This window comes from Pseudoalteromonas denitrificans DSM 6059, from assembly GCF_900112265.1.
In the GTDB taxonomy this organism is placed as follows: domain Bacteria; phylum Pseudomonadota; class Gammaproteobacteria; order Enterobacterales; family Alteromonadaceae; genus Pseudoalteromonas; species Pseudoalteromonas denitrificans.
On sequence record NZ_FOLO01000003.1, the window covers coordinates 1 to 115,343 of the forward strand.

Sequence of the window (115,343 nt, forward strand, 5' to 3'; positions counted from 1 at the left end):
ATACGACAGAAACACGCTGGTATATTAGTTCATTAGACCAAAATGCAGAGCAAGCACTCAATGCGGTACGTAGCCACTGGCAAGTTGAAAGTATGCATTGGATGCTAGATATGACCTTTAGAGAAGATGAATCGAGAATACGTAAAAAGCAAGGTCCGCTTGTATTTAATGTAATGCGAAAGATAGCTATGGCACTATTCAAACAAGATACAACCAAGTCAGCTAGTATGGCGAGGAAAAAGAAAATGGCAGGGCTAGACGATGATTATCGCTCAACCCTGCTAGAATCTGGGATTAAAATGCGCTAGCCGTGGCTGCAATAGCCCAATGTATAAATTTATTATTTAGCTTGTTATTTATCAATAAACTAGTACACACCTCAGGAGATGTATCGACTAAAATAGTTAGCTTATCTGATTCAGGAATAGCACCCGTTCTATGATGATCGCAGTAAAATACAGGGATATTATTACTAAGAATATCAGTGAGCGCTTCTGTATTTTTTCCATTGAAATATCAAGTGCATTTACTAATGATGCTTTAGCTACATCAACATGCTTTAATAAACTATTATCGCGCTTAACACCGAAGCCAATAACTTGTTAGTTGATAGTTATTTGAATACTTGTTTAGATGAACTAGCTAAAAACCCTAACAATGTTGAGCACCTGTTACCTTGGAATATTAAACTAGGCTAGTTGCATTTCCCCAGTCGCTTACCTCGAGAGTTAGCACTAGGTGCTTATAAAGTAGCCCAGTGGTCCACATGGAAATTTCACATCATTTGGTCACACCTTAATAATGGCCTCATCGAAGTATGGAAAGATAACAAGCAAGTGATTTCACATCAAGGGCCTAACTGCTTTAATGACAATCTAGGCCCTTACTTTAAGATAGGCTTATATAAAGGTTGGAAAAACAATTCAAATCAATCAAAAGTCAGCCAAAGAACATTATACTTTGACGATATAACTATCACTAAATAACGTTAGTTTTTACATAATCAATATTAGCGGCATAGATTCGATTGTGTGCTTACTCTAATACACTTTTAGATGGTGATTTGTATTTAATACTTCGTATTAGTACTAGTAATCTTTTTTCTATAACCACATGAATAATCATTGATATTACAACAACCACAATCGTAGCCACAACGAAAGCAGAAGTGATCCCGAAGTATGGTTTTAAATATGATGTTGATAATACTTTGTACACAACAGAGCCAATAGATAGGTGCATTAGATACATCACATAAGATGCGCCACCAAAGGTGGTTAAAATAGTAGGAATTTTTATACGTACGTGCTGTTCCAAATTAACTAACCCCAGAATAAGAAGAAATGGAGTGAGTAAATAACCAACTGTATAGATAGATGATATTCCCATTTCGTATTCATTAATATTCATAATAGAAAGATAACCGTCACTTGCAATTAAAACAAAAAAACCGGTAAACCCCAAGGCTGAAATAAATAGCGAATTCAACTTTTTAATTGGGTAGTTTAAAAGTATGAAAGCTGCAATCATTCCAAGGCCGAACCCAATATTTTGATCGCCAAATATAACATTTTGCCAGTTTCTATAATCACTTACAGTAAAGTTGAAAAGACCATTAGTTAAACATAATAGTTGCCATACAAAAATAAGCGGCCATCCAACTTTGGGCTTAAAGATAGTAAAGGCAAAAAGACCGTAAAATAATATTTCACGATGTAGAGTCCATGTTGGAGGAATGACAGACGTTCCTTCACTGGGCAGTAATAAAAAATCACAGATGACTTTCAACAAAGTTAAATTTTTATCGGCCCCTAAGCTAGGTACAAGAAACATCATTACTAAGATTGGTATAAGGATAAACCAATAAATAGGGTATAATCGCTCAAACCTTTTTCGTAAAAAAACCTTTAAACTACCAACACGACCGAAATCTGAGTTATGTATCCAGTATATGATGAAGCCACTTAATACAAAAAAGTATTGTACTCCGGCCCTTCCGCCACTAAATACGTTCCCAGACCATGATGCTTCAAAGTATTTATCTCCATACCCTGAACCAAAATGAAACATGCAGACCAGTAACGCAGCAACTCCCCTACCTATTTCTAACGTCACCAGACGCGATGGCTTCATTTTTTTATCAACTGTTAACATTAATTCTTACCTACTTTACAATATTCGAGTGTCGTTAATTTAATTTGTTACAAATAAGGCTTTACTTAATCCAGTCTTGCTTTCAAATTGGGCGGTATAAAGCGGAAAACACTCTAAAGCATCAAAGGTCAGCCAACGAGTGGTATGCTTTGACGATATAACTATCACTAAAGAAGATAATTCAAGTCATAAAAACCCAAAAAACTGGTTGATTATTAGCTTACTAGTATATTTTTCACATTGGAAAGTAGCATTTTATAATCATCAGAGTCTTTTAAAACACCACCACCTAACGTTGAACTTTTAGAAAGTAAGGCAAACAACTCTTCTTTATCATGAACCGCATAAACACCATCAACGTTTGCAAAAGAGCGTGCTGTTGCTAACTGATGATCATTTCTATGCTCGCCCAATGCGGCCTTACGAGGAAAAATAACAATCGGTTTTTTCACTCGTAACGCAGTTAAAATAGAGCCCATACCAGCATGTGAAATGATAAAGTCACAATCATTTATATAGGTTTCAAATTGCTCTGGCTCTACTGATTGAAAAATAGTTATGTTTTTAGAACTATAAACTGAACTGCCAACTTGAGCGATCACTTCTTGTTTAGTACCCGACTCACTTACCCATTCATCAACTAAAGTAATAAGTCGGTCAAAAGGAATTTGTGTACCTACTGTCACTAAAATCATATTACTCGTCCTACATACTTGATACGTTCACCCGCTAAATTTTCCCACTGAGTAAAACAATTATGTGCTAGATAGGAAGCAATCTTTCCCGACATAGATATTTTTTCGGAATTAGCAATACTGTCTAACCAAATGGTTTTAATACCGAACAGTCTACCTAACAAAATTGTAATTAAACCAGGCAGTGCACCCGTGGTAATAATAACCGTTGGTTTTTCTTTCTTTAAAATTTTAACTATTCCTGAAATAACCGAAAAAATTCGTTGTATTGAATCTCTACTGATATCACCAATAACATAGTAATTATCATCTTCAGATAATTCTGACGCTTTATTATAAGTACAGGCATAAACAACATCATTTGCTTTAAAAGCGGGAATTAACCGACACAACTGCACCCAATGACCACCGGGAGAAGATAACGCTAACACTTTACTTCTTTTCATACAGACTCCGTAACTTTTGGTACTAGCAAAAGTCGTTTAACAAACTAATTAATTGTTATTTAAAGCATCGTATATTGCTTGATTGGTCTCATTAATAAAAACCGTCTCAGAATATTGTTCTGAGTATTTTTTGAAACCTGAAAGGCCGTCTTTTATCGCAGACTCTTTATCTTCAGCATATATTTTAAGGAAGTGACTAAGTTGTTCAATATCACCGGGGGAATATAAATATCCATCAACCCCATGCTTAAGCATTTCTGGTATCGCACCAACCGTTGTTGCGACAACGGGTATTTTATTTGCAAAAGCTTCCAAGATGCACATTGGCATACCTTCAGCATAACTTGGTAGCACTAAACACCTTGCACTGCCCATCAGTATGTCTAATTCTTTCCGGTTAACCCATCCAGAAAATGTTACATTCGCTTCAATTCCCAATTTCACAGCTAAATGTTGGTATTCTGAGACATTACCATCACCTGCAACCACAAGGTGCAAATCGAAACCACCAGTTTTTAATTTTAACAGCGCTTGAAATAAGTCTTCCAGACCCTTCCCTCTAACGAGTCTCCCTGCAAATATAATTTTCTTATCATCTTTAGATATTGATAACTCTTGTGACTCTTTAACCCCATTGTTGATCACCCTAATATTGGTAAAATTGTCAACTTCGTTCAAAAACCAATCTTTCCAGCCTGCAGAAAGGACAACAAAAGAAGATGACGTTCGAATGATGAATCTAATATAGCGTTGAGTGAATGAAGAGAACCCATGATAAAACTCTTTAAAACCTCCACCATGGAGATGTAATATCACAGGTAAACGAAAAATTCGGCAACATAAAACAACTAATGACTTTCTAAAAAAACTTCCTCTTGAGGCTGTATGTATATAAACCAATTGTGGCCTTCTAAAGATTAACATTCCTACGAGCATGAATAATGATATAAAAAAAATGATTAAATTCTTTTTGCCCTGCCCTGTGGTATAGCTATTAATGGTGTTAAAATTAAATTCGGCATCAGCAGAGCTAATATAGGTTTGAATTACCGTCGCTATACCACCACGTCCTTTTATATCAGGTCCGTACACAATAACCTCATACATATTCAACTACCACAGGACTTAATTTCCCTGATTTATTTCTAGGAATTTTGCTCATATACTCAAAACTTATCTTAAACTCATTACCTAAGTTATGGATTACAGACAGATGGAATTTTTCTTCTAATTCACTTGATGCGCAGCCATCGAGTGTACTATATCTTATCAAGATTTCATCTGCAGACCTTTGTACATACTGTGCTTCTGATAAACCAATAACTTGCCAAACAATTTGACACAACCCGGCAAAAGGAAAAGTCCTGCCTGATGGAGACACAATAACCCCTGTCTCTCTACCTTCAATTGCTTTCACATAAGAGGAGTTTAATCCGCATTGGCATTGTTCATCACATGGCAATTCGTTGATATAATCACCTGTCCTATAATTCACTAATGGCATCGCTCTGTTATGATAAGCAGTACCGATAATTTCGAACTTCCCATCTACTTCTAAGAATTCTACTTTGGAATAACCATTCTTAATATGATAATTTCCATATTTACACTGTTGTAAACGAGCAACCCTTTCTGCTGCACCATAATGGTCGAAAACATTAGAGAAAACTCTTTCAGTAATTGCTCTATCTGCAGAGTTGGCATGTTCACCACTAGTAAATACACCGGTCATATGCCAATTCGGTTTCCAATTGAGTTGGGCTACTAACTTTGAAAATGCAGCAATGGAACTTGGGTAAGCTAAAATAATATCAGGTTTGAAATTTTCTAATTTTTCCAAATAACACTGGATAGTATTAGCAGATAAATGAAAAGAAGACATACTTAATCTTCTGGTCAATTTGGTCTCTTTCCAGTAAATCGAATTCTCTATGTCTTTTTGTTCAATGACATCTCCACGGAGTATTGCAATCCTAGGCATTAAAGGTGCCCCTTGCTCATACCAATGTTTTTTTAAACAAGCTTCATCATAGATTATTGACTTTAGACTACGTTTTAATTTTAACGGCGTATTAGTTGTTCCGCTCGTAAAACCGGTTGTGCAAGGGTATTTATAGCTTCCTGTCAAATCATCAAACCCAGCTCTTATATCTTCTTTACCAATAAACTCTGTTTTATGATTAGCATAAAATTTATTTTTTGAGGAAAACCTCATAAAAGAGTCAAGCTTTTTTGTCTCAAGCTTATCAAAACTTACGAAGTATTTAACCCATAAATTTATAATGGGGTTATCTTTTAGGATAAACCACCCCAAATCTTTAAGCATCATATCAACCCCTTAGGTTAAATTTATAAAAACGATAATTTATGAAATATTATTAAAATCAGTTGGTGAAAAAAGTTCACAACTTTCAATTTTTGAATAAGGACTTTTTACTTTTTTTCTGAAAGAGAAAATGGCTGCAACAAGAGCTGCATGCCATGTAATAATCGAAAAAGCTGCCACATTGAGATTCCCCCTCTTTATAGTTAGTAAAAAAAGAACTCCTAACCAAGAAGTTATAAAAAACACAATTGAATGGAGAACCGTAAAATCAACAAAAACAGACGAAATAACTAAGAATGAGATTATTAATAAGTTAATAAATAGTGGTGCAAAAACAAACCACATTTGTTTAAAGCATTGAAGCCACCATTTTTTCCTTAAAGCTCCTCTTATAAATGTACCATGTGCAGCTAATCTACCGTTTCTCCATTGCCGTTTTAATCGTTGTAGACCAGTTTCTGAATGCCCTGTATGCAAAACAGCATCTTTACTAATACGGGCTAATTTCAAGCCTTTACAACTAAGCCTTAAACCCAACTCAGCCTCTTCAAATGCTTTTAAACCTCTGTGGGAAAAATATCTTACACTTTCAATGGATGACTTACGATACACACCTCCACCACCTAGGTGAGAAACAAACTCCAACTCTTGTAACTTTTGATATGAATCTGCTCTTCTTTGATCTTCTGCACTAAAAATCTGAGTATCTAATAGCTTGCCACCAACGCCTGCAATTTCTAGGTTTTCATCTAAAAATTTTAGCGCATGATCTAAAAAACCGTCACAAACCTCCATATCTCCATCAATTAAAAAAATATATTTACCTGTCGCGTGTTGATATCCAAGTTGAGCAGTTGCTCCGCACCCAATATCATTTGCATCCAAAAACTGTACTATACGGATAGGGTATTGCTTTGCAATTCTAATAGTATTATCTGTTGATAATGCATCAACTAAAATGATTTCACTAAGATAGGGTTGAGCTTCTCGTATGCACGACTCAATACAGGCAGCAATATTGTTTTCTTCGTTTAATGCTTTAATAATAAAAGTTATTTGTATATCGTTCATTGGTGTAGGTGGCCCTTAGAAAAGTCGTAAATTACGCTAATGCGTCAGCCAAAAATTTAACTGACGAGCTTCTAAGTTCAACCAGTTTTTTATTTACCTGTACATAATCTATTTTCATTAGCTCTTTAGTTAACTCCACAGGGTTAACATCACCACGATAAATATGGTGTGTTAGGTCTAGTAACGAAAGTAAGCTTTCTAGTCGAGTTAGGCCTCTGTTGTCGTTAGGGTAATATACAAATGGCACTTCAAATAAAATAGCAAAACAAACACAGTGAAATGAATCTGTGATCACTAGTTTACTTTCTCTGATGTTGCGTAACCAACTATCAACTGATCTGTAGTAATTAGATCGGCCCTTTGAATAGTAATATATATTCTTCTCAGTAAAGTTTAAGCTTGCCGAAGCATTGTTAATAAAGGATTCAAAATCACTATTAATATCTAATTTGTAGTAAACAATATCGGCAGCATCATCTGAAGGTTTATCACCAATGATGTCATCAAATAAACCACGACCCACTAATAAGGTTGGGTCTAATACATGCTCGGCATTTACTGCAAAGGTATTGTTACAAATATCAACACCTGAGCTTTCACGCACTGAAATAGCATCAAAAGATTTAATTTCGGAGGCTATTTTAGCGGTATCTTCTGCACCGAGTTCCCAGTAGTCATTACCAAAACTGGCCGCATAAGAGATCTTTTTAACACCTGCATTTAAAAAGGCTAAAAAGTAAACTAAAGAAGAATTACCGGTATATGACGGACGCCATACTTGATCACTTCCAACAATGGCATGGCTATAAGGTAAATCAGCTTGGCTAAGTTCATCAAAAGTATGGAACGTTTTAGCACTTGTAGGCAGCCACTGATCTCTAAATTCTTGAAATATTTCTGGGTTAACAAAAGAGTTATGGGTTATTTTTTTTTCTTTTAAGCCTAAGTCCATCAAGGTAGCTTTAACTTGGCTTTTTAATTTTGCTTGCCACTTTACTTTAACGCCTTTAGGCATAAAGTTAATGTGCTCTGATTGATAACCTAGTTCTTTATTCACATAACAATGTAGAGCTGCCGCTTGTAATACAGCGCCATAGTTGTGATTTGAGTAATGGTAATTAACAATGCCAATATTTTTCATAGTAACCTCTAAAATAATTCCTTTATAAATAACCACTTGATGTTTTAGTTATATAATATTTAAAACATCGTCTAAATCACGGCGCGGTGATCTAGGTACTGGCGTTTTTTCTGGTGCATAACCTATAGCAATTAACATAATAATGCGTAACGATGGATCTAGCCCCAACAACTTATGAGCGGCTTTATCGGTTTTAGGTTTTACACACCAATTCAAGCAACAAGAGCTTATGTTGTGTGATTTTAAGGCTAAAATAAAACTCATTGAAAATAAGCCACCATCAACATAAGGTTCATGCCGTTCGGTTACGCCAAAAAAACAACTTGCATCAGTAGTTATAACTGCAATGTGTGGTGCCAAATGTCCAAAGCCCGTATTTCCATTTTGATGAGAAAGTAATTTTTTCTTCATTTCAGGATCGTTTACTATCGTTACTTTAACTGGTTGTCTATTACATGCTGATGGTGATAATTGGCTGATACGCACAACATTCTTAATTACGTCACTAGCAACTGGCTCATCTGAAAAAGTTCTCACACTGCGCCGTGCATTCATTAATAATGAAAACTGCTCACTATAATTCGCTTCTGTAGCATCAAGCTGCATTATTTGACAAGGCGTGTTGTATGCTGTTCTTTCACAGCTATGTGTTGCTAAAAAGTCACTTAATTCATCAGTTATAACGTTGTTTTCATCTAGCTTAAAATCAACAATTCGATCGTAATAACTTTGCAATGTTCCAACTGCACCGCGATAAATAGCGTCTTTTTCATCAACAATTTCGGTACGTTGCCACTTACTAATCAGTGCCATTGTTGCTCGAGCAGGTGCTAAGCCAAAAAGCCTCTTAGGACCAGGCATCACTAATCCTTTCTCTAATTTATGATATTGAAATAGCAGCTCAGCACTAATAATTGATCTTTTTGTTTTGGCTACACTCCAATGCATAGCTTTATAGTTTTGTGATATATCGTACAAATAGTAACGAAGCTTAACGACTCGTAATATTTCAGTCTTAGTACGGTAATATACGCCCCATATCAAAGGAGATTTCTGTAAAGCCAGCTTTAAATTACTTTTTAATGACAAAATTTAACACCCATAAATTTATAATTAAACGCATGTTCAGCAATTATTTCCTGAACTGTTTAAGTTTTCTCATACCACCAATCATAAAGAACCATAAAATTGCAAGTACGGTAATTAAAGAGTAAGTCACAAGAATACTCTCAAGATAACACATAACAATTGCAGCTAAACCGTGGAACAAAATAAATGGTATTATATTGCTAAAAAGTGAAAAGATAAGCGATTGCAATTGCTGTACACACCTTAATAATAGCCCCATAGCAACAACATTCATCAATGTGGCAGCAATGGCATATATAAGCACTGTTTTAGCTAACTCGTAATCTAAGTAGATACAAAGCAGTAACGTGCCAATGCGAACGATAAAATTAACAACATGAAAAATTAAGCGAATATATTGTTTATTCATCACGTCAAATAAACCACCAAACGCTTGTACCAGCAATGTGGTCATAGCAAAATATGATAAAAAACTGGCTAAAACACCTGCGTCGGCCCACTTTTCACCCAATGCAATAACAAAGAAAGAGTCACCTATTACTGCTAAAACCGAAAAAGGGATTAATAAAAAAGCAACTAATATGGTAAAAAAAACATCGGTGTTCTTCTTTATTTTGCCCATATCATCATTCGCTTTATCTTCAGCTATTTTTTGCATAAAGGTTTTAGATATTGCACTACCAAGCGCTGTAACCGGTATATTCACTAATCGATTAGCTATGGCAAACAACCCCGCTGCAACTGACGAAAAATAAGCGGCAATAATGATAACGGGTAACTGCAACATGCTATTAATTAACAGCATTGAGGGGGTATTGTATTGCAGGTAACGTTTATATTTAGTAACAATAAAGCCATTAGATATGGCTGTTTTTTTATAGCCTTGGAAGCGTTTTAGTGTTGGTAGTAAATACATGATAGCGAGCACACTTGAAGCTACTCTCGCTAAAATTAAATTACCAACAAAAACGAAACCACTAAAACCACTTAATATTGCAATACCTCGATCAGATATTCCTTCTATTACTTTTGATGTACTAACTTGACCAAAAACCTTAACGCGAACACCTAAGTAAGTAATGGTGACATAAAGACTTTGTAATAAAACTAACACAGGGATTGAATAGACAATGAGTGAGTTAGATTTAATGTTTAACAAAGAGACAACCTGTTCATTAAAAAAGTAAAGGACAATACTAATAAACAAACAAAAAATATAAGTAAGCGATAAGGAAAGTTTAAATATTTTAGAGGCTTCTGCTTCACTTTTTGGAATTAAAATGGCTAAGTGCAGACTTAGCGTAGAGAGCGTTGCCAGAATAAGGCTTATCGCAAGTAAAGATGAAAACTCACCGTAAACTTCAACACTATAAAGTCGAGTAATAATAGGTATTGCTATAATACCTATTAATTGACCTATAGCATTACCTGCAAGTAATTTACTTGTATTTTTAATGAAACTTGTAGACATCTATTTTATTCCGGATCTAACAATAAACATTTAGCTATTCATCATTTCAGTTCGAAATAACCACATAAAATATAACAATACACCACCAATTGCGATACACCAAGAAGCTGTAAAAAAACTAATAGGTAATAGTGATAGTGTAAAAGACATCAAAAAAGCAAATACTGAAGCAGAGTGAGGATCTGTCTTTTCATTTTTTTTAAAGTACATCAAATACGTTTTCAAGCATTGATATGTAAACAATATCCAGATTAATAAACCTAAAGGTCCAAACTGAAATAAAGAAGAATAAGCACCTGCATCAACAATATTATTATGTTCTTCTGAATTTAAAATGTTATTTATTTGACCATTTGAAGACATAGATCCAATACCAAACCCTTCACTTTCTATATATGTGTGGTAAAAATGCTCAACAGTTTCAAAACGTATGGAAATATTACTTTCCGAATCATGCATTGACATATTACCTAAACTTTCTATCTGCTTTGCAAATACAATCGGAAAAACAAATACAACAGCTATAAGACCTACAACATATAACCTAAAAACTTTTTTTGTTAAGCCTTTTATACACATTAAGGTAATAGTCGCTACACCCATTGCAAGGAACCCCATGCGGCTTTCCATTACAAATGCTTGCACTAAAAATAATAAGCCAGCAATAAGTAATAAAGCTTGGTTTTCTTTTTTACTACGATTTCCGATAATTAAAAGACTCATAACAGCTACAAAACCAAAAATAACTTCATTTTTAAGAAGTACAATTCTCCTAACGTCTAATGCAAAAAAAGCAGAGCGTCTCTGATATTCATCTAGAAATGATAAATTACTAATGCGATCCGTTATTAGTAGCAGTGATATTAATATTGCAACCCAAATAAATGACCAAATAACTTCTTTACTTGTATATTTAAAAAAATATAAAAAATAAAAAACGAAGATAGGGGCAAAAACATAAAGAGAGGGTAGCCAATCTTTCATTGGCTTAACAAATATAAAATTTCCCGATATAAAAGAAACAATAAAAAAAACGGTAAATGCAACTAAAGGATAATAAAAACTTTTGATTTCACAAAAATTTTTATCTTTAGCTAATCTTAGTAATGATAAAAATAAAAAACAAATCATTGAGAATGCAAATAACCAAGCCCCAATAACTGTATCAAACCCTACTAACTTGGTAATTAAACCGTCACTTTCAAAAATAACCAAACACATAAAAAAGACTTTCAAAAACGAAGTTTTCGTTTCTTTATGGTCAGTTATTAAATTTGTACCAGTATTCTTAAATCGCAACAGTTCAGAGGTCATTAGTCACTACCAAACAAGTCACGTGTATAAACTTTATCAAGCACATCTTCTAAAGCTTCTTCCATTCGGTTTGATACGATCACATCAGACATTTGTTTAAATTCTTCAAAATCTGTGATTACTTTAGAATTAAAGAAACTTTCTTCTTTTAATACTGGTTCATATATTACAACTTCAATGCCTTTGGCTTTTATGCGCTTCATAATGCCTTGAATTGATGACGCTCTAAAATTGTCTGATCCTGTTTTCATTATTAAACGGTATATACCAACCACTTTAGGTTGTTTGTTAATAATTGAAAATGCGATATGGTCTTTACGAACAGTGTTTGATTCAACAATTGAATTAACTAATGTATTTGGTACATCTTCAAAGTTTGCACGCAATTGTTTTGTATCTTTTGGTAAACAGTAACCACCATAGCCAAATGATGGGTTGTTGTAATGATTACCTATACGCGGGTCTAGTCCTACACCTTCGATGATCTGCTTTGTATCTAAACCATGTGATTCAGCGTATGTATCTAACTCATTAAAATATGAAACACGCATTGCCAAATATGTATTTGAAAATAATTTAACCGCCTCTGCTTCTGTTGAATCTGTTAGTAATATTTCTATGTCTTTTTTGATAGCACCTTGTGCTAATAAATTAGCAAATTGTTGTGCGCGCTCTGATTTTTCACCCACTATGATGCGTGATGGGTGAAGGTTATCGTAAAGCGCTTTGCCTTCACGTAAAAATTCTGGTGAAAATATAATATTACTACAGCATAATTTTTGTTTTATTTTTTTTGTAAAGCCAACTGGTACTGTTGATTTTATTATCATTACCGCTGTTGGGTTTATTTCATTTACGTCTTTTATTACAGCTTCAACAGATGAAGTATTAAATTTATTGTTTATCTCATCGTAATCCGTTGGTGTTGCTATGATCACATAATCAGCATTTTTAAATGCTTGTTGTTTATCTGTAGTAGCTGTTAAGTTTAATTGTTTAGTTTGTAAATAATCTTCTATTTCAACATCTGAAATTGGTGATATTTTATCGTTAATAAGGTTTACTTTGTCTTGCATTATATCAAAAGCTACAACTTCATTATGTTGCGCAAGCAATACTGCATTTGATAGGCCTACGTAGCCTGTTCCTGCGATTGTAACTTTCATTTTGTAAACCTTTATTAATTAATATTTATGGTGATTTAAAATTAATGAACCACCGAGAACGCCGAGACGTTTTATTCTACATAGAGAAACATGATTTTGATAAAAATAAATGACAATGCTTTTCTGTGCTAGTTATTAGGAGATAAACTTCTAACTATGTTATCACCTAGTTATTTGAACTATAGCGATTTATATCCTTTTTAACTTTCTACAGGTAGTTTGCTTTTTGATGCTTCCTTGGCGTTTTCAATCGCTAAAAAGCTTAGTAGGTTTGCTTTAAACTCTTCACCAAGGCGGCCACATTGCATACCGTATTCTACGTTTGCCATCATATAGCCCAATTTTGATCCACAATCGTGTGACTTACCTTTTATATGGTAAGCTTCTATTGTTTCAAGTAATCGTAATTGATGTAGTGTGTCGGTAAGTTGAATTTCGCCGCCAGCTCCTGGGGGTGTAAATTCTAATAAATCCCAAATGTTTTCAGATAATACGTAACGCCCAGTAATTGCTAAATTACTGGGCGCCTCATCTACAGCAGGCTTTTCAACCATATCTTTTACAACTAAGCTGTCACCGGGTTGCGTTGTTTGATTATTTAAATCTACTACACCATATTGATCTACTTTCTCGTGTGGTACAGGTTCTACCATAATTTGGTTAAAACTTGTTTCTTCAAAGCGGGTGATCATTTGTGCAAGGTTGTCAGTTTTTAGGTTAGAGTGGTACTGATCCACGATTACATCAGGTAATAAAATTGCAAATGCATTATCGCCTACAATTGGCCTTGCAGCTAATACCGCATGCCCTAACCCTAAAGGCGCTGATTGACGAACAGAGATAACAGTCACGTCTTTAGGTACTATCGCACGTATTTCATCAAGTAGGCTACGTTTAACACGGGCTTCTAATGTCGCTTCAAGCTCAAAACTAGTATCAAAGTGATTTTCAATCGAGTTTTTTGATGCATGTGTTACTAACACAATTTCTTTTATGCCTGCTGATATTGCTTCGTTGACCACATATTGGATCATAGGTTTATCAACAATGGGTAACATTTCTTTTGGAATGGCTTTTGTTGCGGGTAGCATGCGAGTGCCTAAACCTGCGACAGGAATTACAGCTTTTTTAATCTTCATTTTATCTTCCTAATTTCTACAATAGCACAACAAGAAAACACTAGTGTAGTAACTTCCTTATTCATAATTCGAGATTTGCATCAATGCGCGGCGGATTATATAGAGACTTGATATATATGGCAACTAAAATGTATAGTCATTTTTTATGAGGATGTTTTTTGTTTTGTTATGGGGGTTTTGGTGTGTTGAATGCCCTTTAAAGACAATTATTATTTTAGAGAAATAGTAAGACTGAAGTCTCACCTACAAATAAGGATTTATATTTTTGTTTTACAAGTTATCATTTTTTGAGGGGTAACTTCCTTTTATGAGTAAATAAGCTGCGCGTTTTTAAAATATAAATGTAAGACTGAAGTCTCACCTACAGATAAGGGTCTATATTTCTGTTTACAAGTTATCAATTTTTGAAGGTTAATTTCCTTTATGAGTAAATGGGCTGCACATTTTTAAAATATAAAAGTAAGACTGAAGTCTCACCTACAGGTAAGGGTCTATATTTCTGTTTACAAGTTATCAATTTTTGAAGGTTAATTTCTTTTATGAGTAAATAAGCTGCGCGTTTTTAAAATATAAATGTAAGACTGAAGTCTCACCTACAGATAAGGGTCTATATTTCTGTTTACAAGTTATCAATTTTTGAAGGTTAATTTCCTTTATGAGTAAATGGGCTGCGCATTTTTAAAATATAAAAGTAAGACTGAAGTCTCACCTACAAATATTTTTTACATGACCAAAGCTATTTTAGATATAAAATTAAGCATTTCTGAGTTTTATTCCTTATTAGAAATACAACTTGATTAATAAATAGTTTGTTTTGTACCAGTTTAATAATTTATATAGCTAAAAGGTTACAAAATATAGATAAAACGTATCAAACATCTTATGCTTACTCTTGTATGCTTTTATTTGTTCCTACTATATGAATCTACTAGGTATTACATTGCAAAAATTTTATATATTGATGTGCTTATTGTGTTCATTTTTTGTTATAGCAACAAAATTATTTGATTCGTTTGATGAACCTAAATTACTTAAACGTGTAAAAACGGTTTACGGTGATACTGGGTTTGCCAGAACTGAAAAGTGGCTAAAGTTATTAGAGTCGAGTAAAAATGACTCACAATGGAATCAATTAAATAAAGTAAATACCTTTATTAATAATCAAGTCTCATATTTAAATGATTTATCGCTTTGGGGTAAAAAAGATTATTGGGCAAGCCCTGTTGAAACTTTAGGCCGAGGTAAAGGTGACTGTGAAGACTTTGCAATTGCGAAGTTTTTTTCTTTAGTCGCTTTAGGAGTCCCCGAAAACAAGCTTAGGCTTATGTATGTGAGGCAATTAACTGTTAATGAACCTCACATGGTTTTAATTTATTTTGAAGCGCCTGGTAAAATTCCGCTTGTATTAGATAATTATGACCGTAAAATACAAGTTGCAAGTGCCCGCCGAGATTTACGGCCCATTTATAGTTTTAATGGTAATGGTTTATGGATGGCAAAAGCAAAAGGCATGGGTAAAAAAGTTAAGAATTCTCGTGGTATATCGGCTTGGACAAGCTTAGTACAACGCATAGAGGAAGGCGAGCTTAATAATTTTCATGGATTAGAAAATAAACAGGATTCATATGTACGAAACTAGTTCAACACACTCCTCAGGTATTAGCTTAAAAACACAACTTTACGGATTAGTCTTTTTTTTAGCATTAATGTCATTTTTTAGCAGTTTAATTATGAGTGTTGACCATACTCGTAATTATTTAAATGAACAAATGGGTATTCACGCGCAAGATGCGGCAACCAGTTTAGGTTTATCTATATCTCCTTATTTAGGTGAAGAAAATATCGTTATAGCCGAAACCATGATGGCGGCCATTTTTGACTCAGGTTATTATGCGTCTATGGTATTAGTATCGCCTGAAAATAAAAACTTATTGAGTATGAACCATCCTTCAACAATAGAAGGTGTACCTCAGTGGTTTATTGATTTATTTCCGCTTTCTCCTCCTACTAGAAATTCTGAAGTGAGTAGCGGCTGGACAATCGCTGGTACGCTTCATGTTACAAGCCACCCAGGAGTGAGCTACTTACAGCTTTGGAATTATAGTTTAAATGCCCTTTCTGGCTTATTGTTTACATTAGTTGCGAGCTTATTAGTTGCGTATATCATTATAAAAGCAGTGCTTAGGCCCCTCTACATAGTGACAGAGCAAGCAAATGCAATAACAAAAAAACAGTTTATTTATAATAAACGCACGCCTATTACAAAAGAGTTAAGACTTGTCACTTCTGCTATTAATAGCATGGTTAAAAATGTTCAAAAAACATTTATATCTATGACAGATCATACCGAAATTTTAACTAAAGAAGCCTATAAAGATAATTTAAGTCAAATGGGCAACCGTAGGGCTTTTGAAAACCAATTACACAGCCATTTTGACGAAAGAAGAATAACGCAAGCAAGCATAGTTTTAATTACTTTACCTTCACTGCAAAATATCAATTTAGAATTAGGGTATAAAGATGGTGACGAATATATTTTAAAAGCAGTGAAAATAATAAAATTATGGTTAAGTAATATCCAAGGTACACAATTTTACCGAATTGCCGGCGGTTGTTTTATTGTTACTTTCCCAGTATCTCTTGATTTATGTATTAAAAACATTGAAAACGCACAAAAGAAATTAAATGCATTTAATTCAAATAGATATAGTAATGGTTTTGCTAAACTTGTTATGTGTTCCTATAATAAAAAAGATAATACAGGCGATTTATTATCTCGCTTAGATACCTTGTCAACACAACACAAGGCGCTTGTCTCTTCTGCGGATGCTTTTAATGAATACAAAGCACCGGCTTTGGGTTTACAAGAATGGAAAATGTTAATTAATGATATTATAAGCAGCGGTGATATTGCTTTTTCATTTCAACCTGTAGTATTAAAAGATAAACCTTTACCATTATATTCCGAATTATTTACCCATTTTACCCATAATAATGAAAGCATTAATAATGGCCAATTTTTTGCTATGGCAGAACGCTTAGATTTAACCTCGGCGCTTGATAAAAAATTAATAATGGCTTTCACTAATCTTAAAAAACATTATCAAGACCAAAGGTTTGCCATTAATTTAAGTGATCAATCTCTTCATGATGAGGAGTTTTTAAGCTGGTTGGAAAATTACATTCCTCTTAATAAAGAAACATTTGAGAATATCGTGTTTGAAATTAATGAGTCAAGTTTACTCAATGACATTGATTCTGCAAAAGAAGTGATAGCACTATTAAAACAGCATGATATTAAGGTGTGTATTGAACGCTTTGGATCCAACTTATCTTCATTTAAATATCTAAGAGGTTTAAATGTTGATTATGTCAAATTGGATGGCAGTTATACCCGAGATTTAATTAGTAACCCAGATAACAATTATTTTATTCATGCCGTAAATCAAATATGCCAAGGGTTAGGCATTACTGTTATTGCGTGTCATATCGAAAATGAAGAAACGTTCGAAAAAATATTAGATTTATCAATTGGTGCTTATCAAGGTAAGTACTTGCAATCTCCGCATAAAATTACGATAAACCACAAAAAAAACAATAGCCAATCTCATACTTTTAATTTAGAATTGGCTTATGATCTAACTTAAACATGGTTAACAAGGAAAACCCATGAAAAAACTTACGATAGCTAGCATGCTACTTGCATCTGTTGGCGCAACTGTTATTGCAACTCCTGCTTTTGCTGCTGATACAACACCAGCTCAAACTGCTGTAGATAATGCTCTAGCACAAGGACTTACGCTTGAACAAGCTGTTGAAAAAGCAATTCAAGATAACCCTGAATTAGCACAAGGCATTGTTGCTGCAGCTATTTCAATTGCAGGTGCAGGTTCAGCAGCAGCTGAAAGTGTACTTGCAACTGCAATTTCTGCTGTTGGACCAGCCTCAGATGCGGTGCAAGGCGTATTGAACGCTGCTGCTAATGCAGGTATTGCTGCAGACACGGTAACGGCTGTTGCAGTTGCAAGCAATGTTGACCCTGTTATTGCTTCACAGCCAACTGCAGCTGGCAATAATAGCAACAATGCAAATAACAATAATGCAAATAACAACGCAAACGATAATGGCCAACAAGCCAATAACAATAATGCCAATAATAATGCTGGAGCAGGAAATAACAATTCTGGTGGCAATAGCAGCGGTTCTGGCGGCGGAGGCGGAGGTACTGGTATTTCTGAAGTTACGCCTTAATATTATTTAAATACTAAAGTAATATTTAAAAGTATTACTTTAAAATAAAAACCCCTACATGGGGTTTTTTTATATCTTAATTTTTTGTAAATGGAATAAAATTTGAAAGCATTTATTTTTGCTGCCTTGTGTTTTTTATTATTTTGGTTACCTATTCCTTTGGGTAGCTATAGACCTTGGGCAATATTTTTATTTAGTTTTGCCATTAGTACTCTCTTTTTATTTCACTTATTTTTAGTATTTAAAAATAAGAAACCTTTATTTCCCCCGAGCTATAGCACTTGGCTGTTAGTGCCATTAATAGCTGTAATTTCAATATTAATCGTTCAATTGATACCAAGTATAGGAAAGTTAAACGCTTTTGGTTTGATCTCAAGTATTTCTATCGATCCTATGCAAACGAAAATAACTTTAATGAAAACAATTACGATGTTTTTATTAAGCTGGCTTATTTTTAGTTACTGCAATAATTCAAAAAATTTAAAAATAATGTGTTATGCAATCGTAGCAGGAGGATTATTTCAAGCAATTTATGCAACCTATTTAAACTTGAATCCAGACACCATAAGCCCTATTTTTAACTACCGCTTTACACAACGTGCTATAGGCTCTTTTACTTATTCAAACTTTTTAGCAAATTATTTAGCAATGTGTTTATCTATTGGTATTGGGGTTTTAATCAGTCAACTCTCGTTAACAGGTTCAGGTAAAAATATAAGAGAGAAAACAAAAGGGTTATTGACCGTTATTTTAAGTTCTAAAATGTTATTACGAGCCTCACTAATTCTCATGATAATTGCGCTTATACTGACACGTTCACGTATGGGGAATTCAGCTTTTTTTATGTCTTTTGCTGCTGTAAGTATTTTTGCGTTCTTTTTTTATAATCGTAAACCTAAAAATTTACGATTATTAATAATCAGCTTTTTTATTATGGATTTAATAATTGTAGGTGCTTTATTTGGTGTTGATAAAGTAAGAGATAGACTCGTTGAAACAAGCTTAAAATCAGAGACTCGTGATGAAGTTGTTCGAGATTCCGTTCCTATTATTAAAGCGCATTTATTGCTTGGCACAGGAGGAGGCACTTTTTATTCTGCGTTTCCTCAATATCAACCAGAACCTTATTCCGGTTACTATGATAATGCTCATAACGATTATATACAGTTTGCTGTAGAGTTTGGTGTTCCCACTACATTGTTATTAGGGGCTCTAGTGTTAGGAGCATTGCTTACATCATTAAGAACTATGGTAAAACGTAAAACACCACTTTACCAAGGGGTCTCTTTTGGTGCTGCGGTTGCTATTTTACATATGTTATTACATTCAACAGTTGATTATTCTCTACAGGCTGGGGCAAATAGTTTTACTTTTATCGTCATCTTATGTTTTGTCTTTATAAGTGCCAAATTACCACGAGAGAAATCTTAGAGAACGTATCAGCTATGGTGACTCCTACAGCACTCATTATATTTAATTTGTGGGAGTCGATTTAACTGAGAATAATTATTTAAATAAATTATTCTGTCTTTCTCGGTTAAAACTTATGCTACAAACTATATTTAAATAGCCCTTTATTTTTTGAGTCAAATTTTGATTAGAAAGATTTTTTTTTACGGCTTTTTATTACATTCAACTTTTGCAGCTGCAAATGAAATCAATTGGATTGTTTATGACTTTCCTCCTTATTACATCATAAATGAATATGGTGAAGGTTTAGGGCGAGATGAGGGGATCATACATTTATTGCAAAAAAAGTTACCACATCATAAGTTTAATTACATAAACTTTCCCGGAAGTCGTGTTATTCATGAATTATCAGATCCAAAGCAAAACTACTGCACCTTGTCACTTTATAAAACACCACAACGAAGTAAAAATATGTTATTTACGACAACTTCATCAACCATAGGTTTACCTTTATCTATTGCTATGCGATTAACTGATATTAAAACACTCAATATCAAAATAGATAAACCAGTTTCTTTTTCTAAATTATTAAATAAATATAAATTGATAATCGGATTGGCTCCTAATCGTTCTTACGGCAATAAAATTGATAGCATCATTAAAAAAACGGATCCTCAACAAGTTATATATAGGCCTGGTATGAATGTATTAGCGGGATTAACACACATGTTAGTACGAAATAGAATTGATATTGTTTTAGGCTATCCTGATGAACATGAATATATTGCGAATAAATTAGGAATAAAGGGAAAAGTAATTTCACTACAGCTTGAAGAGTCTCCTAGCTATAGTGAGGGCTACATTGGATGCAGCTTAAATCAACAAGGGCAATTAAATATTAATTTGCTAGAGTTGGCATTACAAAAAATCCATAAACAAAATAATTATTACCAATTATTGATACGCTGGTTGCCTAAGCATTTTCACCAAAAATTAAAAAATATATTAGAGTCTGATACTTAAATTATTAAATAAACTATGCGCTAAATCATGCCTTTGTTTTTTGTTACTTTTAGAAACAAATAAGATGCATAATTTCATCTCTTTTTTTTGCACTTCTAAACATTTTCATGTTTTATATCTGTGATTAAATAATTGGAATACACAAATGAAAAAAATGCTAACACCAATCGCATTTGCGATTGCCCTGGCCGGATGCCAAACAACAACAGAAAATAATAATACAGATATAAGTGTAGCTGCTGAAAAAGCTATGCAAAACAACCCTTTTTTTCACGAATACGATACGCCATTTGGCATTGCTCCATTTGAAAAAATAAAAAATGCGCATTATCTTCCTGCTTTTGACAAAGGCATTAAAGAAAATAAAGCCGAAATATTAGCAATTGCCAATTCACCGATTAAACCGACTTTTGAAAATACCATAGAAGCGATGGAAAAAAGCGGTGTTTTATTAAATAAAGTAAGCAATGTTTTTTATGGCTTAACAGGCTCAATGTCGAGTGATGAAATTCGTGAAATTTCCAAAATACTTTCACCTAAACTATCAGCGTTAACGGATGATATTCTTTTAAATGAGAAATTATTTAAACGTGTAAAAGCGGTTTACGATCATAAAGAGGCTCTCACTTTAAGAGTTGATCAAAAAACATTATTAGAAATTACCTATAAAAACTTTGTACGTGGTGGTGCTAATTTAACTGAAAAAAGTAAAAATGAGTTAAGAGAACTAAACCAAAAAATTAGCAAACTGTCACTTAAATTTGGTGAAAACTTATTAGCTGAAACAAATAACTTTGAACTAGTGATAGATAAAAAATCTGACTTAGCGGGTTTACCTGATGATATTATTGCAGCCGCAGCACAAACAGCTAAAGAGCGAGGCCATGATGGGAAATGGGTATTCACTACACACCGCCCAAGTAAAAACCCATTTTTAACGTATGCTAAAAACCGTGATTTACGTAAAGCCGTTTATAATGGTTATACACATAGAGGTGATAATAATAATGAATTTGATAATAAGAAATTCGCCTCAGAAATCGCCTCTTTACGTTTTCAACGTGCACAAGTTTTAGGCTACAAAACCCATGCTGATTATGTATTAGAAAACGCTACAGCAAAAACACCACAAAATGTATTTAAACTATTAGATCAAGTTTGGCCTGCTGCACTTGCAAAAGCAAAAGTTGAAGCTGCTGATATGCAAAAAATGATTGATGCTGAAGGTGGTAATTTTAAATTAGCGGCTTGGGATTGGTGGTATTACGCTGAAAAAATCAGAAAAGATCGTTATGACTTAGATGCTGCTGAAGCTAAACCTTATTTTTCATTAGAAGGTACATTACAAGGTATTTTTTATACTGCTGAAAAACTTTGGGGCGTAACCTTTGTTGAACGTTTCGATATTCCTAAATATCATGAAGATGTACGTACTTTTGAAGTATTTGATAAAGATGGCTCTTCAGTAGGCTTATATTTAACAGATCACTACGTGCGTGAAAGTAAACGTGGTGGTGCCTGGATGAGTTCTTTCCGCAAGCAATATCGTATGTTTGGTGAAGATGTTCAACCTATTATTTATAACGTATTAAATTATCCTCGCCCAGTGGGAGATACACCTACTTTATTGACTTTTGATCAGGCATCTACTTTATTCCATGAGTTTGGACATGCTATTCAGGGGTTATTATCGGATGGTTACTACCGTTCACAAACTGGTACTGCATTACCGCGTGATTACGTAGAGTATCCATCTCAAGTTATGGAAAATTGGATGATGGAACCTGAAGTGTTAGCTAAATTCGCTAAACACTATAAAACAGGTGAAGTGATCCCTATGTCTCTGATCAATAAAATTCAGGCCGCAGGTCAATTTAACCAAGGTTTTGCTACAACTGAGTACTTAGCTGCTGCACTACTAGATATGAACTGGCATTCTCTTGAAACAGATAAACTTCAAGATGCTGATAAATTTGAAAAGTCATACCTTGATAAAATTGGTTTGATCAAAGAAATTGCCCCTAGATATCGTTCTACTTACTTCTCGCATATATTCTCAGGCGGTTACTCATCAGGTTATTATGGCTACATCTGGTCAAATATTTATGATGCAGATACTTGGGAAGTATTTAAAGAAAAAGGCATATTTGATCAAGCAACTGCACAAGGCTATCGTAAACATGTATTAGAACCAGGTGGTACAGAAGACCCTGCTCTCATGTATAAACGTTTTAGAGGACAAGACCCTAAAATTGAACCGCTTCTTAAGCGCCGTGGTTTATTAAATAAATAGCTATATTTAAAATATTTCTAAGCCCTCTAATTTATCTAGATTAGAGGGCTTTTTATTTTGAGTTATGGGATATAATATTGATATCAGTGTAATCCAACAGAATTTAATATGACCGAAGATCAATTTTGGACCTTAGTACAAGCACCCAACTTTCACGAAAGTTCTGATGAAATATCTGAACATTTGAAATTAAAGCTAAACGATTTGAACGATGACGAACTTGCCTGCTTTGACAAATATTTCAATCTGAAAATGCGTGAAACCTATACTTGGGATCTATGGGCTGCAGCTTTTATTATTAGTGGTTGTAACTCCGAATATGCTTTTTCAGAATTTCGTTCTTGGTTGATCTCTCGGGGTAAGGCCATTTTCAATAAAACAATAGAGAACCCTGATAACCTAGCAGGATACGACGTAATACCTTTTAAGGATGAACAACCCTACCCCTTTTTAGATGAATATGATTTGTTAGCTGGCCAAATTTATGAAGATAGAACCGAGGAAGAGCTACCATTTATACCATCTGGTATCGATGAACCTTCAGGTAAACGTTTTAAGAACAAGGCTAAAATGTTAAAAGAAAAATATCCTGCTTTATTCGAATTATTTTGGAAAAAATAACGTTTGAATTAATAGCGCTTGATTAAAATCATATTCTACTTTTATTTTTAGCGATAAAATTTCATTAACTTAATACCCCAGAAGGTCTAAAACATGTCGTGTGATTGTGATAGCCAACAAGGCTACATGCTACCCTTTGATGACGCATTAAAACGTTTATTATGTAGTGCAAAAAAAGTAAGTCACGAAACAATTTTAATTAACCAAGCTTTTGGTCGAGTTTTAGCGCAAGATATTACATCTCCAGTTAATGTACCTCCCCATAATAACTCTGCGATGGATGGTTATGCCCTTAAAAGTGAAGATCTTACAAATAGTGATACGTTAGAGCAAGTTGGTTATTCTTTTGCGGGCCAACCTTTTAATGGCGAATTAAGTTCAGGCCAATGTATCCGCATCATGACAGGAGCTGTGATCCCAAAAGGTGCAAATTGTGTGATTATGCAAGAAAATACACAAGCAACCGAAAAACAAATTACTTTTATTAAGCCTGCGGCCAGTGGTGCTAATATTAGAAATATTGGTGAAGATATAAAATGTGATGCTTTGGTATTGCAAACTGGCCATAAACTTGTTGCTGCTGATATTGGTTTATTAGCTTCTCTGGGTATAGATAAAATTTCAGTTTATAAAAAAGTGAAAGTCGCTGTGCTATCAACTGGAGATGAATTAGTAGAGCCTGGTGGTAGCTTAAAACCTGGACAGATATTTGAGTCTAATCGTCACACTGTAACTGCCATGTTACGACAATTACCTGTAGATATTATCGATTTAGGCATCGTTAGTGATGACCTACAAATTCTAAAAGATACATTCAAGCATGCGAATGAAATAGCGGACGTAGTTGTATCATCTGGCGGCGTGTCAGTTGGTGAGGCCGATTATGTAAAAGAAATTTTAACGCAGATGGGCGAAATTAACTTTTGGAAAATCGCCATTAAACCAGGTAAGCCTTTTGCCTGTGGTAAATTACCAAATAGCTATTTTATTGGTTTACCTGGTAACCCAGTTTCAGCAACCGTGACATTTGATCAACTCGCTATTCCATTTATTAAAACTTTGTCTGGTGAGCAAATTACACCTCGGATCCAACTTAATGCAGTCGCACTTGACGATTTTAAAAAGCGACCAGGCAGATTAGAATTTCAACGGGGCATTGCCAGCCAAAATAATAAAGGTGAATGGCAAGTAAATTCAACGGGTAAACAAGGTTCGGGTATTCTATCATCACTTAGCCGCGCAAACTGTTATGTTATTTTACCTCAAGCATCAACTGGCGTACTAGCAGACGAAAAAGTCATAATTGAACTTTTTAATCAAATAGCATAATTAGTATATTTAAATAGAGAAACACCTGTTTCTCTATTTTTATTATATATTTTGAAACTTATTACACAGTATGTAATATGCTAAAAGTTTAAAATTTGCTAACCCATCAATTCTAAAAACAGTTCAATAACTAAATGCAAATTTGCATCATCTCCTTTTCATCACAAAGCTGTAGCAGATAATTATTTTTAATACCGGCCCAAAATAAATTGCATACAATATAAGTTATTCGATCTAATCTAGGGACGGTTTCAAATTGTATATTGTTCATACATAAAAAACTAATAATTATAATATTAAACGGATACATTAAACGGGATTAAGATGAGAAGATTCAAAATAGCACCATTGACACTCGTTATGTCAGCAGTAATAACAACCCCTCAAATACAAGCAACTGAGGAAATTAAAAATGTAGAACGTATTATGGTAACTGGTTCTAGAATTGCCAGAACTGAACTTGCCTCTACATCACCCATTACGGTTGTAAATAAACAAGCTATGATCAACATGGGTATTACAGATATTAGTTCGGCATTACGCCGCTTACCTGCTCTAACTGGAAATACTACGAATAATCAAAGTAGTTCAGGCGCCAATTCAATTCAAACGGCCACATTACGTGGCATTGAAGCGACAAATACTTTGGTACTTGTAAACGGCCGACGTGTCGTGGGCTCAGACGCAGATGGTTTAGTTGATTTATCTAGTATCCCATTTGAAGCCGTGCAAGAAATGCAGGTATTAAAAGATGGTGCCTCAGCCATTTATGGTTCTGATGCAATAGCAGGTGTAATAAACATTATTACTAAAAAAAGATTTGACGGTTTTGATGTTAATACGCATTACGGTGTTTCTTCAGAAGGAGATGCTCAGGAACGTAAAATTGGTTTAGTCACGGGTGGTAGTACAGATAAAGCCAGCTTTATGCTTGCTGCATCAACAACAAATATATCAGGTTGGAAAGAAAGAGATCGCCATATGACACATGATGCCGATTTTGGCTTTTTAGGTGGTGATAACAAACGTTCAGGAACAGCGCCTAATGCACGATTAACTGGTTTTGGTTTACCTGAATATGCTGATGCGTTAGATGCCGATGGTAATAAAGTCCCTGTTACTTGGACCGTACTTGACGCAAATAACCCATCAAATGTGAGCTTGTTTGATTACGATACTATGGGGTATAACTATCGAGATGTACAATCAGGCGCTAATGATAGCAAAACAAATTCTATTTTTTTAACTGCTGATTATCAATTAAATGATGAAACGCGTTTTTTCACCGAGTTGTCATTTCATGATGGTTTTGTACAAGGTAACCAAGCACCACCAGGAACTGATACAGGTTGGTATGCAGGTAGTGTCGAAACACCCAATGCATTTTTACGTTACGATGATGCGGGTGGTAACCATTTTGGTGTAGGACCTAACCAAAAATATAACCCATTTGGTATTGCAGGTAATGTATCGCGCCGTTTCAGTGAATATGGTCCACGCATATATAAAACGAATAATAAAATTAACCGCTATACATTTGGCTTTCAAGGAGAAGTTGCACAGGAGTTTGACTGGGAAGTGGTATTTTCACAACAATCAGCAGAGCTTGTAACTTCAGGTGGCTCACAACCTTCAATCAATCGAATTGAACGTGCCTTATCTGATGAGTGTGAAACACAAGCAGATCCAACATGTGTGGCACTCAATGTATTTGGACCCGAAGGGTCTATTACACCAGATATGCTTGATTACATTAACATTACTGCACCAGTACAAACAAATAAAAATGATTTAATGTTTATTCAAGCAAGTATTGCTGGCCCACTATTAGAATTACCCGCAGGTGATTTAATGTTTGCTATGGGAACTGAATACCGTGAAGATCAATTAACACAAGAGGTTGATATTAGCCAAAGAACAGAAAGTTTTGATGTTTCCTGGGCTGAAGCCAGTACACCAGTGATATCCCCTGTTCGCGAAATAAAAGAATTTTACATTGAAACAAAAATTCCTTTGCTTGATAACTTAGAACTAGAAGCAGCTGTACGTTATAGTGAATATAGTGATATTGATGAAAATACGACTAATCCAAAGTTTGGTATTTTATATAAACCTATGGATGCATTAACGTTACGTGGTAGTTTCAGTACTGGCTTTAGAGCACCAACCATGGCACAAATGTATCAAGGCCAGACTGTGAGTTTAACGGAGGATTTACACGATCCGTGTAACCCTAAAAACGAAGCCAATTATTTTAATACGAGTATTTCTGGTTGCCAGGGATTAAATCCAGCATTTAGTAAAAACAGTGTTTTAAGCTCAAATGTTATTGGCGGTGGCAATCCAGATCTTAAGCCGGAAGAAGCAGACAACATGACTTTAGGTGTTGTATTTGAAGCATCAGACAACTTAGCTTTTACATTAGATTATTTTGAAATTGAACAAACTAATGTTGTATTCGCCAGTACTAATTATGTGATTGATCAATATGTTTCAGGTAATCCTGATTACGTAAATGATGTTGAGCGTTCTAACAATGGTACTGGGTATATTTCATCTACATATGCACCTGCCAATAATATTGCATCACGTAATATTTCAGGTATTGATTTAAATGCTAATTATTTAATAGAAACTTCAGTAGGTGAATTTAGGTTTAATCTGGATGTATCGCGAATGACAGCATTTGAAGTACAAGATACCAGTGATTCAGCATTTAGAGATATAGTGGGTGATTATGATAGTGCGTTTGGTAGTATTCCTGAGACTAAAGCATCGTTACAAGTTGACTGGAATATGGATAGCATAAGAGCAACTTACGATGCCTCTTATAATTCAGAGATTGAAGGTAATAACGTAATGGCATCTACAGTATTTCATAACGTTCAAGTTGGCTACTTTATAGAAGAGTATAAAATGGATGTTAAATTTGGCATTCAAAATTTATTTGATAAACCCCCCCCCTTATTTAAGCAATGGTGTTACGGGTACCGATGATAATTTATATTCATTTAGAGGTCGCTTTTTTTATGGTGATATTTCTATTTCATTTTAATTAATGTGTATCACAACTTCCCCAATCAAGGCCGCAATATTTGCGGCCTTTTTGACTAGCAAATTATTGTGTAATTTCCTGCCATTGCTCTATCGCTTCTTTATTACCATTTTTGGATTTAATGTACATATTGAGTAATCTAAGTTCGTTACATTGCCTTTGTTCTATGGGTTTTGCTAAGACTTCAATAAGGTTAACTCCTTTATTATGAGTGCATTCATTAAAGCTTGTTTTAAATTCAGCGACTGTTTTGCAAGTGGAAGATTGCCCTGCGTATCCTTTAATAATGCTGTGCACATCAAAATTATTATCATTACAAGAATAAATATTAGCATCACTGCTTTTTCCTAAATGATAAATATTATTGCGCATATAAATTATGGTTACTTGCGTATTGTCTTTTAAAAAGTGTATTAATTCATTAAGTTGGAAATGGAAACCACCATCGCCTATTATGACTACGGCTCTGTCTTTATTGCCTGTGTCTTGTATTTTTTGTGCTATAACTCGAGCGTAAGGCAGTGCTGTGCCCATTGCACCATACCAAGGATTTGTTAACCAGCCTCGCCCTATATTTGAACCTCTTACTTTTAGACCATAACTAGAAAAATACGAATTCCCCACCTCTGGTAAATAGACATAAGGGGTTTTATCTATTGCTTGTATTTCATTCAGTGCTTTTGCAAGATTATTAAAATCAATATCTTCATTTTGATCAATTAAATCATGCTGTTCATTAGGTATAATATAATCAAAAGTAGGGATATCACTTGTAAGTAACAATTCAAATACTTCAATTAAATCTTTTTCTAATAATGAGCCCCCTTTCAGTGTTGTTTTATTTTTGAAATTTTCTAATGCATGTGTACCTGTACCAAAGGCTGTATTTGAGTCTTGTGCTAAAATACTGGTGGCAACTTCTAATACATAATCTGTATTTTGTTCAATATAACTTTTACCTGATGTTTGTGTAAATACTCCGTTATAAGCGCCTAAGCAAAGAGGTGAAAACTCATCAAATAGTCCTTTTGCAAACCAGCTTGTGGCAAACGGAATATTATATTTTTTTGAAAACTCAATCACCAAATTTTTAAGTTTATTATTATGCTTTAATCTATCTCCTACATATAACAAAGGATATTGTGATTGATTAAGTTCGGTAATGATTTTGTTAGCTATTAGGTTACTGCCGCCTAAAACATTACTGCCACAGCAGATAGCATCTGGTGAAGGTGGGAATTTTAAAGGTTGTGTTTTAGCAAAAACCTGATCGCGTGGTACCTCAATAAACACAGGTTGTTTTGTTTGATATGCATGAGCCACAATTTGATAAAAATTTTCGCCTGCGGTATTAGGCTGACCTTGAGACCTTTGGCCTTGTAATCTTGTCACTTTCATTCCTAAAGCTGCAAATGATTCTAATGCATTATCATATTGTGCTTTCCAGGACGAATTTGGGTGAATCGTATGATGTATTGCGACATCATTTATTTCAGACTCCGCAGGCGCACCAGAAATAAATACAACAGGTAGGCCTTCTGTTACTGCAAGTGCAGCAGCTGATGTACAAGGCAAACTGCCAACCATATAAGTTGTTAAACAAAAACCCATGCCATCCACTTCAGCTTGAGCACATGCCGAAAACCCAGCATGCATTTCATTACTTGATGGGAATATCTGAATGTGATCTTCTAATGCTGTGATTAAATTTGCGGCAAAATCTCCGCCAACACCATACATTTTTTGATGTCCAAAAAATTGTATTACGTCACCCATGACTTTGCCAAGTGTTGGCAAACTTTCGTTATACGCTTGGCCAAAATTAGTATCAAATGAATCAGTCATAAAAGTGCCCTTCTTATATCAATTTAGGAGTTATAGTAAAGCCACAATATAGATATTTTTTTACTCAGGACTGATCAAGATCATATTTACAGTTGACCTGAAGTAGGTAAAATTAACCGCTTGTTTTATATTATTTACATACGTGTAAATAGGAATACAGTTAATGAATGACCCCTGTATTTTTTAATGTAGAAGTTTAGATGTATTAGTAGGCTGTATATTCAAAAGGGTCCGCATTAATTTTACTTAAAATTGCCCCTGATAAATATGCCATTTTTTGCATGTTTTTAACCATTTCAGGATGACCACATAAATAAAACCGTATATTTTTATAATCACCTTTTTGTTTATTCAATTGCATCATTGCGACTTTATTAACGCGTCCATTATTGATGTTTTCATCTGCTAATGTCTGTGGGATTTCCCCAGACAAACAAGGTTTATAGTAAAAATTTTCATGAGTATCAGCTAATTTTTTAAGCGTTTGATGTAAATAAAGCCCGTTAAAGTGCCGACTACCATGGAATAAAGTTATTTTACCTTTATGTTTATTTGATAAGGCTTGATTTATAATGCCTATTAAGGGGGCAAGACCTGTACCCGTACCAATTAGAACCAAATCGTCATTTTTAAAATCACTTAAATAGATGCATTTGCCAAAAGGTCCTATCATAGATAAAGCACTCCCAATGTTGGCATGCTCAAAGCACCAAGCACTCATTTTTCCATCGGGTACTTTTTGAATATGCAACTCGATATACCCATCTTTTTCAGGGGTATTTGCGACAGAATAACTACGTAGAATATCATTTTGTACTTTAAGATTTATAAATTGGCCTGCTCTAATGAAAACACGATTATCTGATGTAAATACTAGTTTTAATTGTACAATATCTTGAGTTAATAATTTTTTATCACTTACTTGCATGTCATATGTAATATCTTCTGAGCAAGGAGAAATAACGCTTATGTCAGAATCTGGATAACATTGACAAGGCAAAAAATACCCTTGTACTTTTAAAGTATCTTTTACTTCCATTTGTGATTGAGTGATTTGTGAACTGTCACTCTTTAGCATACAAGTTTGACAAACGCCTTTTTTACAGGAATATACTGGCTTGAAGTCAAATTCGATCAGAGCATCTAAAATAGATTGACCGACTTTGAATGGTATTTTTTGTGAGTTAAAGTAGATATTTGGCATTAACGATTTAAAACATCATTAATTGTGCCAGCTGCTATTCCCATGACTTGTGAACTTAAATCTTCAGGCACACCTAACTCATCTAATGTAGACTGCAAATGACCCGCTACAGCTGTGAAGTGGTTTTCGTTTAATCCTTTACTGACTAAAGGTGCGTGGGCTTCTCTGAGAGATTGTCCTGTATAGTTATTTGGCCCACCAAAAGCAAAAGTTAAAAAGCTTTTCTGCTTATCTCTTTGTGCTTCCATATCTACACTTTCAAAATAGTGACTTATACTCTCGTCCATAAGTACTTTTCTATAAAACAAATCTACCGCGGCATTTACCGCATCCTTACCACCTATACTATCAAATAACGAATTGCTCATACTTTGCTCCTTGATTTATATCTTTATAAATAACTGTAATAGATAGATTTAACTTAAAATTTTACAATTGATATTGAGTATAGACAGAATTTATTATTTCACACCTGAGTTTGTAATTTATATTTTTTAACGATTGGACTAAAGTCTAGAGAGTGGTTTATGAAATATTGTGGTGCATTCTCGGAGGGATAGATGAGTCGTGCTGATAAATTTCAAGCAACAAAATTAATCATTTCTATTATAAGTATTGTTTTGATATTTAATCTGATGTCGGCAGAATATACACACTGGCGTCAAAAGCTAACATGTCAAGATAGGTGTCTTACTCTGGGATTCAAAAACTGTACTTATACTCCTGAAAATATAAATATTGGACAATCTGAGCGCTGTGTATGTGGCGCTCAAAAAGACCAATATTTAGTTTTAAACTAACAGTTAAACTTGAAGCACTTTATTAACAGGCAAATCTCTAATTCGTATTTTACTTGCATGATATATTGCATTTGTAATACTCGGTGCCACAGGAGGAACACCCGGCTCACCTATCCCCCCTGGAGGGGCATCCGATTTTACTAGGTGTACAAATAACTTAGGTATTTGATTCATTCTTGCCACCGGGTAATCATGAAAATTTCCTTGTTCCACTTGCCCTTCTTTAACTGATATTTCGCCCATTAAGGCAATTGATAAGCCAAAAATCATAGCGCCTTCCATTTGTGCCTTAACACGATCTGGTGTTACCACTATGCCGCAATCTACCGCAGTATGCATTTCTAATACTTTGACTTTATTATTTTTTACTTCAACTTTAGATGCTGCTGCTACAAAAGTACCAAAACTACGTAAAAAACTAATACCCCATCCCTGATTGTTCGGCAACTCTTCCTCAACATTAGCCTTATCACTGATCAAGTTTATTAGGTGTTTAATGCGTTTCGTATCTAAAGGGTGTTCTTTTGGGTCTAAATTATAATTTGAATATTTAAATCCTTCTTTGGTAGGGTCTATCTGTCGGTCGTTGCCAATTAAATTTAGCCACATTTGACGAGGGGTTTTCTTTGCTTTTACAGCAAGTTCATCTACAAATGAGCCAAGAGCAAATCCGTTATTAATACAAGCAACTGAACGTACCCAACCCGGTCGTACATATGACTCCACCGAATGTTTTTCACAGCTTAAATTATTAAGTTCAAATGGAATGTCTGCAAAACCTAAAGATAATTGACTATCACTCGGCGTTTTCACATTTTGATCCCATAACCAACCAATAGGAGGATAGGCATTACGGGTTATTAAATTGTCAACTTTTCCATTATCATCTAACTGTGCTTTGAAATAGTTAGCAGAACTAGAATGATAAAACCCATGTTTTACATCATCTTCTCGAGACCAAATTACTTTTACTGGGCGCCCTGTTGCTTTTGCAAGCTCTACAGACTCAACGATAAAGTCTCCTTTTGATTTTCGACCAAAAGCCCCCCCCATTAAAGTAACGTTAAGCTCAACCTTATCCATTTCATCTTTAGCTAAACCAAGATCTCTGGCAACCATGCCCTGCGCCCATTGTGGGTTTTGTGTACCGGCCCAAATAATACATTTATCTTCCTTAAACATTGCTGTTGAAGCGGGGGTTTCCATAGGGGCATGATGTAAATAAGGAACAGTGTAAGTTGCCTCTACTGTATTGTCTGAATCGAATTTATGAGAATACACATCACCTATAGCACGTACCTTCTCACCAGGCGTATTCACTTTTTTAATTAACGCTTGTTTATATTCTTCACTATTATGTGATTTCTTATCGCCATGCTCCCATTTTATGCTCAGCTTTTTTCTACCTTCTATTGCAGCCCAAGTATTGGTAGCCAGAACAGCAATTCCTGATAGTGGTAATACATCTACTGGTATATTTCGGTCTTTTAGTTGAATGACATCAACGACACCTTTTACTTTTTTAGCGGCTGTCGCATCAAATGATTTTACTTTGCCACCCACAACTGGAGGGCGTTGAATCGTTGCAATTAACATATCAGGTAATTGAATATCTTGTGCAAACTGTGCTTTTCCGGCTACGATATTATCTAAGTCAACCAGCTTTACGTCTTTACCTATTAAGGAAAAGTCATTATTAGATTTAAGCTTTATTGTTTTAATATCGGGCAGTGGTAACTTAGCTGCTACTTTTGCCAACTCCCCAAATGATATTTTTTGTCCTGTGGCATTATGATGTACATAGTGATTTTTAGCTGACACTTGTGACTTATCTACTTGCCAAATATTAGCTGCGGCTTGTTCTAACATATCTCTGGCAATCGCACCCATTTTACGGATTGTTGTGAAGTGATTTCTGATTGATGCAGAACCTGCGGTTCCCTGAGAGCCATATTTTTTATCGGCTTTTGCTTGCACTACGGAAACTTTACTCCAATTAGCTTCTAACTCGTCGGCAATAATTTGTGGCACACTGGTTCTGATCCCCTGACCCATTTCTGAACGATGACAAATGAGTGAAATATCGCCATTTTCTTTGATACTAACGAAAAAATTAAGTTCATGAAAGTCAGTACTTTTCTCATTTGCTACCGCTTTGGATAACGGTAAACTAATACCTAATACAAAAGAGCTTGCAGTTATTCCTGATAACTTTAAGAATTGTCTTCGGCTGACATTTTGAATGTTTTTCATTCGCTTTTATCTCCCATATTTTGGGCTGCTGATTGGATTGCTTTTTTTATTCTTTTATATGTACCACAGCGACAAATATTGCCTTGCATAAACGTTTCTATATCTTGCTCCGTTGGATTGTTATTTTGTGACAGCAGTGCTGATGCACTCATCATTTGCCCACTTTGACAATAACCACATTGCGGCACTTTAAATTCTTTCCATGCAATTTGAATATGATGTTCACTATTGTTACTTAATCCTTCTATTGTCGTAATTTTTTTACCATCAACGGCAGATACAGGAGTAACACATGAACGTATTGCTTGCCCATCTAAATGAACGGTACAGGCGCCACATAAACCAGCACCACACCCAAATTTAGTCCCTGTTAATTTAAGCTCGTCTCTTAATGCGTAAAGCAATGGCATTTGTGGCTCTATATCAAGTTTAATAATTTTATTATTGACGGTTAAACTGATCATACTTGCTCCATTTGATTATTTTTTAATTTTTGTTTTAAAATAAAATATTCTTCTTGGGTATCAATATCTAATTTAGCATGGTTACATTCAATGCAAATTACGTTATGCGCATTTTCTCTCATCAAACATCCAGCGCCTTTATCCCCAAATAGTTTTTCTAATTCCCTAAAATAGCTTTTAGGAAAAATAGCAGGTGCCATCATTTTATTTTGGCTCAGGGTTGCAATGATTTTCTGTCTATTTGTATGACTTTCATTAATTAGTTTTTGGTAATGCGCTTGGGGAATGAGAACTTGATCACCTAAACACAAGAGTAAATGGTTACTTTTTATTGATAATTTTTTTATTATATCTGATATGGTATGCCCTAAACCTAAGTGCCAATTTTCACTCATAATTGGTGTGCAATTGAGTGACAAACTGGGGAGTATTTTTTCGCTATTCGCTCCTAAAGCGACATAAATATCATCTATATCAATTTGACTAAATTTATTAATACAAAAATTGATCATGTTTGTATCTTCGATTTCAGCTAGTTGTTTTATACCATTAAATCGCGTGCTTTTCCCTGCCGCTAAAATGACAACATCAAATGACACTGCTTAACTCCTGAACACTCAGAGAGTTAAAAAAGCCTAAATCTTGTGCCTTTTTATTTTCTAATTTTGCATGAATTTGAGACAAAATAGATAAAGCAATAGATTCTGGAAGTTCACCACCTAAATCTAAACCAATAGGGTTAGCTAATTGATTTTTGAATACATTTGAAGTGATATTTGCTTGTTTAAATACTTTTTCAGTTCTATGTTTTGGACCTAACAAACCGACGTATTTTGCACCTGAGTTGCTAGCCAATATTAAAGCTTTAGCGTCAAATTCAATATTGTGATGCATTATTACGATGGCATCCGCATGGAGGATAGCGTGATGTGAATCTAGTTTTTCGTAATTATCATAGATAATTTGATGTGCTTTTTTAAAATATGCGGCTCTTGCATAACCTGCTCTGCAGTCAATTATTGAAATATGCCAGCCTAAAGTTGCTGCGATTTTAACTAATGGCTGTGCGTCTACTCCGCAACCAAAGACCACTAATGCAGGCGCTGGTGATATAGGAAGGTTTAAAATATTTTGTTTTTGTTCAGTTTTTTTTGATATTAATTTTAAAACATCATTTTTTGGATCTTCTAAATTAATGACATATGTTGAAGGTATTCGTTTATCTAGTAAATGTTTAAGTTCATGAAGTGCTAAATAATTATTGTTTTGATTAATGGGCTGTAATAGCACTTTGACTAAACCACCACAGCCAATACCCAGCTGCCATGCTATATCTGCATCATCTTGCATGTCATAACACACCGAGATATTGCGGTTCGTATTTATGCACCTTTGAGCTTGGCGCATTAAATCAGACTCTAGGCATCCACCACTTAATAAGCCAAAGCTTTTTCCTATGCTATTAAAAAGCATCATGGCACCTGCTTTTCTATAAGCGGAGCCTTTTGTTTCAACGATTGTTGCTAAGACCCAATGACAATCATCTTTTTGCTCAAACCAAGTATTTAATAAAGGTGCTAACCGATTACTCATTTATTATTATTCTATCTATAATCATGTGATTAGATAATAAGATAGTAAATAAAGCGACTAAATAAAATATTTTAAATGTAACTAATTAAGAATTATTTGTTTTTTTCACTATGCGATTTATGTAAGTTGTCTTCTAACTGAGATAAAACATCTGCAACTTGTTTATCAGAAAATACATTTTCAAAAGTATAAGTTACATTTATGGATGCTAAAATTGTATTTTCAATATTTTGGTGAACTTGGTTTAATCGCTCAATTAAATGGTTTGTTTTTTCGTGATTATAATGAGGGCAATAAATAATAAACTGTTCTGAATGCCATTGTGCAATGAGCTGGTTCTCATTCAGGTTTTGGGTAATTAAATTTAGATATTGGATCAAAGAATGTTCAGCAAGCGACAAGCCTAATTGCTCTTTTATATATTGTAAGCCTTGTATATCAACGAGTATTAGAGAAACAGGGTATTCAGATGAATTAGGTAAGTCGGCTAATAACTTTTCAATAACACGTCTATTAGGCAGGTTAGTTAATGGATCAGTTAAAGATAACTCTTCACAATAAAGTGAAAGATAGATGCTTTCTTTCCACCTGCGTAAAGAAAAAATAATCGAGCAAATCGATAGTACGATAAAAGTAGGAATAATCTCATCAATTTCTAACATTTCGATGCTTCTTGATGTTTGATATAACCATTCAAACAAGTCAATGAAACTAAAAAAGATAAAACTAACTATCACTATGATAGAGATGAAATATAAATCTTTTACCGTTCTTTTTCTTATATGATCTTTTATTTTCTCAGGCAAGTGTACCTCCTTTATTTACTTATACCAATTATTCATTAATTTAGTTCAGTTTAAAAGCATATTTAATGCTTTTTTGTTAAAAACAGGTACAAATAAATGCATACTAATAATTAAGTTTATAAAATACTAATATTTGAATATAAAAGGATGTGAGATGTTTTTTATAAAGAAGAGAATACAGCCAGTTTATAAATTAAACTGACTGTATTATTGTATTGAGAAGTCTATTTAGTTAAGTCATCAAAAAACTTTTTAACACCATCAAAGAAACCTTGTTCTTTAGGGCGGTTTTTCGAATTATTGTCACTCATACTCGTTTCAAACTCTTGAAGTAATTCTTTTTGACGTTCATTTAATTTAACTGGCGTTTCAATAACAACTTTACAAATTAAATCACCAATTGAGCCACTGCGTACAGATTTAACACCTTTACCACGCATTCTGAACATTTTGTCAGTTTGGCACTCTGCTGGAATTTTTAATTTAGCGCGACCATCTAGTGTAGGCACTTCAATACCACCACCTAATGCAGCCGTAGTAAAACCAATTGGTACTTCACAATATAAATTATTGCCATCACGTGTAAATATAGCATGGTCGCGTACAGCTACTTGAACATATAAATCACCTGCTGGTGCACCATGAACGCCTGCTTCACCTTCACCTGATAACCTAATACGATCGCCTGTATCAACACCAGCCGGAATTTTAACTGATAAAGTTTTATTCTTTTCAACACGACCTTGTCCATGACATTTATTACATGGATCTGAAATGATCTTACCTTGACCACTACAAGTTGGACAAGTTTGTTGTACAGCAAAAAAGCCCTGACGCATTTGCACTTGGCCTGCACCATGACACGTCGTACACGTTTTAGGTTTTGAACCTTTTTTTGCACCGCTGCCATCACATGGATCACAACCCACCCAAGTGGGTACTTTTATTTCAACTTCTTTACCACGAACAGCTTCTTCTAAGCTTAATTCCATGTTGTAACGTAAATCGGCACCACGCTGTTGGCGTGATTGACGTCGACCGCCACCTCCGCCAAATATATCACCAAATACATCACCAAAAATGTCACCGAAGTCACCCTGACCGCCACCATGACCGCCACCACCCTGTTCAAAGGCTGCATGTCCGTATTGGTCATAAGTCTGGCGTTTTTGACTGTCGTTAAGGATTTCGTAGGCATCCTTAACTTCTTTAAATTTTGCTTCTAGCGCTTTATCACCCGCAGTACGGTCTGGGTGGTATTTCATTGCTAGCTTTTTGTATGCTTTTTTGATGTCTCTTTCACTGGCATCTTTGGCAATACCCAGGACTTCGTAACAATCGCGTTTAGACATAATTTTCTCTGTATCAATTTAACTCGAATTAATTGGCAATTAATTTCATTTTTAAAATAATAATTGCGAATTAATACAAAGGGCGCATCAAGTTTTTCTACTTGTGCGCCCTAAATAACTCTTTAATATAATTACACTTTAAAAGTTATTTATTATCTTCTTTTACTTCTTCAAACTCAGCATCAACAACATCTTCGTCTTGCTTCGCTTCAGGTTCAGCTTGTTCAGCACCTGGCTGTTGCTCTGCTTGTTGTTTCGCTTGAGCAATTTCCATTAGTTTTTGAGATTTTTCCATTAATGCTTGTGTTTTTGCATCAATTTCAGCTTTATCTTCACCTTTGCTTGCTGTTTCTAGTTCAGCTAGTGCAGCTTCAATCGCTTCTTTGTCTTCGCTTGGTAATGCTTCGCCTGCTTCTTCGATTTGTTTCTTAGTACCGTGAACCATCGCATCTGCCTGGTTACGTGCAGCCGCTAATTCTTCAAAAGCTTTATCAGCTTCAGCATTTGCTTCTGCATCACGTACCATAGCTTCAACTTCTTCATCTGAAAGACCAGAAGATGCTTGGATAGTGATTTTTTGTTCAGTACCAGTATCTTTATCTTTTGCAGATACATGTAGGATACCATCAGCATCAACATCAAATGTTACTTCGATTTGTGGTGTACCACGTTGTGCTGCACGAATACCTTCAAGGTTAAACTGACCTAAAGATTTATTATCAGAAGAACGTTTACGCTCACCTTGTAGTACGTGAATTGTTACTGCTGATTGGTTATCTTCTGCCGTTGAGAAAGTTTGTGACTTTTTCGTAGGGATAGTTGTATTTTTCTCGATTAATGTAGTCATCATCTGACCCATAGTTTCGATACCTAGAGAAAGCGGGCTAACATCTAGTAATAATACGTCTTTAACATCACCAGCTAAAACACCAGCCTGTATTGCTGCACCCATAGCTACGGCTTCATCAGGGTTCACATCTTTACGTGATTCTTGACCAAAGAAGTCTGCAACTTCTTTTTGAACCATAGGCATACGTGTTTGACCACCTACTAAGATAACATCATGAATGTCACTTACAGATAAGTCAGCATCAGAAAGTGCTTGCTTAAGTGGCGCTAAAGATTGCGCTACTAAATCTTCAACAAGAGACTCTAATTTAGCACGAGTGATCTTAACATTCATATGTTTAGGACCAGTCGCATCAGCCGTTACGTAAGGTAAGTTAACGTCTGTTTGTTGTGCAGATGATAATTCAATCTTGGCTTTTTCAGCAGCTTCTTTTACACGTTGCATAGCAAGCGGATCAGTCTTAAGGTCTATACCTTGTTCTTTTTTGAACTCTTCTACTAAGTAATTGATTACGCGGTTATCAAAATCTTCACCACCTAAATGTGTATCACCATTAGTCGCAAGTACTTCAAAAGTATGTTCGCCTTCAACTTCATCGATTTCGATGATTGAAATATCAAATGTACCACCACCTAAGTCGTATACAGCAACAACGTGGTCGCCTTTTTTCTTGTCCATACCGTAAGCGAGTGCAGCAGCAGTTGGCTCATTGATGATACGTTTTACTTCAAGACCCGCAATACGACCCGCATCTTTAGTTGCTTGACGCTGTGAATCGTTAAAATAAGCAGGTACTGTGATTACTGCACCAGTTACTTCTTCACCTAGGTAATCTTCAGCTGTTTTCTTCATTTTTTTCAAAATTTCAGCAGAAATTTGTGGTGCAGCTAATTTCTCATCTTTTGCTTGTACCCATGCATCACCGTTATCTGCTTCAACAATTTTAAAAGGCATGATGTCGATATCGCGTTGTACTTCTTTATCTTTAAAACGACGACCAATAAGACGCTTGATTGCAAATAATGTATTTGTAGGGTTTGTAACAGCTTGGCGCTTAGCAGGTTGACCTACTAGAATCTCACCTTCATCAGCGTATGCAATGATTGATGGTGTTGTACGATCGCCTTCAGCATTTTCAATAACGCGTGGTACACCGCCGTCCAGTACTGCAACACAAGAGTTTGTAGTACCTAAATCGATTCCGATAATCTTACCCATGAAACTTTTCTCCAACTTCTAAAATTCTGTAATATTTTGTAAATACTTGCTCGATGAATAGTTAATAAGGGTGGGTTAATGTAAATTCAACAGCAAACTTAAATTTTTTTTAAACTTTTTGAATTTTTTTTGGAAAATTGATTTTTAAGTCTGAAAATAGGGTCGAAATTCAGTCATTGGTTGGGTTTATAGCCATGATATCTATCTTTTATAATTCATTTATTTTTTATATTGGAGTTGAGTGTTCAAGCATACATAGGTTTTATTGAATTTACTCTCCTATTATTTTGTTATGTCGAGTATATTTGAACAAGCTAAACTATCTTTATCAGTTTAGCTTCAAAAAAATATTTTATGTAAACTGCTTAACTAAATTATGTTGATCGTATAATTGCTCTTGCAAAGCTTCACTCAACTTTTGAGATTCAAACCCGTGATTTTGGCTTTCTTTTGCAAGTTCACTGATACTATCAATATTCCCTTTTACTTGTTCAGCGACAACAGATTGTTCTTCTATAGCTGATGCGATTGTATGATTAAGATCTGCTAGTTGAGAAACCGAATTATCAATATTATCTAGTACAGTGTTATTTTCTTGTGTTAAAAGTACACCGTTAGTAGTCATTTCAATCCCCTTTTTCATCGCGATTTGTGCATTTTGAGACTCATTTTGTAATTCATTTAATAAACTACTTATCTCTTCTGTAGATTGTTGTGTTCTCATTGCAAGTGCTCTGACTTCTTCTGCAACAACTGCAAATCCACGACCTTGTTCACCTGCTCTTGCAGCTTCAATGGCTGCATTTAAAGCGAGTAAATTTGTTTGGTCAGCAATGGCACTTATTTCATTTAATATTGTTTCTATTGAGCGACTTCCCTTTACGAGTCTTTGTATGACAGAGTCAATGTGGGTGAGTTGTGTTGAAAGCCGGTCTATAAAATGAATTGTTTTATTAACTGATACTTTCCCATTCTTCGTATTTTTTTTACAGCCAGTTGCAACTTCAGCAGCTTGTGCCACCGAAGATGCTAATTCTTGAATTGTTGCTGTAAATTGATGTATCGCAGTTGCAATATCGCTAACTTCATCACTTTGTTTATTTAATAAGTTAGCAACTTGTAACCCGCTATCAGATGAACTCTGCGCATTGATACTCACTTTATTTGATACATCGGAGACTCGCCCAACTACCGCCCTTAATTTCGCTTTTTTCATTTCAAGAGCCAAATTGATCTGCCCTAATAAGTCGTTAGTGCCAGAATACAAAAAAGACATTAAGTTGTTGCTATAAATATTGTTGGCTTTTTTTACAATCAACAAATAACGATTGCGCCATATTGAAAATAAGATACAAACACACAGCATTAATATCATCATAGCTAAGTTTATAGGATGAAAATGAGATAAATAAACTGAAACACTACTCATTATAAATGAAATAACTAGGGCAACTTGCAGATATAGGGTGTGATCTATTGGTGAATTTAATGCTTTTGATTTTTCATTATTGTTTATTTTTTTATAATGTTTAGCTGCGCGCTTAATTACTTTTTGATTTGGTTTTGTTCGCACAGATTGATATTCAAATATTGCACCTTTATCGTCTGTGATAGGTGTCACAAATGCATTTACCCAGTAATAATCTCCTTGTTTGGTTTTGTTTTTAACAGGGCCCATCCAAGACTTTCCTGCCTTAAGGTTTTGCCATAAATCTTTAAAAGCAAGTTTGGGCATATCTGTATGGCGTACTAAGTTATGAGGTTTATTTTGCATTTCTTCTAAAGTGTAACCTGCCACTTTGCAAAATATTGCGTTAGCGTATGTGATATTACTATTTAAGTCGGTTGTTGATAATAAGATTTCATTATCATGATAAGTAATTTCTTTTGTTAGGGTTAAGTTTTCCATTTCGAACCTATTGATTGGTTTTGAACAAATGGAGTGTGCAATGCTTTTTCATTAGTTGCATTGATCTAGCTTAAAATTTCGCTTAATTAAGGTTAAATTAACTGTTTTTTTGTACCAAAAAAAATATCTATTTTGTGTTTAATTAGACCGCATTGTTCAATCCTTTTAGGCATCACCATAACACTATCATCACCAGCAATCACAGCAAGGATTAAATTTTTAGCACAATTAAATTCAATAACACGGGCTACAATATCAGCAGAACCAGGGATAGTTGCAACCATAATTAAGAACTCATTTGTATGAACATCTATCACTAATTCATGTACTTTTGTTTCAAGCGTCGGCATCATAAGTTCATGTTTAATTGAATAAACAGACTCACCTTTGCTATTTTTTATATTAATTGCACCAATCTGCTTTAATATACGTGAGATTTGAGGTTGACTGATATTTTCAAAACCGCGCTCACTCAAATAATAAGCCAGTTCATAATGACTTCGAATTTGCTGCTCATCGAGCAGCTCTTTAATATTTTGAATAAGCGGGCTTTGTTTCACGTGTAAGTTCTCTTTATTATTTGTTCATTGCATTAATTAAAAAGGCTGATATTTTTGCACCTTCTTTAAGTGTTACTTCAGAACTTGATTGTCCTTTTAAAGAGCTGTCTGTAAATGGGGCAATCTCCATCATATCAGCACCAGTTATTGGAAATTGTTCACTAAGCGCTTTTAAAATTAATAATGATTCATCAGGCGTCATACCGTCTGGTTCGGGTGTGCCCGTTGCTGAAGCGTATTTATCATCAAGAGCGTCAATATCAAAACTAACATACAGTTCGTCTACTTCATCTCGTTTTAACTGCGCAATGATGCCATCAACTATTTTTTGTGCCCCCTGCTCTTGAATTTCATGGGCCCAATGTTGTTTTATACCAAATGTATTTTCCCAATGTGATTTAGGTTTACCACTTGAGCGTATGCCAATTTGAATTAAATGGCTTGGTTGAGGTAAATACTCAAGAATATGTGTGCACCAAGAACCAAAACATAAATCTATGCCTAAACGTTCTACTAACAAATCGGTATGCGCATCAAAATGAATAATTGCAGTGCGTACTCCTCTATCACGTTTTGATTTTAAATATGATTTTGTTAACGGGTAACTTATAGAGTGATCGCCACCAATACCAAATATGCCTTTGTCAGGCAAATTTGCATAAAAGCCATCACATATATCTTCTGTGATTGAGAGTGGGCTTACCGGGTAATCTGACTGATTATTTTTATCTTCTTTTTGATATAGTGCTTTTTGACAATTTTCAATTGTGCCTTCATTTAAATACTTATCATGTAATAAATGTGGAATGATGCGGATATCGCCCATATCAAAAGCTTTTGTTTGCGCTTGCTGTTCAACCAAAGTAGTACGTAGTAATAGTGGCCCCCAGTTAGCGCCACGTAAAATACCGCCGCCGCAATCTGAGCTAATTCCTAAAATAACAGCCTTATGCTTTGATGCTGGTAATGCATTTAAGGATGTTTGCCACAAAGCATTTACCTTATCTTGTGCAGTTTCATTATAAAGTTTTTGATGTAAGGCTTCTTTTCTTTCTTTTGCTGTATTAACCGTAAATACGCCATTACCTGGTGGGCATAGACAGTTTTCTAATTTTGTTTGAAACTCATTCCAGTTGTTGCTCATTTAAACCCCTTACTTTAAAAAATCGATTAGTTATTCAAAAAAGCATCTTTATATTAAATAGCGAAAAATAAACATTGCATGCAATTTTTTGATTAACTTTAATTGAATTTTTAATATCTACTTTATTGGCACTTTTATGTTTTATTATAAAACAGACCTTAATTTCAGTACGATAGAATGAAATATTCGTTAAGAATATTAACTAAAATCTCAAATTAAGAAGTAACAATAAAAGTAATATTATCTTCTAACTAAACTAATATATTTAAACGAAAGCTGTGTCAACTGGATGCATAGCAGCTTGCATAAACTGGTTGGCTGTCTATGCAATTTAGTTGCATAAAACTTACGGTAACCCTGAGAAAGTAAAAGTCACATAGTTAAAATTGCTTTGAATAAGCACTTGGATTTTGATAAATTGTCAACGCAAATAACATCTCGTTAATTGCTGTTTTTTCGACAATTTTACTAAGGATTTTTATGTTAATTCATAAATCAGCAAGGATTTACCTCTTATCTGTATTTACGCTTTCTTTATTATCGGCCTGTGGTGGAGGAACAAGCAGTGATTCAGGGCTTATTTCACCAACAACCCCAACAAATGTAACTTGGGTGGCAGGCACTTTTGCACCTGAAAATACATTCAAAGATTTTTGTTCAAATCCACGAACAGGATCAGATCCTTTTAATCAGAATCAAGCCTACCCAGATAAACAAGGAACTGATTTACACGAAAAAATGTGGTTACGCTCTTATAGTGATAATTCTTATTTGTGGTACAGTGAAATTGAAGATAATGACCCTAATAATTTCAGTATTTCTGATTATTTTAACCAGCTAAAAACACAAGAAAACACAGACTCGGGTGCAAAAAAAGACAATTTTCATTTTCTAGAAAATACGGCTGATTATAATAAACAAACACAATCAGGTATTACTTCTGGGTATGGTATTCGTTGGCAATTTGGTACCGTAAAACCCCCAAGAAAATTAACTGTAGCATATACAGAACCAAACTCTCCAGCCGCTTTAAGAGGGATCCAAAGGGGCGCACAAGTTTTAGAAATTGACGGTGTTGATTTTATTAATTCAAATGATGTTGATACCATAAATGCAGGGTTATCTCCTACTCAAAATGGTCAAATTCATGCTTTTAAGTTGAAAAACATTGATGGCAGTATTATTAGTTATAATATTGAGTCAGCAGATATAAATACTTCACCAGTGCAAAATACTAAGGTAATAGCAACTAATGTTGGCAATGTAGGATATGTGCAATTTAATTCTCATATTCCGCTGGCGCAAGAAGGGTTAATTTCTGCTATAAATCAATTTTCAGCTCAAAATGTCGCCGAAGTAGTAATTGATTTAAGATATAATGGTGGAGGTGCCCTTGCTCTGGCATCACAGTTTGCCTATATGATATCAGGTGATAATGCGACGAATAATAGAACATTTGAAACAACTGTATTTAATAATAAACATACAACAAATGATCCTATAACGGGCAATACTTTACGACCAACCCCTTTTTATGATAAAAAAATTGACTATGTAAATAATGTTTTAACCTCAACTAATTTACCAAGTTTAAATATGCAAAGAGTGTTTGTTTTGACAACGGGTTCAACCTGCTCTGCTAGTGAAGCTTTTATGAATGGTTTACGCGGCATCGATATTGACGTAATTCAGATAGGTAATACAACTTGTGGCAAACCTTATGGCTTCTATCCGCAAGATAACTGTGGTTCCACTTATTTTACTATTCAATTTAAAGGTATTAATGCTAAAGGTTTTGGCGACTATTCAGATGGTTTTGTACCAAAAGAGTCTCCTCAATTTCAATCAGAAGTAAAAGGTTGTGATGTTGCCGATGATTTCACTAAAGCACTTGGCGACCCTACTGAAGGTTTATTGAGTGCGGCGCTTGAGTATATGAAATCTGAGTCTTGCCCTGTTATTGCACTTTCTCGCTCAACCATAGATAAAGGTTTAAACAAAACCCAAAATACAAGTAAAAGTATAGATAATGGTTTAGCTATTAAAGTACCAAATCAAATCTACAATTCAATTGTTTTTGAAAATAAGATTTTATCCCGAGAGGCAATAAAATAGTTATGCATTTATTTTGTAAAGAGCTGATTTCAGCTCTTTTCATACTAAAATTCATATTCTAACGCAAAGTGAAAACTATGATCTTTTCCACCACCGCCGACTTCTGTTATAAAACCAGCTTCCCACTTTAATTGTTTTTGGCCAATGAATCTTTGCAAGCCCATAAAACCAGGCCCTATGCCTACAAAATCTTCGCCAGTATAAAGCTCTATTGAAGGCTGAAATTGCGGTTTCCAACGATATCTATATTGTGCTCTAAACTCGACTTCTATTTCATCTTTAATATCACTGCCCCACTCATATACTAAAAAGGCATTTAAGGCCAAGCTGGTTTTATTGATTTCTTTTTCAAATAGTATGCCTGAAGTAAATTCATAGTTTTCTTTTTGATGTTCTTTTTCAACTTCTATTAATACCCCCCAGTCGGCCCAATAACGTCCTTGTTCAACTAGTTGAATACGTGTTTCTACTTCATAAGCCTGAAGGCCAAAATCTCCATCGCCATCACGTTCTCCAATTAAATAACCCTCAATAGTAACGGTTTCAGATATAGCATGACCGTAACCAATGCGTTGGGACAAAATATTTTCACCTTCATTTTGTCTTGATAAAACGCGCCACTCAAATTCAGTTTCATTTGGTAGGACATAAGGATGATAAACTTTATCAACGACCATGCCATCTGCTTTTATATTTTTGGAAATAAGCAATAAAACCCCAAAGCTAACAATAATCAGGTATTTCATATGCTATCCTCTACTAATTTTTTTGTTTTTCTAAATAAATTTTTATGATTAGAGTATAAAAATAAAAGGGGAAGAATCGAACATGTCATAAATATCGTAATATCCCTTAATGATGGTTTTGCTTCATAACCAAATAAAGCTTTGAATAACCGACCCAACTCAGAGTCTTCACTTACAAACATGCTGGTATCCCAAAATACGGCTTGTTGCGATATTAAATCTATTTGAATACCTAAATGCAGAGCCGGTAGCATTTGACCGCTGGTGTGCATTAATAAGAAGCTAAATAGAACTAATGGGCCATATTTACGGCTTAATGACTTTACTGCAAAATAAAATAAAATACTAAAGCTGATGCAAACTCCAGTTCCTAATATACTACCTATTAATAAAGCATTAATGGCTTGTGTTTGAGACCAGTAACCCAACATATATACAAGATAATTATGGCCATTGATCACAACAGCAAGTGAACTTGATACAAACAATATTATCTGCCAAACCTTGTTTTGGGAATGACTGGATAAAATCAAATACACTATGCATAAATACAATAAGCAATGCAGTGTAATTGTAATAATCTCAATACCACGATATTCAAATAAAGCACTTAAAAAACTGGCTGTATTTACAAAAGCTAAACTTAAAAAAATGCCAATAATACAACTCAATATCAGCCAATTGAAATTCGATTTTGCAGTTTTACTTAATAAAATAATTAAAACTAAAAAGATACACAAAGGAAGTATATTTGACAGACTGATCACCACAGTATTAAGGAGCATCTTTAGCCTCTTTCATACTTGCTATAATAGTGCCTTGGGCTGTTTGAGGTGAGTACTCACCAAAAAAAGAATATGTTCCTTCTGATAAAGGGCCTATATATATAACAGCCTTATTAAAGCCAAATATCACTTTTTCTCTATTCAAGTCAAAGCTATCAAATTCCTCTGGTGTAGCGTCTTGATTATCAATCACTAACTTAATTTTTTTATTAGCAGGAACAATTAAAGTTTCGGGAAAAAATAAGTGATCTTTAATCGTTAAATGAATTTCACTAATATCACAATAGGCATGTAGTGGAAGGAACACTATAAAACATGCAAATATACGTGACAATATCAGCTTTAGCTTCAATCTTATTTTCCTAAGTTATTATCATATGCGGTAAAAGTAATTTTAACTGATAAACCACCTAAAGGCGAAGATCCTAATAGAATTTCTCCTTGATAAATATCAATAATATGTTTGACTATCGCAAGACCTAAGCCACAGCCGATTACACTTGATTTATGTTGGTCACCACCACTTCGATAAAATCGGTCAAAAACCCTCTCATAATCCGCTTCACAAATTCCAGGCCCAGAATCTTCAATTAATAAATTAATTTTATCCGCTTTTTGATTTATTTTTATTTTGACTTGACCTTTTTTGGGAGTATATTTTATCGCGTTACCAATTAAGTTTTGTAATAATGTTTTTAGTGTGAAATGCTCTCCTAGTATTGGCGCCTCAGAGCCTTCAAGGCTAATATCTTGCTCCCTGAGTTCAACTTGGGGATAGAGATCCATTACAACTGATTGCACCGCTTTTTGTAGATTAATTACTTCGAACGTTTGAACAATATGATCTGGGTGTGTTCTATTGAGCATTAATATTTGTTCAACCACATGTGACATACGTTCAATGCCTTTTTGAATTGCATTTAATTCTTTGGTTTGACCTAAATTTACGGTTAAATTGTGAATCGCAATATTTAAACCGCTTAAAGGAGTTCTTAGTTCGTGTGCTGCATCGGATGCAAAATGTTTTTCACGTAAAAATGCATTTTCAACCCGGTTAAACAGCTTGTTTAACTTTTCAATAACTGGACTGAGTTCATTACTATTATGCTCGATGATTAAAGGTGAAAAATCATCGGCTTGTTTTTTTTGCAATTGTCGAGAAAGAGATACAAGTGGTTTTAAGCTTCTTTTAATCGTAAAACTAATGAGCAAGGCTAAAAATGGCATGCTTAATATAAGAGGCGTAACAGCTGCTAGAGTCATGTTTTCAGCTAACTGAAAACGATATTTTACGGGTTGTGCAACAAATATCCAACGTTCCAGATCAGCGTCATTATTTGCATATAAACGCCATCTTTGATTTGCAAAGTTAACATATGAAAAACCCTCAACAAATTTTCCCAGAGCACTTTTTAAGTTTGGATTTGGGATTAAGTTTAAAGTTAATTCTTTATTGGTCCATAACTGAACTGCAAAGTTTGACGCTTCGCTTTTAGTGTGTGTTTTAAGTTTTCCCTCAACAGAAATCATAGCGCGCGAAATTGATTTTAATTGTTCATCAAACATTTGATCTGCTTGAGACATACTCGCTTTATAGCCAGATATCGCAGCACTAAAACAAACTAAGATAATTGATGACAATAAAATCAAGACTAAATAATTACGAATTGACATTATAAACTCAGTAAAAACATAATTTAAATAAGGTATCATTCATTTAGTTTTTACCTACAATATAACCAATCCCACGTACTGTTTTTATAAACTTAGTGGGTAACTTCTTACGTAAATGGTGAATATGTACCTCAACAGCATTGCTGCTTACTTCCTCACCCCATTGATATAATTTTATTTCTAATTGCTCTCTTGACTGAATACGCCCTGTATTTTCCATTAATGCTTTTAGAACCATATACTCTTTTTTGGGTAAATCTAAAACCTTTCCATCAAACTCAACAGTATTATTCGCTAAATTAAGTGCAATCCCCTCAACTTCTAAAGTCGAGCTGCCAAATTGCCCGAGTCTTCTTGCCATAACTCTGAGTCTTGCTAACAGCTCTTTAGGGTCTACAGGTTTGACTAAATAGTCATCAGCTCCTAAGTCTAATCCTCTTATTTTATCATCTGTGCTGTCTCGTGCTGTTAAAATAAGTACAGGAGTTAATGGTTGTGTTCTGCGTTGATGTTTTAAAATATCAATGCCATCCATATCGGGTAAACCTAAATCTAATATGATTAAATCAGCTTCTTTCATATCTATTGCTAACAAAGCTGATTTACCATTAGCGCAGTGATCTGCGCTATAACCTTCATTTCTCAGGGACTGAATAAGCCCCTGAGCAAATAAAGTATCATCTTCAACTAATAATATTCTCATTTTTTCCTTAATTTTTTATCTACTTTAGTCAGTAATTCTGTTATTTCTTGTTGTCTTGATTTATCAGCTAAAGGGCGTGTTTTACGAGATTTAGCATGTTGTGCAATGACTAAATGTTTTTTTGCTATTTTATACTTTCTATCATCATAGAGGTATTGTGCATAAAAGTAATTAGGATCTATGCCGTTAGGGTTTATTTCTAATGCTCTTTTAAAGTTTTCTTCTGCTTTTTTATCACTGCCAAAACCAATTGGCCAACCAGGCACTTGGCTATAGAGTGTTGCTAAACTTGTATAGGCAGAGCCCGCAAGTGCCTTATCATTGATTTCAAGCGCCTTCTCAAGAGATTTCTTAGAGTCTTTAACTAAAGATAATGCGCCTAAGCCACCTTTTGCGCCAGCATAACTAGATTTAATGATACCGTTCCAAATATACCCTTCTGCACTGTGGGTATATTGAGTTTTAAATGAATCAGCTTGTTTGATTAAATCATCAAACGCTTTTTCTTGTTCATCGTCTTTAAGTTCATAATTCACTATGGCCCAACGTTTTTGGATTTTTAGTAAATCATCTTCCATATTTGCTTTTACAGAAGTGGGCAATGTAAAACCTAGTCCAGCGGTTACTAAGAGTGCGTATGTTGAAAGTTTCATAATAATAATTCCTGTCTTCTTTGTTTTAACAATTGATTTGAAGTCAAAATAATGAGCTCTAAGCCATTAAGTTTGCGTAAAGTGTTACATCCTTCTGTGAGGTATATAATGCATTTATTTCGCGTTCAAAGCGTGAATAAATAGTCATTCGTTTTGGTCTGTTATTTTGAGTAAAGAGTCCATCTTTTGGTGACATTGTTTCATCTAAAATATGCCATTGCTTTATTTTTGCGTAATCAGGAAGTTGAAAGTTGACTCTGTTAAATAATGAACTCACTTTACCTTTACTAACATTTTTATTTACAACAATTAGCGCACAGCAAAAAGGTTTGTTGTCACCAAAAACAACACATTGCTCTAATAATCCCGAGGATAATAGTAAAGCCTCCGGCCATTCAGGGTTGATATTTCGACCAAAACTTGAGATTAATACATTCTTCTTTCTGCCTTTAATGACAAGTTTATTGTTAACAATGCTGGCAATATCACCTGTTTTGATAGATTTGGCATACCAAGTATCTTTTTGATTTAAATAACCTAAGTGACAATTTCCTTTTATCACGAGTTCACCATTTTCTAATTCACAATTCAGGTGATTTAGTATGGTTCCCGCAGTTTCAATATCATGCTTACTAGGTGTATTTAGGCACACAACTGAAGCACATTCGGATAAGCCATAACCTTGATATACTGGCAGTCCTAAATATTGAGCTTGCTTTAGTAATTCAGGCGCAACATGTGCACCACCCACAGCAATAAATTTAAGCGATTTGGGAATTTCCCATCCTGAACTTGCTGCTTGAACTAATAAAATGAGTAATTCTGGAACGCAAATTAAGCTGTTTGGCTGGTGTTGTGTTATGGCTGATAAAAATGTATTTGGGTCAACTAACTGACTGCCACTAAAGCCTAGTTTGTCTTGAGTCAGTACGACGACTTCACCAGATGCTAATAAAGGAGCATATACTCCGGCTATATTCTCAAGTAATACAGGCAGAGGCAGTAAACATAAATGTTTTGGTGCTTCTAAACCTATGCTTTGTTTTAAAGAGTTAGCAACTAAAACTTGATTTTCTGTACTTAAACACACACCTTTTGGCGCTCCAGTTGACCCCGATGTAAAAGTGACCTTTTGTGTTTTTTGTGGATATTGTGCATTACCTGATGTACTTAACATATGGGCAAATAAAGGTGTTGTTTCAAAATCAGAAATAAAATCAACATTGCCTGTATCTGCGTTTAAGGCAAGTTCTTTATTTAAACTAATAATTAACTCGACATCCGCAGAATTAACAACATGTCCAAGCTGAGTCGAAGTAAAAAATACAGGCAAAGGAATGCATTTTAAATTTAATTCTTGCGCTGCTAAATCGAATAATATCCAATCAATAGAGTTATCTAAAGATATTGCAATCACTTTAACATTCAGGCTACTTAAAAATGCCGTTCGTTTAGAAACTTGTCGTATTAATTCTTCGTATGAAACATTTATTTGTCCATTACTTAAGGCCGTTGTTTTTTTTGCCCCTTTAATTTTGTTTAATAAACTCATAATTTTTTTAACTCCTTAGTTAATGCACTGATCTCAAAAGCAAGCTCAGCCATTTGTTTTTGGTGTTCAGGTTTTGAGTTTATTAATGCCATGATATTAGATAGTTTTAAGACACAAATTTTAGGTGCGTGAAGGTAATAATCCCCCCAATCATTCATGCCCTCTTTTAAGGCATCTTGCTTGGCGTCTTTTAATTCAACAAATGACACATCTAATTTTGTTAATAATGTTCGAACTTGGTCTGTTCCGCTAAAAGTGAGATATTTAAAATCGGCTAAAAATAATGAAACAGCCATAGTCATAAATAATGGAACAGTAAATCGTCGATTACTTGAATATAAGTTACCTAATTCTGCAATTTCGTTTCTTAAAACAGGCTTAGAGCTTAAAATTAATTTTTCAATAGGTGCATTTAAATATTGCTCAATAAATAAAGCACTACGTGCGCTGCGAAGACCCAAAGTAGCACGAGGTTTAGAGTCTCCAAGTTGAATTAATAAAGGCAAGAAACTAGATACATGGGCATCAAATGCTTTTTCAAAGCCTTCCGTGATAAAAGATTGTAATTGTGCTCTTAATTCACTGTTATCATCAAAGCACATATTTAAATTGACTCTTCTTTGTTTTGCACTCATATGCACTTTATTTCTATTTTGCATATTTGATATGTTCATTTGATTCATTTTTAAGTACCTCGTTTGTTGCTTAACTTAAATTTATGCTCTGAAACTTAAGAGAAACTTAAAAAATATAATTATTTTAAAATTGTTAAACCAAAAATGAATAAAGCGTATTTTATAATGCAGACATAGTGTTTTTTTTTGCTATATTTTATGAAGACTTATCGCCATAGGAGATATTAAGCTTGGATAAAAAATCAACCAACAAAAGTATCTTTTGGGTAGAAAAAATAACACAACAAGAAATGCCTGCATTAGCTTCAACAGTAAGGGAGCTTGAAAACTTAGCTAAAGACGATACGGCTTCTTTGGCTAAATTAGGTCAAGCTGTATTGCATGATCACGCATTAACTTCCTCGGTCCTTAAAGTTGCAAACAGCAGTGTACATATGAGCCGAAATCCGGTTACTACCGTGAGTAGAGCCGCTGTTGTATTAGGCTTATCTACGATGAAAAATATTTGCATTACATCAAAGTTATTAAGCAGTCTGCTTAAAAATAAAAATTTGACCACACAGGTCTATACTCGGTTAGTTAAACTTATGGCGCAGTCATTTCATGCGGGCATGTTGGCAAAAATGATGGTATCGAAATATGATAAAGAGATACAAGAACAAACATTTATTGCAGCACTCTTAAATCGGTTAGGTGAAAGTGCTTTTTGGAGCATAGGCGGTGAAATTACTGAGAAATTAGATGAAGTTTTACAAAATATTGACGATAAAAAGCAAATTGACCTAATAGTTTCAAGTGAACTGGGGATTTCATTTGAAGATATGAGTTTAGGTTTAGCGCGAAATTGGAATTTAGGCGATATTTTAATAAATTCATTAGTTGAGCCACAACTTAGAACTCCTGAAATACAATCAATTAATTTTGCTGTTCAATTGAGCGCTTTACTTGCAGATCCAAAACACTCAAGCGTAGCACTTAATAAACTTAAATCTAAGATTGCAAATACAATGGGAATACCAACAATTATTGCTGAAAATAAAATTCAAGCATGTTCTGAAAATACCATCACACTTCTTCACTCATACGGCGCAAGTATTTTAACTAAATTTATACACCATGCATCCAATAATGAATATGATTTCAAATATGATACTGAAAAAGAGGTTTCCACAGAAGCATTGCAATTAAAAATATTACGAGAGCTTGCTTTTTTACCTAATGATAACGCAGATTTTAATATGGTGATCCAAACCACTTTAGAAGGAATATACCGAGGTATAAAAATGAATCGTGCTATGGTGTTGTTACGCCTTAAAAACTGTAAAAAAATTGAACCAAGATTTATTTCATCAAAAAATGCAGCCCAAGCAAAAAGTGATTTTACTTTAACACTAACAGGTTTGGATAATATTTTTAGCCATGTATTAAAATATCAGGAACCAATTTGGGTATCAGGACATAACGATGAAAAATATGCCGATTACCTTAACGCTAATATTAAAAGTATCGTTTCAAAGTCAGGTTTTTTTATTGCACCGCTTTTATGGGATCAACAATGCATAGGTCTTTTTTATTCAGATAAAAAAAATAAAGAAGACAATAATATCTTACTTGAAGATGATTTCATGGCATTTACATTGTTTGTTCAACAGGCAAATTTATGTTTATCATTAATTAAAAACAAAACGCCAAAGAGAAATGTTTAAACTAACAATTGAGAATGGATAAACATAATTATAAAGGGTTTTACAGCAGAATAATTGTTAGTAATAGATTTTCCATGGCGTTTAATACTCATTCAAAGAAGTTGCTTTTTGTTATCATAAATAATCGCTGGCAATTTTTGAAAATACAGGAGTCGTAAAACAGATAAGTCATATAAGCTTTTAACTTTATTATTATTTATAATATAAATAAACTTGAACTTAGATTCAAAAAAACGTTGTTTTATTTTCATCCAAAAATATAAAAATAAAATTTGATAATCATTATCATTTAGATTAAAATTAGCACGTCTAAATGATAATGAGTTAGTTTAACTATGTATGTTTGTATTTGTCACGGTGTGACCACAAAAAAAATTGAAAATGCGATTGATAATGGTGCTCATACAATGAAACAACTATCAACAGAATTAAATGTGGGTAATCAATGTGGAAAATGTTGCCAATGCACAAAAAAAATATTAAATAATAAACTTATTCAAATTTCAAATTTAGAACCAATCGTTGCTTAACATCAATTAAAGTTAATTCCTTCACTAACAGGACACAAGTCCTCCCCATAAAAATTTAATCCAATTATCCTACTATTATATATAAAATAATAATCTGCTATATAGTTATTTAAAAGCAGTTCTTAATTGTTAAGGATATAAAATGAAAACCGTATTTCATTTAGGTTTAAATGTTGATGATCTTAAAGGTGCAAAACTGGCCATTGTACCAGGTGATCCAGCAAGAGCCGAGCGTATAGCTTCACATATGACGCAAGTAACTTGCTTAGCTCAAACCCGTGAATATCATGTCTATTTAGGTTTTTTAAACGAAAAACCTGTTGTTGTATGTTCAACAGGTATAGGCGGGCCTTCTACCTCTATCGCTGTTGAAGAATTAGCACAATTAGGTATACGTACTTTTTTACGTATTGGAACAACAGGTGCAATACAGCCAAATATCAATGAAGGTGATGTACTGATCACGCATGCATCGGTCAGATTAGATGGTGCAAGTCAGCATTTTGCACCGATAACATACCCTGCTGTAGCCGATTTTTTTGCAACTAAGGCTATGGTAGATGCATGTGAATCACTAGAAATGCCTTATCATTTAGGGATCACAGCTTCATCGGATACTTTTTATCCTGGACAAGAACGTTATGATACTTATTCGGGCTATGTTACAAATTCATTTCAAGGCAGTTTTGTTGAATGGCAAAAATTGGGTGTTATGAATTATGAAATGGAGTCTGCTACTTTATTTACTATGTGTGCAGCTCTGGGATTAAAAGCAGCTTGTGTTGCTGGTGTATTAGTTAACCGTACACGCCAGGAAATCCCCAATGTAGATCATGGGGAAATCGAAGCAAAAAGTGTTGCCGTTGTACTTGCAGCAGCTAAAACTTTAGCTGAGTAACTTACTGGTCAATTAAAATATGATTGAACGGTACTTGAAAGTCATAACTTTGAAGTACCGCTGTTGTAACACTTATTTGATTTTGTATTTTAGCTGTTTCAACTAAGGTTACTAATTTAATTGTTTCAAAATTAAATTCTCTTCCAGACAAAATCAATTGGCTAATAGCAGCCTGTAAAGGTGATAAGCTTGGACTATATGCTGCATTTTCAGCATAGCGGCCATAAAATACTTGGCCATCGTTCGTTTTTATTTCACACGCTGAAAAATTATGGCTATATGGTACATAAGACGCATTTAAATGCAGAAGCAGTTCAGCTGATACCGTTTGTGAATCATTCATGGATATGCCATGACTATGTTTTGATAGCAAACCTAAGTTATTACCTAAATCTTCAGGACCAAACGACATAGGCAAAAACGCTTTAAAGTTAAATAGTGTGTTGTCCAACAATATTTCTAAGTCATTCACACAGGCTAATTCATTCATAAACTGGCGACAGTATCCACAAGGAGCTGCATTTATTGCTATTTTTTTGATCTTATCTTCGCCTTGTAACCAGGCATTACTCACAGCTGATTGCTCGCCATGTAAAACAAGTGACAATGCTTGATTTTCAAATTCTAAATTTGCACCAAAATATAAATTACCTGAACCGCCAAGTGCAATAGCCCCGACCTTAAATTCCGAAATAGGCGCAACCGCAAAATCAGCAGCTAAAGGTAACAAGCAGGTTAGTAGAATGTCGATTGTAACTTGGTGTTGTTCTAATAAAGTCGCTACAGTCTTTTCAGGTAACATACCTGAGTTAGTTTTTAGCTGAGCTTTTATTGTATCAATTTGAAGTGGTGAGAAATCACATTTCAGTTTTTTTGAACTTAAAATCATATTATCATTATTATTTTTTATGGCTCACCATTTTATGAATTTAAGTCAAAGTATTCAACCAGTGTTTTGCTTTTTTAGTACAATCAAAATTTTCAACATCTAGATTAAAGCGTTTTGCTTTTTGTAAAACAATGTCATAACGATAACTTTCAATACCCGTTATTCTTGCCATTTTAAATCCTACTAAAAGTGCCTTTATTTGAATAAATAAATTTATAACTTCAACCCTAGGGTAATAACGTTTAAGCTCACTGACATCAACAAGTAATTTATTGCTTGAATTAACTTTTGCAAAACAGGTGATTTTTTTGTAAGTATCAATGATATCAGTAACACTAGCCTTACCAAAAAGGTTTACCATTACTAAATTTTCTGTTTCATCATAACTTAGACTTGTGATCAAACCTGACATAAAACACCTTAAACACATCAAAAAATATATATTAGAAGTTAAAATATAAAAGGCACAGAGAAACATAAACCGAATAGTTATGTTTAATATCTAGGAAACTCAGCCATCATAAATTTAATTAAATTGTTAGACCTGAAGCTTTGCGTGAGTATTTTTTCAAATACCTTGCCTTTATCTCAGGCGGGATTCTACATACATCTTAACCTGACTTCAAGGTTCAAGAACATATAGAGCTAAAGCGTTTATTGGTGCCCTAATCAGTACTCTTTAATAAATCTGCATATTTATCTTCTAATGTATGTTTTGATTGTGGGTATTGAGAAATCAATCGCTTTATTTGTATTTTTGCCTGTTCCAGTTTCCCTTGTTTTATAAGTTTATCAATTTTATTTAATTGTTGTGTTCCAAGCGCGGTTGGTCCTGAATTTTCTAGTTTATAAACACTTGGTGCAGCACTATTTTTTCGAAGTTTAGGTTTTTGATCTGACGTTTGAATTTGTTCACTAGAATCTAATATCAATTCTTGTTCTACATGTTTCTTTTTTTTATTAAAATCTTTTTCGTTAAATTCTGTTGAATGCTCTAAATATGGGTTTTTGTCGTTTATATATAATAAAGAAACTAATACAATCGATGCAGCTGTTGATATAGGGATATACCAAGACTGATACTTTTTAAATTTATTCGTTTTAGAGTCGTTTTTTGCAAAATTCAAAATGTCAGAATTAATTTTTTCGCTGGGTATTTCTTTCGAAGTGTTTTTATAAAGGGTATCTATCTGTTGTTTTGTAATTTTACTCATCATACCCTCCTATAAAGCGATTAAGGCATATTTTCAATTTTGAATAAGCATACCTTATGCGACTTTTTGTTGATTCTTTATCGCAATTTACAATGTGCGATATTTGCTGTAAATCAAACCCTGCTTCTTGCTTTAATACAAAGGCCTCTAATTGAGCTGAGGGCAAACTTTTTATACATAGTTTAAGTTGTTGTGCTAACTTAGTATTTTCCAAGTCAGATTCTAAATTAATCGCTGCTGGCATTTCATTAATTTCATTATTATCACTTCCAACAATTTTGAACTTACGATACTCATCAATTAATACATTATGTGCAATATGGTAAAGCCAAGTTGTAAATTTTGCTTGTGGTTGATAATTTTCTTTCGCCTTGATTAATTTATGCCACACTTCTTGAAATAATTCATCCACTTTACTTTTATCCGTGCATTGACGCATAAAGTAACGATATAAAGGCCCTTTGTGCTTGGTATACAGCACTTCAAAAGCCTTTAAATCGCCTTTACTATAATCAAGCATTAACAATTCATCGCTTGCCATATTATCCTTATCAATTTATAACGCTTGGGCTGTTCTCACTAATTGAATAAATTCAGCACGATAGCCAAAATCATCCTGTCCTTTATTTAGCTTAGCAAGCTCTATCACATCTTGATATGTAAACTTCGCTGTGTATTTTCCATCTTTTAATAATTGGGCGAAACCTGCAACGGCAGCTGAAAAACCAAAACTAAGGCTCGCCTCTTTGATATTAAGAAATAAATCAGTGCGATTAACGATATGAGTGAGTAACTGACTTGTATCACTATTTGGTTTTTTAAACCTTAATTTAATGAATGCCAATTCATTACTTTTAAGTTTAGCTTTTTTTAACTTTTGGTCTTGGTATCGTAAATCATCTACTCGTTTATTTTTAGAGTCTGTTAATGTAATTTCATATAAAGCGGTCACTGTGTGACCTGCCCCCATTTCTGCAGCATCAACCTTATCATTATTAAAGTCTTCTTGTTTTAAAAGCCGGTTTTGATAACCAATGAGTCTATATTCTGCAACTTGGTCTGGGTTAAACTCTACCTGAATTTTTACATCTTTAGCAATTATTTGCATTGTTGAGGCAATTTCATCAACTAATACTTTTCTTGCTTCATTGATATTATCAATATAGGCATGATGACCATTGCCAATATCTGCTAATTGTTCCATTAAAGCATCGTTATAGTTGCCTCGACCAAAACCTAATGTTGTTAAGGCAATACCTGATTTTCTTTTGTTTTTTATAAGATCTTTTAGTGCATTGATAGAGTTAAGTCCGACATTAAAGTCGCCATCAGTCGCTAAAACCACCCTATTAACGCCCTCCTTTTTAAAGTTCTGTTCTGCCAACGAATAAGCGAGTTCAATGCCACTTTGTCCATTTGTTGCACCTCCCGCCTGAAGCTGATTTAAGGCATGTGAAATACTATGGTGATCATTCCCTTTTGTTGGTTTTAATACCACACCAGCAGCTCCCGCATAAACGACAATAGACACAGTATCATTTTCATCTAATTGTTTTGTTAGCATGAGTAAACTACGTTTTAATAATGGTAATTTGTTTTCAGAATTCATTGAACCTGATACATCTAATAAAAATACTAAGTTTGCGGCTTTAAGCGCTGATTTTTCAATTTCAAAGCCTTTAAGACCTATTTTTAGTAACTGTCTATTATCATCCCAAGGCGCAGGAGCAAGTTCTGTATAAATATTAAATGGAGTTTCTATTCTAATGGGAGCTTGATATTTATAGTCAAAGTAATTAATAAATTCTTCTGCTCTAACCGCATTTGAGGGCGGTAATTTACCCATGTTAATCATGCGCCGCGTATTTGAATAACTGCCTGTATCAACATCAATTGAAAAAGTTGAAACAGGCTCGATATTTGTAAATTTCAAAGCATTTTCTGGTGTATCTAAATATTTCTCGGTATTAGATGCAACAGGCGATTGAGGATGTATAAATTGAGGTGGTTTTAGCATATATGAATTAAAAGCTGTGGGAGCGACTGTTCTCATTAGCTTAGATTTTGGACCAGCCATCATTTTCGTTTCAGTTTTAACGTTAGATTGCAGTTGTGAACTATCATTCACTTTTTCATTCACTGTGCGCTTTTGTGATACTTCTTTTTTCGATTTCAAAGTTATATCATGACTTTTATCTTGCTGTTTTGTTTGTGGGCTACACCCCGCTAACACTGTAAAAGCAAGCGAAGAAATTATAATTGATTTAGAAAAATGTGTTTTCATAACTATATCCTTTAAGGTGATATAGATATAAACGTTAGCAATAAAAAAAAGGGTTAAATTATTTTTATTATTGTAAATTTTATAATGAAACTATTTCATTCTAAATATAGAAAGTCAGAGTATTGTTTGAAGTGCATAAATGTCACTTGGATATCCATTGTGTTACTTAAATAATTTAACCATGTAATATTTACATCCTGTTTTAGGGTATTCATCCTGTGTCCATTGGATTTCATAACCGTGTTTCTTATAAAAAGGCATGGCTTGAAAATTCAATGTATCAAGCACACAGCGATTACATCCCCTTTTCTTAGCCGCTTCTTCTATCTTAGTTAATAATTGACTCCCCAAATCCAGTCCTCTTAACGATTCAGAAACCCAAAGCGTACTTAGCTGTAACCAATGACCAAATGTACGCCCTGCAGCCCCCGCAATAACCTTATTGTGTTCGTCGGTTATTTGTACTGCAATGGGTTTTCTTTCATTCACTTCCCAGTTTTGCCAATTAAACTCTGCAATTTTTTCATCTAAAAAAGTTATTAACTCAATCTTTGGTTCTTCTAATACTTCAATTTTCATTTGATGGTCCTAATAAATTGCTATGGTTTAAATCGTATTCACCCTTTGCTATATAAGTTTTGGAGGGAGTTGTAGAGATACAAGCGTGCATTCTTTTGATGGTTGAATATTTTAATAAAAGCTTAACTGGAATGCAAAATCACTTATTTTAATATATTATTCTATCGTTAAATATCAGCTGATAAAATTCAATTGTCATCTTTTTAAATTAAGTCTATTTACATAGAACGGATAAACGTTAATATATGATAATTATGAATTTAATTATTTATTTGTTCAACAAAACGGATGGCTTCCTCGCAACATATTAAAAAAGTTTTGGCGCTAAGTCCAAGCACTTCAAAATCAATTGATACTTGTGAAAAGTCCATTCTTTCATTGGCTAAAACAAGATCTAATATTACACCTAATATACCTGTTTTTGATAATAAGGCTTCTGAAAAAGATTCATCTAGGTTAAGTTCTAATATAAGGTTTTCAAAATCAGTATCAAGGGCGGCATCCAAAATTGAAAGTAAGCCAATTAAATAAGCTTGAAAAATTTTATTCGTATCATAATTTTTCATGATACATTCACAGAGCTTTGCTCTGAGCAATCCTTGGCAACATAATATACTTGGTTTATCCACCGTCAATTCGGATAAAACAAACATACTAATTAACTTTTTAAAGGGTAATTCGCCCAAATAGACTAAAGCCTGTCGTAAGCTATTGATTGGGGTATTAACATTAGGACTGACATTATTAACCATGCGTAATAAACGTGTTGTTAAAGCGACATCTTGCCCTACAATTTTACTGGCTGTAATAAAATCTAAATCAGGTTTCGCACACAAAGCCAGTAATTGAATTAAAACTTGTTTTGAAGGGCTTAAAGTTTGATGAGAAACCATCATAGGTTTTGAAAAAAAATATCCTTGAAAATACTCAACACCTGAAAGCTTGAGCTGCTTATAAGTATTATAATCTTCTACTTTTTCAACAATAATTTTTGTATTGGCATTAATACATGATTTAAGCATATGAAATCGTTCTATTGTTTCATCTACACCCGAGGTAGCGCTGAACTTAATAAAATCAAGTTCAGGTAATAAAGGTAACCACTTTTCTTTGCCATCAAAATCACTTAATGCAAACCTGAAACCTTTTTGTTTTAATATTTTAACGTGCTCAACTAATGATTTTGAAGGAGTCGTACGTTCAACTATTTCAATAATTGTTTGTTTTGCACTTAAATATCCAGGTAGCTCAGCCATAAGTGCTGCAGTTGAGTAATTAACAAATGCCATTGCCTCTCCAACATATGGAGATAATCCATAAAGAGACAAATTATCTAAAAATAAATCTAAGGAAGCCTGTTCATCAGTAACTTTTAACGGATAAGAGTTTTTATTTGAGTTGCGATACAGTAACTCATAACCGATACAGTGATAATCTTGTGTTAAAATAGGATGTCGTGCGAGATACGCTTTTGTTTCTAACTCATCTGGTCCAGTTTCCATACATTTCATTTATTTATAATACTTAGGATAAAGATAGAACAGTAAAATATTATTACCACTGACTCTGGATACTTATCTTGAAGATCAATGCCATTTTTTATTTTAAGTAATAGAATTTAAATTGTTTCCTTCTTTGCTTCATCTATACTTGGATGATGTTTTGTGATGTTTTGTCATAGTAAAACATTGACGCTTAATAACAAATATACTTGTTTAAAGTGATAAAGGAGTGAAAGTGAAAGATAAAAAAAATTTATTTTTTAAACTAAGTTTTATTATTTTTTTCAGTATGTTATTAATCTATATTGTTTTTATTCTTTCTTTTTCTCAGGCGATTTCAGTCCTACATCAAGATCTTTTCTCTTCGTCACTTGAACAAATAAAAATTGAAGATGCAAAGGAAACAAATAACACATTATTATCTGTTTTGTTTTTGAATAATCTTGTATTAGACAAAAATGATAATACTTATTTTGTAATTAAAGTGGAAAATAGTCGTTATTTTGTCATGTCTATAAAAAACATTTTGAGTAAAATTATATTGTTAATTAACTTGCCACTTTTATTATTAATTTCAAGCCTCTTTTTATTACCGATTTATTTTAATTTCAAAAAAAAAAACAGCACAATAAAGCTTTAAATCATATTAATCTGCAAGTTAACCAATTATCAAATATATTTGAACTATCAAAACCTGATAAAACGAAACAACACTGTGTTGAATCGTTAGAGACTTCTCTTAGTCTTATTATTGAGAAAATATCTCAATATCAGCGAGTGCTTCCATTAGTATTTTTCAAGATAAGCTCACTGGTTTGTGCGATAGGCATGCTTACTTAAAACATTTAGGCGAACAGTTGAAAATCGCTGAGAAAAACAATACAAAAAAATGCCTTTTATTCATTGATTTAGATGGGTTTAAGCAAGTTAATGACTCTTTTGGTCACAGTTTTGGTGATGAAATATTAATTCAGGTCGCTGAAAGGCTCAGAACAACGGTAAGGAGCCAATCACTTAGCAGTCAAGATCCTACCACTTTGCTTGAACATAATTTGGCTCGATTAGGAGGTGACGAATTCTCAGTTTTTATTGAAAATGCACAGGATCCTGCAATCGCTATAAATGTAGCACAGCAAGTTATTCAAGAAATTGAACGTGATTTTGTTTTAGGAAATAAAACAATCAAAATTGGAGCAAGCATTGGTATCGCTATTTATCCCGACAGCGCAGCTAATGCCTATGCGCTACTACAAATGGCAGATGTTGCTATGTATCGCGCTAAGACTGATGGAAGAGGAATTTTCAGAATTTACTCACCAGAAATGGGCAATAAAATGCGCAGACACCATTATTTACTTGAAGAAATGAGGTTAGCGTTAGTAAATCAATCATTCACACTCTCCTTTCAACCTATCGTGCATGTTGAAGATTGCAGCATAGATTACTTTGAGTCATTAGTACGTTGGAATCATCCTGTTGAAGGAGAAATTACACCGTCTGAATTCATTCCTATTGCTGAAGATTCCAATTTAATTTTACCTTTAGGCGATTGGATCATTCATGAAGCCTGTCGTCAAATGGCTGCTTGGTATAACGCTGGTATGAAAAAAGTAAGAATATCGATTAATGTTTCAGGTGTTCAACTAAAACATAGAATATTACATCCTTGGATAATGGATATATTAAATAAAACAGGTTTACCACCAAAATCTTTATTATTAGAAATAACAGAGTCTTGCTTTATTGAAGCAACTAAAGAAACAATAACTCAGCTAGAATTACTTAGAGAAGAAGGTATACAAATTGCTATTGATGACTTTGGTACTGGTTTTAGCTCATTAAGCACATTAGCAGATCTACCGATAGATGTAATTAAAATTGATCGACTATTTATAGAGCAGGCAAATGAAAAATCAAAATATAATAAAATATTAGAATCTATTAGTGAGTTAGGTAATAAACTCTCTTTAAAACTAGTCGCTGAAGGAGTTGAAAGTGCGGAACAATTTGAACTTGTCAGAAAACTAAATATCCAATGTGTGCAAGGTTATTTAGTCAGCCGGCCTGAAACATCTCGTAATGTTGGTAGCAAAGTACTAAAACAAAACTTAAATCATATTGCTTTAACAGGCACTAATATTTGGTTACCACACAGTCAAGACTCACAAAAATATTCTGCATTTTAATATAATGGTTTAGTTAATCAGTCTTAAAGTTTAGTAATGCTTTGATATTATGTTTATAAAATATACTTAGAAACAATTAAAACTGGATCTGCTGATCTTTGCAAGCTAGAATTAATTTAACTTTTAAAATTACAGTGGCTAACAATATGATATTTAAACAATTGAAATATGCTATTTTTGCAACAAGCCTTATCAGCACATCTGTATTTGCCGATTTACAAAAAGGAATTAATGCTGCAAATAATGGCGATTTTCAAACCGCAATAAGCGAATTTCAATATTTAGTTGATCATGATTATGCTCCTGGTATGTATCATTTGGCCGAGCTTTACTCTCGAGGTTTAGGTATTGCCAAAAACCAGCAAAAAGCCATTGAACTATACCAAAAAGCCGCAGCCCAAGACTTTCCTGATGCTATTTTTTCATTAGCCGTTATTTATAAAGAAGGTGAAGGTGTAAAAGTAAATCTACCTAAATCATTGGATTTATTTACACTTGCAGCAGATAAAGGTATGGCTGCCGCACAGTATAATTTAGGTGTTATGTATACGAACGGTGAAGGAACAAGAAGGAATTATCACGCAGCTGTGAAATGGTACACAAAAGCAGCGTCTCAAAATTATACATTAGCTCAATTTAACTTGGCACTCATGTATTTTGAAGGTCTAGGTGTTGATAAAAGCATTGAAATGTCTTATATCTGGAATACAATTGCAGAATATAATGGTAATAAACAGGCAAGTCACAGTCGAAAATTAGATGAAAAAAAACTTTCTCCTAGTCAAATTGAATTGTCTAAGGAAAAAGCTGATGAGATGTATTACAAGATCCAAGAAGGTAAATTCATAGGTAACAGACGTATTTAACGAATGAATAACTTAGAAAGGACTCTTTTCATAAATTTTTTATTGTAATTTAACAAACGACTTCTTGGGCTAAAACGATAGCTGGTCAGCACAGTTTTAGCTTTTGAAAAAGTAATAAACCCCTCTTTACCATGATATTGCCCCATACCCGATGCGCCAATGCCTCCAAAAGGCGCATCATCTGCGGATACATGCATTAAAGTATCATTAATACATACTCCACCACTATGCGTATTTTTTAAAATCTCTTTTTGAATTTTTTGGTTAAAACTCATTAAATATAGGGCTAAAGGACGGTCCCTATCATTTATATATGCAATGGCATCATTTAAAGTGTCATACCCTATTATAGGTAACAACGGCCCAAATATTTCATTTTTCATTATTAACATATCATCAGTGACATCTGTTACCAAATGGATCAGCATTTTATGCTTATCTTCATTAATTGCATTTTGTGTTACAGAAGATATTGTTGCACCTTTTAGCTGAGCCTCTTCAAGATATTGTTTTAATCTAGAAAATTGAGCCTGATTAATGATTGAACTGAAATTTTTGTCTTCGAGCCCTTCAGGATACATTTTATTAAACTCTGATATGAAGCACTTAATGAAATCATCAATTTTATCTTGGGGCAATAATACATAATCTGGAGCGACACATATTTGCCCTGCATTGAGACATTTACCTATCATCAAACGTGAAACTGCGGTTTTAATGTCCATGTCTGGCGCAATAATCGTTGGTGACTTCCCACCTAATTCAAGAGTCACAGGTGTTAAATTCGCTGCAGCTGCACGCATAACATGTTTTCCAACAGCTGTTGAACCTGTAAATAAAAGGTGATCAAAAGGCAAGCTGCTAAAGGCCTGCGCAATATCAGTTTCACCTTCTATTACAGTAATATCTGCACTTAAAGGTTTGAGTATTTCAATAATCACTTTATTTGTTTCAGGTGTGAATTCACTTAATTTAAGCATGATTTTATTACCTGCAGCAATTGCAGTTGCTATCGGGCCTAAACTTAAAAATATAGGAAAGTTCCACGGAACAATAATGCCCACAAGTCCTAACGGTTGATATTGTACTTTTATTGTTGAGGGGGCGAGTAATAAACCACTACTTCGACGTTCATTTTTAGCCCAATGAGGTAATTTTTTAATCGTATATTTAATGTGTTGTATTGTGGGTAAAATATCGGCTAAAACTGAATCAAATTCACTTCTGTAACCATAGTCTTGATTTAAGGCTGAGACCAACTCCGGTTGAAAACGCAATAAACTTTTTTTAAGTGAGTTCAGTCTATCAATTCTGCAGTTAATTTCTGGATAAGGTTCGTTCAAAAACCTTTTTTTCAATTCAGAGAATTTGTTATTTAGTATAACTTGATGAGCCATGGGCTGTATATCTTCAATAATTGGCTGATGTGGATTATGTAAACGCATATTTTCCCCGGTTTAAATCAAATAAATACCAATTTAAAAGGTGATACTAAAATTATTCAAAACCTTAAAAATTGCTATCACAGTTTACTTTTTATTTTTTATTAAACAAAACTGGACGGACTAGTTTGATTTAAACTATCAAGGCTTGTGATCTAAGTCAATTTAGTTGCTACTCTTGTATCAATCAAATTGAAAGTACCATGATAATCTTATTTTTTTGCCTGCTCCTGGTACTTTGCCATCAGGTACTCTTGAGTCAAAAGTTGTGTAATTTTTATCTGGAATATTATTAATATGTAAACTGAGTCTTGAATTGTTTTGAATTTTCCAAATAATCGACGCTGATAATAATGCATCTTGTAATTTAAGTAGCTAGTGTAAAAATATTGATAACTTTCATTTATGGAAGAATTAAATAAAAAAGTAGAGGTTAGTCCCCAATCAAAATGGCTTGTATTTATGCCTGCTTGAGATTGTTTTGCTCTTCTTAATTCAAAGTCGCTGGATAATGTATACGTTTTATTCAGTTTAATTTGATGATCAAGATTAATTTCTTTTGTTTTCCAAAATGGACCAACTAAAAATTCATTCTCAACTATCCCTAAATTATCAGGGATCACCATACCAGAAGATGAAATTTGATGTTCACCGTATAACAGTTTTGTACTTAAAGTGCTTCTTTTATCCTGCCACCAGCGATAATGTGCACTCAGGTAAGCATTTTGACTTTCATGTTGATTGTTAGATGAAAAACCACTTAAATTAATAAACTCATCTAAGTTAACTTTATTGTATCGAGTGCTGAGTTTAAGGTTTTTATAATTGAGTTTGAACTCAAAGAAAATTGATTTTAAAGGATCTTTCGCTATTTGATCAGAAGAAACGTAATATACTTGGCCATTATCTCTATCAAGCGCTAAATTGATATTTACTTTTAATGTATCACTTAACGATTTATACCAAGACGAAGCCAATTGATATAGGTTATTATTCCCGATTGTGACTTTTATATTTTTTTGTTCTTCTTCGGTAAGTATATTCATTACCCCTAAAAATGCATTACTTCCATATAATGCAGAGCCAGGACCTCTTATAAATTCAATTCTTTGAACAATCGATGCGGGTATAAATGGCGTGTAAACTAAAGCTTTGCCAAATGATATTTCATTTAACCTCTCTCCATTGATCATGATTAATATATATCCATTATCTAAAAATACGCCTCTAGCATGTTCTTTTGGTACGGCTCCTACCCAATCACCTCGCGCAACCTGGAAACAGATACAAAATTGATGATGTCATATGCATTGTGAATACCTAAAGATTGAATTTTTTGTTTAGAAAATAAAGTGATCGAAGAAGGTACTGATTTGAGCGTTTCTTAAGTTTTAGTGGCTAAATCTATATTTACATTAAGTAACTCATCAAAAGTAAGGTTAAGATTGTCTTTTTCTAATTTCTCAATAAAATTTACGGCTTTAATAAATTTAGTCATTTTGTTATTTATTTGAACCATACTTTTCCACCAATTATTTTATAAGCGGGTGTACCTTTGATCAAAGTTTCTCTGGCAAACGACTGCCCACAATTAGGGCACAAACACCGTTTTATAGTGAAGTCTTGACTGATCCTTTCTTTAAAACACTTTACTAAGGCGCCCTTGCCTCCTTTTCTGTATTTAAATAATTGTGTCTTGCATTTAGTGCAAAAAATATCTACTGTTTTAGTTGGACCTTTTTTATTGGGTTTAGCCATTTTTCTTCGTTTTACTCTTAGCAATATTTAAAATTTTTAAATTGTCAGCTATATCCTTTGCAGCGGTTTTAGGGTTTATATCTTCATCAATCTTTAAAATCTTTCCGTTTTCTCCAATATAAAATGTGACTCTACTGGCTACACGAAATAAGTTAAGTACATCATATGCTTTTGCTATTTCTTTTGTAGGATCACTTAACATAGGAAAATCAGCTTTTGTTTTTTTAGCAAAGTCACGGTTATCGTCAAGTGGATCAACGGATGCCATAAAATAAGCGGCTTTGTATTGTCTGATCAAATGACCTTGCTTGACTAAGGAAAGACATTCTAGGGTACAACCTCTTGTATTTGCCATTGGATACCAAGCTAAAACAATCGTTTTTTTATTTTTAAAATCAGATAATTCATAAAACTTACCTGTCGTTGCCTGTAATCTAAAGTTAGGAGCTAAGTCTCCAACTTTTAAGTCTATTGCTAATACTGAAAAACTCATCGTTAAAATCAGACTGATAATGAGTCTGTTCATTATAAATATCATAAAATTCATCCAAATCATTCATTGCGTTTAATGATATAGATCAATCTAAAAAAACGCAAAATATGATTTAAAAACAACAAATTAAATTAGGTGCGACATAATGCCGCACTTTAGCATTCTCCCTTTGTTCTAAACATTAATTACCTAGAAAATATAGAGATGAAATTTATAAGGTGTTTATTATATGAAATTTAAAACTCTCTCTATTGCAATCTCTCTTGCTTTGTCTATTACCAGTGAAATGGCTTTTGCTAATGAACAACAATTAAGTGCTATAGAAGTTATAACAATAAAAGCACCTAAATTGACTCATTCAGAAACAGCTTTAGCTGAAGGCAATTTAGTCATGCCTGATGTGGCTGATTGGCTAAAAACGGTACCTGGTGCTGATATAAATAAAAATGGTCCAATTACAGGTATAGCACAATATCGCGGTATGTATGGTGATCGTATCGCTAAAAGTATCAGTGGTCATCAAATTATTAGTGCTGGTCCTAATGCTATGGATGCCCCACTTACTTATATTAACCCAATAATGGTTGATTCAGTTGCTGTATATCGAGGGATCGCACCTATAAGTAGTGGTATTGATACTTTAGGTGGTTCAGTTGAAGTTAACTTAAAACGTGCATTGCCAAATAAAGAATTTGAAATAACAGGGGATCTTGCGACAAGTTATAATGATATCAATAATGCATCAAATTTAGCGGGAGATATAAATTTTAGTGGTAATAATTTAGCACTATTAGCATATGTAAGTAATCAAAAAGGTGATGATTACGAAAGTGCGAATGAAGCGGAAGTAAAGTCGACTCAATATGATAAAAAACAGCATGGCACAGATTTAAGATATGCAATAAACCGCTTCACTTTAGGTGTAACTTGGCATCATTCAGAAACTAAAAACTCAGGAACTCCTGCCTTACCGATGGATATAGATTATATTAAATCTGATAGATATAACCATGATGGTGAATATGACAGTGAAAACTGGCAATTAAACTGGCAGTTTGGTTACCAAGATGCGACTCACGGTATGGATAATTTTAGTCAACGGGAAAATAACATACTTGCAAAGCATAGATATAATACCGCGGATGCAAAAACCTTAGATTATAAAATTGAATACATCCAAGATGAATTAACTCTGGGGTTTGAAGGATTCGACTCTGAACATAATTCAAACATAACAAACCCTGATAATATGATGTTTAATGTTTTAAATTTCAACAAGGTAATAGATGAACGTAATAGCATTTATGCTCAATGGCAACCGAGCATTGGTGAAACATCATATACATTTGGGGTCCGACTCAAAAATAATAAAGCAGATGCCAAAAATGTTGCAACATCGATGGCAATGATGAGCATGCATGTTAAGGCCCTACAGGATGCATTCAACTCATCTGATAAAAGTGTATCTGATACCACATATGATATTGCTTTAAATAGCCAGAAAGTATTATCTGACAATACCTCATTGAATTATGCAATAGCAATTAAGCAAAGAGCTGCGAGCTACCAAGAACGCTATCTGTGGTTACCTATGCAGGCGACAGGAGGTTTAGCTGATGGTAAAACCTATGTTGGCAATATTAACTTGGAGCCAGAAACAGCTTACCAATTAGATGTAGGTTATAATTATGAAGCACACCATTTTGCAATTGCGCCTCACTTGTTTTACCAAAAAGTGAATGATTATATTCAAGGCACACCTTCTAAAAGCATGCACGTAAAAATGGTTGCAAATATGATGATGGGTGATGAAATGCCACTTGAATTTACAAATATAAATGCAAAATTATTTGGTGCAGATTTAAATTGGCATTATAAAATTAACGATAAAATGAAACTATCCGGTATTGCCAGTTATGTACGAGGAAAGCGTGATGATATTAATGATGATCTTTATCGTATAATGCCTTTAAATACGCGTATTAATATAAATTATCATCACGCAAACTGGCAAACAAACTTAGCATTGCATGCATATAATAAACAAACACATACCTCAGAACTGAATAATGAAAAAACAAGTGCTGGTTATGCTGTGATTGATTGGCAGCTGGATTATTTTTTAACAACAGGTCTTGTTGTCAGAGGCGGGGTTAATAATTTATTAAATAAAGAATACAGTGACCATTTAGCGGGTATTAATCGAGCAAATGGCAGTGAAATTGAGAAAGGTCAGCGTATTCCAGCTATGGGTAGAAATGTATATTTAGCAATGGATTACCAATTTTAATCGAGACTAATGTATCAAACCGAATTATCATCAACAAAACCTGTTTTATTTTGAAACAGGTTTTTTTTGCAATTTACGTTGTAAAGTACGTCTATGCATGCCTAATTGTCGTGCTGTAGCTGAAACATTTCCCTCGTTACAATTAAGCACTTGCTGTATATGTTCCCACTCAAGACGTTCCGTTGACATAGTATCCGTTTCTATTTCATGTGCTTCATTATTAGAATTTATTCCTGTGAGTGATTTTAGAATCATTTTAGTATCTGCAGGCTTTGCTAAATAGTCATCAGCACCTAAACGCATTGCTTCAACCGCTGTAGTGATACTTGCAAAACCCGTTAATAAGACTAATCGCACTTTTGGCAGAGCAGCTCTAATGGGTTTAATTAAATTTAAGCTACTTTCATCAATAAGTTTCATATCTAGTAGTATGTGCGTTGGTTTAAGCTGTAAGCATGAATGTAAAACCTCATCTGCTTGATGCGTTTCAAAACAATTAAATCCGTGTTTTGTAAACCTTCGATTAAGGGTTGCTGCCAGCGATTTATCGTCTTCAATTATTAATAACTTCATTTTAAAGCGTCCATATCTAGGTTTTTCTTACAGATATAGTGACATGTGCAATTGCGCCTTGTTCTGGGTGGTTGTACAATTTTAAATCCCCGCCTAGCCTTTCAAAGGTTGAATTTGAAAGCAAGATTGCCATGCCCAAACCTGAGTCACTTTTTACTAATTTCTCACCTAAAAGACCTGATTGTGTTTTAAGGCCAGGCCCAAAGTCTCTCAATTCTAAATGTAATGAATTATCATTTAAATAAAGCTTTAAGATCAATTTATTTTGATTGTTTTTTTCATTTGCTTTAACACCGTTTTGGATCAAGTTTAATAAAGCGGGCAGAAACATTGCATCTGTCTCTATCTGAATCGTCTCAATTTCACAGTTACCATCTTTAACAATATCAAGTTCAAGCAGTGGGAAGTTTAATTTTGTACTATCGATGAGCCCAGATAACATTTCTTCAATGTATAAAAGCTCTTTTTTATTTTCACGTATTGAAGTTGCTAACGAGCGAAAATAGCCGAGTTGTTCGGAGCATTGCTTTAATGGAAAATTCATAGCGGTTACAGCAGGATCATTTGGATAATTTTCAATAAGTTCATCAAATAGTAATTGTAAATTACTCAATGGCGTTGCTAATTGATGGGTAACTTGTGCTGATGCAACACCTAAAGCAAGCAATTGTTCACTTCTTAATTGCTCTTCCCTTTGCTTAGCTAGGGCTCGTTCTCTACTTGTTATCACTTTTGCCATCGCACCTACAACAAATGTGACAACAATAACTGATAATAAAAAATTTGCCCACATGCCTATGAAATGATTGCTCATATCCATCTGATGCATGCTATGTACAGGCATTTTAATTAATAAACCACTATAGGCCAAAATCGCACTAACAGAAATAATAGATAATAATCTCGCTGGTAAACTCACTGCAGCAATGACGATAGGCATTAATAACAATGAGACAAAAGCATTTGTCGCACCACCGCTATATGACATTAAAACGGTTAAAAACATCACATCAGCTAATATCTGCATTAAAATCCCTATATGCGTTGATATCCGTTTTTTAAAATATAAAATGCTTAATAAATGAAATAAAGTTTCAACGCCTATTACAATCAATAATGGCTGTAAAGCAATTTTTAACGACATAATAAAATAAACAGCAAGTACTGTGGTAAATTGAATAATAATTGCGATAGTTCGTAATAAAAATAGTCTTTGAATTGCTGTTGTTGCTTTAAAATCAAAAAAATACATGCGTTTTATCAATATTATATTCATTTCAGTTATGATAAATAATATAACAAAATAATAATTTCAATTCTTTGATAATTCTCAATTTAAAAGCAGTTATTGCAACCTTTTAAATACTCAATTACTATTTTACTACTACAGAGAATTAAAAATATACCTGATGTCACATACCACTGAAGATTTTGAAGACGAAAAAGCCAAAGGAAGCCCTAGTTGGATGACAACTTTTGCAGATCTAATGTCTTTACTCATGTGCTTTTTTGTATTGCTTTTATCCTATTCAGAAATGGATGTTTTAAAGTTCAAACAAATTGCAGGCTCAATGAAAATGGCTTTTGGTGTGCAAAATCAAATTCAAGTTGAAGATATTCCAAAAGGTGTATCTGTTGTTGCTGATAGCTTCTCCCCTAGCATTCCAGAGCCAACTCCTATTGAAGCTGTGCAACAAAGTACCAGTGATCTAACTCAAGAAAACCTAGAAATAAAAACTGGAAATAAACAAACTATAAAAGATAATGATCAATATAAAATAAAGTTAGAGCAAATATTTGAACAAGAAATTGAAGAGGGTTTGATTGAATTTGAACTACTTGGTCAACAACTTATTATCAGATTAAAAGAGCAAGGATCATTCCCATCCGGCTCAAGTTTTTTACAACCTAGTTTTAAACCTTTACTTGTAAAAATATCCCGAGAATTAAATGCTATCCCCGGTGAAATAACCGTGTCAGGACATACAGACAACCTTCCTGTGTCAAATGAACTACATAACAATAATTGGGATTTGTCGGCAAAACGAGCTGCGGCTATATTAAACGAGTTGCTTAAAAATATTCATTTTGATTCATCAAGAATTAAAATGCAGGCATTTGCTGATAATAAACCATTGTTTAAAAATAATAGCGCTATAAATCGCAGTAAAAATCGACGTGTAGAAATTGCAATCAATCAAGGAAAGCCAACTGAAATGGCTCCAATATCAATTAATTAAAGGGCTTCATAGTGGACAAAGCGAGTGGTTTAGGCATTAGTGTTATCATTCTAGCAATTATATTTGCAATCAATATGAGTGGCGCTGAGCCTGGAATTTTTATTAATATACCTTCAATATTTATTGTCGTTGGTGGTACATTTGGTGCCGTGATGCTCAGCTATCGGATCAGTCATTTTTTTAAGGCATTATCAAATATAAAATTGGCATTTAGTAGTAAACAACCTAATTTATTTGAAACTTTGGATATTTTAATTGAGCTAAGTGAAACAGCTCGAAAAAAAGGTGTTTTGGCATTAGAAGATGTTGCTTTAGAAGATGAAATGCTTCAAAAAGGCGTAAATTTATTACTAGATGGGCATGATACCGACACAATAGAATTTGCATTTAACCGTGAAATTTTACAAGCTCGCCAAAAAAATAATCAGTCAATAAAAGTGCTTAATTCTTTTACAGAATTAGCACCAGCCATGGGCATGATAGGCACTCTGATAGGTCTGGTTGCTATGCTTGTTTCTATGGATGACCCAAAAAGCATTGGACCTTCAATGTCGGTTGCTTTACTTACCACTTTATATGGTGCTTTACTTGCTAATGGTTTTACAGGACCATTTGCAAATAAATTAGGTGAACGTGCCGATGAAATAAAACAGCACATGATGCTTGTGAGAGACGGTATTTTGCATATTTCCCGTGGTGATAACCCAAAACTCATTATGGAAATGTTAGCAAGTTATTTAGGCGAAAATATAAACAGTCCAGTGAGTGAAGCCCAAAAAGAACAAAATATAGCCTAAAGTAACAAATAGTTAAGCTTTAATCGTCATTAGTAGTTTTATACTAGTAATTTTGCTATAACTCATCAGACCATTAGCAATTTAATTATCTGCAATATGATGAACTGAATTCGGAACACATTATGATTTATGCAAATATTACCGGTTGGGGTAAATGTATACCACCAGCAAAACTTACAAATGATGATTTAAGCACTGTTGTTGATACCAATGATGAATGGATAAAAACAAGAACAGGTATTTCTGAACGAAGAGTAAGTCATGTTTCTACTGCAGAACTTGCTACGATAGCCGCACAACAAGCAATTGACTGCGCCGGATTAAAAGGCGACGATATTGATTTAGTTATGTTGGCAACATGTACTCCTACAACTTTGGTTGCCAATACAGCTTCTTTGGTACAAAAAAATATAGGTGCAACAGGCGCAGCAGCATGTGATATGAATGCAGCATGTTCTGGTTTTTTATATGCATTACAAGCTGCAACAGCACAAATAAAATCAGGCATGATAAAAAAAGCAGTTATTGTAGGTGCTGAGCGTATGACTTGGCACGTAAACTGGGCTAAACGCGATAGTGCTGTTTTATTTGGCGATGGTGCAGGTGCTGTCGTACTTGAAGCGAGCGAAGAAAAATCAGGATTACTCGCCAGTAAAACAGGCTGTGATACCAGTAATAGAGATATTCTGCATATTACTAATTTTGGTACCGAGATCGATAAATACGAGGCACCTCTTGGGCCATCTAACTTGTTATTTGAAGGCCGTGAAGTCTTTAAACGCGCAGTTAAAGGCATGAGTGAAGCGTGTGACGATGTGCTCAATCAGGCGAATTTAAATTTAGATGAAATTGATGTTTTAATACCACATCAAGCTAATTTAAGAATTATACAAGCAATACAACAACGTTTATCTGTGAGCGATGAAAAAGTCATGGTTAATATACAAAACTATGGAAATACTTCTGCTGCAACTATCCCAATTGCATTATGTGAAGCTGTAGAGCAAGGTATGATCAAGCCAAATTCAAAAATTATGTCAGCTGCTTTTGGAGCTGGGTTAACTTGGGCGGCAAGCTATATACAGTGGGGAGATCGTATTACCCCTATTAACAAAAGTTCAGTTCAGTTGTCTGAATGTGAAAAAACAGGGCTTGAACTAATAGCACCAGCTGTTAAAGCGTGTAACAATTTATAACTTCTATTCAAATGGTAAAAACAAAAATCAATTTTTGTTTTTACCTTCTTTTCATTTCTCCCTTTTATAATCTTTATTTCAATACAGATATTTTAAACTACACTTAAATCAGTTCGTGAAAATTATATTGTCGCATTTTAGTGGAGTTGTTAATGGCAAATATTGAGGATAGGCGTGCTTTTTTACGTCTTGATATGGAAAAAGAGCTAATAACTGTTAGTTGGTTTGATACGAATGAACGTCAATTTATAAGAGATGTTATGTGCATCGATGTATCTAAAGGTGGGTTCAAGATAAGTATAGAACGAGAAATAGCAGTCAATACTGAAGTAAAGGTACAGTTTAAATCTCATTTAAAGCAAAGCAAAATATATGTAGCAAAGGTTTTAAGGGCAATTAAACAAGATCATGGTTGGTATGATATTGGATTAGAGTTTATTAAATGAGTGGGTGTATGTACTTTTTGTAATTAAGGAATTGGAGTTAATATTTATGATCATTCTCATTGGTGGTGAAAAAGGAGGCAGTGGTAAAAGCTGTTTAGCACAAAACTTAGGTGTATATTTGGCCAAGTTCAAAGAAGCATCTGTTTTAATGATTGATTGTGATCCTCAAAGAACAACATCAGATTGGATCCAAGCAAGAAATAACAATCCAGATTTACCACTCATAAATTGTGTTCAGCTTTATGGAAAAATTAGAAATGACTTAATGAGTCTTGAAAATAATTATGATTTTTTACTAGTCGATTGTGGCGGCCAGGATAATCTTGCTTTACGTGCTGCTATGTCTGTGGCTGATCATGTATTGATCCCACTGAGACCTAAACGCCGAGATTTAAAAACAGTCCCCCATATGGAAGATATTTTATCTACCTGTAAAATGGTGAACCCTAAAATGAATGCTTCATTTGTTATGACCCAATGCCCTTCATTGCCTAATCAAGCTTCACGCATAATCGAGGCTAAAGAAGTGTGTGAAACATATGGGATTAATGTTCTGAACTCTATTACTTATAGTCGTAATATTTATGATGATAGTGAAGAAAATGGGGAGTCTGTAGTTGAAATTGATCCTGATAGTAAAGCCGCAACAGAAATTATTGCAATTGCAGAAGAAATGTTGGCTATAAAACCCGGAGACTCGCATGAGTTTAGCTGACTTAAAAAGGAAAGCTGCGGCCAAAAAACATAAAAAACTTGATGTAGATGATTTTATAGAGGATGCCGCTGCTTATGCAAAGGGCCAGTCTGTCATATCTCAAAATAAAATTACTGGCAGTGATATTAAAAAGCCACGCCATCGTAACTATAAAAATGCGACTTTTACCCTCTCCCCTTCAAATATTGAACAACTTAATGAATTAGCTGAGCATACTGGTTTTGCGAAGTCGCGTATATTAAGGTTATTAATTGAAAAGTTAGCGGATGGAAGTGACATTGAAATAAATGCATTATTGGAAAGTCTAGAGAAAAAAAATAAGCCTTAATAAAATATTAAGGCTTATGTCTCACGTTATACGTCTGAAGTATAACGTGTTCGAATATAATCAAACATTGCACGTATCCCAAATGCTTCACCACCTAGCGGACGTCCAGGTAACTTACGGTTATTCCATGCCATAACATCAAAATGAACCCAAGGAGTTGTTGGTTCTACAAATTCCTGTAAATATAAAGCTGCTGTGATTGCACCACCAAAACCTGATTGTGCACAATTAGATAAATCGGCAATATCACTTTTGAGCATATCTTTATAAGGTGAATACAAAGGCAATTGCCAAACATTATCTTCTACATTTTTTCCTGCTTGAATTAGTCCTGCTGCAACTGCATCATTATTTGTGAAAAAACCAGGAAGTTCGGTACCTAATGCCACTCTACATGCACCTGTTAAAGTCGCAAAATCGACTAATAAATCAGGAGAGTCATTCTGGGCCTCAGTTAACGCATCACATAAAACAAGCCGCCCTTCAGCATCTGTATTGTCTATTTCAACCGTTAAACCTTTCCGAGTTTTTATTACATCACCAGGTCTAAATGCATTATTTGAAACCGCATTTTCTACCGCAGGAATAAGTACACGTAAACGGACAGGCAACTTAAACGCCATTATTAAATGTGCTAATCCAATAACATGCGCAGCGCCACCCATGTCTTTTTTCATTAATCTCATGCCGGCACCAGGTTTTAAATCTAGACCACCAGAGTCAAAACAAACGCCTTTACCAACGAGTGTTACTTTAGGTGCGTTCTCATTTCCCCAATTTAGTTCAATAAGCCTAGGTTTATGTTCACTTGCGCGGCCAACCATATGAATTGTAGGATAGTTTTGCTCTAATAATTCATCACCAATCCATTGACTAAAGCTGCCACTAAAATTATGTGCCAAGTCTTGCATTATCTCAGCTAAATGCTGCGGCATCATGTCACATGCCGGTGTATTAACTAAATCCCTTACATACACAACACCTTGAATTAAGTTGATGTGTTCTTGTAATTCTTGTTCTGAAGGGATCACTAACTTTGCAACATCTTTTGAATGTGTTTTATAAGAGTCAAATTGATAAGCGCCTAACGCCCAGCCAAAAGCAACTAGCCTTCTATGATCTTCACTTCCCTGAAAGACATAATTTCCTTTGGGTAATAAAGATACTAAATCACCACATTGCCAATAGCCGTTAACATCTTCAGTGAAAAATATGGCTTGTGCGACTTCACCAGTTGTATTATCAGGTAAAAGCGTTAAACCTTTACCATTAAATGAAGTAGAGTTTAACCAAGATTGAATAAAGGGAGTTTGTTTTGTTTTCCAAGTATCAAATTCAGAAGTTGGAAGAATAACTAAGGGCGTTCCTGTATTACCAAAAACAAAAAGATGTGTCATATCAAGCTCGAAATACTGATTAAATAAGCCTAAGCATACCAATTTAATTCATTGAAAGGTATTGCTTTAACCTTTAGGTTTGATCTTATTTTCATTTAAAGAATTAAAAGAGCTTGGCAGTACCTCAACCCCTACAACTTTACCTAACTTTACAATAACTGGAATAGTAATTGGTGCAAAAGGTAAAACGGCAAATACGCCTAGCCCTAACCCTTTAAGCACATCTAAAAACTGTTGGTTTGCAACTTTAAGTTCTTCTGAACTGGCTTGTTTTTGGGTATATCGCTTATAAATAACCAGCATTTCTTTGGTTTCGAGCGTTTCTTGCGCTAAAGCAACTTTTAATTGCAACATGGTACGACGCAATCTTAAACGATTTCGTTTGTGACTAATTTTTATGACTCTAATAGGTGCTTTATGAATAAAGAAAAATAATTGCATATTATAATTGTCACATACTCTGGCATTAAGTGCCAAATTTAAGTGTAAAATATCGAAAGAAAAAAATGGATATGATAATATTTATAAAATTTCAAGCAGAAAATTAAATATTATGCAAAACGAAGCCGTAAATAAACCCCAAAAACCAGCCGATGATGATTGTTGTGGTGGTGGAAGTTGCTGCCCTTGTGTTTGGGATACTTATCATACTGAACTCGCCCTGTGGCGCTCAGCAATAAAAGAACAAGAAAATCTAAAGTAAAATTATTAACTGGCCTTTTTATCACTTCATATTTCATCTGAAATACCCCAAATATTTCTAGTTTGTTTATATTTTTTAAATAATTAACCATAAATAGAGGCAAAATCACAAATTCCTTCCTAATATTAATTATCTAAAATATTTGAGCTTTAATTGAAGTTAAAATCTATATGCTCCAAATATTTTGTATAAAGCTAACATTTTAATAAAAATGTCATTATATCTTGGGGATATACAATGAAAATGCAATACAACTCACTTCATATAGCAATCAAATTGGGTCTCACACTCTCTGCTGGTTTATTATTTTCAGGGCTTGCTGTTGCTGTTGAAGAAACAGAAACAGCTGATAAAAATATCGAAAAAATTGCAGTTATAGGTTCAAGAGCCGCACCGCGTTCAATAGGCGAATCACCTGTACCCATAGATATCATAGGGGGTGATGAAATGGGAAAAACAGGTAATACTGACATGTTAGAAATTTTAAAAGGCAGTGTTCCCTCTTTAAATGTACATCAAAACCCAATTAGTGATGCGGCATCTCTTGTTCGCCCAGCAAACCTTAGGGGTTTACCTGCCGATAGTACACTCATTTTAGTTAATGGTAAGAGACGTCATAAAGCATCTGTTATTGCCTTTTTAGGGGGTGGTATAAATGATGGCGCACAGGGTTCTGATATTTCAGTGATCCCTAGTATTGCATTAAAACAAGTAGAAGTGCTGCGTGATGGTGCAGCAGCGCAATATGGTTCAGATGCCATTGCTGGCGTAATGAATTTTGTGCTTGATGACTCGGCAGATGGTGGTTCTTTGGTTGTACGTCACGGCGAATATTTTGATGGTGATGGTACAGCCACTGAGGTCTCAGGCAATGTGGGTATGCCACTTACCAGAGATGGGTTTGTTAATTTAAGCTTTCAATATAAAAATGCAGATGCTACTAGTCGCAGTGTTCAACGTCCAGATGCCGCTGCTTTTATTAGCGCGGGTGTTCCAGGCGTTGCAGATCCAGCTCAGGTTTGGGGGTCTCCAGAAATCGAAGATGATATCACTTTATTTGGTAATGTTGGTCTAGATTTAGGTAATGATAAAGAATTTTATATGTTTGGCAATTACTCTGAACGTGATGTTCGAGGTGGTTTTTACTATCGTAATCCCCATACACGTGGAACTGTTTTTTCAAATGATGATGGTGCAACTTTATTAGTTGGTGACCTAACTCCAGGCCCTGTAGGGCAAATAAATGATGGATTAGGTATGGGTGATGGCATAGATTGTCCTATCATCCCAATAACGACAGGTGATGTTACTAGCCAACAAAATTATATAGATGGGATCGCAAATAACCCAAACTGTTTTGCATTTAATGAAATGCTTCCGGCTGGGTTTACACCTAACTTTGGCGGAAATATAACCGATACTTCTTTAGCTATTGGTGTTAAAGGTGAGATTACAGATGGTTTTTTAGAAGGGGTTTATTTTGACTTGAGTGGTATTGTTGGTCGAAATGAGTCTCAATATTTTATTTTTGATACGATAAATGCATCATTAGGCCCTGATACGCCACGTGATTTTAACCCTGGTAAATATATTCAGTTAGAAAAAACATTTAACTTAGATTTAGTGAGATCATTAGATATGAATCTTTATGATGATATAAATCTTGCAGGCGGTCTTGAGTGGCATGAAGAAACATTTGAGGTAGTAGCGGGTGATGTTGCTTCATTTACCCCTGGGCCTTTAACCTCACAAGGCTTTGGTATCGGGTCGAATGGCTTTCCAGGATTTCAACCTGCAGCAGCAGGTGTCAGCTCACGTCGTAACTATGCTGTATATATAGATGTTGAAGCACCAGTATCTGAAACCTTTTTACTAGGTGGTGCAGTAAGGTTTGAAGATTATGATAGTTTTGGCTCTACCACTAATTATAAACTTTTAGCACAGCTGAATGTAACTGATGATTTATCATTTAGAGGTTCTTTTAGTACGGGGTTCAGGGCACCGACAGTTGGTCAAGCAAATGTGAGTAACGTTCAGACTAACTTATCTGGCGGTGTATTGGTAGACTCAGCATTATTACCGCCAACAAACCCTATTTCATTACAACTAGGGGGTTCTGAATTACAACCTGAAGAATCTGAAAGTTATACCTTAGGCGCAGTTTATGAAAGTGGCGATTTTTTCTTAACGGTGGATTATTACAATATAGAGGTTGAAGACCGTATCAGCCAGTCAGAGAAAAAGACATTATCTGATGCTGACAAAGCATCACTTAAAGCAGCAGGTGTTCCTAATGTAGATAGCTTGCAACAAGTGAGCTTTTTTACAAATGACTTCGATACTACAACAGAAGGTGTCGATTTAGTTGTTAATTATACCGCAGAGTTATTTTCTGGAGATTCTACATTTAGCTTAGCTTATAACTGGAATGAAACTGATGTCACTCAATTCTCAGCAATAACAGGTGATTTTAAAGTAAGCCGTTTAGAAAATGATTTACCAAATCATAGAGGAACCTTAACATGGGCACAGGAATGGGAGTCTGTCGCCATGTTTACCCGCGCTAATTACTATGGCAAATATCAAGGCGTACATGTGGATTGGGATGCAACGGCAAATAATGCGGATGCTGCCGTTACTGTTGATGCCGAAATAAGCTATTTTGTAACTGACTCTATTACTTTATCTCTTGGTGCACAAAATGTATTTGATCAAGAAGCTGAGAAAATAAATATTCCTGAAGCAAATAAACAAGAATTTGGTATTTCAAATAATTCTTGGGGTGGCAAATATTACGAAACTTCTCCTTTTGGTTTTAATGGAGGCTTTTACTATGTAAAAGCAACTTATAATTTTTAATTAAAGAACAGCATACTAAAGGGCTTATCAGTGATAAGCCCTTTTTATTTCTACATAAAAAGGGTTAAAGCCTCAACCCTTTTACATCTCTTAATAATATAATCTTACAATAAACGAATATATCCAATATTTGTTAATATTATGAATACTTGATATAGCAAGGATATCAATTTATAAAAATTAACAAAGTTATTATTATAAAAACCCAGCTTTCTCTATTTTCAATATAACTCAATTAAAACAGCCTCTTAAGTTCATTGTAATAAGTTGTAACTTCTATTTAAAGATACATTTAGTTAAAAATTATTTTTTATATGGAGGATTATCACTTTATATCTGTCTATTTAAATGAGGTTTAGTTACATCTTGTATACATAAAATAAACGATTGATAGTTATGTAAATAAATTGTATAGATAATAAAGAGATATAAACGCTCACAAACATTTTAGGGGTAAACATCCCTATAAATGAATAAAAATAAAATGATATCTGGGGATATACAATGAAAAACAAATTCAACGTGCTGCATACAGCCGTTAAAATAGCGTTAACCAGTACAGCTACAGCGGGTCTATTATTGTCTCAATCTGTTTATGCTGCTGATGAATCACAAGATAATAAAGCAGAAGAAAATATAGAGAAAATTGCCGTAGTTGGTACACGTGGTGCACCTAGGTCTATTGATGACTCACCTGTACCGGTTGATGTAATTGGCGGTGATGAATTAAGTAAGTCTGGTAATACAGACATGCTTGAAGTATTAAAAAGTACAGTGCCAGCATTTTCAGTACAAACAAATCCAATAAGTGATGCTGCTTCATTTATTCGTCCAGCAAATTTACGTGGTTTACCTGCCGATAGCACATTAATTTTGGTAAATGGTAAACGTCGTCACCGCTCCTCTGTAATTGCTTTACAAGGAGCAGGTATTAATGATGGTGCACATGGTGCTGATATTTCAGTTATTCCAAGTGCTGCTTTAAAGCAAGTCGAAATTTTACGTGATGGTGCAGCGGCACAATATGGTTCAGATGCAATTGCAGGTGTTATTAATTTTGTATTAAACGACAGCGACGAAGGTGGTTCTATTTCTGCTCGCACAAGTGAGTATTATGAAGGGGATGGCAGAAGTTTTGAAGTTTCAGGAAATATTGGTTTACCATTAACTGATGATGGCTTTGCTAATTTAAGCTTCCAATATAAAAATGCCGATGCAACAGATCGCAGCGTACAACGCCCTGATGCAGCTGCGATGATTGCTGAAGGTAATACTGCAGTTAAAAATCCAGCACAAGTTTGGGGTTCTCCAGAAATAAAAGATGATTTAACTCTTTTCATAAATTCAGGTATTCAAATTAATGATGAAACCCAAGTATATGCTTTTGGTAACTATTCAGATAGAGAAGTAACGGGTGGTTATTACTTCCGTAATCCACTTAACCGAGGCGGTGTGTTTGGAGATGGTAATGGAAATTTATTAGTCGGTGATTTAACTGCCGATGGTTCAGGTAATTGTCCTGTAGTGCCTGTGACAGATAACAATGTACTCAACGATCCTGCATATTTAGCTATGGCTGCAAATCCAAATTGTTTTAGCTTTAACTCAATGTTTCCTGGTGGTTTCACACCACAATTCACCGGTAAAATCGAAGATAGCTCATTTGTAGCTGGCATTAAAGGTGAGTTTTCAGGGATTGATTATGATGTGAGTTTATCAACAGGTCAAAATGAGTCAGGTTACTGGCTAAGAGATACAGTGAATGCTTCATTAGGTCCTGCGTCACCAACTGATTTTTACACTGGCTCTCATATTCAAAAAGAAACAGCTTTAAATATAGATCTTGTTAAAGATATTGATGTAACTTCAATCGAATTTTTAGTTATTGCTGGTGGCTTTGAGTATAGAGACGAAAGTTTTGAAGTTATTGCCGGACAACCTGAATCTTACGCGAAAGGTAACTTGTTTGAACAAGGTTTTAGTGATGGTTCAAATGGTTTCCCTGGTTTCAAACCCGAAGCCGCTGGAAAGTCTTCACGTTCAAACAGTGCTGTTTATGTGGATGTAGAAGCACAGTATACAGCAGACTTTTTAATGACCTATGCTGTTCGATATGAAAATTATGATAGTTTTGGTTCTGATACTAACTATAAAGTTGCAGCGCAATATAGTGTCACTGATGATTTCTCTTTAAGAAGTTCACTGAGCACAGGTTTTAGAGCGCCAACGGTTGGTCAAGAAAACTATCGTAATGTTCAAACTGCACTTGATGGTGGTGTATTGATAGATTCAGCATTAATTCCTTCAAATGATCCTATTGCTGTTGCATTAGGTGCAACAGAACTAACACCTGAAGAGTCTGAAAGTTTTGCAATTGGTGCTGTGTGGAATGTTTCTGACATTCATTTAACATTAGATTTATACCAAATTGATGTAACAGATCGCATTTCGCAATCAGATAAATTTCCAGTAGATTCTAATGATCCAAGTAAAGGTAAAGTAAGTTTCTTTACTAATGATTTTGATACTAAAACATCAGGTCTTGATTTTGTAGCTGGTTATCGTATGGCTTTATTTGGGGGGGATGCAAGCTTTAATTTGGCTTATAACTACAACAAAACTGAAGTAACCAATCAAGGTAAGGTTACAACGGACTTTAAAGTTTCACGTATTGAAAATGATATACCAAAACATAAAGGCACATTAGCCTGGACTCAATCGTGGGATAGCTTCTCTATGCTTGCTCGCGCTAATTACTTTGGTGAGTTCCAAGGTGTGCATGCTGATTGGGATTCAACAGCCAATGATGTTGATGCTGCTGTAACTGTAGACCTAGATGTGACTTATTATTTAACAGAAGATTTATCTGTAAGTGTTGGTGCACAAAACTTATTTGATAAATACCCAAATGAAGTTGCTGATTTTGTTGATGGCGGCGAGATATTACCGGGTGACTTATTAGGTGCTAAATACTATGAAACTTCACCATTTGGTTTTAATGGTGGCTCTTATTACTTAAGAGCAACTTACAACTTCTAAAAAACTCCCTATCACACTGACTTATATACAAAACATTGTAAATAAGTCGGTGTTTTTTTATGTCTAAATTTTGTTCGGAGGTAAAACGCTGGTAACCCCCTTTTTAGTCTCTACGATTCCGAAATATTCGAATTATTTTTTTATAGCGTTAAATATTTTGTATTTATATATGTTTAACTATATTTCTTAAACCAGGCCATGACATCTAAAAATTGATCATCGTGGGCTTTGGGATGAGTAAGCATATTTATATGATCGTAATTGTGCCCATGACCATATTTTTTGCCATAAAGGTTCATCTTTTGCTCGCCTTTACCTGATTCGTCTATAAATTTTTGTATATCGATTGTTTGAGCAAGGGCTTTATCTTTAACTGCAGCAATATGCAGAATAGGCGGCAAAGATAAGTTTGAAATTGCATCCCCATAATCAAATTTATCAAGTGGGTCAATCCAGGGAGCTATTTTTGCCCAGGCAACACTGTGCTGAAGTGATTTTGCTGTTTCATCATCAGAACCCCAGCCTAATTTTTTAGCAGGCAAAAATCCTTTCTTTTTTACTATTTTAGGAGCAAGAAAGTACCAAAGTAAATTTGCTTTAAATAACTTTTCTGGATGTTTATTATATAAAGAACGTTTAGATCCGAAATAAACACATGCCTTAATAGAGGAAATAGCTTCAGGGTAACGTGCTAAATAACTGTTCATCAAGACCCCTCCCCATGAATGTGCAATCCAATACTGAGGTGCTTCTCCTGTAAACTCTTTTATTTTATTTAAAAATATAGGGATATCCTCAATTATTGCCTCATTTTGACCATAATCTGAATCAGCATTAATATTAGGTTTACTCTCCCCTCGTCCTCTTAAATCAGCAACAAAACAATTAAATCCCTGGTTTGCCAAAAAAGGAGCAAGCCCTCTGTTTTTATTGCTATAGAATATCTTTCCATTTTCTATGGCGCCATGTAAAAAAAATATTGCGGGGCCTGGTTTTTGTTCATGGAAAATATGCCTTAAATGTAAAGTTTGTTTACTGCAAAGAGGAATTAAAATTGAGGTTTGTTTAACGTAATTCATATCTAAATCATTATTTACCAAATTAAAGACATCGTACCAGTATAAAATAAAAACTAAAAGGCATAAACTAGAACCATAAAATGATTCAGTTTATAATGACATCCTTATTTATATTTTAGATTGATATATGACCCATTCAACAATAAAGCCTAAATTACACCCTAGGAATAAGCATATAAATGGGTATGATTTTAAATTATTGACTCATGTTCTTCCCGAGTTAAAGTCATGCTTAACTATTACACCAAGGTCTCAGCAAAGCATTGATTTCAGTAATAGTCTCTCTGTAAAGTTGTTAAATAAAGCACTTTTAAAAGCATGTTATAAAATAGATTTTTGGGATATACCCGACACTTATCTTTGCCCTGCTATCCCTGGAAGAGCAGATTATATTCACTATTTAGCTGATTTATTGTCACATGATAATCAAAATACCATACCTACAGGGAAGAAAGTACGCGCATTAGACATAGGAACAGGCGCTAATCTGATATATCCGATATTAGGACAAAAAGAATATCAGTGGCATTTTTCTGCATCTGATATAGACCCTATTTCAGTCAAAATTGCAAAGCAACTTGTTCAATTTAATAATTTAAAAATAGACATCAGGCATCAGAAAAATAAAAGTAATATATTCACCCATTTGCTCACAACAAAAGATAGCTTTGATGTCACCTTATGTAATCCTCCGTTTCACGCCTCTCTTGATGAGGCAACAAAGGGTTCAAAGCGAAAATGGCAAAATTTAAATAAGGGTAGAAAGCAAAATGCTCCTGATACTAAACTTAATTTTGGCGGTCAAAATGCAGAGTTGTGGTGCCTAGGAGGGGAGTTAGAATTTATAAAAACGATGATCGCAGAAAGTGCTGAGTATAAAAATCAATGCTTATGGTTTACTTGTTTAGTCTCAAAAAAAGAAAACCTAATGCCGCTTTATAAAATATTAAAACAAGCAAATGTTGCACAATTTAAAACTGTTGATATGGCACAAGGTCAAAAAATGAGTCGATTTATAGCATGGAGCTTTTTAGACAAAAATGAAAGACAAGTTTGGGCAAAAGAAAGCTGGTAATTAAACCAGCTTTAACTTTTTAACTGAGGGCTTGTTTGTAATGTTTACGACACACTGAAACATAGCGATCATTACCCCCAATTTCAACCTGTGCGCCATCGGCAATCGCATTGCCACTTTCATCAGTACGAAGTACCATATTAGCTTTTCGCCCACAATGACATACTGTTTTTAGTTCAATTAATTTATCCGCCCAAGCAAGCAAGTATTGCGCACCAATAAATAGCTCACCTCTAAAGTCGGTTCTCAGTCCATAACATAAAACAGGGATATTCAATTGGTCTACAACATCTGATATTTGTTGAACTTGTGTTTTTGTTAAAAACTGGCTTTCATCAATTAAAACACAATGCACTTTTTGATTACTATGCAAATCTGCTATATAGGCATATAAGTTTGTATCTGCCATAAATAACTCTGCTTGCGCTTCTAAACCTATGCGAGAACTCACTTTGCCTTCACCAAATCTATTATCGATTTTAGCTGTAAAAATAACAGGGTTCATTCCACGTTCTTTATAATTAAAAGCAGACTGCAACATAGTTGTTGATTTTCCTGCATTCATTGCAGAGTAATAAAAGTAAAGTTGTGCCATTAATGTCTCAAATAGTTTAATTTAACGCATCGGGCTACTTTATATCATTATTACTAAAAAAGCATCGAAGATATGTTTTGTGCATTAACTCTCAACATATTCTTGATAAATCTTGTCACTATCAAATGTTGTTAAAAACTGCCAGATTTTCTCAACCAAACTAGTATTTTGTTGATAATAATTAATAGAAAAAATTAAGTAGCCCCGCTTTACATTAATGGGGGGAAACATAATTTCTAACTCTAGATTTAATGTCGCTAAATTTATTTGTTTTCGATTATCTAATCGACATAGCGAAACAGCTGCATCTACGCGCTTTTTTTCTAATAAATAAATTGCTTGTTCAGCAGAGAGCGCTTCATGAATAATGACAGGTAATTTATTGATAGTATTAATAATTGAATAACCTGCAGGCACTGCAATTACAGGTTTTTCCGTACTTTTTATATATGTACCATCCCAAGAAAAATTACTTACTTTATGCTTTATAAAACAAGTTGCATGGTTACTCATCGCTTTAGATTGATCGATTTTATTGTTAATCATTGGATATTTTGCAAATAAAGCACGCTCTTCACTATAACTTCCAATAATTGCATCAACTTTGTTACTTGCTAGATCATCTAAGCAACGCTTCCAAGGTTTTCGTATATAATTAATTTTGACGGCATTAATTGATGAATCAATGTGGCGTATTATTTCAATACTTGCTCCTGGTTTTTCATTTGGTACAACTGAGCCAGCCCCTAAAAAATAAGGCGGTAAAGCTTTATCTTCGTAACAAAACAATAACTTTAGAGGGTTACTAGCAACAGCAACTTTAGGAGTGAAAGTAAGCAATAAAGATAAAAAAATTAATACAACTTTCACTTAATTGGGCCTATAAACATATGTATTAAAACTAAAGTGTAGCCTATCATTACAATTCAGCTAACACTTTAGATTTTAAAATTAAATTATAGGAATTAATTCTACTTTAACTGTGAAATTTTCTCTTTAGAAAAGATTGAAAAGAGTACGGGTAAAACAAATAAAGTAAGTAAAGTTGCTGTGACTAACCCGCCTACTATAACGGTTGCTAAAGGTTTCTGTATTTCCGCTCCAATACCATTAGACATTAACATGGGGATCAAACCTAAAGCAGATGTGAGTGCCGTCATCAATACAGGCCTTAACCTAGAGATTGCACCATTATATGCCGCTATAGATGCATTTTCACCAGATGCGATTCTTTGATTGATACTTTCAACCATAACAACACCATTTAATACTGCCACGCCAAATAAAGTTATAAAACCTACTGAGCTTGGCACTGATAAATATTGTCCCGAAAGATATAAAGATACCACTCCACCAATGATAGCTAATGGTACATTAACTAAAATAAGCATTGCTTGGCCAAAAGTCCCAAATGCAAAATATAGTAACAATGCAATCATAAGTAGTGATATTGGCACTACGATTGATAACCTTTGTTGCGCTCTTTGCTGGTTTTCAAATTGACCACCTATTGAAGTTGAATAACCTGTTGGTAGCGCGATATTTTGTGCTATTGCCAACTGAATTTCGGCTACGACACTCCCCATGTCTCTGCCTTGGACATTTGCTTGTATCACTACACGACGTTGTACATCATCTCGTCTCACTTGTGGTGGTCCTGATGCGATTGTTACAGTGGCGACGTCCCCTAAACGTACAATGGCACCGTTTGGAGATTTTATTCTTAATTCAGAAATCACCTGTGGGTTATTCCTAAATTTATTCTCTAATCGTACATATATATCGTATCTTTCATTACCATTTATCACTTGTCCTGCATCAGTACCGCCAAGACCATCGCTAACGACTTCCATAACATCCCCAACAGATAATCCATATCTTGATAGTTGACGACGATTTGGGGTAATTACCAACTGTGATTCTCCGGCAATTTGCTCCATAGCAACATCTTTAGCGCCTTTCACCATTTTAACAGTGGCTTCTATCTCTTGACCTTTTGCGACTAAAACATCTAAGTTCGGACCAAATAACTTAATTGCTAGTTGTGCTTTTACACCTGATAATAGTTCATCAACACGACTGGCAATTGGTTGTGAAAAGTTATAGAGCAATCCTGGGAATACTTCTAACTTTTCTTCCATCAAGTTTTGTAGTTCAAAGCGATTTTTTGCATTCTCCCACTGAGATACGGGCTTTAAACCTATGTATATTTCTATATTATTAACGGGTTCAGGATCACCCCCTAATTCAGGACGCCCTATTCTACTAAGTGCATAATTTACCTCAGGGAAATCTAGTAGCAAGGCTTCAATTTTAGGTGCAACTGTTAAAGTTGTTTCTAAACTTGAAGAGGGTGCTAATGTTACCCTCAAGTTTATTGTGCCTTCTTCAAGTTCAGGGACAAATTCGGTGCCAAGTTGAGGTAGCAATGCAATTGCAATCAGAACTAAAACCACAGCAGAGGTAATAACCGATTTTACGTTTTTCATTGCAAAACCAAGTCCGCGTTTATAGATTGCTTCAATGGGCTTTAATAAAAAGCTTTCTTTAGGTTTAATACCATTTTTAAACATAAATACAGCTAATGCAGGCACACAAATTAAAGCGACAAATACAGCGGAAACAATCGCTAACATTATGCTAATAGCCATAGGCTGAAATAGCTTTGCCTCTACCCCTTCAAAGCTAAATAAAGGAAGGAATACAACTAAAATAATTAATGCCGCAAAAAAGACTGGCCTTGCAACTTCTTTAGCAGCAATAAAAATTTTATCTGAAGTTGATTGTAATTTATCTTGAACACTTAGGTGTTTATAGATATTTTCAACCATAACAACAGAGCCGTCTACTAACATGCCTATTGCAACAGCTATTCCCCCTAGAGACATTAAATTTGCAGATAAACGAGCCCAAGACATTATCATAAGAGCAATTGCAATCGCGATTGGAATTGATATCAAGACAAGAGTTGTAGCTCTTAGGTCCATTAAAAATAGCGCTAAAATAATAACAATAAAGATAAATGCTAATAATAATGCATCAACAACAGTTCGTACGGCTTTTGTAATTAAATCAGCTTGATCATAGAAAACTTCAAAAGTCACACCCTCTGGTAATGTTTGCTGTATCAACTCCATCCTTTGGTTTATACCATCAATTGTCGCTTTTGTATTGGCTCCCATTCGTTTTAAAACGACACCTGAAACGACTTCACCTAAGGTTTCAATCGTATTATTTTCACTTCTGCGCGTCATTGTAACTGCGCCTTGCCTTATTTCACTCCCAAGTTCAATTTTGGCGATATCTGAAACAGTGACAACTTTACCCTTAATGGTTTTCACAGGAGTTTGACTTATTTCAGATATTCCTTTTTGACCACTATTGAACCAACCCATCCCCCGAATAACAAGTTGTTCTTGCCCGCGATTCATGTACCAACCACCAACATTTTCATTATTATTTTCTAGGGCACTTACAACATCCTCTTGTGTTAAGTTATAGGCTAATAGTTTATTTGGATTAACATTTACTTGGTATTGTTTAACATCACCACCATAAGATAAAACATCTGTTACACCATCCACGGGTAAGATAAGTAATTTGACAACCCAGTCATTTAAACTACGTAATGCCATAGCATCTAACCCTGATGATTCATCTGCCACTAATAAATATTGGAATATTTGCCCAAGTCCAGATGTATTAGGGCCGATTTCAGGCATTCCAACTCCCTGAGGGATTAATTCTTTTGCTGATTGAAGTCTTTCAAAAACTAACTGACGCGCAAAATATATGTCAGTACCCTCTTTAAATACTACCGTGACGCCTGAAAGGCCTGTTTTTGAAATAGAACGAACTTGCTCTACATCTGGCAGTGCATACATGACTGCTTCTATAGGGTAAGTTATTAACTGTTCTACCTCTTCAGCTGCTAACCCGGGTGCTTCAGTATTGACTGAAACTTGTACATTGGTAACATCAGGAAATGCATCCAAATTCAATTTTGGGATCACAAATATTGATGATACTAGTAATGCAATAAGCCCCAATAATATAATTAATCGATTATTGATGGCTGAATCTATTATTTTATTTAACATAATTTGCCTTAAATTTTTAATGCTATGGGTTAAACACCCACTTTTGCTAATTCACCACTTACAAACATACATTTTTAATGGTTGTGTGGGTCGAACCCACCTTTAGCAATTTGTGATGCAACAAAAAAAGCACCTTTAATAACAACTCTAGTACCAGGTTTTATGCCGCTTATTTCCCTTCCTTGTACAAATGTTCGGCCAAGTTCAACCTCGACAGGTTCAAATTCTCCCGGATGATCTTCAACATATACCATCCAATCACCATCTGAACCACGCATCAAAGCAGTTTCCGGTACTGTCATAACGGGTTGTTTTTCATTAAATAAAAAGTTGACGTCTGTAAACATGCCTGGATGTAATTGATGCTGCTCATTATCAACAGCCAAACGTATCGTACGTGTTCGTGATTGCTGATCTATGGTATGCCCTTCTTGGATCACAGTTGCATTAAATTCATTATTATCAATCAAGATATTCGCTTTTGTCCCTTCAGGGATATTTATTAAACTATTTGGTGGTAGTTGGGCTTCAACCCAAAGTTGATGTTCATCAGCTAAAAGCATAATTTCATCTCCAGCTATCACCCTTTTACCTTGTAAAAAAGCATCAGCTAAAACAGCACCTTTTGTTTGCGCAAATAAAGTGTATTGACCTAAATTTTCTGTTTTTGATTCTGCAGATTTTTTAATTGCATCTTCTGACAGACCATATGCTTTTAATGTGCTGTATGCGACCTCGTGTTCAGCTTTTGCTTCTAGAAACCGCTTTTCTGTGACTGTCGCTTTACCAAGTTTTTTAACGCGACTCCATTCAGCTAAGCTAAGTCGGTATTGCGCTTGTGCATTAGCTACGTCAACACTAAATAATGTCACTAGCGGTGAGCCCTTTTGAATATGCTGGCCTAAAATTGCATGGCGCTTTACAACAATAGAGTCAACTCTGGGTGATACAGAGTAGCTTGTATATCCATTTGCTTTTAATTCACCTGGGGCATATAGCGTAAAATTTACTTTTGTTGGTGAAATAGCTGTGACTTCAATATTACTGATTTGCATTTGCTCACTAGAAAAGCGAGTGCCAGACGCTTCTTCTTTGTGATCCTCTCCTGAAGATGCAAAAGAATTCATTGTAGTAAAACTAAATATGCTGGTGATTAAGATTGATAATATTTTTTGTTTCATTGGTATTTCCAAAATTTGTTTTAGTGAACTTGAGTACTTACTTAACCTAATTGTGCCGTAAGTTTTAAATATTCAATTGTTGCTAATTTAGCCTGCTTTTTAAGTGAAATAGCAGCAGTGAGACCTTCAATTCTTTGCTGTAAAATCAAGAGATATTCTGTTGTACTCATATCTCCGGCATTCCATTTATTTTGAATTAAATCAAGGCTTCGTTGAACAGAATCACCAGCTAACCCTTCCCAGAGTTTTACCTGAGTGATGTACTGTTGCATGATAGATTTAGCTGCTTTAATTTGACTTGTTGTTTTAAGAATAATGGCTGCATAATTTGCATTTGATACTAACAACGCATTAGAGCTTGCTTTCACTTCGTCGCTGTAGTTATTTCTAATATTCAAAGGGAGCGTGAAATTGACACCAAATTTATTTTCATTGGCTGTTTTCCCAGTTGTAAAACCAACTGTTGGATCAGCCTTTGATAACAATTTAGTTAACTGAGTTTGATATTTATCAATCTTAGTTTTTACATACGCTTTTTTTACGTTTGGCAAGGTTAAAATTGCTTGCTCGTTTGGCATATTCACATTTAAATCTTTGTTATTTAAAAGTACTTCCACATTAATGTTAATGGTTTCATTCCAGCTGGGTAACATAGCCATGATATTTGCTTTTGCATTAAAAAGTTGAACGGATGCTAAAGCAGTTTCTTTGAGTTTTATAGAAATTGAACTGAGTGATACCTGTAAATCTAGCTCACTCAATTCGTTTACTTTTTGTCGTTTTTTGACTTCATTTATTAAATCAAACATTTGTTTTTCTTGCTCGTGAATTAACACTAAAGTTTGTGAAGCACTTTGATATTCAATTAAAGCAACAAAAGCATCTGCTAGGGTTTCTTGATATTTCTGCGCGTATTCTTGCTCAGCAAATATACGTTTAAACTTTGCCTGATCCGTTAATACAGCCCTTTTATCCCAAATGTCAAACGTTTGATTTAACCCGGCACTATAATTATTTTCCTTACCTTCACGTTCATAACTGCTTGTTAATTCGGGATTGTATAATGCTTGTGTCGTTGAATTGGCTAAATATAATTGCATATTTAACCGTTCTTTGGCTGAAATCATTATTGGATGCAGCATTACTTGGTTTTCAAACCAAATTTGCTGCGAGATTGTTTTATTTTCATCTGCAGATGCACTTTTTATTACAATAAATGCAGGTAATAACACGCCCAGAAGACACGTTATTGAACTCTTTAAATTCATTTTATCTCTCTTAATCATTACCAAAATGAATATTAAAACTATCGAATCATAGCGATAGCATTAAAGTCCATAAAGGGTTATAAATATAAATCTTTTAATTATGTGTTTAGACTAAAAAATGATTAAGATATTGGAGGGCGTTGTTCTGGATCTATATATTGAGAGTTAAATGTCGCTCTTAAAGTTTGAGCTGAGTCTTTATTAAATAGAATATTTGTATTACTAACAACTTGAGGTAAATAAATACCTACATGGCAGCTATAGCAGTGAGAACAGTCATTTTGATTATCGAGTTCTTGAGATATGGTTTTATGCTCAAAGTCATGAAGCTGGTGATCTTTATTTTCTTCGCAATGAGAATCAAGTTCAGATTGTTGCGATAAAAGCTGAGACGTTTGATTTAATTTTTCATTATGATGTTGCACATCAATGATATCCAGCACCGGCTGACACATTAATAGTGTAACTAATAAAAATAATAATCTTGTCTTCAACATCTAAAAAACAAATACCTAATTTGATAAAATCGGTGTGATATTAGCATCAGAACTTATTTTATTCAATGTATTTGTATTAGAATTACCCTCCATCTTATTGAAACTATATAACAAAACATTTATTTCATATTTTGTTCTTGCTTTAAATATGCATTACCTCTTGTGATAGCGCGTACAGCTTTAGACTTAAATTCACGCCGATATAGAGTATAAGCAACAAACATGCTTGTTGTGATAAATAACAATGGATGAAAAAACCAACATATAGCAGCCAAAGAAAAATAATAAGAGCGTAAACCATAGTTATAGGAGTGTGCAGCTTGATCTTGTACTACCGCCATTTCAACAGCATAACTCTGTAAATGTGCTTTATCCCCGCTTAAATCTAAAGGTGCGGCACCCACCATGACATTTACGAAACCATATTGGCGCATTGACCAGGTAAATTGAAAAAATGCTAAAACAAATATAAAAGCTAATAAACTCAATTTTATTTGAATCGTAAAATGGTTCGCATTTAAAGCAAAAGGTAGAGATAATATTATATTCTCCAGTTGTTCAACTTGCGCAAAAAGTGTTAATACCCCTGCTAATATAATTAATGTTGTAGACGCAAAAAAAGCGATATTACGTTCAAGGTTAGCAAGTAATGCAGCATCACCGACGCGAATATCTCTTTGCATAAGTTCAGTCATCCAGTGGATACGATGCTGATGTAAGCTTCGGGCAATACAGTCAGTTGTTTTAGCCTTCTTTCGGGCAAACCAAGTGTATCCAGACCAACAGGCGATAAAACATAATAAAGAAACAATATCAAAAATAGAAAGTAACATAATAAATAATGGCTAATATAGGTAATGAATAATGCAATTAAAACAATATCGTTTATTTAAAATTTTTTCAAAATAAAATCGCATTGCTTGTAAAATATCTCTGTTTATTATGAGATTTTGATTCGAGTTGCTTTCATTATTTCCATATCAAGACCTGCTATAACCTGTGTTGAAGGGTAATAAGTAATATTTACACGCGCACCTTTTAAATTTTTATAGCGCTTCTTTCTATTGTATTTAAAAGGAATATCACAGCCTTCAATCATTACTGTATTAAGTACCCATTCCTCAGATTCTCTTTGTACATGGGATAATACTTTTTGATTTTCAGAGTGTATTAGATTCTTATGTTTATCCAATAAGTTATTTATTTCTTTTTTCATAATCATCTTTGATCAGCTAAATGTAATTTTTTATTCTAGCTTATTATTTCAATAAAAACCTTAAATCAAGCTAATATTAAATCACGACTTTGTTGCTATTGAATAGGCTTCTAAAGAGATCCCTGAAATCTTAAATTTGACATGCTCTGCAATAAATAAGTCTTGTTTATCTATTGTCATAAATGCTTTTTCAGAGACTAAAATTTCATTTTTATGCGCAATATCCTCACCTAGCTTACTGGCACAATTGACTGCATCTCCAAAAACATCCCCTTCATCAGTGCGTAAATATCGACCAAAATCAATACCTGTCGAAACACAAATATCCCATTGTTTAGATGACTTTTTATTTATTTCGGCTAAAGCTAAGTTAATTTCAACGGCAGTATTAATCGCATCTTCTGCACAGTCAAATGAGGCAAATACATTATCAGCAACAAATTTTATTAATACACCAGAGTTTGATGTGATGATAGGCGCAACAGTCACTCTCATTTTTTCTATCATAGCGAGATAATATACAATGCCATACCTTTGCGTTACAAGTGAGAAGCCTGACATATCCATTATTAAAATGTGTCCGCGTACACCATATTTTGACCAGATCACCTCTTCTATTTCTGATTTTTTATTATCATTAGTTTGATGAAAATATTCACTTAATAAAGATTGTAATTGATTCACATATTACTCCTTCATAAATTTGAGTTAAAAATATTTAAGTCTTTCTTTATAAACAGAGTTAACTAGGTCTATCTCAACACCTTCTTTTACTGACTGTACCAATGCATTTATAACTTCTGTTTTAAATGCACTTCCTAAGAAAAATTGTTTGATGGTTAATAGCTCTCTTTTGCAGGCTATAGGAGCATATTGAATTGCTTCACTTGGTGAGCTTACTTTTACAAATTCAATTCCTTTTCTAAGAACACATTTTTCATATTGCTTTTTCATTTTTATATACTCAGGTGTTTTGGTCACCTTATGTGCCTGTGATAACTCATTAGCAAAAGCACAGTTTGAAAAAATAACAATAAATATTAAGAATAATCTCATTTAATTTCCTTCTTTTTCAGGCTCTGTAGTATAAAAAACAGGGGCTGATAATTGACTTTGCAATTTATCATTATCAATTGCCTGTACCTTAAAACAATATGTTGTACCAGCTTGTACATCGGTGTAATTGTACACATCTGAGTTTGAATCAACTTGCCCCACTTTTCGCATACTTGAGCATGACTTATTTTTACCTCTATAAACATGATATTGATTAATATCTGTATTTGAAGGTAGCTTCCAAAAAATTAAAAAACCTGAGTTATCTTTTTCTATGCTCAGTTCTGAAACAGTTTTAGGGATGTGTTTTGTTGTGGCTGATATAGTTCCTGACATTGGGCCTTTAGCCGAATATTTGTTATATGTGGCTATTTGATACTCATACACAGTGCCATCTTTTAAATCGGTAAATGCTTCCCCATCATCTATAAAATGATTGTTATTGATATTAGAAATATCTTCAATTTCTTCAAAATTACCTTTGTTATTTTTACGGTAAATTAAATACCCTTTGTTATCTCTATCATGAGATGCTTTCCAAGATAGTTTTACCTTTTTCACTTTACCACTAGTGCCTTCAAAATTATCTGGTGGAGAAGGAAGGTTTTTTGTTTTACCTATGACAATATTTGAAGCTTGAGTTTCTATTTTTTCATCAAAAGCTGAAATCTTATATTCATATTTTTGACCATCTTTGAGTCTTTTTTTATCAAAATCTTTAAATTGAATGGTTTTATTAGATTTGATTGTTTTTATCAACTTCCAATTAGTGTGTGTTTCATGTTTTTGGTATAATTTATAACCGGTTATATGTTTAGCTGGTTGCCAAGATAAAATGATTGTTCTAAGTAAATCATCCTGTTTCACTGCTAATTTCAGAGTTAAAGGGCTGAGAATTTCTTTAATGTTTGAGCTCAAGCTTGTTAAATCATCATTATCTATCGCATTTATTTTATAAAACGTATTTGCATACACTTTTAAGTCTGAGTCTGAGTAAGTCGTCCCTTCTATATTTGCAACTTTAAGCCAAGCTTCATCATTCCATTTTCGAAAAAGAGAATAATGCTTAATATCTGTCTCAGGGCTTTTGCGCCAATTAACCGATATGATACCTTCTTCTATAGATAGGTTTAAATCTGAAGGTGGAGTCGGTAAAGGTTTAGTATTAGCTGACTGGGTTAAAGTGAGCTTACCATCGGCTTCAAATAAGTTTCTTCCAGCAATTGCATAATGATATTGTTGTCCATCTTCTAATGGTTTTTCAGTGCCATCTATGAAGTGGTTTGTTTCATAACCTTTAATAAAAGCGATTTGAGTTAAATTTGTTTCGTTTGTAATATCACCAATATGCCGATAAATTGCATAGCCTGAAATGTCAGTATCATTTATGATCTCCCAAGTAAGTTTAACTTTTTTCACTAAGTTAGATTCTACTAAAAATGATTTTACGGCATCGGCTGTTGGTTTTGTTACAACTCTCACTTCTTTTGATTTTAGGGTTTCAGTATATTTATCTACTACTGAAATAGAATATATATAACTTTTACCATCTTCAAGTGACTCAGTATCTGTAAATTTTGTATTAGTTATATCTGATATGTTTTTTATAAATTGCCAATTGTCTTCAGAGTTACTTTTTCTATAAATTTTATACCCGCTGCCTGAGTTAACCTTTGTCCAAGATAGTTCTGCACGCCTCAATAAAGCAGTATCATTAGACTGCAACTCTGATAATGCAATTGTTTTAAAAGTTAGCAATTCAGACTTTTGACTTTCGCCATTAGAATGATATGCAGAAATAGTAATTTGGTACTGGCTATCAGGTTCAAAATTTTTATCTAATATTACAGAATAATTTAATGTCTTATCTTTATAGATAGTATGAACTTTTGACCATGAGTTATCTTTCATTTTTTGATAAAAATTATAACCAACAACACCTTGATTATTTAATTGGGGTATAAAGTCAATTTTTATACCATTGACCAGCGATGAAAACTCCATGATAGTGGGAGGTAAAAGGTTAATATCATGTTTTATTTTATTACTCATGGATGTTGCATTGACAATTCTATTCCCAGTGACCTCTCTGCCGTCTTCCAAAACAAGATCTAAACGATAATAATATGAACCGCTTACTTCATCCTCAAACTGAGTTTCTTCTACACTGGCAACAAACTCATATGGACCTTCTTTAGAATGACCACGGTATACATTTGCATATAATACTGAAATATCAGGACTCAACTTCCAATCAAGTTTAATGGCAGAACCAATTGATTTTGCGGTAATATCCAAAAAGTAATCACTACTAGAATTTGAAATAGGAGATGAAAAGCCTTGGGTTACAGCATTAATAATACTGGTTTCAACTTTTCTCGCCAGTAGCTTTGATTTTTGTAAAATATCCCCTCTTCCTATATAAGACTCGGTCCAAGATTGACTAATTCTGCTATTTGAAATATCAATTAAGTTAACAGTAACTTTAACTGAGCTACCAATTTTGTCTATTTCACCAGCAAGAATAAAGTTAACTCCAAGTTCAAGCCCATAAGAAACAACTAACTTAGTATCAGAGACTTGTGCACCACCAATACGATACAAAATTGCTTCCATATCTCTTCTGGACATAACTGAAATTTGAGAGGATTTATCAAGCTCAGTTTCTAGAGAAAATAATAGATCCGCATCAGCGCCTATCGCATCCATACTGACTGGGGTTAAATTAAATAAGGCCAGTGAACTTTGACTATTGGCTTGCGTATTGGTGTGAAATATTGCTACCGAAATATAAATAAATAAAGCCAAAAAGTGTTTCATCTGTTGACCTTAAAAATTTAAAAGCGGTGATTTTCAATGATAGATTGTAAATACTTATTTGATTGCGTTGTTATTGGAGATCCAACAACAGCTTTTAATTTTTCATCGAATATAGCATCAACAAATTGCTCAATTGCATTAATATTTTCCTTACGTCTGAGTAAGAATTCTTCCCCATTTTCAAAATAGGTTTTTTCTAAGTTTCTTAAAGGTTTAAGGACTTCTCTAGAGAGCTCCTCTACAACTTCAGTTGCCATTGTTTGTAATAATTCAGTATCAGTCGGTATTTCAAGAGGGTCAAAATCTACATTTGCATCTTTAATCCCTTCATTAGAGGTGTCTTCAACAATTTTTTTTCGCTCTATTGTTTCAACTCGAGTATTTGCACCTGTTGCAACATCTACAATTCTAAAAGACAATTGTATAAAGCCCACTTTTTTCATATGTTGAACATCATATTCTTTTTCTTCAAATTTAGGCGTCATTATTTTTGCTTTTGGCGCACTTCTTAAGTCTTCTTTTTTGGGATTTGGATTCATTGCTTTCCAATTTAAGTAATCAATATTATCCGATATTTCTTCTCCTACTTTATACCTTACTGTTTTAGAGCTCTTTGAATCCGTAGCGTCAACTTTATAAAGTAAAACACTGCCCATAATTGCAATATCAATCCCGTAAATTCTTCCCATTTCTTGAGCCGTTGACTCTGAAACTACGCCTATTTGACCTAGCTTCATTTCTTCTAGAATTGATTTTAAATTTTCGCGTTCTAGTATGTTAATGTCTTTACTGGCACTATTAAACAGATTTGAAATCAAATTATTGGCCACTAAAACACCCGAGTCAGTACTGTAAGATGGGCTTTTAAAGTCAAAAACAGCGATAGATTTTTTTACACGTTCTACTATTGCATCTTCTATATGTTTCGTTTTCTTGAATAAATCAACAAAATCTGGATTAAAATCAGAAATCAATCGCATTAAATACCACGCTGAGCCATATTTCCTTTGGTCCATTAATTCTGAGGCTGTATTATCAATTTGTTCTGATAATGAGTTTTTTAATGCTGTTAACTGAGCATTTTCATAGCCATTATTAATTTTTTGACCTTGTATAATTTTGTCTGCACTTTTAGCAAGGTAACCTTGAGTCATTAGCTGACGAGATTGTGATACTAAAGACTCTGTCCATTGTGTTTTAGATATTTGCATTAACTCAACACAATATGGGTTTATTCGATCGTAACTAATTACCTTTTCACAAGCCTCAAAAGCACCTTCCCAATTTAACTGAGCTTTGGCTTTTTCTGCAACTTGAATAAAATACTCTTTGTTATTTTTTTTATTTGTATTTTCAATTAATTGTTTTGCATTTTTATTATTAGGGTTAATCGTGATTGCTTTACGAGCATTTTCTAAAGTTGCCGTGAAATTATCCTGGTTAAACGCATCCCTTGCCAAGTTGAAGTAGTATCTCCCACCTTGAATTTTAATTTTTTGAGTTAATAAGCTAGAGTCTTCATAATTCGCATATAATTTAGCCAGTTTTTTCATCGAAAAATTAGCATTAACCCATTTATTATTTGTTATATGAGATTTTACGTTTGAATGTAACTGCTTGACCTTATTAAGTAATATCGCTTCATTATTTGATATGTTTGATTGTGTTGTTTGATAAGATTCATGTTGTGATTGTATTTTTTTTGCTTTATTAAACAGATTTTTAGCTGTCTCTATGCTTGTTTTATTTAAATCTCCCGATGAAAATACGTTTTTTATTTCATTCGTTAACTGGGTCACTGCTTTACTACGCGCCTGTGCTAATATCGCTTTATATTGCGGGTTTTTGGGTTCCTTTTGTATTGCTAATTCTAAATAAGAAACAGCTTCGGCATATTTATTTGATGACATTAGCTGCTGAGAAATATCAAACTCTTTTTTTCCTTTATTAGAGGTACTTTGACAACCAACTAATGTGATAATGATAAATACTAAAAATACCCATTTTTTATTTAACATACAAATCCCTAATTTATTCTGAAAGTAACGTTATTTGAATCAACACTTATTAGTTTTAATTGATAATCTGTTTTTAAAGGACCAGCCAAAATTTCAGCATGTAGCTGTTCAGGCCAACCTTTATACTTCAGTAGATAAATCCCGACTTCTTTTTCATATTTCACAATTTCAATATCTAACATACCAGATACGCTTTGCTTTAAAGATCTTGAGAATGATTGTGCTTGTTTATATGAACTCACATTTTCAAGGTCTAAATAAATTGATCGCGCTAAATATTGCTCTTCTTGCCAAAATTGAATAATTTCTTTTTTTAATGTAGACCAAGTTCGGCTAATTAGCTGTTTAGATAATAATTTAATTAGTTTCGATTGATTACTTCCCGCCTTTGATGTTTCAACATTAGCGCTTGCAATGATTTGACCATCACCCTTTCTTTTCACATTTGTAACAACTGATAAATTGTTAGATGAAAGCTTAATTCCTTGATATTCACTTTGTGTAGTATGAAAATTAACATCCATTTGTAAAATAAATCCAGCTTGTACTCTTTGCGTTTCATCAAACACCTCAAAACCGTTCTTGTTTAGTTTTGATGTCATAATTGATTTTAAGCTTGATCCAGCAAATTGATTATTAGTATTCACTTTTATGGCAACTCTTGGTTTTCTACTCCAGCCATTTACTTTTAGAATTTTTTTAATATCAGATAGTAACTCTTGCACATCTACATTGGCCTCAATTTCTACTTCATAAGCATTAAAGTCATTTATGCCTTCAGATAAAATGATATATGAAGAAATATTGCCTGAAGATGAACTGTAGATTTTGTCTTGCGCAAACACAAAATCATTCACAGATGTACGAGATTGAACAAAGGCACCTGCTACTTGCTCTACAGCAGCCCTTTTAGCATTGGTAAGTGCTATATTTCGCGTTTTTGCTTTTTCTCCTTTAACGACATCACTGATCCCTTTTGCTGTAACAACTTTGGCTTCTATATTTATTGACGTTATAAAAAAAATTAAAACAAGATAGGCGACCAACTTTATATAGTGTGTTTGGTAATAAATCATAATATCTCTTTAGCAATAATTATTGATAAAACCATATGAATTTAACTACATAATTCTGTGTTTTTTACTATATTTTCAATTATAGACTAATGTATTTACTTAGTTTAAATAACTTACCTAGCAATTAGAGTATTTTGTTTTATTGCTCTACTCCATAATTGGCAGAAGGTTTTAAGTATGAATAAGTATATTTTTAGCAAATTGTTTTTATTTATAATTTTAAGTTTTATTTGTTTTGGAGTTTTGGCATCTGTGCCAAAAGGTGTTCTAAAAGTAAAAGGGTTTGGTACTGTTGACCCTGCAAAAACGTCTAGTGACTTTCAGGCTAAAATGATGGCAAAAAGAGCTGCTCAATTAGATGCTCAAAGGCAGCTTGCAGAAACAACAAAAGGCTTACAACTCAGTGCAGGCACAAGCGTTGAAGATTATGAAGTTACCAGTGATGTGATTGCAACGAGAGTTAAAAGTTTAATTCGAGGGGCTTTTATTATTGACCAAAATGTTAAACCTGAAGATGGAAGTTTTGTAGCGGAAGTCACATTAGGTCTATGTTTAACAAATGAATCTGAAATTTGTAAATCTCGTGATTCTATAAAATTATTAAGCGACAGTTTAAATGATCAATAAAATCACTTTCATCCTACTATCACTGTTTTTTATGAGAGGCTTTACTTATGCTAGCGATCCGCCAGATTTAAATTTTGATGAAATAGATCAACTGCTTGATAATCAGTTTGAAGAAAAAAATAATCAAATTGATGCTATATATGAAGCATACTCAAAAGCAATTGATGATGCATTTAAAGGTGCAAGTAAAAAAATATCCGTTCATTGGCCCAAAGATATTCGTTTGCCAAGTAAAAGTATTTGGGTTGGATATGCACAAGATTTAAAAACGCGATCCTTTGTTAATTATAAAAAAGGTGAAGTTATTATAGAAACAAAAATTAAAGATAATAATATTAAAAATGCAAATAAAAACATTCATCAAATGGCCCGCTCTTTAAGCTCAAATAATAATTCAGATATTGTTAAATTAGATGTATTTTCAAAAGAACTAAAAAATAATTTAGCAAAAACAGATATTAATTTGAAAGAGCCAAAACCAGACAAATATAATACTTTAAAACTTCTTATACCTGAAAATACAAAAATTAAAGACAGTAAGATCGCAAGTTTTACCAAAGTAATGCAAAAGGTGACTAAGACGCCTGAAATAGGCAAAACTGATACAAAAACAGCGCAAAAAAAAAGAGACAATCTTCCAAAAAAGCAGACGAAAAATGCCATAACCCAAGAGACCGTGCTTAATACAACACAAAATATTAAAAGTGGCGTAAAACTAGAATTAATAAAAAAAGGACAAGACGCCATTTTAAGGATGTCTATAAAATTTGTTAATAACTATCAAAAAATACTGATGGAAGAAAATTTTGATGACGTCAAACGTTTTTCAACAAAATACAATGTCCCTGTATCAATTATATTGGCAATAATTGAAACCGAATCTAGCTTTAATCCTAGAGCGGTCTCAGCGGTACCAGCATTTGGTCTTATGCAATTAGTACCTAAAACCGCAGGTGTTGATGCACACAATTACGTTCATGGTGAAAAAAGAATTGTTTCTCCAGATTTTTTGTTTGATGAAACAAATAATCTACAGCTTGGTACGGCTTATTTTAAGTTATTACAAAGTCGCTATTTAAGAAAAATTAAAGACCCACAGTCTCGATTTTATTGTGCTGTCGCAAGTTACAACACAGGAATAGGAAACCTTGCAAAAACCTTTATTAAAGATAAAAACCTGTCAAAGGCTGCACTTAAAATAAATAATATGACACCGGAACAAGTATATCAGTATCTTATTGTTAATTTACCTGCACAAGAAACAAAAAACTATTTAAAAAAAATAGTTTCAAGAAAAGCAAAATATGAGCATTTTGATAGTTAATCCGATACGGAGTGAGACATGAAATTTTCAATTTTCATTATGATTTTTATTCTTTGTTTAAGTTTTAAAGTGTATGCAGAAGATGTTATTCAGGGAAGTGATACTGGCGGTATAAATTGGACCAAAGGAACGGTATTCGCCAGCGGTTATGGTGTTGCTGGAGATAAAGTGCCAAGTAGAAAAAAAAGACTACTTGCCCGCAGAGCTGCACAAGTTGATGCTTATCGTAACTTAGCTGAAATATTATCGGGTGTTCGGGTAAGCTCCGAAACAACAATTAAAGATTTAGAAGCTCATTCTGACATTATTAAAACTAAATTAAATGCTGTGATTAAAGGTGCTTTGATCACAAAAGACATTTATCAGAACGAAGTTGCACAAATTGTCATTGAAGTAAAAATGGATGGGACTTTAATCGAAACAATTTCAAATAAGAAAAATCAACCTGGAAAAACATCTTATATAAATAATATTTCTTTTTTTATATCTCATTTATTGAGTCCTTCAAATTGGCATACTTTAAACAAAGCTTATGCGAGTGATTTGCCTAATAGTGATAATAGTCTTGATATATCCACTTTTTTAAGAAAATTACAAGAAAAAATTAAAAATGAACCTAAAGAAAGTGCCATCGAATATATAAAAACTAAACTCGACTCTTTTGAAAGTAAACAATCGTATTCTGGGTTATTAGTCGATGCTAAAAATATTTCAGAATTTGAACTGGCCACTATCCCTAAGTTAAGAACAAAAGATGGCAAAGTTATCTACCCAACCACTGAGATGCTAAATAGCGAAGCATTTAAAAAACGCCCCGTATCATATGATTTTAATGTTACTAATGCAGTTGAAAACAAACGCGTTGCCTACTCCCCTTATATAGTAAAAGCAATTGGAACATATAAATCTCGAAACTCAGATCTTGTGGTATCTGATGATGTTGCTTTATTTATTAAATCAAATGCTTATATATCTAAAACCTTAGATAAAGCAAGTGTAATGATAGTTGTTGCTCAATGAAAAAATTACTCGGATTTATTTTTTTAGCGATTAGTTTCAATGCACAATGTTTTGATTCTGTAAAAGTAGCCATCGTTAAAGCTCAAATTAATGTTGAGGCTGGTGAATTTGACAAAGCAAAGGATTACTTAGCAAAAGCGACTCTAGAATATCCAAATAATGATGTTTTATTTGCTTTATATGGCCAAGCATTATACGAAAGTAAACAATTTAAAGAAGCCGAATTAAAATTTAGATATGCACTTCAGATAAACCCCCTAAATAGTGTTGCTAAAAGTTATATTGAAGTTATACGGGAGACAAATACAGCGACGATTAGTGAAAAAGCGAAACAGTTTGAAGATATTTCTTTTGATAAAATTGGTGATTTAATCGCCATGGCATTTGCTTTTTTACTGGCTTCTATCATGAATACTTACCTAATACGTTTTAGTGAATGGCGCTTCGAAAAAAAATCAAAATCATTATTTTTGAAAGGCGATTATGATGATTTTGCCGATTTATTGGAACTGCAAATTGGCAGTAACTCTCTAAAACCTCTACGCCATAGTTTAAGTTTTATGTTACTGCACAAATCTTCTGAAGAAGCGCTCAATATTCTTGAGTTATATGTTAATACAGATGAAAACTTTCAAGTTTTAAAACGGATGATAAAACAAGATGTTAAAAAAAGTAATTTGTCTTAGCATAATATTTATATGCATTGCATGCACTACGCATTCAGATAAAGACATTGAGTCTGACCAGCAAAGTCTTCTTAATGATGCATTACTGCATCACAATGCAGTAATGATAAAAAAATTAAATAGGATTTTTATTGTAAATAAAAATTGGCAACAGTCTTTTAGGGCATACCAATATTTATGTGTATATTCAGATTTACCTCAAAATTGCGATTTAATGTGGGCAACAGCAACTAAAACACACAATAATTCCATTTTATTTAATGCTGCCGCGACTCACTTCAATATAAAACAAACGCCCTATTGGTTAAATAAACTAGAATTTTATGCTTCAACAGATACACAGATTTTGATTATTAAAGTATTAAAAAGTGAATTGTTGAGCGATATTGAAATTGATCAGTTGACTTTTTCAAAAGTACATCATGCACAAGCTTTATATCTAAAAGGCAAATTCAATTCAGATATAGGTGCATTGAATAATGCAGGTTCAGAGTTTATCACATTAAAAAAATGGGAGTCTGTCGGTGACTCATTTGCATTAGCGAGTAAAGTTGCATTGCATTATCAAAAACGATTACTGGCAGAACAATATTATTCAGACGCCCTCATCTATTACGACTTGTTAGCACATAAAAATAAACTCAATGTCATGATTAACTGGGGAGTCAAAAATGGGCTTACTCGGTAAAATTGGACATATATTTCTATCACATGTGTATATGTTGTTAGATTTATTTGGTCTGCTTTCTAAATCCATTATTACGTCTATATCTTTATTTTCAATAAATAAATTTATTATTTTTTGGCAGTTGTTTATTCGCCAGTTATATAATACAGGATTAAAAGCAACTTATATAAATACGATTATTGCAGTGCTTATTGGTATTTTAATGATGTCTTTAACTTTTTCAATTTTAGGAGAAAACATACGTTTTATTGATTATTATGCCAAATTATTTGTGCTTGTCATTATTCGAGAAATTGGGCCTTTGATATCTGGTGTAATTCTTATTGCACGCTCTGCTAATGCTGTCACAGCAGAAATGGGATATTTGAAGCAACATGAACAATTACAAGTATTAAAAGCGCTTAGAATTTCACCTGTATACCTTTTGTTACTACCCGTTTTTTATGCTTTTCCTTTATCTTTATTACTTATGTTTTTTTATTTTGATCTCGTTTGTATTTTCTCCTCTTGGGTCTTGATGTCGTTATTACATACAGAAATTATTTCATTAAATAACTTTTTAAGTATTATCATGCAGCAAATCTCTCTTAATGAAGTCATTATCAGTGCATCAAAAGCATTAATTGGCGGGCTTTTCATTGGTTTAACCTGTATTTATTATGGCGCTTCTGTTGAACCTAAATTTGCAAGTATTTCAAAGTCAATTTCAAGCTCAACAACCAGCCAATTAATACTTTTATTTCTGATTAATATTTTATTATCTGTGATTGCATATAGATGAGTTATTTACTTGAACTTAAGGAAGTCAGTTTAGCTTATGATGATAATTTCATTTTTAAAAACCTTGATTTAACATTAAATGAAAATGAAATTATAACAATTAAAACGGGAGTATTGGATGGTGGTTCTAGTTTATTACAAATTTGTAATAGTAGTTTAAATGTCCAATCAGGAAATATATTTTATAAAGGAGTAAACACAAAAAAACTATCTGACTCGCAACTTTTTAAAACGGTTGGGATGCAACTTGAAAGTGAAGGACTATTATCTATGTATACAGTACTTGAAAATTGTAAGTTGCCTATTAGTTTTCACTCTAAACTTAATAATACGGAAATTGAAAAAAATATTTTTTATATCTCTGCTAAATTTGAGTTTGATTATCTTTTAAATAAATATCCTTATCAGTTAAATGATGTACAGCTAAGGCTTGCAAACCTGTTGAGATTGTTATCATCAAACCCAAAAATTTTTCTTTTGGATGAAATTCAATCGGGAATGTCAGATAAGTTAAGGGCTGGATTATTAGATAAGCTTATAAAACATTTAAAGGAACAAGAAATAAGTTTAATTATGACAATTACTGCTGGAGATATGGATTATTTTGCAGATCAAAAACTTGAAATCAACAATTTACAGTTAAACAGGCATAAATAGTGAGCTTTTCTTTACCGCAATCTTTTAAAAGTAGTCCCCAAGAAAAGTTAGTTGGGCTTTTTATTATCTTTGCATTATCAGCATTTATTTATTTGGGCACACTTAAAGGTGGACTCTCTAACAAAACTTCAAATATTGAATTTATAACAAATGTTAGCCAAAGCTTTGGGATCACTTTGGGGGCGCCAGTAAAACTTGCAGGTGTGAATATTGGTAAAGTATCAAAAATTGAATTACTTACATCTGGGAGAGTCACAATATCAATCAATTTACCTACAAAATATCAGTCACTTTATAAGACTGATAGTTCCTTAAAAATAGACTCCCAACTGGGTTTTGATACTATGCTTATTGGCCAAGGGATGATTTTCTCTCCTGGTACAGGGGAGAGTTTATTAAAAAATGGGGATTTTTTAAAAACGCATGAACCACAATCTTTAGCCGACTTAACAAAAGGCTTCAACATCATTGAATCGTCAAAAAAAATTACTCACATTATAGAAAGTTTAGACAAGCTCACCACATATGTTGCTTCAAAAGATAAAGATATTGACGCTATATTTGACAATTTAATGACGCTTACAAGTTCACTTATCAATACCAATAATCAAATTTCATCAAGTATTCATAATTTAAATTCAAGTCTTAGTTCGTTTGATAATAAATTAAACCCTATATTAACTTTAGTGGAAAACAGACTTATAGATTCAGAGCAAACAATTAACGCCAGTACAAATTTACTTAATGAACTTACTTTATTATCAAAACAAACTAAACCGAGTATAAATAAAGTACCAAAAACGCTAGAGCAACTCAACAATGCACTACTTGAAGTAGAGCTTTTAACCAAACAATTACGTGGTTTGTGGATTTTGGGTGCAAATCCAGTAACTCAAACTAAAAATACAGACGAAATAGCAATTCCATACTATAACAATAAAGAGTCCTTAAAAGACTTATTAAACAAACCCATAAAAGGAGACGTTGGTGAACAAATTAAAAATTAATATTTTATTATCGTTCATTATATTTTTGATGATCTCTGGTTGCTCTGTCAGTAGAAAAGGCACTATTGCGATAACAAAGCCTATACGCACAATTGAAGATATCACGTCGGGTAAGGATGACTCCCTCAATATCGAAGAAATACCAAAGGTTATTGCGATTTCACAGTTAGGAAATAATACATCTGAAAAAGATGCACCTAAGGTTTTACGCGCAATATTGCAAAGCCACTTATCTAATAAAAATTTTCAATTGATCCATTCTAAAGAAGTCGATTTAAAAAACCTGGATAATACGCTAACGCCAATGCAATTAGCACAAGCTTTAGGGGCTGACGCTGTTTTATCAGGAAAAGTCACTGACTATGAAAGTTTTTATGCAGGTATTTATGCCCATATAAAATTAGGCGTAAGTTTAGAGCTTATCTCAAAAGATGGCGACCGTTTATGGCATATAGATAAAACCATTACATCTCGCGCAGGAGGGGTATCAACAAGTCCGTGGGGATTGTTACTCAATGCCGCATTAGCTGCATTACATTTAGAAGATAAAAACTTATTTGCTGCTGCTGATGAACTTGGAAGAGAAATATCCAAGTCAATTCCCGAGCCCCAAGGCTATAACGGTGCGCAACTTCCAAAAATAGATATGGTATTACACGATGGTGCAAATACTTGGTTTAAATATGGTGATGCTATTACATTAGGGATAAAAGGAGATCCCGGACTAAGAGCAATTGTAGAAATTGAGAATTTAGGCAGTTTTGATTTAGTAGAAATAGAACCAGGTATTTATACATCAAAAATTAATGTCGATAAAAGGTGGCAAGGTATAGATCAAGTTGTTACAGGAAAGTTAGTTGATTCAAAAGGACAAATAGCACATAAAATTAGTCCTTTAGGTTTACTTAAGTTTGATAATGAAAAACCTAGTAATGTTGCCAACTTCACAGTTGAATTTGCAACTACAAATGCAATTAAACTGTCTTGGCTTAAAAGTAACGAAAATTTTATGAACTATGAACTTAATTACAAAACAGATACCGGTGAAAATAAAACAACCCTGATAAATAATGCAACTGAGGTAATACTAAAAGGTCCATTTAAAGAGTTTGAACAGCTAAATTTGTCTATTCAGGCTGTAGACATGGCTAAAAATAAAAGTTTTCAAAGTCAAATTCAAACCAATGTATACCCTTTAAAGTTTCGAAAAGTTATCGAGTTAGATAGCCATTTAACAGGGAGCTACGCAGATATATCTGCTTTAACAAAAAATAACAGTCCTTATATTATTAGTGAACATACCCGCTTCTTAGCTTCATCAACTTTACTTATAGAGCCAGGTGTTAAAGTTAAATTTAAAAAAACAGGTAAGTTAGAGATTAATGGTAATGCATATTTTTGGGGGAACAGTTCAAAAAACAAAACTTATACAATTGAATTTTCAAATGAATCAGATAAATCCCCTGCAAAAAATTATCTTGTTTTAAATAGTAAAGGTACAGTTGAAATTTCAGGGCTCACACTTTTTAATCCGGGTATTGGAATTGACATTAAAACGGGTACTCCACAGCTAGATAATGTTCTTTCTAATAATGCTAAGTATTCCGCACTTAATATTACAGGAAATGCGAATGTTGTAATTAAAAATTGTGAGCTTATAGGAAGTTCTACTAGCGCAATTGTTTTATCTGGCAGGTCTCGTTTACAAATTTCAAACTGTGAACTATCTAAAAATAAACCTTTCCATATTCAAAATTCATCAAATTACCCTGTAATAGCAAAAGATGTCATTTTCGATAAATCAGCATCAAGAGATGTTCTTGGAAAAATAGAGGTGAACAAATGAAAAAAACACTATTAGTTACTCTATTGCTTTTTGTTACACATAACTTATTTGCTCAAGAGAGTCACTTCAGAGAATATGTTGGTGCCAGTGGTACGATCGATTGGACAAAAGCAAGCGTTGAAGCCATAGGTTATGGTATCTCACCTGCAGGTAAAAATCCTAAGGTCATGCCACTGCTTGCATGTAGAGCAGCAATTGTTGATGCCCAAAGAAATTTACTTGAATCATTTCAAGGCGTCAGGGTGACTTCAACAACTTTGGTCAGTAATTATGCTTTAACAAGTGATATAGTAAAATCAAGCGTTGAGGGAACGGTTCAAGGTGCAATTATAAAATCTAGAATCAATAGAGCCGATGGTTCTTGTAAGGTAGTTTTACAAGCGCCACTGAAAGGAAAAGTATCAAAATCAATTTATAAAAATTTAAATCAAAAAAATTTATCAACTTTCAACTTTAAAAGTATTTTTTCACATATTATTGGCACTGCATATGCGTCCGATATTGCAGCATCTAGTCTTGAAGATAAGTTAACCATTTTAACAAAGCGTGTTTCAGAGATAGAAACTATACTTGATATGAAACTAGCAAAAGAAGTCATAAGCACTGATAATGCCATAACGGGCATTGTCATTGATGTTCGAGGAAGCCAGTTTATACCATCATTAGACCCTAAAATTAGAAAAAACACGGGGGATATTTTATACCCCGATGAAAAGAGTACAATGGAAATTATTGATAGCGGTCAACTTGTGTCTTTGTTTGCAACAGATGTTTTATTTGCAATGGAACACCCAATTGTTGGAGATACTCCATTATTAATTAAAGCAAACAAAACATGGAAAAATAATAATACTGAAATTACGATAAATGAAAAAGATGCAAAAAAACTTTTATATTTATCGCAAAATAATACATTAAAAAATACGGGCGTGATAATTGTTCTTGACTAGTTTATATCCAGACCTCATATCATTTTTAGGAAATTTAAGTATAAATTCAGTTGCAATTACCCGATTCTATTTGTAATACAGATTGTGTTACTTTAAATTTTTCTTCTAACAGTTTTTCAACCTGATATCGGCAAATTTCATCATGTTTTTCTAATGTACAGCTATGTTTTAACACTATGTGTACACCGATCACGATTTGTCCATTTTCATGTTTAACCGTTAAATTATGCAAATTATTTATATGCTCAATTGTTAATATTGATTTTTCAATTTTTCTAACAGAGGGTAAACCTGTTCCATTTATAAATAACCCGTAGATACATTTGTGAACTAGCTTCAAACCTGTAAATAAAACAAAAATTGAAATTAGCATACTTGATAAAGAATCAACTACAATCCACCCTGTATAATGAATTATAATACTTGTAAAAAAAGTAATAACAGTTGAAAGCAAATCAAAAAAAGTATGTAGAAAAACAGCATATACGTTTACACTATCTTTGCGCCCTTTATATAAAACAAATGCTGATGCAGTATGAAATAAAAAACCAATTGCAGCAATTGACGTCATCAAAAAGGTATTTATTTCTAACTCATTACTATGTTCATGTGCTAATAAACGCTCACTTCCTTGATATAAAATCCAGCAGCTAATCACTAAATATAAAATACCATTAATTAAACCACCCGTTAATTCAGTTTTACGATAGCCATCACTAAAAGTCTTGGCAACTTTAATGGCAATAGCAGATGCTATGAGTGCGATAAATAAAGAACTATTATGAACAAACAGATGCCCAGCATCAGCATATACAGCTAAAGAGTTTGCATATGAAGCACCTATAATTTGAATTACCATAAAACTGCATGTAATGCTCAAAGCAATTAATAAACGTCTTTGTGAAGACTTATGGGTTGTGATATCTGTCATTAAATAATTTTATTATGTTATATAGTCTCAATTGTATCCTTGCAAGCAGTTAAAAGCACTTTAATTTTTAAATATTCGAGATAAAGCTTTCCAAAACTTCTTTTTATTTAGTTGGCATGATATGTTTTACATATTGTATACAAAAAGAGTTTAAAAATGACTATAGGTGTAGGTGGATCTTCCTGTGAAGTTGAGTTAAAAAAATTAAAAGATATGACCAAAAATGTAATTGGTATTAATAAAAATGAGTTTCACTCTCGCATAAAGCAAGCACAAAAACTCATGTTGGAACAAAATATGAGTGCTATATATTTAGACTCTGGAACTAATTTATACTATTTCACTGGCTTAAAATGGTATAAAAGTGAACGTTTAGTTGGCGCTATTTTACCTGCGCAAGGGGAGATTGAATTTATAGCGCCTCACTTCGAAAAAGGGTCATTAAAAGATCATATGGTGATCCAAGGTCATATAAATGGTTGGCATGAACATGAGTGCCCATATAAGTTATTTTCTAAAATATTAAATAAAATGGGCTTAACTTCTGGTCAAGTTGGAATTGATGAATCAGCTGCATTTTTCATTTTTGATGGTTTTAGAAAAGCGGCACCTGAATTTAAATATATCAATGCGTCAACTGTAACAGCGCAATGCCGTCAAATAAAATCTAAGGCTGAAATTGCCTTATTGCAACAGGCAAAAGATATGACGCTTGAAGTGCATAAATCTGCGGCTCGCATTCTATACCCAGGGATCAGCACAACTGAAGTTACAGATTTTATCAATGAAGCGCATAAAAGCGTAGGCGCCACTTCTGGTTCATCGTTTTGTATCGTACTGTTTGGTTTAGCAACTTCATTTCCTCATGGTGTTAAAGACCCACAAGTATTAAAAGAAAATGATTGGGTACTCATAGATACAGGTTGTTTATTACACGGATATAATTCTGATATAACACGAACTTATGCATATGGAGAAGCAACAGATAAACAAAGAGCTGCCTGGCAAGTAGAGAAAGATGCGCAATTGAATGCTTTTGAGGCTGCCAAATTGGGTGCTAC

General features: G+C 33.8%; 104 protein-coding genes, 1 pseudogene and 1 riboswitch (1 of these 106 running past the window's edge). Of the genes and pseudogenes, 41 read left to right on the top strand and 64 right to left on the bottom strand.

The genetic code is table 11. From position 1 onward, the window contains the following. Together BM088_RS02680 and BM088_RS28045 are read left to right on the top strand one after the other, a co-directional pair. A partial coding sequence (locus BM088_RS02680; protein ID WP_143085027.1) for an ISAs1 family transposase occupies positions 1–308 on the top strand: 308 nt, incomplete at its 5' end. A 390-nt stretch (positions 309–698) separates the two neighbouring features. Next, on the top strand, positions 699–986 hold the full coding sequence (locus BM088_RS28045; protein ID WP_091979686.1) for a heparin lyase I family protein: 288 nt from the start codon (positions 699–701) through the stop codon (positions 984–986). Between the two features lie 49 nt (positions 987–1,035). Here BM088_RS28045 and BM088_RS02695 read toward each other — a convergent pair whose 3' ends face one another. From BM088_RS02695 to galU, 12 genes are all read right to left on the bottom strand, one after another. After that, entirely contained in the window at positions 1,036–2,154 is a 1,119-nt protein-coding gene (locus BM088_RS02695) for an acyltransferase family protein (protein WP_091979688.1), read from the bottom strand. Positions 2,155–2,369: 215 nt separating this feature from the next. After that, positions 2,370–2,849 carry a glycosyltransferase gene (locus BM088_RS02700; protein WP_091979690.1) on the bottom strand — a complete coding sequence of 160 codons (480 nt, stop codon included), beginning with the start codon at positions 2,847–2,849 and terminating at the stop codon, positions 2,370–2,372. Beyond that, entirely contained in the window at positions 2,846–3,295 is a 450-nt protein-coding gene (locus BM088_RS02705) for a glycosyltransferase family protein (protein WP_091979692.1), read from the bottom strand. Before BM088_RS02705 ends, BM088_RS02700 begins: the two co-directional genes overlap by 4 nt. Positions 3,296–3,343: 48 nt before the next feature. After that, positions 3,344–4,387 (bottom strand): glycosyltransferase family 4 protein, encoded by a 1,044-nt coding sequence (locus BM088_RS02710; protein WP_177207930.1) that lies wholly within the window; start codon positions 4,385–4,387, stop codon positions 3,344–3,346. Between the two features lie 7 nt (positions 4,388–4,394). Continuing rightward, the gene (locus tag BM088_RS02715; protein WP_091979695.1) at positions 4,395–5,624 is read right to left on the bottom strand and encodes a phenylacetate--CoA ligase family protein; all 1,230 of its coding nucleotides are present in this window, start codon (positions 5,622–5,624) and stop codon (positions 4,395–4,397) included. A gap of 36 nt (positions 5,625–5,660) precedes the next feature. After that, positions 5,661–6,692, bottom strand: coding sequence for a glycosyltransferase family 2 protein (locus tag BM088_RS02720; protein ID WP_091979697.1), 1,032 nt, complete (start codon positions 6,690–6,692; stop codon positions 5,661–5,663). 31 nt (positions 6,693–6,723) lie between these two features. Continuing rightward, a complete protein-coding gene (locus tag BM088_RS02725; protein ID WP_091979699.1) occupies positions 6,724–7,833 on the bottom strand; it encodes a polysaccharide pyruvyl transferase family protein in 1,110 nt (369 codons plus the stop codon). Positions 7,834–7,881: 48 nt separating this feature from the next. Next, positions 7,882–8,922, bottom strand: coding sequence for a nitroreductase family protein (locus BM088_RS02730; protein ID WP_091979701.1), 1,041 nt, complete (start codon positions 8,920–8,922; stop codon positions 7,882–7,884). Positions 8,923–8,965: 43 nt separating this feature from the next. Next, the gene (locus BM088_RS02735) at positions 8,966–10,393 is read right to left on the bottom strand and encodes a lipopolysaccharide biosynthesis protein (RefSeq protein ID WP_091979703.1); all 1,428 of its coding nucleotides are present in this window, start codon (positions 10,391–10,393) and stop codon (positions 8,966–8,968) included. Positions 10,394–10,423: 30 nt separating this feature from the next. After that, complete coding sequence (locus tag BM088_RS02740; protein WP_177207931.1) at positions 10,424–11,614, bottom strand: O-antigen ligase family protein; 1,191 nt, start codon at positions 11,612–11,614, stop codon at positions 10,424–10,426. Positions 11,615–11,706: 92 nt separating this feature from the next. Beyond that, complete coding sequence (locus tag BM088_RS02745) at positions 11,707–12,873, bottom strand: nucleotide sugar dehydrogenase (protein WP_091979708.1); 1,167 nt, start codon at positions 12,871–12,873, stop codon at positions 11,707–11,709. Between the two features lie 200 nt (positions 12,874–13,073). Further along, on the bottom strand, positions 13,074–14,012 hold the full coding sequence (galU, locus tag BM088_RS02750) for a UTP--glucose-1-phosphate uridylyltransferase GalU (RefSeq protein ID WP_091979710.1): 939 nt from the start codon (positions 14,010–14,012) through the stop codon (positions 13,074–13,076). A 940-nt stretch (positions 14,013–14,952) separates the two neighbouring features. On the opposite strand from galU, the gene BM088_RS02755 reads away from it, so the two are divergent. From BM088_RS02755 to BM088_RS02795, 9 genes are all read left to right on the top strand, one after another. Then, positions 14,953–15,651, top strand: a complete 699-nt coding sequence (locus BM088_RS02755; RefSeq protein WP_245763738.1) for a transglutaminase-like cysteine peptidase — start codon at positions 14,953–14,955, stop codon at positions 15,649–15,651. After that, positions 15,638–17,659, top strand: a complete 2,022-nt coding sequence (locus BM088_RS02760; RefSeq protein WP_091979713.1) for a bifunctional diguanylate cyclase/phosphodiesterase — start codon at positions 15,638–15,640, stop codon at positions 17,657–17,659. Before BM088_RS02755 ends, BM088_RS02760 begins: the two co-directional genes overlap by 14 nt. Before the next feature lie 22 nt (positions 17,660–17,681). After that, the gene (locus BM088_RS26955; protein WP_143085028.1) at positions 17,682–18,263 is read left to right on the top strand and encodes a hypothetical protein; all 582 of its coding nucleotides are present in this window, start codon (positions 17,682–17,684) and stop codon (positions 18,261–18,263) included. A 102-nt stretch (positions 18,264–18,365) separates the two neighbouring features. Further along, positions 18,366–19,694, top strand: a complete 1,329-nt coding sequence (locus tag BM088_RS02770) for an O-antigen ligase family protein (RefSeq protein ID WP_091979715.1) — start codon at positions 18,366–18,368, stop codon at positions 19,692–19,694. 162 nt (positions 19,695–19,856) lie between these two features. After that, entirely contained in the window at positions 19,857–20,696 is an 840-nt protein-coding gene (locus BM088_RS02775) for a TIGR02285 family protein (protein WP_177207932.1), read from the top strand. Between the two features lie 145 nt (positions 20,697–20,841). Next, positions 20,842–22,989 (top strand): M3 family metallopeptidase, encoded by a 2,148-nt coding sequence (locus tag BM088_RS02780; protein WP_091979719.1) that lies wholly within the window; start codon positions 20,842–20,844, stop codon positions 22,987–22,989. A gap of 108 nt (positions 22,990–23,097) precedes the next feature. Then, positions 23,098–23,610, top strand: coding sequence for a DUF4240 domain-containing protein (locus tag BM088_RS02785; RefSeq protein ID WP_091979721.1), 513 nt, complete (start codon positions 23,098–23,100; stop codon positions 23,608–23,610). Between the two features lie 93 nt (positions 23,611–23,703). Beyond that, positions 23,704–24,939: a molybdopterin molybdotransferase MoeA gene (gene moeA, locus BM088_RS02790; protein ID WP_091979723.1), complete on the top strand. Its 1,236-nt coding sequence runs from the start codon at positions 23,704–23,706 to the stop codon at positions 24,937–24,939. A gap of 324 nt (positions 24,940–25,263) precedes the next feature. Beyond that, positions 25,264–27,936 (top strand): TonB-dependent receptor plug domain-containing protein, encoded by a 2,673-nt coding sequence (locus BM088_RS02795; protein ID WP_245763739.1) that lies wholly within the window; start codon positions 25,264–25,266, stop codon positions 27,934–27,936. Positions 27,937–28,057: 121 nt separating this feature from the next. Here BM088_RS02795 and BM088_RS02800 read toward each other — a convergent pair whose 3' ends face one another. From BM088_RS02800 to BM088_RS02810, 3 genes are all read right to left on the bottom strand, one after another. Then, entirely contained in the window at positions 28,058–29,839 is a 1,782-nt protein-coding gene (locus tag BM088_RS02800; RefSeq protein WP_245763740.1) for a thiamine pyrophosphate-dependent enzyme, read from the bottom strand. 205 nt (positions 29,840–30,044) lie between these two features. Beyond that, a complete protein-coding gene (locus BM088_RS02805) occupies positions 30,045–31,043 on the bottom strand; it encodes an FAD-binding oxidoreductase (protein ID WP_091979725.1) in 999 nt (332 codons plus the stop codon). Continuing rightward, complete coding sequence (locus BM088_RS02810) at positions 31,043–31,411, bottom strand: group I truncated hemoglobin (RefSeq protein ID WP_091979727.1); 369 nt, start codon at positions 31,409–31,411, stop codon at positions 31,043–31,045. Before BM088_RS02810 ends, BM088_RS02805 begins: the two co-directional genes overlap by 1 nt. A gap of 192 nt (positions 31,412–31,603) precedes the next feature. Here BM088_RS02810 and BM088_RS02815 point away from each other — a divergent pair, with 192 nt between their 5' ends. Further along, positions 31,604–31,843: a hypothetical protein gene (locus tag BM088_RS02815; RefSeq protein WP_091979729.1), complete on the top strand. Its 240-nt coding sequence runs from the start codon at positions 31,604–31,606 to the stop codon at positions 31,841–31,843. Positions 31,844–31,846: 3 nt separating this feature from the next. Here the strand turns inward: BM088_RS02815 and BM088_RS02820 are convergent, their stop codons facing one another. The 10 genes from BM088_RS02820 to BM088_RS02865 all read right to left on the bottom strand — a co-directional run bounded on the left by BM088_RS02820 (position 31,847) and on the right by BM088_RS02865 (position 43,992). Then, positions 31,847–34,096, bottom strand: a complete 2,250-nt coding sequence (locus tag BM088_RS02820; protein ID WP_091979731.1) for a xanthine dehydrogenase family protein molybdopterin-binding subunit — start codon at positions 34,094–34,096, stop codon at positions 31,847–31,849. Then, positions 34,093–34,560 carry a (2Fe-2S)-binding protein gene (locus tag BM088_RS02825; protein WP_091979733.1) on the bottom strand — a complete coding sequence of 156 codons (468 nt, stop codon included), beginning with the start codon at positions 34,558–34,560 and terminating at the stop codon, positions 34,093–34,095. The genes BM088_RS02820 and BM088_RS02825 overlap by 4 nt, the downstream gene beginning before the upstream one ends. Further along, entirely contained in the window at positions 34,557–35,159 is a 603-nt protein-coding gene (locus BM088_RS02830) for a nucleotidyltransferase family protein (protein WP_091979735.1), read from the bottom strand. The genes BM088_RS02825 and BM088_RS02830 overlap by 4 nt, the downstream gene beginning before the upstream one ends. Beyond that, complete coding sequence (locus BM088_RS02835; RefSeq protein WP_091979737.1) at positions 35,149–36,153, bottom strand: XdhC family protein; 1,005 nt, start codon at positions 36,151–36,153, stop codon at positions 35,149–35,151. Before BM088_RS02835 ends, BM088_RS02830 begins: the two co-directional genes overlap by 11 nt. A 92-nt stretch (positions 36,154–36,245) precedes the next feature. Then, on the bottom strand, positions 36,246–36,959 hold the full coding sequence (locus BM088_RS02840; protein WP_091979739.1) for a diguanylate cyclase domain-containing protein: 714 nt from the start codon (positions 36,957–36,959) through the stop codon (positions 36,246–36,248). Between the two features lie 224 nt (positions 36,960–37,183). Then, positions 37,184–38,311, bottom strand: a complete 1,128-nt coding sequence (dnaJ, locus tag BM088_RS02845) for a molecular chaperone DnaJ (RefSeq protein WP_091979741.1) — start codon at positions 38,309–38,311, stop codon at positions 37,184–37,186. Positions 38,312–38,456: 145 nt separating this feature from the next. Then, the gene (gene dnaK, locus BM088_RS02850; protein ID WP_091979743.1) at positions 38,457–40,379 is read right to left on the bottom strand and encodes a molecular chaperone DnaK; all 1,923 of its coding nucleotides are present in this window, start codon (positions 40,377–40,379) and stop codon (positions 38,457–38,459) included. Positions 40,380–40,731: 352 nt separating this feature from the next. Further along, complete coding sequence (locus BM088_RS02855; protein ID WP_091979745.1) at positions 40,732–42,288, bottom strand: methyl-accepting chemotaxis protein; 1,557 nt, start codon at positions 42,286–42,288, stop codon at positions 40,732–40,734. A 92-nt stretch (positions 42,289–42,380) separates the two neighbouring features. Beyond that, the gene (locus BM088_RS02860) at positions 42,381–42,848 is read right to left on the bottom strand and encodes an arginine repressor (protein WP_091979747.1); all 468 of its coding nucleotides are present in this window, start codon (positions 42,846–42,848) and stop codon (positions 42,381–42,383) included. Between the two features lie 16 nt (positions 42,849–42,864). Then, positions 42,865–43,992: an arginase family protein gene (locus BM088_RS02865; protein ID WP_091979749.1), complete on the bottom strand. Its 1,128-nt coding sequence runs from the start codon at positions 43,990–43,992 to the stop codon at positions 42,865–42,867. 480 nt (positions 43,993–44,472) lie between these two features. Between BM088_RS02865 and BM088_RS02870 the strand changes: the two genes are divergently transcribed. After that, positions 44,473–46,107 (top strand): S41 family peptidase, encoded by a 1,635-nt coding sequence (locus BM088_RS02870; RefSeq protein WP_177207933.1) that lies wholly within the window; start codon positions 44,473–44,475, stop codon positions 46,105–46,107. A gap of 44 nt (positions 46,108–46,151) precedes the next feature. On the opposite strand, the gene BM088_RS02875 is transcribed toward BM088_RS02870, so the two are convergent. From BM088_RS02875 to BM088_RS02910, 8 genes are read right to left on the bottom strand one after another with little or no spacing between them, the layout of a single operon-like run. Beyond that, entirely contained in the window at positions 46,152–46,853 is a 702-nt protein-coding gene (locus BM088_RS02875; RefSeq protein ID WP_091979751.1) for a hypothetical protein, read from the bottom strand. Then, positions 46,850–47,638: an FTR1 family protein gene (locus BM088_RS02880; protein ID WP_091979753.1), complete on the bottom strand. Its 789-nt coding sequence runs from the start codon at positions 47,636–47,638 to the stop codon at positions 46,850–46,852. The genes BM088_RS02875 and BM088_RS02880 overlap by 4 nt, the downstream gene beginning before the upstream one ends. After that, positions 47,628–47,990 carry a cupredoxin domain-containing protein gene (locus tag BM088_RS02885; RefSeq protein ID WP_091979756.1) on the bottom strand — a complete coding sequence of 121 codons (363 nt, stop codon included), beginning with the start codon at positions 47,988–47,990 and terminating at the stop codon, positions 47,628–47,630. Before BM088_RS02885 ends, BM088_RS02880 begins: the two co-directional genes overlap by 11 nt. Positions 47,991–47,992: 2 nt before the next feature. After that, positions 47,993–49,312 (bottom strand): ATP-binding protein, encoded by a 1,320-nt coding sequence (locus BM088_RS02890; protein WP_177207934.1) that lies wholly within the window; start codon positions 49,310–49,312, stop codon positions 47,993–47,995. A 43-nt stretch (positions 49,313–49,355) separates the two neighbouring features. Beyond that, positions 49,356–50,015, bottom strand: coding sequence for a response regulator (locus BM088_RS02895; protein ID WP_091979760.1), 660 nt, complete (start codon positions 50,013–50,015; stop codon positions 49,356–49,358). Further along, positions 50,012–50,668 carry a tetratricopeptide repeat protein gene (locus tag BM088_RS02900; protein WP_091979762.1) on the bottom strand — a complete coding sequence of 219 codons (657 nt, stop codon included), beginning with the start codon at positions 50,666–50,668 and terminating at the stop codon, positions 50,012–50,014. Before BM088_RS02900 ends, BM088_RS02895 begins: the two co-directional genes overlap by 4 nt. A 58-nt stretch (positions 50,669–50,726) precedes the next feature. Further along, entirely contained in the window at positions 50,727–52,220 is a 1,494-nt protein-coding gene (locus BM088_RS02905; RefSeq protein WP_091979764.1) for an AMP-binding protein, read from the bottom strand. Beyond that, a complete protein-coding gene (locus BM088_RS02910; RefSeq protein WP_091979766.1) occupies positions 52,217–52,903 on the bottom strand; it encodes a thermostable hemolysin in 687 nt (228 codons plus the stop codon). The genes BM088_RS02905 and BM088_RS02910 overlap by 4 nt, the downstream gene beginning before the upstream one ends. A 182-nt stretch (positions 52,904–53,085) precedes the next feature. Here BM088_RS02910 and BM088_RS02915 point away from each other — a divergent pair, with 182 nt between their 5' ends. From BM088_RS02915 to udp, 3 genes are all read left to right on the top strand, one after another. Next, on the top strand, positions 53,086–54,561 hold the full coding sequence (locus BM088_RS02915; protein WP_091979768.1) for an HDOD domain-containing protein: 1,476 nt from the start codon (positions 53,086–53,088) through the stop codon (positions 54,559–54,561). Between the two features lie 335 nt (positions 54,562–54,896). Next, positions 54,897–55,091 carry a (2Fe-2S)-binding protein gene (locus BM088_RS02920; protein WP_091979770.1) on the top strand — a complete coding sequence of 65 codons (195 nt, stop codon included), beginning with the start codon at positions 54,897–54,899 and terminating at the stop codon, positions 55,089–55,091. A 142-nt stretch (positions 55,092–55,233) separates the two neighbouring features. Continuing rightward, positions 55,234–55,989, top strand: coding sequence for a uridine phosphorylase (gene udp, locus BM088_RS02925; RefSeq protein WP_091979772.1), 756 nt, complete (start codon positions 55,234–55,236; stop codon positions 55,987–55,989). 1 nt (position 55,990) lies between these two features. On the opposite strand, the gene cdd is transcribed toward udp, so the two are convergent. The 7 genes from cdd to BM088_RS02960 form a co-directional block, all read right to left on the bottom strand. Then, the gene (cdd, locus tag BM088_RS02930) at positions 55,991–56,878 is read right to left on the bottom strand and encodes a cytidine deaminase (RefSeq protein WP_091979774.1); all 888 of its coding nucleotides are present in this window, start codon (positions 56,876–56,878) and stop codon (positions 55,991–55,993) included. Between the two features lie 40 nt (positions 56,879–56,918). Continuing rightward, positions 56,919–57,290 (bottom strand): hypothetical protein, encoded by a 372-nt coding sequence (locus BM088_RS02935; protein WP_091979776.1) that lies wholly within the window; start codon positions 57,288–57,290, stop codon positions 56,919–56,921. A 90-nt stretch (positions 57,291–57,380) separates the two neighbouring features. Beyond that, positions 57,381–57,470: riboswitch (cyclic di-GMP riboswitch) on the bottom strand. Between the two features lie 73 nt (positions 57,471–57,543). After that, positions 57,544–58,092, bottom strand: a complete 549-nt coding sequence (locus BM088_RS02940) for a hypothetical protein (RefSeq protein WP_091979778.1) — start codon at positions 58,090–58,092, stop codon at positions 57,544–57,546. Next, positions 58,085–58,633: a sigma-70 family RNA polymerase sigma factor gene (locus tag BM088_RS02945; protein WP_091979780.1), complete on the bottom strand. Its 549-nt coding sequence runs from the start codon at positions 58,631–58,633 to the stop codon at positions 58,085–58,087. Before BM088_RS02945 ends, BM088_RS02940 begins: the two co-directional genes overlap by 8 nt. Positions 58,634–58,648: 15 nt before the next feature. After that, a complete protein-coding gene (locus BM088_RS02950) occupies positions 58,649–60,376 on the bottom strand; it encodes a vWA domain-containing protein (protein WP_091979782.1) in 1,728 nt (575 codons plus the stop codon). A gap of 162 nt (positions 60,377–60,538) precedes the next feature. Continuing rightward, complete coding sequence (locus tag BM088_RS02955; RefSeq protein WP_091979784.1) at positions 60,539–60,955, bottom strand: GNAT family N-acetyltransferase; 417 nt, start codon at positions 60,953–60,955, stop codon at positions 60,539–60,541. A 260-nt stretch (positions 60,956–61,215) separates the two neighbouring features. Next, positions 61,216–62,457, bottom strand: a complete 1,242-nt coding sequence (locus BM088_RS02960) for an EAL and HDOD domain-containing protein (protein WP_177207935.1) — start codon at positions 62,455–62,457, stop codon at positions 61,216–61,218. 235 nt (positions 62,458–62,692) lie between these two features. Between BM088_RS02960 and BM088_RS02965 the strand changes: the two genes are divergently transcribed. The 3 genes and pseudogenes from BM088_RS02965 (at position 62,693) to BM088_RS02975 (ending at position 65,509) form a co-directional block, all read left to right on the top strand. Beyond that, the gene (locus BM088_RS02965) at positions 62,693–63,097 is read left to right on the top strand and encodes a hypothetical protein (RefSeq protein ID WP_091979788.1); all 405 of its coding nucleotides are present in this window, start codon (positions 62,693–62,695) and stop codon (positions 63,095–63,097) included. A gap of 151 nt (positions 63,098–63,248) precedes the next feature. Further along, positions 63,249–64,643 (top strand): annotated as a pseudogene (locus BM088_RS02970) (putative bifunctional diguanylate cyclase/phosphodiesterase); the annotation flags it as partial. Between the two features lie 146 nt (positions 64,644–64,789). Then, a complete protein-coding gene (locus BM088_RS02975; RefSeq protein WP_091980048.1) occupies positions 64,790–65,509 on the top strand; it encodes a tetratricopeptide repeat protein in 720 nt (239 codons plus the stop codon). On the opposite strand, the gene BM088_RS02980 is transcribed toward BM088_RS02975, so the two are convergent. The 5 genes from BM088_RS02980 to BM088_RS02995 all read right to left on the bottom strand — a co-directional run bounded on the left by BM088_RS02980 (position 65,506) and on the right by BM088_RS02995 (position 69,247). After that, complete coding sequence (locus tag BM088_RS02980; protein WP_091980050.1) at positions 65,506–66,906, bottom strand: coniferyl aldehyde dehydrogenase; 1,401 nt, start codon at positions 66,904–66,906, stop codon at positions 65,506–65,508. The two genes, BM088_RS02975 and BM088_RS02980, sit on opposite strands and share 4 nt — an antisense overlap. Positions 66,907–67,163: 257 nt before the next feature. Further along, positions 67,164–68,237: a TonB-dependent receptor plug domain-containing protein gene (locus tag BM088_RS02985; protein WP_342742226.1), complete on the bottom strand. Its 1,074-nt coding sequence runs from the start codon at positions 68,235–68,237 to the stop codon at positions 67,164–67,166. Positions 68,238–68,335: 98 nt separating this feature from the next. Further along, positions 68,336–68,470: a hypothetical protein gene (locus BM088_RS27875; RefSeq protein WP_281247132.1), complete on the bottom strand. Its 135-nt coding sequence runs from the start codon at positions 68,468–68,470 to the stop codon at positions 68,336–68,338. Further along, positions 68,458–68,709 (bottom strand): hypothetical protein, encoded by a 252-nt coding sequence (locus BM088_RS27645; RefSeq protein ID WP_091979793.1) that lies wholly within the window; start codon positions 68,707–68,709, stop codon positions 68,458–68,460. The genes BM088_RS27875 and BM088_RS27645 overlap by 13 nt, the downstream gene beginning before the upstream one ends. Then, positions 68,702–69,247 carry a peroxiredoxin family protein gene (locus BM088_RS02995; RefSeq protein WP_091980052.1) on the bottom strand — a complete coding sequence of 182 codons (546 nt, stop codon included), beginning with the start codon at positions 69,245–69,247 and terminating at the stop codon, positions 68,702–68,704. Before BM088_RS02995 ends, BM088_RS27645 begins: the two co-directional genes overlap by 8 nt. Before the next feature lie 184 nt (positions 69,248–69,431). On the opposite strand from BM088_RS02995, the gene BM088_RS03000 reads away from it, so the two are divergent. Further along, entirely contained in the window at positions 69,432–71,492 is a 2,061-nt protein-coding gene (locus BM088_RS03000) for a TonB-dependent receptor (protein ID WP_091979795.1), read from the top strand. A gap of 45 nt (positions 71,493–71,537) precedes the next feature. On the opposite strand, the gene BM088_RS03005 is transcribed toward BM088_RS03000, so the two are convergent. Together BM088_RS03005 and BM088_RS03010 are read right to left on the bottom strand one after the other, a co-directional pair. Further along, the gene (locus BM088_RS03005) at positions 71,538–72,065 is read right to left on the bottom strand and encodes a response regulator transcription factor (protein ID WP_091979797.1); all 528 of its coding nucleotides are present in this window, start codon (positions 72,063–72,065) and stop codon (positions 71,538–71,540) included. A 16-nt stretch (positions 72,066–72,081) separates the two neighbouring features. Beyond that, a complete protein-coding gene (locus BM088_RS03010; protein WP_245763742.1) occupies positions 72,082–73,341 on the bottom strand; it encodes an ATP-binding protein in 1,260 nt (419 codons plus the stop codon). A 133-nt stretch (positions 73,342–73,474) separates the two neighbouring features. Here BM088_RS03010 and BM088_RS03015 point away from each other — a divergent pair, with 133 nt between their 5' ends. The 6 genes from BM088_RS03015 (at position 73,475) to BM088_RS03040 (ending at position 77,787) form a co-directional block, all read left to right on the top strand. After that, positions 73,475–74,305, top strand: coding sequence for a flagellar motor protein MotB (locus BM088_RS03015; protein ID WP_091979801.1), 831 nt, complete (start codon positions 73,475–73,477; stop codon positions 74,303–74,305). Between the two features lie 11 nt (positions 74,306–74,316). Further along, entirely contained in the window at positions 74,317–75,102 is a 786-nt protein-coding gene (locus BM088_RS03020) for a motility protein A (protein ID WP_091979802.1), read from the top strand. A gap of 122 nt (positions 75,103–75,224) precedes the next feature. Beyond that, positions 75,225–76,298, top strand: a complete 1,074-nt coding sequence (locus BM088_RS03025) for a ketoacyl-ACP synthase III (protein ID WP_091979804.1) — start codon at positions 75,225–75,227, stop codon at positions 76,296–76,298. A 152-nt stretch (positions 76,299–76,450) separates the two neighbouring features. Beyond that, complete coding sequence (locus BM088_RS03030; protein ID WP_091979806.1) at positions 76,451–76,744, top strand: PilZ domain-containing protein; 294 nt, start codon at positions 76,451–76,453, stop codon at positions 76,742–76,744. A gap of 46 nt (positions 76,745–76,790) precedes the next feature. Beyond that, positions 76,791–77,459, top strand: coding sequence for an AAA family ATPase (locus BM088_RS03035; RefSeq protein WP_091979808.1), 669 nt, complete (start codon positions 76,791–76,793; stop codon positions 77,457–77,459). Continuing rightward, a complete protein-coding gene (locus BM088_RS03040) occupies positions 77,446–77,787 on the top strand; it encodes a hypothetical protein (RefSeq protein WP_091979810.1) in 342 nt (113 codons plus the stop codon). The genes BM088_RS03035 and BM088_RS03040 overlap by 14 nt, the downstream gene beginning before the upstream one ends. Positions 77,788–77,813: 26 nt before the next feature. Here BM088_RS03040 and BM088_RS03045 read toward each other — a convergent pair whose 3' ends face one another. Both BM088_RS03045 and BM088_RS03050 read right to left on the bottom strand, forming a co-directional pair. Continuing rightward, on the bottom strand, positions 77,814–79,184 hold the full coding sequence (locus BM088_RS03045) for a leucyl aminopeptidase family protein (protein ID WP_091980055.1): 1,371 nt from the start codon (positions 79,182–79,184) through the stop codon (positions 77,814–77,816). 66 nt (positions 79,185–79,250) lie between these two features. Then, the gene (locus tag BM088_RS03050; protein WP_091979812.1) at positions 79,251–79,625 is read right to left on the bottom strand and encodes a hypothetical protein; all 375 of its coding nucleotides are present in this window, start codon (positions 79,623–79,625) and stop codon (positions 79,251–79,253) included. A 112-nt stretch (positions 79,626–79,737) separates the two neighbouring features. Here BM088_RS03050 and BM088_RS03055 point away from each other — a divergent pair, with 112 nt between their 5' ends. The 3 genes from BM088_RS03055 (at position 79,738) to BM088_RS03065 (ending at position 85,785) form a co-directional block, all read left to right on the top strand. Beyond that, positions 79,738–79,887 carry an oxidoreductase-like domain-containing protein gene (locus tag BM088_RS03055; protein WP_091980057.1) on the top strand — a complete coding sequence of 50 codons (150 nt, stop codon included), beginning with the start codon at positions 79,738–79,740 and terminating at the stop codon, positions 79,885–79,887. Positions 79,888–80,124: 237 nt separating this feature from the next. Further along, on the top strand, positions 80,125–82,746 hold the full coding sequence (locus BM088_RS03060) for a TonB-dependent receptor plug domain-containing protein (RefSeq protein WP_091979814.1): 2,622 nt from the start codon (positions 80,125–80,127) through the stop codon (positions 82,744–82,746). Between the two features lie 504 nt (positions 82,747–83,250). Continuing rightward, entirely contained in the window at positions 83,251–85,785 is a 2,535-nt protein-coding gene (locus BM088_RS03065) for a TonB-dependent receptor plug domain-containing protein (protein ID WP_091979816.1), read from the top strand. Between the two features lie 173 nt (positions 85,786–85,958). Here BM088_RS03065 and BM088_RS03070 read toward each other — a convergent pair whose 3' ends face one another. After that, positions 85,959–86,864 (bottom strand): alpha/beta fold hydrolase, encoded by a 906-nt coding sequence (locus BM088_RS03070; RefSeq protein ID WP_091979818.1) that lies wholly within the window; start codon positions 86,862–86,864, stop codon positions 85,959–85,961. Positions 86,865–86,991: 127 nt separating this feature from the next. Here BM088_RS03070 and rlmF point away from each other — a divergent pair, with 127 nt between their 5' ends. Beyond that, positions 86,992–87,939, top strand: a complete 948-nt coding sequence (rlmF, locus tag BM088_RS03075) for a 23S rRNA (adenine(1618)-N(6))-methyltransferase RlmF (RefSeq protein ID WP_091979819.1) — start codon at positions 86,992–86,994, stop codon at positions 87,937–87,939. Positions 87,940–87,958: 19 nt separating this feature from the next. Here the strand turns inward: rlmF and BM088_RS03080 are convergent, their stop codons facing one another. The 13 genes from BM088_RS03080 to BM088_RS03140 all read right to left on the bottom strand — a co-directional run bounded on the left by BM088_RS03080 (position 87,959) and on the right by BM088_RS03140 (position 103,766). Then, entirely contained in the window at positions 87,959–88,534 is a 576-nt protein-coding gene (locus tag BM088_RS03080) for a thymidine kinase (RefSeq protein WP_091979821.1), read from the bottom strand. Positions 88,535–88,618: 84 nt separating this feature from the next. Continuing rightward, entirely contained in the window at positions 88,619–89,404 is a 786-nt protein-coding gene (locus BM088_RS03085; RefSeq protein WP_091979823.1) for a substrate-binding periplasmic protein, read from the bottom strand. Between the two features lie 101 nt (positions 89,405–89,505). Beyond that, the gene (locus tag BM088_RS03090) at positions 89,506–92,634 is read right to left on the bottom strand and encodes an efflux RND transporter permease subunit (RefSeq protein ID WP_091979825.1); all 3,129 of its coding nucleotides are present in this window, start codon (positions 92,632–92,634) and stop codon (positions 89,506–89,508) included. Between the two features lie 74 nt (positions 92,635–92,708). After that, the gene (locus BM088_RS03095; RefSeq protein WP_091979826.1) at positions 92,709–93,815 is read right to left on the bottom strand and encodes an efflux RND transporter periplasmic adaptor subunit; all 1,107 of its coding nucleotides are present in this window, start codon (positions 93,813–93,815) and stop codon (positions 92,709–92,711) included. Between the two features lie 41 nt (positions 93,816–93,856). Further along, complete coding sequence (locus tag BM088_RS03100; RefSeq protein WP_177207936.1) at positions 93,857–95,083, bottom strand: TolC family protein; 1,227 nt, start codon at positions 95,081–95,083, stop codon at positions 93,857–93,859. A 122-nt stretch (positions 95,084–95,205) separates the two neighbouring features. Beyond that, positions 95,206–95,580: a hypothetical protein gene (locus tag BM088_RS03105; RefSeq protein WP_091979829.1), complete on the bottom strand. Its 375-nt coding sequence runs from the start codon at positions 95,578–95,580 to the stop codon at positions 95,206–95,208. Between the two features lie 119 nt (positions 95,581–95,699). Further along, positions 95,700–96,413 (bottom strand): DUF599 domain-containing protein, encoded by a 714-nt coding sequence (locus BM088_RS03110; RefSeq protein ID WP_091979831.1) that lies wholly within the window; start codon positions 96,411–96,413, stop codon positions 95,700–95,702. 107 nt (positions 96,414–96,520) lie between these two features. After that, positions 96,521–96,796: a hypothetical protein gene (locus tag BM088_RS03115; RefSeq protein ID WP_425439268.1), complete on the bottom strand. Its 276-nt coding sequence runs from the start codon at positions 96,794–96,796 to the stop codon at positions 96,521–96,523. An 81-nt stretch (positions 96,797–96,877) separates the two neighbouring features. Then, positions 96,878–97,480, bottom strand: coding sequence for an adenylate/guanylate cyclase domain-containing protein (locus BM088_RS03120; RefSeq protein ID WP_091979835.1), 603 nt, complete (start codon positions 97,478–97,480; stop codon positions 96,878–96,880). Between the two features lie 24 nt (positions 97,481–97,504). Next, a complete protein-coding gene (locus BM088_RS03125) occupies positions 97,505–97,852 on the bottom strand; it encodes a hypothetical protein (protein ID WP_091979837.1) in 348 nt (115 codons plus the stop codon). Then, on the bottom strand, positions 97,853–100,672 hold the full coding sequence (locus tag BM088_RS03130; RefSeq protein ID WP_091979839.1) for a hypothetical protein: 2,820 nt from the start codon (positions 100,670–100,672) through the stop codon (positions 97,853–97,855). 17 nt (positions 100,673–100,689) lie between these two features. Next, positions 100,690–102,690 carry a CsgG/HfaB family protein gene (locus tag BM088_RS03135; RefSeq protein ID WP_091979841.1) on the bottom strand — a complete coding sequence of 667 codons (2,001 nt, stop codon included), beginning with the start codon at positions 102,688–102,690 and terminating at the stop codon, positions 100,690–100,692. A gap of 8 nt (positions 102,691–102,698) precedes the next feature. Then, the gene (locus tag BM088_RS03140; RefSeq protein WP_091979843.1) at positions 102,699–103,766 is read right to left on the bottom strand and encodes a hypothetical protein; all 1,068 of its coding nucleotides are present in this window, start codon (positions 103,764–103,766) and stop codon (positions 102,699–102,701) included. A gap of 177 nt (positions 103,767–103,943) precedes the next feature. Here BM088_RS03140 and BM088_RS03145 point away from each other — a divergent pair, with 177 nt between their 5' ends. Genes BM088_RS03145 through BM088_RS03190 form a run of 10 tightly spaced genes read left to right on the top strand, consistent with a single transcriptional unit; the run spans position 103,944 to position 113,351 of the window. Next, positions 103,944–104,393, top strand: a complete 450-nt coding sequence (locus tag BM088_RS03145) for an LPP20 family lipoprotein (protein WP_091979845.1) — start codon at positions 103,944–103,946, stop codon at positions 104,391–104,393. Next, on the top strand, positions 104,383–105,717 hold the full coding sequence (locus tag BM088_RS03150) for a transglycosylase SLT domain-containing protein (RefSeq protein ID WP_091979847.1): 1,335 nt from the start codon (positions 104,383–104,385) through the stop codon (positions 105,715–105,717). The genes BM088_RS03145 and BM088_RS03150 overlap by 11 nt, the downstream gene beginning before the upstream one ends. Positions 105,718–105,735: 18 nt before the next feature. After that, positions 105,736–106,737, top strand: a complete 1,002-nt coding sequence (locus tag BM088_RS03155) for an LPP20 family lipoprotein (protein ID WP_091979849.1) — start codon at positions 105,736–105,738, stop codon at positions 106,735–106,737. Next, the gene (locus BM088_RS03160; RefSeq protein WP_091979851.1) at positions 106,734–107,423 is read left to right on the top strand and encodes a tetratricopeptide repeat protein; all 690 of its coding nucleotides are present in this window, start codon (positions 106,734–106,736) and stop codon (positions 107,421–107,423) included. The genes BM088_RS03155 and BM088_RS03160 overlap by 4 nt, the downstream gene beginning before the upstream one ends. Then, positions 107,398–108,111 (top strand): hypothetical protein, encoded by a 714-nt coding sequence (locus BM088_RS03165; protein ID WP_091979853.1) that lies wholly within the window; start codon positions 107,398–107,400, stop codon positions 108,109–108,111. Before BM088_RS03160 ends, BM088_RS03165 begins: the two co-directional genes overlap by 26 nt. Continuing rightward, the gene (locus BM088_RS03170; RefSeq protein ID WP_091979855.1) at positions 108,095–108,892 is read left to right on the top strand and encodes an ABC transporter permease; all 798 of its coding nucleotides are present in this window, start codon (positions 108,095–108,097) and stop codon (positions 108,890–108,892) included. The genes BM088_RS03165 and BM088_RS03170 overlap by 17 nt, the downstream gene beginning before the upstream one ends. Next, on the top strand, positions 108,889–109,548 hold the full coding sequence (locus BM088_RS03175; RefSeq protein ID WP_091979857.1) for an ATP-binding cassette domain-containing protein: 660 nt from the start codon (positions 108,889–108,891) through the stop codon (positions 109,546–109,548). Before BM088_RS03170 ends, BM088_RS03175 begins: the two co-directional genes overlap by 4 nt. After that, on the top strand, positions 109,548–110,555 hold the full coding sequence (locus BM088_RS03180) for an MlaD family protein (protein WP_177207937.1): 1,008 nt from the start codon (positions 109,548–109,550) through the stop codon (positions 110,553–110,555). The genes BM088_RS03175 and BM088_RS03180 overlap by 1 nt, the downstream gene beginning before the upstream one ends. Beyond that, complete coding sequence (locus BM088_RS03185; protein WP_091979861.1) at positions 110,536–112,401, top strand: right-handed parallel beta-helix repeat-containing protein; 1,866 nt, start codon at positions 110,536–110,538, stop codon at positions 112,399–112,401. Before BM088_RS03180 ends, BM088_RS03185 begins: the two co-directional genes overlap by 20 nt. Beyond that, entirely contained in the window at positions 112,398–113,351 is a 954-nt protein-coding gene (locus BM088_RS03190) for a hypothetical protein (protein ID WP_091979863.1), read from the top strand. Before BM088_RS03185 ends, BM088_RS03190 begins: the two co-directional genes overlap by 4 nt. 46 nt (positions 113,352–113,397) lie before the next feature. Here the strand turns inward: BM088_RS03190 and BM088_RS03195 are convergent, their stop codons facing one another. Further along, positions 113,398–114,282: a cation diffusion facilitator family transporter gene (locus BM088_RS03195; RefSeq protein ID WP_091979865.1), complete on the bottom strand. Its 885-nt coding sequence runs from the start codon at positions 114,280–114,282 to the stop codon at positions 113,398–113,400. Positions 114,283–114,438: 156 nt separating this feature from the next. Between BM088_RS03195 and BM088_RS03200 the strand changes: the two genes are divergently transcribed. Continuing rightward, on the top strand, positions 114,439–115,343 hold the 5' portion of the coding sequence (locus tag BM088_RS03200) for a M24 family metallopeptidase (RefSeq protein ID WP_091979867.1). It continues 313 nt past the right edge of the window; only the first 905 of its 1,218 coding nucleotides appear in the window; its start codon is at positions 114,439–114,441; the stop codon falls past the right edge of the window.

Excerpts from the sequence above, each read along its gene's own strand:
- BM088_RS02695 (WP_091979688.1), bottom strand. The coding sequence starts at position 2,154 with ATGTTAACAGTTGATAAAAAAATGAAGCCATCGCGTCTGGTGACGTTA.
- BM088_RS02700 (WP_091979690.1), bottom strand. The coding sequence starts at position 2,849 with ATGATTTTAGTGACAGTAGGTACACAAATTCCTTTTGACCGACTTATT.
- BM088_RS02705 (WP_091979692.1), bottom strand. The coding sequence starts at position 3,295 with ATGAAAAGAAGTAAAGTGTTAGCGTTATCTTCTCCCGGTGGTCATTGG.
- BM088_RS02715 (WP_091979695.1), bottom strand. The coding sequence starts at position 5,624 with ATGATGCTTAAAGATTTGGGGTGGTTTATCCTAAAAGATAACCCCATT.
- BM088_RS02720 (WP_091979697.1), bottom strand. The coding sequence starts at position 6,692 with ATGAACGATATACAAATAACTTTTATTATTAAAGCATTAAACGAAGAA.
- BM088_RS02725 (WP_091979699.1), bottom strand. The coding sequence starts at position 7,833 with ATGAAAAATATTGGCATTGTTAATTACCATTACTCAAATCACAACTAT.
- BM088_RS02735 (WP_091979703.1), bottom strand. The coding sequence starts at position 10,393 with ATGTCTACAAGTTTCATTAAAAATACAAGTAAATTACTTGCAGGTAAT.
- BM088_RS02740 (WP_177207931.1), bottom strand. The coding sequence starts at position 11,614 with ATGTGTTTGGTTATTTTTGAAAGTGACGGTTTAATTACCAAGTTAGTA.
- BM088_RS02745 (WP_091979708.1), bottom strand. The coding sequence starts at position 12,873 with ATGAAAGTTACAATCGCAGGAACAGGCTACGTAGGCCTATCAAATGCA.
- galU (WP_091979710.1), bottom strand. The coding sequence starts at position 14,012 with ATGAAGATTAAAAAAGCTGTAATTCCTGTCGCAGGTTTAGGCACTCGC.
- BM088_RS02760 (WP_091979713.1), top strand. The coding sequence starts at position 15,638 with ATGTACGAAACTAGTTCAACACACTCCTCAGGTATTAGCTTAAAAACA.
- BM088_RS26955 (WP_143085028.1), top strand. The coding sequence starts at position 17,682 with ATGAAAAAACTTACGATAGCTAGCATGCTACTTGCATCTGTTGGCGCA.
- BM088_RS02780 (WP_091979719.1), top strand. The coding sequence starts at position 20,842 with ATGAAAAAAATGCTAACACCAATCGCATTTGCGATTGCCCTGGCCGGA.
- BM088_RS02785 (WP_091979721.1), top strand. The coding sequence starts at position 23,098 with ATGACCGAAGATCAATTTTGGACCTTAGTACAAGCACCCAACTTTCAC.
- moeA (WP_091979723.1), top strand. The coding sequence starts at position 23,704 with ATGTCGTGTGATTGTGATAGCCAACAAGGCTACATGCTACCCTTTGAT.
- BM088_RS02795 (WP_245763739.1), top strand. The coding sequence starts at position 25,264 with ATGAGAAGATTCAAAATAGCACCATTGACACTCGTTATGTCAGCAGTA.
- BM088_RS02800 (WP_245763740.1), bottom strand. The coding sequence starts at position 29,839 with ATGACTGATTCATTTGATACTAATTTTGGCCAAGCGTATAACGAAAGT.
- BM088_RS02805 (WP_091979725.1), bottom strand. The coding sequence starts at position 31,043 with ATGCCAAATATCTACTTTAACTCACAAAAAATACCATTCAAAGTCGGT.
- BM088_RS02810 (WP_091979727.1), bottom strand. The coding sequence starts at position 31,411 with ATGAGCAATTCGTTATTTGATAGTATAGGTGGTAAGGATGCGGTAAAT.
- BM088_RS02815 (WP_091979729.1), top strand. The coding sequence starts at position 31,604 with ATGAGTCGTGCTGATAAATTTCAAGCAACAAAATTAATCATTTCTATT.
- BM088_RS02820 (WP_091979731.1), bottom strand. The coding sequence starts at position 34,096 with ATGAAAAACATTCAAAATGTCAGCCGAAGACAATTCTTAAAGTTATCA.
- BM088_RS02825 (WP_091979733.1), bottom strand. The coding sequence starts at position 34,560 with ATGATCAGTTTAACCGTCAATAATAAAATTATTAAACTTGATATAGAG.
- BM088_RS02835 (WP_091979737.1), bottom strand. The coding sequence starts at position 36,153 with ATGAGTAATCGGTTAGCACCTTTATTAAATACTTGGTTTGAGCAAAAA.
- dnaJ (WP_091979741.1), bottom strand. The coding sequence starts at position 38,311 with ATGTCTAAACGCGATTGTTACGAAGTCCTGGGTATTGCCAAAGATGCC.
- dnaK (WP_091979743.1), bottom strand. The coding sequence starts at position 40,379 with ATGGGTAAGATTATCGGAATCGATTTAGGTACTACAAACTCTTGTGTT.
- BM088_RS02855 (WP_091979745.1), bottom strand. The coding sequence starts at position 42,288 with ATGGAAAACTTAACCCTAACAAAAGAAATTACTTATCATGATAATGAA.
- BM088_RS02865 (WP_091979749.1), bottom strand. The coding sequence starts at position 43,992 with ATGAGCAACAACTGGAATGAGTTTCAAACAAAATTAGAAAACTGTCTA.
- BM088_RS02870 (WP_177207933.1), top strand. The coding sequence starts at position 44,473 with ATGTTAATTCATAAATCAGCAAGGATTTACCTCTTATCTGTATTTACG.
- BM088_RS02875 (WP_091979751.1), bottom strand. The coding sequence starts at position 46,853 with ATGAAATACCTGATTATTGTTAGCTTTGGGGTTTTATTGCTTATTTCC.
- BM088_RS02880 (WP_091979753.1), bottom strand. The coding sequence starts at position 47,638 with ATGCTCCTTAATACTGTGGTGATCAGTCTGTCAAATATACTTCCTTTG.
- BM088_RS02890 (WP_177207934.1), bottom strand. The coding sequence starts at position 49,312 with ATGTCAATTCGTAATTATTTAGTCTTGATTTTATTGTCATCAATTATC.
- BM088_RS02895 (WP_091979760.1), bottom strand. The coding sequence starts at position 50,015 with ATGAGAATATTATTAGTTGAAGATGATACTTTATTTGCTCAGGGGCTT.
- BM088_RS02900 (WP_091979762.1), bottom strand. The coding sequence starts at position 50,668 with ATGAAACTTTCAACATACGCACTCTTAGTAACCGCTGGACTAGGTTTT.
- BM088_RS02905 (WP_091979764.1), bottom strand. The coding sequence starts at position 52,220 with ATGAGTTTATTAAACAAAATTAAAGGGGCAAAAAAAACAACGGCCTTA.
- BM088_RS02910 (WP_091979766.1), bottom strand. The coding sequence starts at position 52,903 with ATGAATCAAATGAACATATCAAATATGCAAAATAGAAATAAAGTGCAT.
- BM088_RS02920 (WP_091979770.1), top strand. The coding sequence starts at position 54,897 with ATGTATGTTTGTATTTGTCACGGTGTGACCACAAAAAAAATTGAAAAT.
- udp (WP_091979772.1), top strand. The coding sequence starts at position 55,234 with ATGAAAACCGTATTTCATTTAGGTTTAAATGTTGATGATCTTAAAGGT.
- cdd (WP_091979774.1), bottom strand. The coding sequence starts at position 56,878 with ATGATTTTAAGTTCAAAAAAACTGAAATGTGATTTCTCACCACTTCAA.
- BM088_RS02935 (WP_091979776.1), bottom strand. The coding sequence starts at position 57,290 with ATGTCAGGTTTGATCACAAGTCTAAGTTATGATGAAACAGAAAATTTA.
- BM088_RS02940 (WP_091979778.1), bottom strand. The coding sequence starts at position 58,092 with ATGAGTAAAATTACAAAACAACAGATAGATACCCTTTATAAAAACACT.
- BM088_RS02945 (WP_091979780.1), bottom strand. The coding sequence starts at position 58,633 with ATGGCAAGCGATGAATTGTTAATGCTTGATTATAGTAAAGGCGATTTA.
- BM088_RS02950 (WP_091979782.1), bottom strand. The coding sequence starts at position 60,376 with ATGAAAACACATTTTTCTAAATCAATTATAATTTCTTCGCTTGCTTTT.
- BM088_RS02955 (WP_091979784.1), bottom strand. The coding sequence starts at position 60,955 with ATGAAAATTGAAGTATTAGAAGAACCAAAGATTGAGTTAATAACTTTT.
- BM088_RS02960 (WP_177207935.1), bottom strand. The coding sequence starts at position 62,457 with ATGGAAACTGGACCAGATGAGTTAGAAACAAAAGCGTATCTCGCACGA.
- BM088_RS02975 (WP_091980048.1), top strand. The coding sequence starts at position 64,790 with ATGATATTTAAACAATTGAAATATGCTATTTTTGCAACAAGCCTTATC.
- BM088_RS02980 (WP_091980050.1), bottom strand. The coding sequence starts at position 66,906 with ATGGCTCATCAAGTTATACTAAATAACAAATTCTCTGAATTGAAAAAA.
- BM088_RS27875 (WP_281247132.1), bottom strand. The coding sequence starts at position 68,470 with ATGGTTCAAATAAATAACAAAATGACTAAATTTATTAAAGCCGTAAAT.
- BM088_RS27645 (WP_091979793.1), bottom strand. The coding sequence starts at position 68,709 with ATGGCTAAACCCAATAAAAAAGGTCCAACTAAAACAGTAGATATTTTT.
- BM088_RS02995 (WP_091980052.1), bottom strand. The coding sequence starts at position 69,247 with ATGATATTTATAATGAACAGACTCATTATCAGTCTGATTTTAACGATG.
- BM088_RS03000 (WP_091979795.1), top strand. The coding sequence starts at position 69,432 with ATGAAATTTAAAACTCTCTCTATTGCAATCTCTCTTGCTTTGTCTATT.
- BM088_RS03005 (WP_091979797.1), bottom strand. The coding sequence starts at position 72,065 with ATGAAGTTATTAATAATTGAAGACGATAAATCGCTGGCAGCAACCCTT.
- BM088_RS03010 (WP_245763742.1), bottom strand. The coding sequence starts at position 73,341 with ATGAATATAATATTGATAAAACGCATGTATTTTTTTGATTTTAAAGCA.
- BM088_RS03015 (WP_091979801.1), top strand. The coding sequence starts at position 73,475 with ATGTCACATACCACTGAAGATTTTGAAGACGAAAAAGCCAAAGGAAGC.
- BM088_RS03025 (WP_091979804.1), top strand. The coding sequence starts at position 75,225 with ATGATTTATGCAAATATTACCGGTTGGGGTAAATGTATACCACCAGCA.
- BM088_RS03030 (WP_091979806.1), top strand. The coding sequence starts at position 76,451 with ATGGCAAATATTGAGGATAGGCGTGCTTTTTTACGTCTTGATATGGAA.
- BM088_RS03035 (WP_091979808.1), top strand. The coding sequence starts at position 76,791 with ATGATCATTCTCATTGGTGGTGAAAAAGGAGGCAGTGGTAAAAGCTGT.
- BM088_RS03040 (WP_091979810.1), top strand. The coding sequence starts at position 77,446 with ATGAGTTTAGCTGACTTAAAAAGGAAAGCTGCGGCCAAAAAACATAAA.
- BM088_RS03045 (WP_091980055.1), bottom strand. The coding sequence starts at position 79,184 with ATGACACATCTTTTTGTTTTTGGTAATACAGGAACGCCCTTAGTTATT.
- BM088_RS03050 (WP_091979812.1), bottom strand. The coding sequence starts at position 79,625 with ATGCAATTATTTTTCTTTATTCATAAAGCACCTATTAGAGTCATAAAA.
- BM088_RS03055 (WP_091980057.1), top strand. The coding sequence starts at position 79,738 with ATGCAAAACGAAGCCGTAAATAAACCCCAAAAACCAGCCGATGATGAT.
- BM088_RS03060 (WP_091979814.1), top strand. The coding sequence starts at position 80,125 with ATGAAAATGCAATACAACTCACTTCATATAGCAATCAAATTGGGTCTC.
- BM088_RS03065 (WP_091979816.1), top strand. The coding sequence starts at position 83,251 with ATGAAAAACAAATTCAACGTGCTGCATACAGCCGTTAAAATAGCGTTA.
- BM088_RS03070 (WP_091979818.1), bottom strand. The coding sequence starts at position 86,864 with ATGAATTACGTTAAACAAACCTCAATTTTAATTCCTCTTTGCAGTAAA.
- rlmF (WP_091979819.1), top strand. The coding sequence starts at position 86,992 with ATGACCCATTCAACAATAAAGCCTAAATTACACCCTAGGAATAAGCAT.
- BM088_RS03080 (WP_091979821.1), bottom strand. The coding sequence starts at position 88,534 with ATGGCACAACTTTACTTTTATTACTCTGCAATGAATGCAGGAAAATCA.
- BM088_RS03090 (WP_091979825.1), bottom strand. The coding sequence starts at position 92,634 with ATGTTAAATAAAATAATAGATTCAGCCATCAATAATCGATTAATTATA.
- BM088_RS03095 (WP_091979826.1), bottom strand. The coding sequence starts at position 93,815 with ATGAAACAAAAAATATTATCAATCTTAATCACCAGCATATTTAGTTTT.
- BM088_RS03100 (WP_177207936.1), bottom strand. The coding sequence starts at position 95,083 with ATGAATTTAAAGAGTTCAATAACGTGTCTTCTGGGCGTGTTATTACCT.
- BM088_RS03105 (WP_091979829.1), bottom strand. The coding sequence starts at position 95,580 with ATGTTGAAGACAAGATTATTATTTTTATTAGTTACACTATTAATGTGT.
- BM088_RS03110 (WP_091979831.1), bottom strand. The coding sequence starts at position 96,413 with ATGTTACTTTCTATTTTTGATATTGTTTCTTTATTATGTTTTATCGCC.
- BM088_RS03115 (WP_425439268.1), bottom strand. The coding sequence starts at position 96,796 with ATGAAAAAAGAAATAAATAACTTATTGGATAAACATAAGAATCTAATA.
- BM088_RS03125 (WP_091979837.1), bottom strand. The coding sequence starts at position 97,852 with ATGAGATTATTCTTAATATTTATTGTTATTTTTTCAAACTGTGCTTTT.
- BM088_RS03130 (WP_091979839.1), bottom strand. The coding sequence starts at position 100,672 with ATGAAACACTTTTTGGCTTTATTTATTTATATTTCGGTAGCAATATTT.
- BM088_RS03135 (WP_091979841.1), bottom strand. The coding sequence starts at position 102,690 with ATGTTAAATAAAAAATGGGTATTTTTAGTATTTATCATTATCACATTA.
- BM088_RS03140 (WP_091979843.1), bottom strand. The coding sequence starts at position 103,766 with ATGATTTATTACCAAACACACTATATAAAGTTGGTCGCCTATCTTGTT.
- BM088_RS03145 (WP_091979845.1), top strand. The coding sequence starts at position 103,944 with ATGAATAAGTATATTTTTAGCAAATTGTTTTTATTTATAATTTTAAGT.
- BM088_RS03150 (WP_091979847.1), top strand. The coding sequence starts at position 104,383 with ATGATCAATAAAATCACTTTCATCCTACTATCACTGTTTTTTATGAGA.
- BM088_RS03155 (WP_091979849.1), top strand. The coding sequence starts at position 105,736 with ATGAAATTTTCAATTTTCATTATGATTTTTATTCTTTGTTTAAGTTTT.
- BM088_RS03160 (WP_091979851.1), top strand. The coding sequence starts at position 106,734 with ATGAAAAAATTACTCGGATTTATTTTTTTAGCGATTAGTTTCAATGCA.
- BM088_RS03165 (WP_091979853.1), top strand. The coding sequence starts at position 107,398 with ATGTTAAAAAAAGTAATTTGTCTTAGCATAATATTTATATGCATTGCA.
- BM088_RS03170 (WP_091979855.1), top strand. The coding sequence starts at position 108,095 with ATGGGCTTACTCGGTAAAATTGGACATATATTTCTATCACATGTGTAT.
- BM088_RS03175 (WP_091979857.1), top strand. The coding sequence starts at position 108,889 with ATGAGTTATTTACTTGAACTTAAGGAAGTCAGTTTAGCTTATGATGAT.
- BM088_RS03190 (WP_091979863.1), top strand. The coding sequence starts at position 112,398 with ATGAAAAAAACACTATTAGTTACTCTATTGCTTTTTGTTACACATAAC.
- BM088_RS03195 (WP_091979865.1), bottom strand. The coding sequence starts at position 114,282 with ATGACAGATATCACAACCCATAAGTCTTCACAAAGACGTTTATTAATT.